This window comes from Streptomyces sp. NPDC101225 (assembly GCF_044767585.1).
Lineage (GTDB): Bacteria > Actinomycetota > Actinomycetes > Streptomycetales > Streptomycetaceae > Streptomyces.
In genome coordinates this window covers 1-112,846 of the sequence record NZ_JBIWOE010000004.1, presented here as the reverse complement: position 1 = coordinate 112,846, position 112,846 = coordinate 1, and the positions used below count along the sequence as shown (strand labels likewise).

101 protein-coding genes and 1 pseudogene (1 of these 102 cut by a window edge) are annotated in these 112,846 nt (G+C 72.8%); 45 read left to right on the top strand and 57 right to left on the bottom strand.

The window, feature by feature from the left end:
* A protein-coding gene (locus tag ACIRPX_RS07355) for a thiolase C-terminal domain-containing protein (protein WP_404189558.1) crosses the window boundary here: on the top strand, positions 1-417 show its 3' end. 753 nt of this gene lie to the left of the window's left edge; the window shows 417 of its 1,170 coding nt (coding positions 754-1,170); the start codon falls outside the window, past its left edge; its stop codon occupies positions 415-417.
* A 40-nt stretch (positions 418-457) separates the two neighbouring features.
* Here the strand turns inward: ACIRPX_RS07355 and ACIRPX_RS07350 are convergent, their stop codons facing one another.
* Entirely contained in the window at positions 458-1,792 is a 1,335-nt protein-coding gene (locus ACIRPX_RS07350) for a hypothetical protein (RefSeq protein ID WP_404189555.1), read from the bottom strand.
* 78 nt (positions 1,793-1,870) lie between these two features.
* Between ACIRPX_RS07350 and ACIRPX_RS07345 the strand changes: the two genes are divergently transcribed.
* Entirely contained in the window at positions 1,871-2,296 is a 426-nt protein-coding gene (locus ACIRPX_RS07345; RefSeq protein WP_404189552.1) for a pyridoxamine 5'-phosphate oxidase family protein, read from the top strand.
* A gap of 26 nt (positions 2,297-2,322) precedes the next feature.
* Positions 2,323-2,988, top strand: coding sequence for a pyridoxal 5'-phosphate synthase (locus ACIRPX_RS07340; protein ID WP_404189550.1), 666 nt, complete (start codon positions 2,323-2,325; stop codon positions 2,986-2,988).
* A 31-nt stretch (positions 2,989-3,019) separates the two neighbouring features.
* On the opposite strand, the gene ACIRPX_RS07335 is transcribed toward ACIRPX_RS07340, so the two are convergent.
* Genes ACIRPX_RS07335 through ACIRPX_RS07320 form a run of 4 tightly spaced genes read right to left on the bottom strand, consistent with a single transcriptional unit; the run spans position 3,020 to position 5,431 of the window.
* Complete coding sequence (locus tag ACIRPX_RS07335) at positions 3,020-3,880, bottom strand: GNAT family N-acetyltransferase (RefSeq protein WP_404189548.1); 861 nt, start codon at positions 3,878-3,880, stop codon at positions 3,020-3,022.
* A gap of 57 nt (positions 3,881-3,937) precedes the next feature.
* Complete coding sequence (locus ACIRPX_RS07330; RefSeq protein ID WP_404189546.1) at positions 3,938-4,537, bottom strand: GNAT family N-acetyltransferase; 600 nt, start codon at positions 4,535-4,537, stop codon at positions 3,938-3,940.
* Between the two features lie 49 nt (positions 4,538-4,586).
* Entirely contained in the window at positions 4,587-4,982 is a 396-nt protein-coding gene (locus tag ACIRPX_RS07325; RefSeq protein WP_404189544.1) for a Zn-ribbon domain-containing OB-fold protein, read from the bottom strand.
* Entirely contained in the window at positions 4,979-5,431 is a 453-nt protein-coding gene (locus ACIRPX_RS07320) for a DoxX family protein (protein WP_404189541.1), read from the bottom strand. The genes ACIRPX_RS07325 and ACIRPX_RS07320 overlap by 4 nt, the downstream gene beginning before the upstream one ends.
* Positions 5,432-5,700: 269 nt before the next feature.
* On the opposite strand from ACIRPX_RS07320, the gene ACIRPX_RS07315 reads away from it, so the two are divergent.
* The 5 genes from ACIRPX_RS07315 to ACIRPX_RS07295 all read left to right on the top strand — a co-directional run bounded on the left by ACIRPX_RS07315 (position 5,701) and on the right by ACIRPX_RS07295 (position 12,314).
* Positions 5,701-6,888 carry a flavin-containing monooxygenase gene (locus ACIRPX_RS07315; RefSeq protein ID WP_404189539.1) on the top strand — a complete coding sequence of 396 codons (1,188 nt, stop codon included), beginning with the start codon at positions 5,701-5,703 and terminating at the stop codon, positions 6,886-6,888.
* Between the two features lie 146 nt (positions 6,889-7,034).
* Positions 7,035-8,540: a flavin monoamine oxidase family protein gene (locus tag ACIRPX_RS07310; protein ID WP_404189537.1), complete on the top strand. Its 1,506-nt coding sequence runs from the start codon at positions 7,035-7,037 to the stop codon at positions 8,538-8,540.
* A 103-nt stretch (positions 8,541-8,643) separates the two neighbouring features.
* Complete coding sequence (locus tag ACIRPX_RS07305; RefSeq protein WP_404189534.1) at positions 8,644-10,869, top strand: acetate--CoA ligase family protein; 2,226 nt, start codon at positions 8,644-8,646, stop codon at positions 10,867-10,869.
* Positions 10,860-11,660 (top strand): enoyl-CoA hydratase/isomerase family protein, encoded by an 801-nt coding sequence (locus ACIRPX_RS07300; RefSeq protein ID WP_404189531.1) that lies wholly within the window; start codon positions 10,860-10,862, stop codon positions 11,658-11,660. Before ACIRPX_RS07305 ends, ACIRPX_RS07300 begins: the two co-directional genes overlap by 10 nt.
* Before the next feature lie 42 nt (positions 11,661-11,702).
* On the top strand, positions 11,703-12,314 hold the full coding sequence (locus ACIRPX_RS07295; RefSeq protein ID WP_404190245.1) for a flavin reductase family protein: 612 nt from the start codon (positions 11,703-11,705) through the stop codon (positions 12,312-12,314).
* A gap of 98 nt (positions 12,315-12,412) precedes the next feature.
* On the opposite strand, the gene ACIRPX_RS07290 is transcribed toward ACIRPX_RS07295, so the two are convergent.
* The 4 genes and pseudogenes from ACIRPX_RS07290 to ACIRPX_RS07275 form a co-directional block, all read right to left on the bottom strand.
* A complete protein-coding gene (locus ACIRPX_RS07290; RefSeq protein WP_404190242.1) occupies positions 12,413-12,745 on the bottom strand; it encodes an isochorismatase family protein in 333 nt (110 codons plus the stop codon).
* 103 nt (positions 12,746-12,848) lie between these two features.
* Positions 12,849-13,038, bottom strand: a pseudogene (locus ACIRPX_RS07285) (IS5/IS1182 family transposase); the annotation flags it as partial.
* A gap of 81 nt (positions 13,039-13,119) precedes the next feature.
* Positions 13,120-13,395 carry a GntR family transcriptional regulator gene (locus ACIRPX_RS07280; RefSeq protein ID WP_404189527.1) on the bottom strand — a complete coding sequence of 92 codons (276 nt, stop codon included), beginning with the start codon at positions 13,393-13,395 and terminating at the stop codon, positions 13,120-13,122.
* Positions 13,338-13,619, bottom strand: a complete 282-nt coding sequence (locus ACIRPX_RS07275; RefSeq protein ID WP_404189524.1) for a GntR family transcriptional regulator — start codon at positions 13,617-13,619, stop codon at positions 13,338-13,340. The genes ACIRPX_RS07280 and ACIRPX_RS07275 overlap by 58 nt, the downstream gene beginning before the upstream one ends.
* A 356-nt stretch (positions 13,620-13,975) precedes the next feature.
* On the opposite strand from ACIRPX_RS07275, the gene ACIRPX_RS07270 reads away from it, so the two are divergent.
* Positions 13,976-14,233 (top strand): hypothetical protein, encoded by a 258-nt coding sequence (locus tag ACIRPX_RS07270; protein ID WP_404189522.1) that lies wholly within the window; start codon positions 13,976-13,978, stop codon positions 14,231-14,233.
* 87 nt (positions 14,234-14,320) lie between these two features.
* Here the strand turns inward: ACIRPX_RS07270 and ACIRPX_RS07265 are convergent, their stop codons facing one another.
* Together ACIRPX_RS07265 and ACIRPX_RS07260 are read right to left on the bottom strand one after the other, a co-directional pair.
* Positions 14,321-14,902, bottom strand: a complete 582-nt coding sequence (locus ACIRPX_RS07265; RefSeq protein WP_404189519.1) for a class I SAM-dependent methyltransferase — start codon at positions 14,900-14,902, stop codon at positions 14,321-14,323.
* A gap of 131 nt (positions 14,903-15,033) precedes the next feature.
* The gene (locus ACIRPX_RS07260; protein WP_404189516.1) at positions 15,034-15,357 is read right to left on the bottom strand and encodes a hypothetical protein; all 324 of its coding nucleotides are present in this window, start codon (positions 15,355-15,357) and stop codon (positions 15,034-15,036) included.
* A 494-nt stretch (positions 15,358-15,851) separates the two neighbouring features.
* On the opposite strand from ACIRPX_RS07260, the gene ACIRPX_RS07255 reads away from it, so the two are divergent.
* Positions 15,852-16,625, top strand: a complete 774-nt coding sequence (locus ACIRPX_RS07255) for a helix-turn-helix domain-containing protein (protein ID WP_404189513.1) — start codon at positions 15,852-15,854, stop codon at positions 16,623-16,625.
* Positions 16,626-16,747: 122 nt separating this feature from the next.
* Here ACIRPX_RS07255 and ACIRPX_RS07250 read toward each other — a convergent pair whose 3' ends face one another.
* Positions 16,748-18,088, bottom strand: a complete 1,341-nt coding sequence (locus ACIRPX_RS07250; RefSeq protein WP_404189511.1) for an MFS transporter — start codon at positions 18,086-18,088, stop codon at positions 16,748-16,750.
* 83 nt (positions 18,089-18,171) lie between these two features.
* Between ACIRPX_RS07250 and ACIRPX_RS07245 the strand changes: the two genes are divergently transcribed.
* Positions 18,172-19,167 carry a GlxA family transcriptional regulator gene (locus tag ACIRPX_RS07245; RefSeq protein ID WP_404189508.1) on the top strand — a complete coding sequence of 332 codons (996 nt, stop codon included), beginning with the start codon at positions 18,172-18,174 and terminating at the stop codon, positions 19,165-19,167.
* On the opposite strand, the gene ACIRPX_RS07240 is transcribed toward ACIRPX_RS07245, so the two are convergent.
* The 3 genes from ACIRPX_RS07240 to ACIRPX_RS07230 all read right to left on the bottom strand — a co-directional run bounded on the left by ACIRPX_RS07240 (position 19,157) and on the right by ACIRPX_RS07230 (position 22,382).
* Positions 19,157-20,206 carry a Zn-dependent alcohol dehydrogenase gene (locus ACIRPX_RS07240; RefSeq protein WP_404189506.1) on the bottom strand — a complete coding sequence of 350 codons (1,050 nt, stop codon included), beginning with the start codon at positions 20,204-20,206 and terminating at the stop codon, positions 19,157-19,159. The genes ACIRPX_RS07245 and ACIRPX_RS07240 overlap by 11 nt on opposite strands.
* Positions 20,206-21,357 carry an acyl-CoA dehydrogenase family protein gene (locus ACIRPX_RS07235; protein ID WP_404189503.1) on the bottom strand — a complete coding sequence of 384 codons (1,152 nt, stop codon included), beginning with the start codon at positions 21,355-21,357 and terminating at the stop codon, positions 20,206-20,208. Before ACIRPX_RS07235 ends, ACIRPX_RS07240 begins: the two co-directional genes overlap by 1 nt.
* Positions 21,358-21,467: 110 nt before the next feature.
* Entirely contained in the window at positions 21,468-22,382 is a 915-nt protein-coding gene (locus ACIRPX_RS07230) for an SDR family NAD(P)-dependent oxidoreductase (RefSeq protein ID WP_404189500.1), read from the bottom strand.
* 84 nt (positions 22,383-22,466) lie between these two features.
* Here ACIRPX_RS07230 and ACIRPX_RS07225 point away from each other — a divergent pair, with 84 nt between their 5' ends.
* Entirely contained in the window at positions 22,467-23,393 is a 927-nt protein-coding gene (locus tag ACIRPX_RS07225; RefSeq protein WP_404189497.1) for a cyclase family protein, read from the top strand.
* Between the two features lie 370 nt (positions 23,394-23,763).
* Here the strand turns inward: ACIRPX_RS07225 and ACIRPX_RS07220 are convergent, their stop codons facing one another.
* The 4 genes from ACIRPX_RS07220 to ACIRPX_RS07205 all read right to left on the bottom strand — a co-directional run bounded on the left by ACIRPX_RS07220 (position 23,764) and on the right by ACIRPX_RS07205 (position 27,909).
* Complete coding sequence (locus ACIRPX_RS07220) at positions 23,764-24,225, bottom strand: ATP-binding protein (RefSeq protein ID WP_404190239.1); 462 nt, start codon at positions 24,223-24,225, stop codon at positions 23,764-23,766.
* Positions 24,226-24,712: 487 nt separating this feature from the next.
* Entirely contained in the window at positions 24,713-25,579 is an 867-nt protein-coding gene (locus ACIRPX_RS07215) for an acyl-CoA dehydrogenase family protein (protein ID WP_404189495.1), read from the bottom strand.
* Between the two features lie 3 nt (positions 25,580-25,582).
* Positions 25,583-26,716: an acyl-CoA dehydrogenase family protein gene (locus ACIRPX_RS07210; protein ID WP_404189492.1), complete on the bottom strand. Its 1,134-nt coding sequence runs from the start codon at positions 26,714-26,716 to the stop codon at positions 25,583-25,585.
* Positions 26,716-27,909, bottom strand: a complete 1,194-nt coding sequence (locus ACIRPX_RS07205; protein ID WP_404189490.1) for an amidohydrolase family protein — start codon at positions 27,907-27,909, stop codon at positions 26,716-26,718. The genes ACIRPX_RS07210 and ACIRPX_RS07205 overlap by 1 nt, the downstream gene beginning before the upstream one ends.
* A gap of 153 nt (positions 27,910-28,062) precedes the next feature.
* Here ACIRPX_RS07205 and ACIRPX_RS07200 point away from each other — a divergent pair, with 153 nt between their 5' ends.
* Complete coding sequence (locus tag ACIRPX_RS07200) at positions 28,063-29,571, top strand: class I adenylate-forming enzyme family protein (protein ID WP_404189486.1); 1,509 nt, start codon at positions 28,063-28,065, stop codon at positions 29,569-29,571.
* Here ACIRPX_RS07200 and ACIRPX_RS07195 read toward each other — a convergent pair.
* Together ACIRPX_RS07195 and ACIRPX_RS07190 are read right to left on the bottom strand one after the other, a co-directional pair.
* Positions 29,550-30,062: an EF-hand domain-containing protein gene (locus tag ACIRPX_RS07195; protein WP_404189483.1), complete on the bottom strand. Its 513-nt coding sequence runs from the start codon at positions 30,060-30,062 to the stop codon at positions 29,550-29,552. The genes ACIRPX_RS07200 and ACIRPX_RS07195 overlap by 22 nt on opposite strands.
* A gap of 234 nt (positions 30,063-30,296) precedes the next feature.
* Positions 30,297-30,677 carry an STAS domain-containing protein gene (locus ACIRPX_RS07190; protein WP_404189480.1) on the bottom strand — a complete coding sequence of 127 codons (381 nt, stop codon included), beginning with the start codon at positions 30,675-30,677 and terminating at the stop codon, positions 30,297-30,299.
* A 310-nt stretch (positions 30,678-30,987) separates the two neighbouring features.
* Here ACIRPX_RS07190 and ACIRPX_RS07185 point away from each other — a divergent pair, with 310 nt between their 5' ends.
* Together ACIRPX_RS07185 and ACIRPX_RS07180 are read left to right on the top strand one after the other, a co-directional pair.
* Positions 30,988-31,569 (top strand): sigma-70 family RNA polymerase sigma factor, encoded by a 582-nt coding sequence (locus tag ACIRPX_RS07185; RefSeq protein ID WP_404189478.1) that lies wholly within the window; start codon positions 30,988-30,990, stop codon positions 31,567-31,569.
* Positions 31,566-32,969, top strand: a complete 1,404-nt coding sequence (locus ACIRPX_RS07180) for a maleylpyruvate isomerase N-terminal domain-containing protein (RefSeq protein WP_404189476.1) — start codon at positions 31,566-31,568, stop codon at positions 32,967-32,969. Before ACIRPX_RS07185 ends, ACIRPX_RS07180 begins: the two co-directional genes overlap by 4 nt.
* Positions 32,970-33,084: 115 nt before the next feature.
* Here ACIRPX_RS07180 and purU read toward each other — a convergent pair whose 3' ends face one another.
* Positions 33,085-33,966, bottom strand: a complete 882-nt coding sequence (gene purU, locus ACIRPX_RS07175) for a formyltetrahydrofolate deformylase (RefSeq protein WP_404189473.1) — start codon at positions 33,964-33,966, stop codon at positions 33,085-33,087.
* A 46-nt stretch (positions 33,967-34,012) separates the two neighbouring features.
* Positions 34,013-34,513 (bottom strand): hypothetical protein, encoded by a 501-nt coding sequence (locus ACIRPX_RS07170; RefSeq protein WP_404189470.1) that lies wholly within the window; start codon positions 34,511-34,513, stop codon positions 34,013-34,015.
* 118 nt (positions 34,514-34,631) lie between these two features.
* Between ACIRPX_RS07170 and ACIRPX_RS07165 the strand changes: the two genes are divergently transcribed.
* A complete protein-coding gene (locus ACIRPX_RS07165) occupies positions 34,632-35,939 on the top strand; it encodes an ABC transporter substrate-binding protein (protein ID WP_404189467.1) in 1,308 nt (435 codons plus the stop codon).
* Positions 35,940-35,979: 40 nt separating this feature from the next.
* Here ACIRPX_RS07165 and ACIRPX_RS07160 read toward each other — a convergent pair whose 3' ends face one another.
* Entirely contained in the window at positions 35,980-37,611 is a 1,632-nt protein-coding gene (locus ACIRPX_RS07160; RefSeq protein ID WP_404189465.1) for a hypothetical protein, read from the bottom strand.
* Positions 37,612-37,778: 167 nt separating this feature from the next.
* Entirely contained in the window at positions 37,779-39,164 is a 1,386-nt protein-coding gene (locus tag ACIRPX_RS07155; RefSeq protein WP_404189462.1) for a transcriptional regulator, read from the bottom strand.
* Between the two features lie 265 nt (positions 39,165-39,429).
* Here ACIRPX_RS07155 and ACIRPX_RS07150 point away from each other — a divergent pair, with 265 nt between their 5' ends.
* The 3 genes from ACIRPX_RS07150 to ACIRPX_RS07140 are packed head-to-tail and all read left to right on the top strand — an operon-like array spanning position 39,430 to position 42,510.
* On the top strand, positions 39,430-40,083 hold the full coding sequence (locus ACIRPX_RS07150; protein WP_404189459.1) for a bifunctional DNA primase/polymerase: 654 nt from the start codon (positions 39,430-39,432) through the stop codon (positions 40,081-40,083).
* 37 nt (positions 40,084-40,120) lie between these two features.
* Positions 40,121-40,912, top strand: coding sequence for an ABC transporter ATP-binding protein (locus tag ACIRPX_RS07145; RefSeq protein WP_404189457.1), 792 nt, complete (start codon positions 40,121-40,123; stop codon positions 40,910-40,912).
* Positions 40,909-42,510, top strand: coding sequence for a transporter (locus ACIRPX_RS07140; RefSeq protein ID WP_404189454.1), 1,602 nt, complete (start codon positions 40,909-40,911; stop codon positions 42,508-42,510). Before ACIRPX_RS07145 ends, ACIRPX_RS07140 begins: the two co-directional genes overlap by 4 nt.
* A 162-nt stretch (positions 42,511-42,672) precedes the next feature.
* Here the strand turns inward: ACIRPX_RS07140 and ACIRPX_RS07135 are convergent, their stop codons facing one another.
* Together ACIRPX_RS07135 and ACIRPX_RS07130 are read right to left on the bottom strand one after the other, a co-directional pair.
* Positions 42,673-43,548, bottom strand: a complete 876-nt coding sequence (locus ACIRPX_RS07135) for an alpha/beta fold hydrolase (RefSeq protein ID WP_404189451.1) — start codon at positions 43,546-43,548, stop codon at positions 42,673-42,675.
* A 594-nt stretch (positions 43,549-44,142) separates the two neighbouring features.
* Complete coding sequence (locus ACIRPX_RS07130; protein WP_384251682.1) at positions 44,143-44,835, bottom strand: metal-dependent transcriptional regulator; 693 nt, start codon at positions 44,833-44,835, stop codon at positions 44,143-44,145.
* Positions 44,836-45,062: 227 nt separating this feature from the next.
* Between ACIRPX_RS07130 and ACIRPX_RS07125 the strand changes: the two genes are divergently transcribed.
* Positions 45,063-45,818 carry an SIS domain-containing protein gene (locus ACIRPX_RS07125; RefSeq protein ID WP_404189448.1) on the top strand — a complete coding sequence of 252 codons (756 nt, stop codon included), beginning with the start codon at positions 45,063-45,065 and terminating at the stop codon, positions 45,816-45,818.
* Positions 45,819-45,820: 2 nt separating this feature from the next.
* Here ACIRPX_RS07125 and ACIRPX_RS07120 read toward each other — a convergent pair whose 3' ends face one another.
* From ACIRPX_RS07120 to ACIRPX_RS07110, 3 genes are all read right to left on the bottom strand, one after another.
* A complete protein-coding gene (locus ACIRPX_RS07120; protein WP_404189445.1) occupies positions 45,821-47,236 on the bottom strand; it encodes a PAS domain-containing protein in 1,416 nt (471 codons plus the stop codon).
* A gap of 556 nt (positions 47,237-47,792) precedes the next feature.
* Entirely contained in the window at positions 47,793-50,942 is a 3,150-nt protein-coding gene (locus ACIRPX_RS07115) for an N-acetylmuramoyl-L-alanine amidase (protein ID WP_404189442.1), read from the bottom strand.
* A 327-nt stretch (positions 50,943-51,269) separates the two neighbouring features.
* Positions 51,270-51,713 (bottom strand): hypothetical protein, encoded by a 444-nt coding sequence (locus ACIRPX_RS07110; protein WP_404189439.1) that lies wholly within the window; start codon positions 51,711-51,713, stop codon positions 51,270-51,272.
* A 208-nt stretch (positions 51,714-51,921) separates the two neighbouring features.
* Here ACIRPX_RS07110 and ACIRPX_RS07105 point away from each other — a divergent pair, with 208 nt between their 5' ends.
* Together ACIRPX_RS07105 and ACIRPX_RS07100 are read left to right on the top strand one after the other, a co-directional pair.
* Entirely contained in the window at positions 51,922-52,869 is a 948-nt protein-coding gene (locus tag ACIRPX_RS07105) for a hypothetical protein (RefSeq protein WP_404189437.1), read from the top strand.
* Between the two features lie 58 nt (positions 52,870-52,927).
* Positions 52,928-54,670, top strand: a complete 1,743-nt coding sequence (locus ACIRPX_RS07100) for an insulinase family protein (RefSeq protein WP_404189434.1) — start codon at positions 52,928-52,930, stop codon at positions 54,668-54,670.
* Between the two features lie 77 nt (positions 54,671-54,747).
* Here the strand turns inward: ACIRPX_RS07100 and ACIRPX_RS07095 are convergent, their stop codons facing one another.
* Together ACIRPX_RS07095 and pdxH are read right to left on the bottom strand one after the other, a co-directional pair.
* The gene (locus ACIRPX_RS07095) at positions 54,748-57,681 is read right to left on the bottom strand and encodes a protease pro-enzyme activation domain-containing protein (protein ID WP_404189432.1); all 2,934 of its coding nucleotides are present in this window, start codon (positions 57,679-57,681) and stop codon (positions 54,748-54,750) included.
* A 589-nt stretch (positions 57,682-58,270) separates the two neighbouring features.
* Positions 58,271-58,939 carry a pyridoxamine 5'-phosphate oxidase gene (pdxH, locus tag ACIRPX_RS07090; RefSeq protein ID WP_404189429.1) on the bottom strand — a complete coding sequence of 223 codons (669 nt, stop codon included), beginning with the start codon at positions 58,937-58,939 and terminating at the stop codon, positions 58,271-58,273.
* A gap of 269 nt (positions 58,940-59,208) precedes the next feature.
* Here pdxH and ACIRPX_RS07085 point away from each other — a divergent pair, with 269 nt between their 5' ends.
* Positions 59,209-60,309, top strand: a complete 1,101-nt coding sequence (locus tag ACIRPX_RS07085; RefSeq protein WP_404189427.1) for a citrate synthase 2 — start codon at positions 59,209-59,211, stop codon at positions 60,307-60,309.
* Between the two features lie 42 nt (positions 60,310-60,351).
* Here ACIRPX_RS07085 and ACIRPX_RS07080 read toward each other — a convergent pair whose 3' ends face one another.
* From ACIRPX_RS07080 to ACIRPX_RS07045, 8 genes are read right to left on the bottom strand one after another with little or no spacing between them, the layout of a single operon-like run.
* The gene (locus ACIRPX_RS07080) at positions 60,352-60,954 is read right to left on the bottom strand and encodes a TetR/AcrR family transcriptional regulator (protein ID WP_404189424.1); all 603 of its coding nucleotides are present in this window, start codon (positions 60,952-60,954) and stop codon (positions 60,352-60,354) included.
* A gap of 60 nt (positions 60,955-61,014) precedes the next feature.
* Positions 61,015-61,749, bottom strand: a complete 735-nt coding sequence (locus tag ACIRPX_RS07075; protein WP_404189422.1) for an enoyl-CoA hydratase family protein — start codon at positions 61,747-61,749, stop codon at positions 61,015-61,017.
* Entirely contained in the window at positions 61,746-63,323 is a 1,578-nt protein-coding gene (locus ACIRPX_RS07070; protein WP_404189419.1) for a 4-coumarate--CoA ligase family protein, read from the bottom strand. The genes ACIRPX_RS07075 and ACIRPX_RS07070 overlap by 4 nt, the downstream gene beginning before the upstream one ends.
* 21 nt (positions 63,324-63,344) lie before the next feature.
* Complete coding sequence (locus ACIRPX_RS07065; protein ID WP_404189417.1) at positions 63,345-64,484, bottom strand: acyl-CoA dehydrogenase family protein; 1,140 nt, start codon at positions 64,482-64,484, stop codon at positions 63,345-63,347.
* Positions 64,481-66,346 (bottom strand): biotin carboxylase N-terminal domain-containing protein, encoded by a 1,866-nt coding sequence (locus ACIRPX_RS07060; RefSeq protein ID WP_404189415.1) that lies wholly within the window; start codon positions 66,344-66,346, stop codon positions 64,481-64,483. Before ACIRPX_RS07060 ends, ACIRPX_RS07065 begins: the two co-directional genes overlap by 4 nt.
* Positions 66,347-66,375: 29 nt before the next feature.
* Entirely contained in the window at positions 66,376-68,016 is a 1,641-nt protein-coding gene (locus tag ACIRPX_RS07055) for an acyl-CoA carboxylase subunit beta (RefSeq protein ID WP_404189412.1), read from the bottom strand.
* On the bottom strand, positions 67,971-69,653 hold the full coding sequence (locus ACIRPX_RS07050; RefSeq protein ID WP_404189409.1) for an acyclic terpene utilization AtuA family protein: 1,683 nt from the start codon (positions 69,651-69,653) through the stop codon (positions 67,971-67,973). The genes ACIRPX_RS07055 and ACIRPX_RS07050 overlap by 46 nt, the downstream gene beginning before the upstream one ends.
* Positions 69,650-70,444, bottom strand: a complete 795-nt coding sequence (locus tag ACIRPX_RS07045; RefSeq protein WP_404189406.1) for a TIGR03084 family metal-binding protein — start codon at positions 70,442-70,444, stop codon at positions 69,650-69,652. The genes ACIRPX_RS07050 and ACIRPX_RS07045 overlap by 4 nt, the downstream gene beginning before the upstream one ends.
* A 118-nt stretch (positions 70,445-70,562) precedes the next feature.
* Here ACIRPX_RS07045 and ACIRPX_RS07040 point away from each other — a divergent pair, with 118 nt between their 5' ends.
* Genes ACIRPX_RS07040 through ACIRPX_RS07030 form a run of 3 tightly spaced genes read left to right on the top strand, consistent with a single transcriptional unit; the run spans position 70,563 to position 72,344 of the window.
* Entirely contained in the window at positions 70,563-71,408 is an 846-nt protein-coding gene (locus tag ACIRPX_RS07040; RefSeq protein ID WP_404189403.1) for a Scr1 family TA system antitoxin-like transcriptional regulator, read from the top strand.
* Positions 71,368-71,559, top strand: coding sequence for a DUF397 domain-containing protein (locus ACIRPX_RS07035; RefSeq protein WP_404189401.1), 192 nt, complete (start codon positions 71,368-71,370; stop codon positions 71,557-71,559). Before ACIRPX_RS07040 ends, ACIRPX_RS07035 begins: the two co-directional genes overlap by 41 nt.
* Before the next feature lie 44 nt (positions 71,560-71,603).
* Entirely contained in the window at positions 71,604-72,344 is a 741-nt protein-coding gene (locus tag ACIRPX_RS07030; RefSeq protein WP_404189399.1) for a class I SAM-dependent DNA methyltransferase, read from the top strand.
* A 24-nt stretch (positions 72,345-72,368) separates the two neighbouring features.
* Here the strand turns inward: ACIRPX_RS07030 and ACIRPX_RS07025 are convergent, their stop codons facing one another.
* From ACIRPX_RS07025 to ACIRPX_RS07010, 4 genes are all read right to left on the bottom strand, one after another.
* Positions 72,369-73,304 carry an EamA family transporter gene (locus ACIRPX_RS07025; RefSeq protein ID WP_404189397.1) on the bottom strand — a complete coding sequence of 312 codons (936 nt, stop codon included), beginning with the start codon at positions 73,302-73,304 and terminating at the stop codon, positions 72,369-72,371.
* Positions 73,305-73,465: 161 nt separating this feature from the next.
* Entirely contained in the window at positions 73,466-75,433 is a 1,968-nt protein-coding gene (locus ACIRPX_RS07020; RefSeq protein WP_404189394.1) for an ABC transporter ATP-binding protein, read from the bottom strand.
* 81 nt (positions 75,434-75,514) lie between these two features.
* Entirely contained in the window at positions 75,515-75,649 is a 135-nt protein-coding gene (locus tag ACIRPX_RS07015; protein ID WP_404189391.1) for a hypothetical protein, read from the bottom strand.
* Between the two features lie 243 nt (positions 75,650-75,892).
* Entirely contained in the window at positions 75,893-78,844 is a 2,952-nt protein-coding gene (locus tag ACIRPX_RS07010; protein ID WP_404189389.1) for an FAD-binding and (Fe-S)-binding domain-containing protein, read from the bottom strand.
* A 263-nt stretch (positions 78,845-79,107) separates the two neighbouring features.
* Between ACIRPX_RS07010 and ACIRPX_RS07005 the strand changes: the two genes are divergently transcribed.
* The 7 genes from ACIRPX_RS07005 to serC all read left to right on the top strand — a co-directional run bounded on the left by ACIRPX_RS07005 (position 79,108) and on the right by serC (position 85,821).
* Entirely contained in the window at positions 79,108-80,793 is a 1,686-nt protein-coding gene (locus tag ACIRPX_RS07005; protein WP_404189386.1) for a sensor histidine kinase, read from the top strand.
* On the top strand, positions 80,790-81,197 hold the full coding sequence (locus ACIRPX_RS07000) for a roadblock/LC7 domain-containing protein (RefSeq protein WP_404189384.1): 408 nt from the start codon (positions 80,790-80,792) through the stop codon (positions 81,195-81,197). Before ACIRPX_RS07005 ends, ACIRPX_RS07000 begins: the two co-directional genes overlap by 4 nt.
* Positions 81,194-81,541 carry a DUF742 domain-containing protein gene (locus ACIRPX_RS06995; RefSeq protein WP_404189382.1) on the top strand — a complete coding sequence of 116 codons (348 nt, stop codon included), beginning with the start codon at positions 81,194-81,196 and terminating at the stop codon, positions 81,539-81,541. Before ACIRPX_RS07000 ends, ACIRPX_RS06995 begins: the two co-directional genes overlap by 4 nt.
* Positions 81,522-82,142, top strand: a complete 621-nt coding sequence (locus tag ACIRPX_RS06990) for a GTP-binding protein (RefSeq protein WP_404189379.1) — start codon at positions 81,522-81,524, stop codon at positions 82,140-82,142. The genes ACIRPX_RS06995 and ACIRPX_RS06990 overlap by 20 nt, the downstream gene beginning before the upstream one ends.
* Positions 82,139-83,368 carry a cytochrome P450 gene (locus ACIRPX_RS06985; protein WP_404189377.1) on the top strand — a complete coding sequence of 410 codons (1,230 nt, stop codon included), beginning with the start codon at positions 82,139-82,141 and terminating at the stop codon, positions 83,366-83,368. Before ACIRPX_RS06990 ends, ACIRPX_RS06985 begins: the two co-directional genes overlap by 4 nt.
* Positions 83,365-84,618, top strand: a complete 1,254-nt coding sequence (locus ACIRPX_RS06980) for a cytochrome P450 (protein WP_404189374.1) — start codon at positions 83,365-83,367, stop codon at positions 84,616-84,618. The genes ACIRPX_RS06985 and ACIRPX_RS06980 overlap by 4 nt, the downstream gene beginning before the upstream one ends.
* An 84-nt stretch (positions 84,619-84,702) precedes the next feature.
* The gene (gene serC / locus ACIRPX_RS06975) at positions 84,703-85,821 is read left to right on the top strand and encodes a phosphoserine transaminase (RefSeq protein WP_404189372.1); all 1,119 of its coding nucleotides are present in this window, start codon (positions 84,703-84,705) and stop codon (positions 85,819-85,821) included.
* A gap of 151 nt (positions 85,822-85,972) precedes the next feature.
* On the opposite strand, the gene ACIRPX_RS06970 is transcribed toward serC, so the two are convergent.
* Positions 85,973-86,947: a WD40 repeat domain-containing protein gene (locus tag ACIRPX_RS06970; RefSeq protein ID WP_404189370.1), complete on the bottom strand. Its 975-nt coding sequence runs from the start codon at positions 86,945-86,947 to the stop codon at positions 85,973-85,975.
* Positions 86,948-87,072: 125 nt separating this feature from the next.
* Here ACIRPX_RS06970 and ACIRPX_RS06965 point away from each other — a divergent pair, with 125 nt between their 5' ends.
* Positions 87,073-87,753: an SGNH/GDSL hydrolase family protein gene (locus ACIRPX_RS06965; RefSeq protein WP_404189368.1), complete on the top strand. Its 681-nt coding sequence runs from the start codon at positions 87,073-87,075 to the stop codon at positions 87,751-87,753.
* 130 nt (positions 87,754-87,883) lie between these two features.
* Here the strand turns inward: ACIRPX_RS06965 and ACIRPX_RS06960 are convergent, their stop codons facing one another.
* Complete coding sequence (locus tag ACIRPX_RS06960; protein ID WP_404189365.1) at positions 87,884-88,873, bottom strand: aldo/keto reductase; 990 nt, start codon at positions 88,871-88,873, stop codon at positions 87,884-87,886.
* A gap of 317 nt (positions 88,874-89,190) precedes the next feature.
* Entirely contained in the window at positions 89,191-89,772 is a 582-nt protein-coding gene (gene thpR, locus ACIRPX_RS06955) for an RNA 2',3'-cyclic phosphodiesterase (protein ID WP_404189362.1), read from the bottom strand.
* A gap of 26 nt (positions 89,773-89,798) precedes the next feature.
* On the opposite strand from thpR, the gene ACIRPX_RS06950 reads away from it, so the two are divergent.
* On the top strand, positions 89,799-90,317 hold the full coding sequence (locus tag ACIRPX_RS06950; RefSeq protein WP_404189360.1) for a GNAT family N-acetyltransferase: 519 nt from the start codon (positions 89,799-89,801) through the stop codon (positions 90,315-90,317).
* A 28-nt stretch (positions 90,318-90,345) separates the two neighbouring features.
* On the opposite strand, the gene ACIRPX_RS06945 is transcribed toward ACIRPX_RS06950, so the two are convergent.
* Positions 90,346-91,707, bottom strand: a complete 1,362-nt coding sequence (locus ACIRPX_RS06945) for an MFS transporter (RefSeq protein WP_404189357.1) — start codon at positions 91,705-91,707, stop codon at positions 90,346-90,348.
* Positions 91,708-91,731: 24 nt separating this feature from the next.
* On the bottom strand, positions 91,732-92,169 hold the full coding sequence (locus ACIRPX_RS06940; RefSeq protein ID WP_404189354.1) for a MarR family winged helix-turn-helix transcriptional regulator: 438 nt from the start codon (positions 92,167-92,169) through the stop codon (positions 91,732-91,734).
* A gap of 185 nt (positions 92,170-92,354) precedes the next feature.
* On the opposite strand from ACIRPX_RS06940, the gene ACIRPX_RS06935 reads away from it, so the two are divergent.
* The gene (locus tag ACIRPX_RS06935) at positions 92,355-92,543 is read left to right on the top strand and encodes a ribbon-helix-helix protein, CopG family (RefSeq protein WP_404190236.1); all 189 of its coding nucleotides are present in this window, start codon (positions 92,355-92,357) and stop codon (positions 92,541-92,543) included.
* Between the two features lie 9 nt (positions 92,544-92,552).
* Here the strand turns inward: ACIRPX_RS06935 and ACIRPX_RS06930 are convergent, their stop codons facing one another.
* The gene (locus tag ACIRPX_RS06930) at positions 92,553-94,004 is read right to left on the bottom strand and encodes an NCS2 family permease (RefSeq protein ID WP_404189351.1); all 1,452 of its coding nucleotides are present in this window, start codon (positions 94,002-94,004) and stop codon (positions 92,553-92,555) included.
* Positions 94,005-94,123: 119 nt separating this feature from the next.
* Between ACIRPX_RS06930 and ACIRPX_RS06925 the strand changes: the two genes are divergently transcribed.
* Both ACIRPX_RS06925 and ACIRPX_RS06920 read left to right on the top strand, forming a co-directional pair.
* Positions 94,124-94,390 carry a DUF2530 domain-containing protein gene (locus ACIRPX_RS06925; protein WP_404189348.1) on the top strand — a complete coding sequence of 89 codons (267 nt, stop codon included), beginning with the start codon at positions 94,124-94,126 and terminating at the stop codon, positions 94,388-94,390.
* A gap of 127 nt (positions 94,391-94,517) precedes the next feature.
* Entirely contained in the window at positions 94,518-96,911 is a 2,394-nt protein-coding gene (locus ACIRPX_RS06920; protein WP_404189345.1) for an HAD-IC family P-type ATPase, read from the top strand.
* 48 nt (positions 96,912-96,959) lie between these two features.
* Here the strand turns inward: ACIRPX_RS06920 and ACIRPX_RS06915 are convergent, their stop codons facing one another.
* Positions 96,960-100,145: a sacsin N-terminal ATP-binding-like domain-containing protein gene (locus ACIRPX_RS06915; protein WP_404189342.1), complete on the bottom strand. Its 3,186-nt coding sequence runs from the start codon at positions 100,143-100,145 to the stop codon at positions 96,960-96,962.
* A gap of 103 nt (positions 100,146-100,248) precedes the next feature.
* Positions 100,249-101,175, bottom strand: a complete 927-nt coding sequence (locus ACIRPX_RS06910) for a DUF3027 domain-containing protein (protein WP_404189339.1) — start codon at positions 101,173-101,175, stop codon at positions 100,249-100,251.
* A 332-nt stretch (positions 101,176-101,507) separates the two neighbouring features.
* Here ACIRPX_RS06910 and ACIRPX_RS06905 point away from each other — a divergent pair, with 332 nt between their 5' ends.
* From ACIRPX_RS06905 to ACIRPX_RS06890, 4 genes are all read left to right on the top strand, one after another.
* Positions 101,508-102,932 (top strand): MFS transporter, encoded by a 1,425-nt coding sequence (locus ACIRPX_RS06905; protein ID WP_404189336.1) that lies wholly within the window; start codon positions 101,508-101,510, stop codon positions 102,930-102,932.
* Between the two features lie 61 nt (positions 102,933-102,993).
* A complete protein-coding gene (locus tag ACIRPX_RS06900) occupies positions 102,994-103,506 on the top strand; it encodes a DUF2771 domain-containing protein (protein WP_404189333.1) in 513 nt (170 codons plus the stop codon).
* Between the two features lie 11 nt (positions 103,507-103,517).
* Entirely contained in the window at positions 103,518-104,186 is a 669-nt protein-coding gene (locus ACIRPX_RS06895; protein ID WP_404189332.1) for a futalosine hydrolase, read from the top strand.
* Positions 104,176-105,057 (top strand): 1,4-dihydroxy-6-naphthoate synthase, encoded by an 882-nt coding sequence (locus ACIRPX_RS06890; RefSeq protein ID WP_404189329.1) that lies wholly within the window; start codon positions 104,176-104,178, stop codon positions 105,055-105,057. The genes ACIRPX_RS06895 and ACIRPX_RS06890 overlap by 11 nt, the downstream gene beginning before the upstream one ends.
* Before the next feature lie 8 nt (positions 105,058-105,065).
* On the opposite strand, the gene ACIRPX_RS06885 is transcribed toward ACIRPX_RS06890, so the two are convergent.
* Positions 105,066-105,449: a cold-shock protein gene (locus ACIRPX_RS06885; protein WP_404189326.1), complete on the bottom strand. Its 384-nt coding sequence runs from the start codon at positions 105,447-105,449 to the stop codon at positions 105,066-105,068.
* 164 nt (positions 105,450-105,613) lie between these two features.
* Here ACIRPX_RS06885 and ACIRPX_RS06880 point away from each other — a divergent pair, with 164 nt between their 5' ends.
* Positions 105,614-105,862, top strand: coding sequence for a hypothetical protein (locus ACIRPX_RS06880; RefSeq protein WP_404189324.1), 249 nt, complete (start codon positions 105,614-105,616; stop codon positions 105,860-105,862).
* On the opposite strand, the gene ACIRPX_RS06875 is transcribed toward ACIRPX_RS06880, so the two are convergent.
* The gene (locus ACIRPX_RS06875; RefSeq protein ID WP_404189321.1) at positions 105,841-106,482 is read right to left on the bottom strand and encodes an HAD family hydrolase; all 642 of its coding nucleotides are present in this window, start codon (positions 106,480-106,482) and stop codon (positions 105,841-105,843) included. The two genes, ACIRPX_RS06880 and ACIRPX_RS06875, sit on opposite strands and share 22 nt — an antisense overlap.
* Positions 106,483-106,590: 108 nt before the next feature.
* Positions 106,591-107,586, bottom strand: coding sequence for a hypothetical protein (locus ACIRPX_RS06870; protein ID WP_404189318.1), 996 nt, complete (start codon positions 107,584-107,586; stop codon positions 106,591-106,593).
* A gap of 134 nt (positions 107,587-107,720) precedes the next feature.
* On the opposite strand from ACIRPX_RS06870, the gene ACIRPX_RS06865 reads away from it, so the two are divergent.
* Positions 107,721-110,273 (top strand): helicase-associated domain-containing protein, encoded by a 2,553-nt coding sequence (locus tag ACIRPX_RS06865; protein WP_404189315.1) that lies wholly within the window; start codon positions 107,721-107,723, stop codon positions 110,271-110,273.
* A gap of 92 nt (positions 110,274-110,365) precedes the next feature.
* Positions 110,366-112,012, top strand: coding sequence for a DNA repair helicase XPB (locus ACIRPX_RS06860; protein WP_404189312.1), 1,647 nt, complete (start codon positions 110,366-110,368; stop codon positions 112,010-112,012).
* Between the two features lie 40 nt (positions 112,013-112,052).
* Here ACIRPX_RS06860 and ACIRPX_RS06855 read toward each other — a convergent pair whose 3' ends face one another.
* A complete protein-coding gene (locus ACIRPX_RS06855; RefSeq protein ID WP_404189309.1) occupies positions 112,053-112,232 on the bottom strand; it encodes a hypothetical protein in 180 nt (59 codons plus the stop codon).
* Positions 112,233-112,413: 181 nt separating this feature from the next.
* Positions 112,414-112,846 (bottom strand): transposase (locus ACIRPX_RS06850; RefSeq protein ID WP_404189306.1); only part of this gene is annotated, 433 nt, incomplete at its 5' end.

Below are 112,846 nucleotides of genomic sequence, written 5' to 3'. Positions count from 1 at the left end.
CGGGACTTCACGGTGTCCCCGGCGGCGGTCAGCGGACGCCTGGCCTTCGAGCGGGCGGGGGTGCGCCCCGGGGAGATGGACTTCGCGCAGCTCTACGACGCCTTCACCTACATGACCCTGGTGACGCTGGAGGACCTGGGGTTCTGCGCGAAGGGCGAGGGCGGGGCGTTCGTGGAGAAGGGGCGGCTGCGGGTCGAGGGCGGAGAGCTCCCGGTGAACACGGACGGGGGCGGGCTGTCGGCCCAGCACCCCGGGATGCGCGGCCTGTTCCTGCTGGTGGAGGCGGTGCGGCAGCTGCGCGGGGAGGCGGGCGCGCGTCAGGTGCGGGGGCGCGACGGCGCGCCCGCACGGCTGGGTGTGGCGTCCGGCACGGGCGGCTGGTTCTGCTCCGCGGGGACCGTGGTGCTGGGGCGGTGAGACCTGCGCACCGGTTCTGCGCGTCCCCGGCGCCCGGCCGTCAGCCGGTGACGTCGACGGCCGCCTCGTCGTTGCTCGCGTCGGGATCGTGCCGCCCCGACCTGTCCCGGGGGCCGGACGGGCCGGGCCGCTTGTCCTCCAGGCGCACACCGCCGGTGGCGGGTCCGCCCAGGCGCAGGGTGAACCCGAAGGTGCGGGACGTGCCCGGTGCCAGGCGCCTGACGTCGCAGGTGTACGTGGCCCCGTCGTGGTCGCAGTAGGGCTCGTACTCGCCGTCGTCGATCTCCGTCATGGGCTCCTTGAGGACCGTGGTGCCGGTCGGCGGGGCGAAGACGAGCCGGGTGGACGAGCCGGGGTCGCCCGGCCCGTTGTTGCGGACGGTGAGGCGGATCCTGCGGGTGTCGCCCGGGTCGCCGTGCAGGTCGGCGCCCGAGACCTCGTAGTCGGCGCCGGTGGCGAGCAGGACGTCGACGAAGTCGCCCGCCTCGGTGAACGTGCCCGAAGGCGTCTTCGTCGCCTCGGCCCGCAGGACCGGCCCGTCCCCGTGCCCGCCCCCCTCGGAGAAGCTCTGGTTCGGGCCCGGCCCCGCCTTCAGCGGCCAGACCATGCGGTCGAAGGAGCCGTACATCGTCGTCCTGGACGCGCGCAGCCGCAGACCGGGCCGGACGGTGACGCTCCGCCCCGGCGCGATCCGCACGTCCGGGAAGCCGCACACCGCCTGGCTGCCGTGCTGCAGTTCCGGGTAGCGGCAGTTGGCGTAGCGCTGCACGAACTGGAGATCTCCGGCGTTGACGACGAGCGCCAGCCCCCGCACGGGCACGTCGCCGGCGTTGCGGACGACCACCGGGGCCGTCACCTCGGCGCCGGGGCGGACTCCCTCGTCCGGCGCGGGAGTCAGCAGCTCCAGCACCGGCTCCCCCACGACCACCCGGGTGCGCGCGGTGAGCTTCCTGCCGTCCGTCAGGACGTACGTCAGCCGGACATATCCGCTGTCACCGGGCTTGCTGCCCCGCGCCGCGAGCGTGGCGAACGCGTCCGTGGTGAGGCCGATGAGGCGCGCGGCCGGCCCCTCGCAGACGATGTGGGTGGCACCGCCCCGGCAGTTCGCGCTGTCGTCGCGCAGCCGCACGGCCCCCTCCGAGCCCGCCTCGACGTCCACGGTCAGCCGCCGGGCACCCGGGGTGGAGGACCCGGGGCCGTCGACACGCAGGGGGAAGACCTTCTTGCCGCCGTTCACCGGAGCGTAGAAGATCTCGGGTGCGGAGAGGGAGAACGCCTTCCCGTCGCCGGCACAGGCGGTGAGGGAACCGAGCAGCAGCAGGACGGCGGTGAGGGCCGTGCCCGTGAACTGCCGTGACCGCCGCACCGGTTGCACCGCCTCTCCCTCGAAGAACGTGGCCGGCCCCGGGATCAACGTACTGCGCAGGCACCTTCGGCGTATGGAGGAACCGACATGGCTCTGAACCGCGAAGAACGCGAGGCGTTTCTCGCCGAGCCGCACATCGCCGCGCTGGCGGTGGACGCGGGCGAGGGACGCGCCCCCCTGACCGTGCCGATCTGGTACCGGTACGAACCCGGCGGCAGCGTGTGGATCATGACGGGCAGGGCGTCCCGCAAGAACGAGCTGATCGCCGCCGCGGGCCGTTTCTGCCTCATGGTCGACCGGCTGGAGCCCACCATCCGCTACGTGTCCGTGGAAGGCCCCGTGACGGCGACCGAACCCGCCACCGTCGAGCAGCTCAGGGAGATGTCGGCGCGCTACCTTCCCGCCGGGAAGGTCGACGGCTACGTGGACTTCGCCTGGAAGAACCACGGCGAGCAGGTCGTCGTCCGGATGCGGCCGGAGCGCTGGGTGTCCTCGGACCTGGGCACGGTCTGAGCCGCGCCGCACGTGACAATCGGGCCATGGGAACGGATCTGCACGAACTGCTGAGGTCGCTTCGGGTGTGGGACCCGGAGGTGACGGAACTGCCGCCCTTCGACCCGGCGGCCGCGCCCGCCGCGCCGCTGCCCCTGTTCACCACCTGGTTCGCCGAGGCGGTGGCGGCCGGCCAGCGGGAGCCGCACACGATGTCGCTGGCCACGTCGGACCCGGCGGGCCTGCCGGACGTGCGGATCGTGATGCTGCACGGCGCGGACGAGGACGGCTGGTCGTTCGCCACCCACGCGTCCAGCCACAAGGGCACGCAGCTGGCCGCCCGCCCGCATGCCGCCCTCGCCTTCTACTGGCCGGTGCTGGGCCGCCAGGTCCGCCTGCGCGGCCCGGTCACCGCCGCACCGGCGCGGGAGTCCCAGGGCGATCTGCACGCCCGCTCCACCGGCGCCCTGGCCGCCGCCCTGACCGGCCGCCAGAGCGAGGTCCTCGGCTCGCTGGAGGAGTTGGCGCAGACCTCGCGGTCGGCCTGGGAGCAGGCCCGGCGGGAACCGGACGCGCCGGTCCCGACCTGGACCCTGTACCGGCTGAGCCCGGAGTCGGTGGAGTTCTTCCAGGGCGACGAACGGCGGCGCCACGTACGGCTGCACTACCGCCGCGCGCCGCAGGGCTGGGCACGCGAGCTGCTGTGGCCGTAGGGCTCAGGACTCGGGGCTCGGGGCTCGGCGCTCAGGCGGTGAAGCGGTACACCGCGAAGTCCGCCACCGGCCGGTACCCGATCCGCCGGTACAGGGCGTTGCTGGTCGGGTTGGCCAGGTCCGTGAAGAGCAGGACCTCGTCCGCGCCGGCCGCCTGCGCGGCCCGGCTGACCTCGGTGGTGACCGCACCGGCGTAGCCGCGGCCGCGCAGCGGGGCCGGGGTGTAGACGGGGGCGACGCGGATCTGGCCCGCCACCATGGGGGTGGTGCCGGCCATGGAGAGCGGGCTGCCGTCGGCGTCCTCCCAGAGCGTGAGCCCGCCGGAGGCGATGCGCGCGTCGGCCCAGCTCTCCGCGCGCGAGGGCGCCTCGTGGCCGACGGCCTCGGTGAACTCGCCGTACCAGCACACCAGTTGCTCCCGGTCCGCCGCTCCGGCGATCCGCGCCCGCCCGGCGGGCCACGGCTGCGGAACCGTGAGCGCGCCCAGCCGGTAGAGCCGCTGGCGCTCGTGCAGCGCCGCCGCCGCACCCGTGTGCCGCTCCCAGGCGCCGGCCAGCGCGGCGGCCGTGGCGCGCTCGCCGGAGACGCCCGGCAGGTCACGGCCCCGGCCGGCCAGGTGGGCGGCGAGCGCGTCGGTCTCCTCGGGGGCGAGGGGTGTGACCTGGAGCGGGTAGGGCGGGGTGCGGAAGTAGACCGCCCGGACCGTGCCCGCGCGCTCCAGCACGCCGAAGTAGGGCGTCTCGTCGCCGTAGGTGTCCGGTCCTCGGGTGCGCAGCCCCTCGGTCACCGTCAGCGGGACGGTGTGCAGGGCGGGCCTGGAGCGCAGGAACTCCCCCGCGCGGGCCAGGAATTCGGGCAGGTCGTCGATGAGGTGCCAGTCGTCGGGCCGCATGCCTCATGATCGCTCACGGCGGCCCCGGGCGCCTTCCCGTTTTTCCGGAGGCCCCGGCTACGGGATCGCCGGCTGCGGATCCGTCGCCAGCCGCCCGTGCAGATGGACGTCCCGGAAGGCGTCGTGGCGGCCCGCCTCGAACATCGCGCCGCGCAGGGTCCCTTCGTACCGGTAGCCGCATCGCTCGGCGACCCGGCACGAGATCTCGTGGCCGAGCGCGTGGCCGAGTTCGAGCCGGTGCAGCGCCCGTTCGGTCAGCGCCCAGCGGGAGGCCGCAGCCAGGGCGTGCCCGGCGACGCCCCGCCCGCGGGCCTCGGGGAGCACCCAGTAGCCGACGCGGGCCAGGCGCTGGACGGGGTCGATGGCGTTGACGCCGACATGCCCCAGGACCGCCCCGCTCGCGGCGTCGACGACGCAGTACGACGCCGCGCCGCCCTCCGCCGTCAGCCGCGTCTTGGCGCAGAGCGAATCCCGCGCGCCGGCCGCGTCGGTGATCGGCCGGTGCGGGGTGTTCCAGCGCCGGAACTCGGGGTCGGTGGTCCCGCGCAGCCAGGCCGCGACGTCCGCGTCGGACTCCGCGTCCCACCCGCGCAGCCGGATGCCGGGACCGTGCAGGTCGGGCAGGACGGCGCTGAGGTGTTCGTCGGTGGAGGCCACGGGCCCATTGAAACCCCTGCGGCCGGCCGGCGCACCGGCATGGTCCGCGTCAGCCGCGCGGGCGGAAGACGGGCGCCCCCTCCCGGAACGCGACCTGCAGCGCCATCCCCGCCCGCAGTCCGCTCTCGGCCGCCTCCACGACCTCCGTCATCATCCGCGGCCCCTCCGCGAGGTCGACGACGGCGGCGACGTACGGCGTCCGCTGCCCGAAGGGCGGCAGGTCGTTCCGGTGCACCACGGACCAGGTGTAGAGCACGGCCCGGCCGCTCGCCCGCTCCCAGGCGACGTCCTCGCTCCAGCAGAAGGGGCAGAACTCCCGCGGGTAGTGGTGCGCCCGCCCGCAGGCCCCGCACCGGCGGATCAGCAGCCGGCCCGCCGCCGCCGCGTCCCAGTAGGTGCGCGTGAAGGCGTCGGCCTCCGGCACGTCGAAGCGGGGGGCGCTCATCCGAAGAGTCCCATGGCGCCGTCCAGCGACCAGGTCTGCCACGACATGGCGAACAGCGCGACCACCGACATCAGGGCCATCATCGAGTTCTGCCCCTGCTCGGCCACCTCGTGGATCATCAGCGTGAAGTAGAGGACGTTCAACAGCAGCGCGCCGATGAGCGCGACCGGTGTCAGGAACCCGGCGACCAGGCCGAGGCCGATCGCCAGCTCCGCGTAGACCACCACGTACGCCATCGTCCGGGGCCGCGGCGCCACCATGACCTCGAAGCCGGACCGGACGGCGTTCCAGCGGTGCTTCGCCGCGATCGACGCCGCCCACGCGATGCCGGTGCCGCGCTCGCACCACGCCTTGCGGTCCTTGTGCCGCCAGCTCTCCAGCCACCACAGCCCGAGGCCGATGCGCAGCACGGCCAGCCACTCGGCACCACTGAGCCAGATCGAGTCCATGGATCTGACGGTACGTCAGATACGGGCGGCCCGGAACCCCGCGCGTCGGCCGCGCACCCGCGCGCGTCCTCCCGGAATCCCGGCGGACGACCGGCGAGACCGTCCGCCCGCCCCGGCCGGTCCCGGCGACGGCGTGCACCACGTACCACCACAACCAGGTGGCCTACGTCACAAGCCCCACCCACTCCTCCTACACTCGTGATCAATTCGAAACCGATTCCGGGCTTGACCGAGACCCATCAACCCGGTGCGTGATTACGCTCGCGCTCATGGCCGACTCCATACCGTCCCCAACCCCCACGGACCGCCCCGTCTACATCATCGGCGGCGGACCGGCAGGACTCTCCGTGGCGCACACGCTGCGGGTCCGGGGCATACGCGCCGTCGTCCTGGAGAAGTCCGACCACGTGGGTGCGGCCTGGCGGCGCCACTACGACCGGCTCCACCTGCACACCACCCGCCGTCTGTCGGCCCTGCCGGGGCTGCCCATGCCGCGCCGGTTCGGGCGCTGGGTGGCCCGGGACGACATGGTGCGGTACCTGGAGAAGTACGCCGAGGCGCACGCGCTGGAGATCGTCACCGGCGTCGAGGTCTCCCGCGTCGAGCGCTCCCCGGACGGCACCGGCTGGCTGCTGCACGCGACCGGCGGGCGCGCGCTGACCGGCGCCGCCGTGGTCGTCGCCACCGGGCACAACCACACGCCGTACGTCCCGCAGTGGGCGGGACGCGACACCTACAAGGGCGACTTCGTGCACGCCGGGAAGTACCGCAACGCCACGCCCTACGCCGGGCGGGACGTCCTCGTCGTCGGAGCCGGCAACAGCGGCGCCGAGATCGCCGTCGACCTGGTGGAGGGCGGGGCCTCGCGGGTGCGGCTGTCGGTACGGACGGTTCCGCACATCGTGCGGCGGTCCACCGCCGGATGGGCCGCCCAGTACACGGGCGTGATGGTGCGGCGGCTGCCGGCCGGGGTCGTGGACCGGCTGGCGCGGCCGCTGGCGAAGCTGAGCGTGCCCGACCTGACGGAGAAGGGGCTGCCCCGCCCGGACACGGGCCTGTGCACCCGGGCCGGGGAGGGCGCGATCCCGGTGCAGGACGTGGGCCTGATCGACGCCGTGCGCACGGGGAAGGTCGAGGTCGTGGCCGCCGTCGACGGCTTCGAGGGCGGCAAGGTCGTCCTCGCCGACGGCACCCGCGTCGCACCGGACGCCGTCGTCGCCGCCACCGGGTACGCCCGCGCGCTGGAGGGCCTCGTCGGCCATCTCGGCGTGCTCGACGCGAGAGGCAGACCCGTGGTGAACGGCGCCCGCGCCCCGCAGCAGGCCTCCGGGCTCTACTTCACCGGTTTCACCACGCCCATCAGCGGGACGCTGCGCGAAGTGGCGAGGGACGCCGAGAAGATCGCGAAGACCGTCGTGAAGAAGGGCGGGGACAGCCTCTCCCGGCTGCCCGGCTGACGAGGGAACCCCCAACCGCCTTTCCCGGCGCTCCCGTTACGCATGAGCAGGATGTGCCGGGAGCGTTGATGTGTGCCGCCTCACGGGCCAGAATCTGAACACTGCTCACTTTCTGGCCCCACACTCTCCCCACCCGGAGGATGCACGTGGCACGCGAAAGACAGCACAACCCCCGCCCCCTGACCCGGCGTTCACTGCTCGGCGGTGCCGCCGCCGCTGCCGGCGCCGTCACCCTCACCGGCACCGCCGCCGGCCCGGCGGCCGCGGCCGCCTCGCGGACCGTGGACGTCGCGATCGTCGGCGGCGGGCTCGCCGGCCTGACCGCCGCCCGCGACCTGGTGGCCGGCGGGAAGACCGTGGCCGTCCTGGAGGCCCGCGACCGCGTCGGCGGCCGGGTCGTCAACCTGCCGCTGCCGGGCGGCGGCTTCACCGAGGGCGGCGGCGAGTTCATCGGCCCCACCCAGGACCGCATCAAGGCGCTCGCCGACTCGCTCGGCGTGGCGACCTTCCCCACCTACAACGCCGGCAAGAACCTCCTCTACAAGGACGGCACGAGGACCCCGTACGCCACCGACGGCATCCTCGGCTCGGTGCCGCCGGTCGACGCGGCGGGCCTCGCCAACGCCGCGATCGTGCAGGCGTCCCTCGACGACATGGCCAAGCAGATCCCGCCGGACGCCCCCTGGACCGCGCCGAAGGCCGCCGAGTGGGACAAGCAGACCTTCGAGAGCTGGCTGAACGCCCACGCGATCGTCCCCTCGGCGAAGTTCCTGCTGGACGTGGCCTGTACGTCGATCTTCTCCGCGCAGCCCCGCGAACTCTCGCTGCTCTTCGTGCTCTTCTACATCGCCGCGGCCGGCGACGAGTCCCACGTCGGCACCCTGGAGCGCCTGACCGACACCGCGAACGGCGCCCAGGAGTCCCGCTTCGTCGGCGGCTCCCAGCAGGTGCCCCTCAAGCTGGCCGCCGCCCTCGGCGACCGGGTGGTGCTGAGCGCGCCGGTGCGCTCGGTCGAGCGGTCCGGCGCCACCTACCTCGTCACGGCCGACGGCATCACGGTGACCGCGAAGAAGGTGGTCGTCGCCGTGCCGCCGCCGCTCGCGGCCCGCATCTCCTACGATCCCCTGCTCCCGGCCGCCCGCGACCAGATGAGCCAGCGGCTGCCGATGGGCTCCATCGGCAAGGCGATCGCCGTCTACGACAGCCCCTTCTGGCGGGCCGACGGCCTCAACGGCCAGGTCGTCAGCGACTCCGGCGTGGTCCGCTCGACCTTCGACAACTCCCCGCCGGACGCCTCCTACGGTGCCCTGATGGGCTTCATCGAGGCCGACGAGATGCGCGCCCACGACGCCGCGAGCACCGACGAGGTCAAGGCGGCCGTGCTGAAGGACTACGCCACCTACTTCGGCGACAAGGCCAAGTCGCCGACCGCCTTCGTCCTGCAGCGCTGGGACAACGAGGGCTTCTCCCGTGGCGGCCCGGTCGCCTACGCGCCCCCCGGGGTGCTCACCGAGTACGGCGCGTCCCTGCGCAGGCCGGTCGGCGGCATCCACTGGGCGGGCACCGAGACCTCCACCCACTGGAACGGCTACATGGACGGAGCGGTGCGCTCGGGCGAGCGGGTGGCGCAGGAGGTGCTGGCGGAGTTGTAGCGGGCCGCGACCATTTGGGAACCGACCCGTTCCTGACTGGGCGTCAGTTCAGTAATCTGACAGTGCGTCAGTTATTTGCTGTCACACAGGAGCGGGCGGACCGATGCTTGGATCAACCCACGGCACCCTCACCACCGACTCCCGCCGGGCCCGGGTCATCGCCTGCGGCGAGCAACCCGGGCCCGCCGTCCACGGCCGGCCCGCGGACGTCGACGACCTCGACGTCGGCGGGCGGCCGCTGTACGCCGACGTACCCGACCTGGACCGGTTCTTCCGCCCCGAGTCCGTCGCCGTGATCGGCGCCTCGGACACCGAGGGGCGGCCCAACACCGGCATCACCCGCCAGCTGGTGGCGTGGGCGGAGCGCGTCGGGGCGCGGCTGCACCCCGTGCACCCCGCCCGCCCGTCCGTCTTCGGCATCCCCTGCTCCCGCTCGGTCGCCGACCTGCCCGAACCGGTCGACCTCGCCGTCCTGCTGCTCGCCGACCCCTTCGCCGTGATCGAGGAGCTGGCCGAGGCCAAGGTGAAGTTCGCGGTCGTCTTCGCCTCGGGCTTCGCCGAGACCGGCGCCGAGGGCGCGGCCGCGCAGGAGCGGCTCGCCGCGGCGGTGGCCCGGTCCGGGATGCGGCTGCTGGGGCCCAACACCAACCTCAACGCCTTCGAGCGGTTCCGGGACGACCTCGACGGGCCGGCCATCGCGCTGATCACCCAGTCGGGGCACCAGGGCCGCCCCGTCTTCTCCCTCCAGGAGCTCGGCATCCGCCTCTCCCACTGGGCGCCCACCGGCAACGAGGCCGACCTGGAGACCGCCGACTTCATCTCCTACTTCGCCGAGCGGCCCGAGGTCGGCGCCATCGCCTGCTACGTGGAGGGGCTGAAGGACGGCCGGTCGTTCCTGCTCGCCGCCGACCGGGCCGCGCGGCGCAAGGTGCCCGTCGTCGCGGTCAAGGTGGGCCGCACCGGGACCGGCGCCCGCACGGCCGCCTCCCACACCGGCAAGCTGACCGGCTCGGACACGGTGGTGGACGCGGCGATGCGGCAGTTCGGGGTGATCCGGGTGGACGGGCTGGACGAACTCCAGGACACCGCCGCCCTGCTGGCCCGCGCCCGCCCGCCGCGCGCCGAGGGTGTCGTCGTCTACTCCATCTCCGGCGGCACCGGCGCCCACTTCGCCGACCTGGCGACGGAGGCGGGACTGCGGCTGCCGGAGCTCTCCGCGAGCAAGCGGGCCGAACTGCACCGGTGGATACCCGAGTACCTGAGCGTGGCCAACCCGGTCGACAACGGCGGGCACCCGGTCGGCGACGAGCGCGGCCGGAAGATCATCGACGCGATCCTCGACGACCCCGAGGTGGGGGTCCTCATCTGCCCGATCACCGGCCCCTTCCCGCCGCTCAGCGACCGTCTGGTGCGGGACCTGGTGGACGCTGCCGAGCGCACGGACAAGCTGGTCTGCGTGGTGTGGGGGTCTCCCGTGGGCACCGAACCCGCCTACCGGGAGGTCCTGCTGGGCTCCTCGCGGGTCGCCACCTTCCGTACCGTCGCGAACTGCATCACCGCGGTGCGCGCCTACCTCGACCATCACCGCTTCGTCACCGGCTACCGCTCGCCCTTCGACGAGGCCCCCCGCGCCACCTCGCCCTCGTTCCGCAAGGCGCAGGCGCTGATGCGCCCGGGCCGGCAGCTCAGCGAGCACGCGGCGAAGCAGCTGCTGCGGGCGTACGGGATCCGCGTCCCGCGCGAGCAGCTGGTGACCAGCGCGGCGGCGGCCGTCCGCGCGGCGAGCCTGGTCGGCTACCCGGTGGTGATGAAGGCGTCCGGCGCGCAGATCGCCCACAAGACCGAGCTGGGGCTGGTGAAGATCGGGCTCACCTCGGCGAGCCAGGTGCGGGACGCCTACCGCGAGTTGACCGACATCGCCCGGCACGAAGGGGTGTCCCTGGACGGCGTCCTCGTCTGCCAGATGGTCGAGCGCGGCGTGGAGATGGTCGTCGGGGTGACGCACGACCGGCTGTTCGGGCCCACGGTCACGGTGGGGCTCGGCGGGGTGCTGGTCGAGGTCCTGCGGGACGTCGCCGTCGGCGTGCCGCCCTTCGGCGAGGACCAGGCCCGGGACATGCTCGGCGGCCTGCGCGGGCGGGCCCTGCTCGACGGGGTGCGCGGCCGCCCGCCCGCCGACCTCGACGCCCTCGTCGAAGTGGTGCTGCGGGTGCAGCGGATGGCGCTGGAGCTCGGGGACGATCTCGCGGAGCTCGACATCAACCCGCTGATGGTGCTGCCCCAGGGGCAGGGAGCCGTGGCCCTGGACGCGCTGGCGGTGTGCCGGTGACCGAGCGGACGTGGGTGCTGCACGCGACCGCGGACCGGGTCGCGTACATCACGCTGAACAGGCCGGAGACCCTCAACGCCCTCACCCCCGGCCAGCGCGACCGGATCATCGCCCTGCTCGCGGACGCCTCGGCCGACCCGGACGTACGGGCCGTCGTCCTCACCGGCACGGGCCGCGGCTTCTGCGCGGGGGCGGACCTGCGGGGCGGTGCCGGCTCGGGCGAGCGGATCGCGGGCGACGTGGCCCGCACCCTGCGTCTGGGCGCGCAGCGGCTGGTCGCCGCCGTCCTCGACTGCGAGAAGCCGGTGCTCGCCGCCGTGAACGGCACGGCGGCGGGCCTCGGCGCCCATCTCGCGCTCGCCTGCGACCTCGTCCTGGCCGCCGAATCGGCCCGCTTCATCGAGGTGTTCGTACGGCGGGGCCTGGTACCGGACGGCGGCGGGGCGTATCTCCTCCCCCGGCTGGTCGGACCGCAGCGGGCGAAGGAGCTGATGTTCTTCGGCGACGCCCTGTGCGCCGCCGACGCCGAACGCCTGGGCCTGGTCAACCGGGTGGTCGCGGACGGGGAGCTGGACAAGACGGCGCGTGAGTGGGCCGGACGGCTGGCCGCCGGGCCGACCCGCGCTCTCGCCCTCACCAAGCAGCTCGTCAACGCCTCGCTCGACTCCGACCGCGCCACCGCCTTCGCCGCGGAGGCGGCCGCGCAGGAGATCAACATGACGACCGAGGACGCCCGGGAGGGCGTACGCAGCTTCGTTCAGCGCACCACCCCCGAGTACCGGGGCCGCTGACCCTTCACATCTGATGGTCCGTCAGCTTCAATGGGAGGCGTGATGGGACACGCAGGGGCGGCCGCGGCAGCCGTCCGCTACCTCAGGTCGGCCGGGGCTCCCCTGCCCGTGGACGCTCTGCCGCGCCCGGAGCTCAGATGCGTCGGCGAGGACGAGCGGGCGCCGGTCGGACCGGCCGAGTTCCGCCGCGTCCTCGGCAGCTTCGCGACGGGCGTCACCGTCGTCACGGCTCCCGCCGCGCCCGGCGAGGACACCCCCGCCGGCTTCGCCTGCCAGTCGTTCTCGTCCCTCTCCCTCGACCCGCCCCTGGTCGCCTTCATGGTCGGCCGTACGTCGACGACCTGGCCGCGGATCGCCCGCGCGGGCGTCTTCTGCGTGAACGTCCTCGCCGGCGACCAGGGCGGGCTGTGCCGCTCCTTCGCGGTGAGCGGCGCGGACAAGTTCGCGGGCGTCGCCCACGACCCGGCCCCCGTCTCCGGCTCCCCGCGCCTGACCGGCGCGCTCGCCTGGATCGACTGCACGATCCACGCGGTGCACACCGGCGGCGACCACCTGATCGTGGTGGGCCGGGTGGACGCGCTGGGCACGGGCGACGCCCCCGACGGACCTCTGCTCTTCCATCAGGGGAGATTCGCGCAACTCGGCGAGGGCTGAGGAGCGACAGAGCCGGACGGACGAGGTCCTGTCCGGCGGATCATGTACGGGCAGGAGGCCGCGGACGGCGATCCCGCCCGCTCATCCGGGCATGTTGCTCAACTCGTCGGCGCGGCATCAAGGCGAATTTGCGCAGCCGACGTGACGGTGATGGAGCGTCCGGCGTACTGGATGGTTGAGAAGGTCGTGTTGTGGTGGGCGATGATTTGAGCGGCCGATGGCGTAGCGCCGGGCGGGCGTGCCGGTGTGGTGTGTCCGTCGGAGACCAGCACGAGGTCGTAGCCACGCGAAAGGGCGCTGCGACTGGCGGAGTCGACGCAGTACTCGGTGGCGAAGCCAGTGACGATCACACGACGCACTGCTCTCTCGTTCAGCAGATCACCGAGTCCGGTGTCGAGGAAGGACCGCGCTGTCCTTGTCCAGCACGGTATCTCCCGGCCGGGGTGCTACCGCCGGATGGACGTCGCTCAGGCCGGCGGGCAGGTCATGGAGCCGTTGTCGCAGGTAGATGACCGGCACGCCAGCGGAGCGAGCCTGCCCGGTGAGGTGGGCGACCCTGCGCAGGCAAGTCTCGACGTGGAAACCGCCCCGGGAGCGCCCGAGTCCTTCGTCGGGACGGTGCTGCCGGGGCGTGCGTCTCATCCCGGCACCCGAGGGACCTCTTGCGTGGGCCAGCCGCGTGCTGATGGGCCCGGCAGGCGGTGGAGTCCACGGACACCATCGACCTCGTTCGCAAGATCTCCACGCCCCATGAGCATGCCAACGGGCCGAAGCGTGAGAAGTCACATGATCCGCCGGACCGGCCCTAGGCGGAGGGTGCCGGGGTTTCCACGGAGGGCGGCAGGGGATCGACCACGAATGCCCCCCGGGCGCGCACAGTCACCGCCAACCCCCGGTCCCGAAGGATGCCCAGAGCACGGCGGACAGTGCCCGGACCGACTCTGCAGTCGTGCGTCATGGTCAGCTCTCCCGCTAGTCGCGTGCCGGGTGGGTACTCGCCGGAACGGATCTTCCGCTCGATGATCACCGCCGGCTGGTCGGAGTTTCGGGCGAAGGCGGCAGAGGGTCGGAGACGAACCATCCGCGCTGGGGTACGGCGTACACCCAGCCTTCATCGGCCGGCAGGCCGAGCCCCCGCCGCACGGTCGTCCGCGCGATCCCGTACCGCTGCACCAACTGGGCCTCACTCGGCAGCATCCTTCCCGGCTGCCAGTCACCGCGCCGGATCTGCGCACGCAGGATCTCGGCGAGTTGCCGATAGGGGGTCAGTGGCGCGCCGTGATCGATCTCAGCCTCGGGGTCCATGAGGTCGACGCTAAGCAACTGGACTGATACGCACTGGCAAACGCCCCGGCGGGAAGGGTGAGAGCTTCCGTGCCGGGGCTCAGCCGACTACACAGGAGTCGACCTAGGCGCAGCCTACTGGCCGCGGTCCTGAGCCTCTTCCTGCCTGCCCGCGGAGCGCACCGCACCGTCGTGCCGCCATGCCGCGCAGCCCATCCGCCCGCCCCCGCTCGTCCGCCCAGGCCGCGCCCCGTCGACGTCATCGCCGTCGACGGCCAGCCCCTGGTCCGGCCGTACGTCGTCGTATGGGAGCGCGAGCGGGACGAAACCGAGCGGCGCCGGGGTGCACCCTCGCCATCGGACCACTAGGTCGCCGTATGAGCGGGCGGCGTCCCCGCAACCTCGGCGTCGACCCCGCCACCGGCAAGGTGGCGTTCGCGATCGCATGCCCCGGCGGTTTCCTTGAGGCGCTGGCCGACGCGCACACCTTGGAGAGCGCGGCCGTCCTGGCGGCCGTCGTCGGTGCCGTACTGGAGGCGGGTGAGGCATCGGACGCCGAACTCGCCTCCCTCGTAACGCCATTGCACGCGGCGCTCGACGAATGCGTCGGCATGACGGCGGCGGACAGGGAGTGACGGCCTAGAGGCAACTCGCCATAGGACGTACGACAACGTACGACGGCACAGTGGGTGTCCAGGGCCCGACCTGGACACCCGGCGGGTTCAGGACGCCGAGGCACGGACCAGCATCGTGCCCACGGTCCCGCCCTCAGGCGGATCGATCAGTGACACGCATACGTCGGAGAAGCCGTGCCGCGTCAGGGTCAGCCCCCACTCGTCCGGGGTGCGGTCGTGCCGCAGTCCGGGTTTGGCAGGGTTGGCCGGCTTGGGTCCCTGACTGCCTGGGGGCAGGTGCGAGAAGGCGAGGATTCCACCCGGCGTCATACGCGAACGGATCAGCGGGAGCAGGGTGTCCGGATCGACGAACCACACGGCACCGAAGATCGAGATGACGACATCGAACGTCTCGTCCGTCTCGTTCAGGAACGTCGTCGCCTCCGCCGCATGGAACTCAAGGCCCGGCAGATCGCCCCAGCGCTCCCGCGCGGCTGTCTCGCGGGCTGGGGCGATGTCCACCCCTTGACCGGTCGCGCCAAGCGTCACGAGGTGCGCGAGGTTACTACCGCTCCCGGAGCCGAGTTCCAGCACCCGGCGTCCGGCCACGGAACCCAGAACGCTCTCGTTCGGGCCGTGATCGGCGTACTGAGTCCAGTTCAGCCAGGTCGTATCGCCCGTGGCGTTCACGGTCCGGCGTGGCTTGCTCGCGACCGCGTACCTGTCCCAGGACTCAGCCAATGACATGCGGTGATCCTTTCCGGCGTGAGGGCCCAGCCCTCAACGTACGGGGTGGGCCCCAACTCACCTGCTGGTCACCACTACTTGGGCGAGTCGTGGCACCCGGCGTGGCACTGGTTGCAGTCGACCGCGTCCTCCATGCCCCACAGGTCGGGGTCGATCTCGAACCCGACCGCCTTGATGGCCTTGATCGTCTGCTCCTGGACGAGCGGGCCGCCGGCCTTGGGATCATGCCCATCCCGCGTCACCTCGTCGTCGGTGACACACAGGACACCTGCCGCCCCCGGAAGCTCCGGCACGTGGTGGATGTACCGACCGAAGTGCCGACTCGTGAAGTGGTGGTACGGGATCGAGTCGAGCATGAACGAGTGCCATGCCTCGTCCACCTGCTCAGACGGACCCATGAGAAGGTCCGGGTTCTCACCGCACGTGACCAGGTAGGCGACGGCCTGCCCGAACTTGGCCTCTGCCAGTTCGCGCGTGTTCTCGGGTTGCGGAGTAGGAGGGCTACCTCCCGCTCCCACACGTCCGGGGTGACGAATGCCTTCGGGTCGCGGATCACTACTGCCGTGCTCATGCTGGCTTGCCTCCACGTAATTGGGGGTTCGTGGTGCTCCGGTCATGTCGCCCACCCGTGCACTTGGGACACAGGCACTGCGGCATCAGGCCTGTAGCGAGGGGTTCCCCGCCCTCACCCGCATGCAGGGTTCGTGGCTCGGTCTGAGTGCCGTCGGCTCTCACCGTGTAAGCGCTGATGCGGATCGACATGACGACCATGTTGCGGATCGGTCTTGGCCATTGCGGCGACGTTCACGGCGTCCCTCGGGCGTCATGTCGGCGTCACCCCGAGGGCGTCAAACCGGTGTCATTAGAGGCGTGAAGTGGCTACCCTCGGATCATGGCGACTGCGGCCGAGCGTGAGCGAATCCCCAATGACGTGCTGACCTCCGTACGCAAGTCGATGAACCTGAGCCAAGACGAGTTTGCCCAGGGCCTACGTGGCGCGGGCCAGGAGCTGGGGGAGCCGAACGACGCTTCCAAGCGACTCGTGCAACGCTGGGAGTCCGGCGAGACCAGGACATGCCGCCCGCTGTATGCGCGGGCACTGAAGCGGTTCACCGGCCGTGCCCCCGAGTCGCTGGGGTTCGCGATCCCGATGGCACGCGTCCACTCGGACGGGGCAGGAGGCCACGACATGGAGGCTGGGGAAATCGGCACAGCTGACGCTGCCACGAGCCCGGAGCCAGAGCCGCAGATCGAGTACGCGGGCATCTGGTTGTCCCGGTACGAGTTCTACTCGTCGAGCCGTGACGAGACGTTCGACTGCAAGCACCACGTCGTGATCGTCCAGCACGGCAACCGGCTGACAGCGCAGAGCCTGCCCGGAGCATCGACCAACCCGGACAGCCCGTTGTCTCTGGATCTCACCGTTGACCGGAACGTCGTCACCGGTACGTGGACCGAACAGACGGCGGCTGACGGGTACTACCAGGGCGCCCGGTACCACGGTGCGATTCAGCTACTCATCGAGCCGACAGGCCGGCGTATGGCGGGCAAGTGGGTCGGGTTCGGCAAGGACTTCGACGTGAACACGGGCCCGTGGGAGCTGCGCCTTCTCGACCGATCAACCGGCCGCGCGAGCATCGAGCGCCACTCGACCAGACCGCAGTGAGGGATCGGGCACTCGCCTAACAACAGCGGCAGCCGCCGACTCTGAACACTTAGGCCTACGGTCCTGAGGACTGTAGGCCTAACTGTTGTGCGGGCGTACGGCGCCGGTCGGCTTCCCCTGAGCTAGCCCGCCGTCGCGAGCGCCCCTACGGGGGAGGCCGGCCTGCGCCGGATCAGCAGTGCCATCAGCGCCGCCGCCGCGCACAGGGCCCCGGAGGCGTACCAGACCATGTCGTAGGAGCCGAAGACGTCGCGCGCCATGCCGCCGAGGAAGGCCACGAGCGCGGCGCCGACCTGGTGGGAGGCGAGGACCCAGCCGAAGACGATGGCGCTGTCGTCGCCGAACTGCTCGCGGCACAGGGCGACCGTCGGCGGGACGGTGGCGACCCAGTCGAGGCCGTAGAAGACGATGAAGAACAGCATCGGCGGGTGGACGGAGGGCGCCAGCAGCATCGGCAGGAACAGCAGCGAGATGCCGCGCAGGGCGTAGTAGACGGCCAGCAGGCGGCGCGGTTCGAAGCGGTCGGTGAACCAGCCGGAGGCGATCGTGCCGACGACGTCGAAGACGCCGATGACCGCGAGCAGCGAGGCCGCCGCCGTGACGGGCATGCCGTGGTCGTGGGCGGCGGGCACGAAGTGGGTCTGGATCAGGCCGTTGGTGGAGGCACCGCAGATGGCGAAGGTGCCGGCCAGCAGCCAGAAGGTGCCGGTGCGGGAGGCCGTCAGCAGGACGGTGACCGCCCGGCGTGCGGCTCCGCGGGCGGGCGGGGGCTTCGGCACGAACTCCTCGGCGCCGTACGGCTTCAGGCCCACGTCGGCCGGGTGGTCGCGCAGCAGCAGCCAGACGAAGGGGACCACCGCGAGGGCGGCGAGGGCCACCGTGACGGCCGCGGGCCGCCAGTCGTGCGTCTCCACGATCCAGGACAGCACGGGCAGGAAGATCAGCTGACCGGAGGCCGAGGCGGCGGTGAGGATGCCCGTCACCAGGCCCCGGCGCTCGGTGAACCAGCGGTTGGTGACCGTGGCGGCGAAGGCCAGGGCCATCGAGCCGCTGCCCAGGCCCACCAGCAGGCCCCAGCAGAGGATCAACTGCCAGGCCGCCGTCATCCACACCGTCAGTCCGGAGCCGGCCGCGATCACGGTCAGGGCCACGGCGACGACCTTGCGGATGCCGAAGCGGTCCATCAGCGCCGCCGCGAAGGGGGCGGTGAGGCCGTAGAGCGCGAGGTTGACGGAGACGGCCGCGCCGATGGTGCCGTGCGACCAGCCGAACTCCCGGTGCAGCGGGTCGATCAGCAGCCCGGGAAGCGAACGGAAGGCGGCGGCGCCGATGATCGTCACGAAGGTGACGGCGGCGACGAACCACGCCATGTGCGGCGACACTCCGCGGCCGCGCCACCGGCGCGGCCTCCTGGGGGCCGGAGTGTCCTCTGCGGCGGCCGCGGCCTGGGTTGTCTGGGTCACGACATAGAGCATCCAGGCCCGGACCGGCCGCAACCACTGGCCCGAAGGACAGCATTCGTTAGGATCGGGCCATGGACAGGGTCATGGATACGGCCACGGAGTGCCGCCCGCACCGCGTCGTCGTCCTCGCCATGGACGGGCTGCTCCCCTTCGAGCTGGGCATCCCGCACCGCATCTTCGGGCGCCCGAAGGACGCCCTGGGGCGGCGGCTGTACGAGGTCATGACCTGCTCGATCCGGCCGCCGGGCCCGGTGCGGACCGACGCCGACTTCTCGATCGCGGTCGAGCACGGCCCGGAGCTGCTGGCCACCGCCGACACCGTCGTCGTCCCCGCGTCGTACGAACTCGGCCCGGTCTTCGAGGAGGGCGTCCTCACCGCCGAGCTGGCCGCCGCCCTCGCCCACATCCGGCCCGGCACCCGGCTCGCCTCGATCTGCACCGGCGTGTTCGTCCTCGCCGCCGCGGGCTATCTGGACGGCCGGCGGGCGACGACGCACTGGGCGGAGACCGACCAGCTCCGGCGCCTCTTCCCGAAGATCGACGTCGACCCGGACGTACTGTTCGTCGACGACGGCGACATCCTGACCTCCGCGGGCGTCGCGGCCGGCCTCGACCTGTGCCTGCACATGGTGCGCCGGGACCACGGGGCGGCGGTCGCCAACGAGGTGGCCCGCCGCACGGTCGTGCCGCCGCACCGGGACGGCGGGCAGGCGCAGTACATCGAACGCCCGGTGCCCGAGCCCCAGCTGGCCACCACCACCGCCGCCCGCGCCTGGGCCCTGGGCCGCCTGCACGAGCCGATCCAGCTGCGCGACATGGCCGCCCAGGAGTCCATGTCCGTGCGCACCTTCACGCGCCGTTTCCGCGAGGAGGCCGGCGTCAGCCCCGGGCAGTGGCTGACCCGGCAGCGCGTGGAGCGGGCGCGGCACCTGCTGGAGTCCAGCGACCTGTCCGTGGACCAGGTGGCCCAGCAGGCCGGGTTCGGCACGGCGCAGTCGATGCGGCAGCACCTCCAGGCGGCGCTCGGAGTCACGCCCACCGCCTACCGCCGCACCTTCCGGACCGGCGTCAGAACGTGAGCACCCCGCGCGCGACCCGCCCCGCCTCCGCGTCGGCCCGGGCCTTCGCGAAGTCCTCGACGGGATAGGTCTCCGTCACCAGCTCGTCCAGCAGCAGCCGCCCCGCCCGGTACAGCTCGGCGTACAGGGCGATGTCCCGCTGCGGCCGTGACGACCCGTACCGGCAGCCGAGGATGGACTTGTCGAGGTACATGGAGGAGACGAGGAAGGACGCCTCCGCGGTCGCCGGCGGAACACCGAGCAGCACGGCCTGGCCGTGCCGGTCCAGCAGGTCGACGGCCTGGCGGATCAGCTCCACGCGCCCGACGCACTCGAAGGCGTGGTCGGCCCCCGTCGGCAGGATCTCCCTGACCCCGTCCGTCGACGTCAGGAAGTGCGTCGCCCCGAACTGCCGGGCCACCGCCTCCTTCGCCGGGTTCGCGTCGACGGCGACGACGGTCAGCGCCCCGGCGATCCGCGCGCCCTGGATGACATTGAGCCCCACGCCGCCGGTGCCGATGACGAGGACGGACTCCCCGCGGTCCACCCGCGCCCGGTTGAGCACGGCCCCCACCCCGGTGAGCACCCCGCACCCGATCAGGGCGGCGGACGGCAGCGGGACGTCCTCGGGGATCCGGACGGCCTGCACCGCCTTCACCACGGTCCGCTCCGCGAACGCGGAGCTGGCGGCGAACTGGTGGACCGGCCGCCCGCCGCGCGTGAACGGCCGCCCCGGCCGCCCGATCGCCTGCCGGCACATCGTCGGCCGCCCGCGGTCGCACTCCGCGCACGTACCGCAGCCGGCGAGTGTGGACAGGGCCACATGGTCGCCGGGCGCGACATGCGTCACCCCGGCGCCGACGGCCTCGACCACGCCCGCCCCCTCGTGCCCCAGCACCACCGGGACGGGGAAGGGGATGGTCCCGTCCACCACGGACAGATCGCTGTGGCACAGCCCGGCCGCCGAGATCGCGACCAGCACCTCCCCCGGTCCCGGGTCCCGCACCTCCAGGTCGTCCACGACCTCGACCCGTTTGCCGTCGAACAGCACTCCGCGCATCAGGCGACTCCCTTGGGCTCCCTCGGCAGGCCGAGCACCCGCTCGGCGATGATCGTGCGCTGAACCTGGTCCGAGCCGCCGTAGATGGTGTCGGCCCGGGAGAAGAGGAACAGGTGCTGCGACGCGTCGAGTTCGTACGGCGCCGAGGACGACCAGTCCACCGGCCCGACCGCGGCGGCCGCCCCGCGCGCCTCCACGGCCAGCTCACCGAGCCGCTGATGCCAGCCGCCCCACAGCAGCTTCGCCGCGCTGGGCGCCCCGGCGTCCCCCGAACTCCCCAGCGTCCGCAGGGCGTTCCACCGCATGGCCCGCAGCTCGGCCCACTGCCGCACCAGCCGCTCCCGTACGACGGGGTCGGCGGCGGCCCCCGACGCCACCGCCGCCGCCACGACCCGGCCCAGCTCGGCCGCGAAGCCGATCTGCTGGGCGAGGGTGGACACCCCCCGCTCGAACCCCAGCAGGCTCATCGCGACCTGCCACCCGGCGCCCGGTCCGCCGACGACATGCTCCGCACGCGCCGAAGCCCCGTCGAAGAACACCTCGTTGAAGTCGCTGGTCCCGGTCATCTGCCGGATCGGCCGCACCTCGACGCGCCCGGGCTGGTCCATCGGCACGAGCAGGAAGCTCAGCCCGCGGTGCCGCGTCGATCCGGGCTCGGTCCGCGCCAGCACGAAGCACCAGTCGGCCTCCCGGGCGAGCGAGGTCCAGATCTTCTGCCCGCTGATCCGGTACGTCCCGTCCGGGTCCCGTTCGGCCTTCGTGCGGACCGCGGCGAGATCCGATCCCGCCCCGGGCTCGCTGTACCCCTGGCACCACAGCTCCCGGCCCTCGGCGATCGCCGGCAGGAAGCGCGCCTTCTGCTCGGCCGTCCCGTGCGCCAGCAGGGTCGGCGCCAGCAGGTTCTCCCCGATGTGCCCGGAGCGCGGCGGCGCCGCGGACCGCGCGTACTCCTCGGCCCAGACCACCTGCCGGGTGAGCGAGGCGGTGCGATTGCCGAAGCCGGTCTCCCCCCATCCGATCCCGATCCACCCGTCCTTGCCCAGCGTCCGCTCCCAGTCCCGGCGCCCCACCGGGCCCGGGGCATGCACCCCGAGCCACTCCCGCGCCTCGTCCCGAAAGCGCTCGTCCTCAGCACTGAACCGGAAATCCACCAAGACCCCTTTCGATCGCCGGCCGACCGCACTTCCCAAAGGGGCGCGCGGAACCGCGCGACAAGCCACGACGGACCCGCACCCGCCCCGCGACAGAACCCCGCGGCCCCTCAGGCGTTCGGCCGCTCCCCCCGCACCGCGGCCCGCTCCATCGCCGCCAGCCGCTCAAGTATCGGCATCGGATCGACCCCGACGGACCCCGGCAGGAACTCCGCGATCGACTCCGGCGTCCAGGAACCCCCCTGCGCGAAGGCCGAGCGCAGTTCGTACGGCTGGGCCCACACCGCCAGCTTCGCCCCGGCGATGGTGTACACCTGCCCCGTCACCCCGTGCTCCCTGGCCCGCTCCGACAGCAGGTAGACCACGAGGGCGGCCACGTCCTCCGGCTCGCCCATCTCCGCCAGTTCCGTCGGCACGTTCGCCGACATCCGCGTACGGGCGACGGGCGCCACGGCGTTGGCGGTCACCCCGTACTTGTGCAGGCCCAGCGCCGCGCTCCGCACCAGCGAGATGATCCCGCCCTTGGCCGCGCTGTAGTTGGCCTGGGACACCGACCCCTGGTGGTTGCCGCTGGTGAACCCGACCAGCGTCCCCGACCGCTGCTTCCGCATCACCGCCGAGGCGGCCCGGAACACGGTGAACGTCCCCTTCAGATGCGTGGCGACGACCGGGTCCCACTCCTGCTCGGACATGTTGAACAGCATCCGCTCGCGCAGGATCCCGGCGACGCACACGACCCCGTCGAGCCGCCCGTAGGAGGCCAGTGCGGTGTCCACCACCCGCTGCCCGCCGGCCATCGTGGAGATGTCGTCGGCGACGGCGACCGCCTCACCGCCCGCCGCCTCGATCTCCTTGACGACCGCCTCGGCGATCTCGCTGGTCGGGGAGGCACCGTCGACGCGGACGCCGTAGTCGTTGACGACGACCCGGGCGCCCTCCGCCGCCGCGGCCAGGGCGACCGCCCGCCCGATGCCCCGCCCGGCGCCCGTCACGGCGACGACCTTGCCTGCCAAGAAGTTCCCCACGTCCGGCCCCTTCCCGCGGTTTCTGACGGACCGTTAGATTTTATGTCCCGTCAGACACCTGGAGACAAGCCCCGGGGAGGACCGATGTCGCTGCCGGACGCGTTCCACGAGATCGCCAAGCGCGTGAACAACTGGGGTCGTTGGGGCTCCGACGACGAGATCGGCACGCTCAACCTGATCACCGACGAGGTCGTGCGCTCGGCCGCCGCGACCGTCCGCTCGGGGCGCCGGGTCCCGCTCGCCCTGCCCCTGAAGCAGGACGGCGTGCAGACCGGGATGATCCCGGGCCGGGTCAACCCCCTGCACACGATGGTGCAGATCAACCAGGAGCTGTTCGGGCCGGGCACGGTCGCCTGCAGCGACGACGCCGTGACCATGGGCCTGCAGGCGGCCACCCACTGGGACGCGCTGCCCCACGTCTCGCACTCGGGCCGGCTCTACAACGGCCGGCCGGCCGGCACCGTCACCGCGCACGGCGGCGCCGCGTTCGCCGGCATCGACACGGCGCGGCACATCGTCTCGCGCGGGGTGCTGCTGGACGTGGCACGCGCCCGGGGCGTGGACCGGCTCGACGGCGGACACGCGGTCACGCCCGAGGACCTGGAGGCCGCGGAGGAGTTCGGCGGCACGCGCGTGCGGGCCGGCGACATCGTCCTGGTACGGACCGGGCAGATCCAGGTCTGTCTCGCCGGGGACCGGGAGGCGTACGGATACCCTTCGCCGGGACTCTCGGTCCGCACGCCGGAGTGGTTCCACGCACGCGATGCCGCCGCCGTGGCCAACGACACCCTGACCTTCGAGATCTTCCCTCCCGAGATCGAGGACCTCTGGCTGCCCGTGCACGCGCTCGACCTGGTGGAGATGGGCATGCTGCAGGGCCAGAACTGGAATCTCGAAGAGTTGTCCACAGCCTGTGGAGAAGCGGGCCGGTACGCGTTCCTGCTGTCGGCGATGCCCGAGCCGTTCGTCGGCGCGACGGGAACTCCCGTGGCCCCCGTCGCCGTTCTGTGAGGAGTTGCGGCCGGCGGCGCGGCGCTCCCGCCCCGAGCACGGCACCACGCGCCGCCGACCGACTTCGGCGCACCCCGCCGATTCCACCTGGCCCCTGATCGGAACCGGCGCCGAACCGCGACCCGCGCTCGACGAGGGCTCCCGTCACCGAAGCCCTCGCCGTCCCCTCACGGCGACCCGCAGACCAACAGCGTGATCAAACGGCCACGGTGCGTCAACACCCGTACGAAGATTTGTCACTTACGCCCCATTTGCCATGGGCGCGCACAGAAGCACGTCCCGGCGCATCGCACCTGGCCGGACCCGGCAGGGCGGCAGCCGCTGCGACCGTGCGCCGCGACTGACCGGAACCCCCGTTTCCGTGCGCCGGTCACACCGCCTCGAACGCCAGCCCCTCGTAGACCGGGACCCCGCCCCTGCACGACTCCGCCTCCTGGCGGGACTGGGCGCAGCGGTCGAGTTCGCACCAGATGCGCTTGCCCGCCCCCTCGGGGCTCCAGCCCCAGCGGTCGGCGAGACCGTCGACCAGGGCGAGGCCGCGGCCGCCGGTCGCGTCACCGTCGGCGCAGCGGGGCACGGGGGCCCGGTCGCTGCTGTCGGCCACCTCCAGGCGGACGGTGTCCGATGCGCCGGCCGCGCCGGGCAGGGACAGGCGCAGGACGGCCGGACAGCCGGTGTGCACCACGGCGTTGGTGACCAGCTCGGAGACGAGCAGGATCAGCGTCTCGGCGAGCGGCTCGTCGGCCTCTATGCCGGACCCGGCGAGACGTGAACGAGCCCATCTGCGGGCTCGCCCCACCTCTGCGGGGTCGGGCCGGACTTCCAGCTGCACCTGAAGCACCTGCACCGCTCACACCATCCGAACCGGCGGACACATGACCTCGCGCCACGGGCGCGCCGCGACGAGGGCCACGATCGTAGCCATTTTCCGCATGACCAGGACAACGGCCGATGCAGAGCCCAGAGCAAGGGTCACGGAACGTGAATCCCTTAAAAGACAGCATGGTTGACGTACAGTCACCCCAACAAGCGCTTCGGGCATATTCCAGCGCGAAGGAGTACCCGTGCGGCATACTGTGCGACGCTCACCGCAAGGAGTCGAACAGGCCTGCTGAGGCATCACCCCGGGGGCAACACCGGCACGGCACGCGCTCGGAACCACTCGCATCCCACAGAAGGTACCGGAGCGGGACACCGACTCCAGGACGTGACGGGTCACGCGTAGGACACAACCCGGTATCAACGCTCCGTAATTCCGGTATGCCACGATCCGTGACATCTTCGGAACCTGACTCCGTGACATCGCAGGCCCGCGCCGGTCACCGGACCAGATCGGCCGCGAGCAGCTCCTCACTCTCGGTAGCGCCACCGCCACGTTGCGCCCGGACCCAGGCCCGTTTCAGATGCAGGTGGACCTCGCTCTCCCAGGTGAAGCCGGTCCCGCCGTGCACCTGGAGACAGTCGCGGGCACCGCGCCCGGCGGCCTCGTCCGCGAGCAGCCGGGCCGCGGCGATGTCGGCCCGGTCGGCGGTGACGGCGGCCGCGTAGACGGCGGCGCGGGCGACCTCGGCGCGTACCAGCATCTGCGCGCACAGGTGCTTGACCGCCTGGAAGGCCCCGATCGGCTGCCCGAACTGCTCTCGCACCCGGGCGTGTTGCACGGCCAGCTCGCACACGCGCCGGGCCGTGCCGAGTTGCTCGGCGGCGGTCAGCAGGACGGCGACGGGATCGGTACGCGCCGGTGCGGGCACCCGGTGCAGGGGGGTGAGCGGGTCCACCGAGCGCAGCGGCACGGCGCCTTCGGCGCCGCGCCGTACGACGTCGGCCTCGTCCAGCCACTCCACCAGCCTGCCGTCGGCGGCGGCCACGACGACCTCCCCCTGCGCCGCCCCCGGGACCTGCCCGGCGGCCAGGTGCGAGGCGACCAGCGGCCCGGGCACCAGCGCCCGCCCCGCCTCCTCGAACGCCAACACGGCCTCGGGCAGCCCGAGCCCGACCCCTCCGTCGGCCTCGGACAGCCGCAGGGAGAAGAACCCGAGCTCGCCGAGAGCCCGCCACAGTTCCCGGTCGAGACGGACCGCGGACTGCGCGACGAGCCACGACGAACCGTCCGCCGCCCGGGAGCCGATCGCGGCCCGCACGGCGGCGCGCACGTCCTCCTGCTCCACGGTCAGTTGAAACCGCACCGCTCACCTCCCCTTCGGCAGCCCGAGCACCCGCTCACCCACGATGTTCCGCTGAATCTGCGAGGTCCCGGCCGCGATGGTGTACGAGAGCGACGAGAGCCGGTCGAGCGTCCACGGCCGCTCCAGATCCAGCGAGTCCGGCCCCAGGACATCGGCGGCGGCGTCGTACAGCTCCTGCCGGGCATGCGAATAGCTCAGCTTGAAGACCGACCCCCCGACCCCCGGCACCCCGCCGGAGGCCTCCGCCTCGCTCACGTTCCACTGCGTCAGCCGCCACAGGGCCCGGAACTCCGCGTTGAGCCTGCCGAGCCGGCGCCGCAGCACGGGGTCGTCCCAGCGGCCGTTCTCCCGGGCCTCGGCGGCGAGTTCGCCCAGCACGCGCCGGCAGGCGACGACCTCGCCGACGAACGCCGTGCCGCGCTCGAAGGACAGCGTCACCATGGTCACGCGCCAGCCGTCGTTCTCCGCGCCGACCCGGTTGGCGACCGGCACGCGCACGTCGTCGAGGAACACCTCGGCGAACTCGGCCGACCCCGCCAGCGTCCGCAGCGGACGTACGGTGATCCCCGGGGCGTCCATGGGCATCGCGAGCCAGGAGATGCCCCGGTGCTTCGGCGCCCCGGGGTCGGTGCGCACCAACAGCTCGCACCAGTCGGCCACTTCGGCGTGCGAGGTCCAGATCTTCGACCCGCGCACCACGTAGTCGTCGCCGTCCCGCCACGCGCGGGTGCGCAGTGCCGCGAGGTCGGAGCCGGCGTCCGGTTCGCTGAAGCCCTGGCACCAGACCTCCTCGCCGCGCAGCACCGGCGGCAGCCAGCGCTCCCGCTGCTCCGGCGTCCCCTCGGCCGCGATGGTGGGCCCCGCGTGCAGCAGCCCGACGAAGTTCGCCCCGACGTAGGGCGCTTCGGCCCGCTCGGTCTCCTCCAGGAAGATCAGGCGGACGCTCGGTGTGCCGTCCCAGTGGACGTCGGCGTACCCGGCCTCGTACAGCATCCGCTGCCAGCCGAGGTCGTACGCCCGGCGCGCGGGCCAGTCCTGCGGGGACGGCTTCGGCGGCAGTGTCGGCAGCGCCTTGCCGAGCCACTCCCGCAGGTGCGCCCGGAACTCCTCCTCCTGCGGGGTGTAAGACAGGTCCACTAGCGGTCCAGGTCGAGACCGAGCATGCGGATGGCGTTGCCCCGCATCAGTTTGCGGACCGTCTCGTCGTCGAGCCCCTTCACATGGTCGAGGGCGATCTCCTTGGTGTGCGGGAAGGTCGAGTCGACGTGCGGGTAGTCGGTCTCGAAGGTGGCGTTGTCCCGCCCGACCACGTCCAGCGAGGCGACCCCGTGCTTGTCGCGGAAGAAGCAGCAGAACATCTGCCGGTAGTAGTACGTCGACGGCGGATCGGGCACCAGGTCCCTGACCCCGCCCCAGGCCCGGTGCTCCTCCCACACGTCGTCGGCGCGCTCCAGGGCGTACGGGATCCAGCCCATCTGCCCCTCGGAGTAGGCGAGTCTGAGGCGCGGGAACCTCACCAGGACCCCGCTGAACAGGTAGTCCATCATCGAGGCCATGGCGTTGTTGAAGCTCAGCGACGCCTGGACCGCGGGCGGCGCGTCCGGCGAGGCGGCCGGCATCTGGGAGCTGCTGCCGATGTGCATGTTGACGACCGTGCCGGTCTCCTGGCAGACCGCGAAGAAGGGGTCCCAGTAGCCGGAGTGGATGGACGGCAGGCCGAGGTGGGTGGGGATCTCGGAGAAGGTCACCGCCCTGACCCCGCGGGCAGCGTTGCGCCGGATCTCGGCGACCGCCAGCTCCACGTCCCACAGCGGGATCAGGCACAGCGGGATGAGCCGGCCGCCGCTGTCGCCGCACCACTCCTCGACCATCCAGTCGTTGTAGGCGCGCACGCAGGCCAGCGCGACCTCCTTGTCGTGCGCCTCGGCGAAGGTCTGGCCACAGAAGCGCGGGAAGGACGGGAAGCAGAGGCTGGCCTCGACGTGGTTGAGGTCCATGTCGTCCAGGCGGGCCTTGGGGTCCCAGCAGCCGCGCCGCATCTCCTCGCGGGTGATCCCCTCCAGCGTCATCTCGTCGCGGTCGAAGCCGACGGCGGCGATGTTGCGCTTGTACGGGAACTTCAGGTCCTCGTAGATCCACCAGTCGGTCGGCTGGCCCTCCGGGTCCATCGTGATCTGGTACTTGCCGGCGACGTAGGCGAGTTCACCGATGCCCGCGGTCAGGGGCTGCGGACCCCGTTCGCGGTACTTCGCCGGCAGCCACGTCTCGAAGAGGTGTGCGGGCTCGATCACATGGTCGTCGACGCTGATGATGCGGGGCAGTTCGGTCATGGGTCCCCTCCGCCTGACGCGACTGTATTTCTGATGGACCGTCAGATCTGCTTCGCCCAGCAGGCTAGTCCCGCGCCTCTGGACCGACAAGGCGCCGGGCCCTACGCTCTGCGCACGATCTGACAGTCCGTCAGCTGAGCCGAGGGGGCCGCCGTGAACGACACCGCCCACGCCCTGAGCGCGTCCCGCACCCTCTGGGAGCTGCTCGCCCGCCGCGCCGGCCTCACCCCCGACCGGCCGGTCCTGCTCCAGGACGACCGCTCCCTGACCTTCGGCGAGCTGCACGCGGGCGCCGAGCGCGTGGCGGCGGGCCTGTACGGCATGGGCGTACGCCCCGGCACCGTGGTCGCCTGGCAGCTGCCGACCCGCCTGGAGACGGCCGTGCTGACCTTCGCGCTGGCCCGCCTGGGCGCCGTGCAGACGCCGGTCATCCCCTTCTACCGGGACCGCGAGGTCGCCTTCGCGCTGCGCGAGTCCAAGGCCGAGTACTTCGCCGTCCCCGGCGAGTGGCGCGGCTTCGACCACACCGCGATGGCACGGCGGCTGGGCGCCAAGGGCGTCTTCGAGGCGTACGGCGACCTGCCCGAGGGGGACCCGTCCGTGCTGCCCGCCCCGCCCGCCGAGGGCACCTCCGTGCGCTGGATCTACTGGACCTCGGGCACCACCTCCGACCCCAAGGGCGTGCTGCACACGGACCGTTCGCTGATCGCCGGCGGGTCCTGCCTCGCGCACGCGCTGCACCTGTCGGAGGACGACGTGGGCTCGATGGCCTTCCCGTACGCGCACATCGCCGGGCCCGACTACACGGTGATGCTGCTGCTGTACGGCTTCCCGGCGGTGATGTTCGAGCAGTTCGCGCTGCCGGACGCGCTGGAGGGCTACCGCAGGCACCGCGTGACGGTCGCGGGCGGCTCCACGGCCTTCTACTCGATGTTCCTCGCCGAGCAGCGCAAGCAGCCGGGCACCAAGGTCATCCCCTCGCTGCGGCTCCTGGCGGGCGGCGGGGCACCCAAGCCGCCGGAGGTGTACCACGCCGTCGTCCGCGAGATGGGCGTGCAGCTCACGCACGGGTACGGCATGACCGAGGTGCCCATGATCACCATGGGTGCGCCGGACGACACCGCGAAGAACCTGGCGACGACGGAGGGCCGGCCGCCGCGGGGGATGGAGATACGGATCGCCGGCGGCGAGGTGCGGCTGCGCGGGGAGGCGGTGTGCCAGGGCTATCTGGACGCGGCGCAGACCGCGCAGGCGTTCGACGCGGACGGGTTCCTGCGCACCGGTGACCTCGGGCATCTCACCGCGAGCGGGCATCTGGTGCTCACCGGGCGGCTCAAGGACGTCATCATCCGCAAGGGCGAGAACATCTCGGCCAAGGAGGTCGAGGACCTGCTGGCCGCCCACCCGGCGGTGGGGGACGTCGCCGTGGTCGGGCTGCCGGACGCCGAGCGCGGGGAGCGGGTCTGCGCCGTGGTGGAGCGGCGCCCGGGGGCGGACGACCCGACCCTGGACGCGCTGACGTCCTATCTGCGCGCGGAAGGGCTCTCGGTGCACAAGCTGCCGGAGCAGCTGGAGGTGGTGGACGCCCTGCCGCGCAACGACACCCTGCGCAAGGTACTCAAGTACCAGCTGCGGGAGCGCTACTCGGGGACCGTGAAGTAGCGGGCGAACGCCGGGACGATCTCCGCCTCGCCGACCCTGCCGTCGCCGTCGGTGTCGAGCACGGCGGCGCTCGCGCGGGCGATCTCCTCGTCCACGCCGAGGATCCTCAGCACCCGCGCGGTGTCCTCGACGGTGGCCGCGCCGTCACCGTCGGTGTCCGCGACGCGGAGAGCCGCGCGCAGGAAGGGCCGGGCGATCTCCGCGAACCGGTCGGGGTTGTCGCGCAGCCGCTTGACCGCGCCGTTCACGAACTCCTCGCGGTCGATGCGCTGGTCGCCGTCCCGGTCCGCTATGCCGGCCATGCCCTGCCAGAACGCCTCGGCGCCCGCGTACAGCGCCTGGCCCTTGTCGGACCGGGCCGCGACACCGAACTCGGCGAGCAGCGCCTTGGCCGCCACGCTGAAGTCCTCGCGGTCGATGCAGCCGTTGCCGGCCTGGTCGAAGGTGGCGAACCGGGCCGCGATCCTGCGCTCGTACTCGCTGCTGACCATGTCTTCTCGGGCCGCCTCACGTCACGTCGGGGTCTGTCCGGACGCGAGCGTACGACGCGCCGTGGCCCTGGGGCGGGGGAAAACGGCGCTTGTGCCAAGACCGGGGGAATTTCGGGACAACCGTGTGGCAGAAGCCCCGGGCGCTTGCCGGCGCGAGGGCCGGGAAGCCCCACCGGCGCGCGACGCCCGGCAGTCCGTTCCGGTCGCCGGGCAGGCGGGAACGGTCAGACGCCCCTAGGCGGAGAGCGGGCCGGCCTCCTCGGAGACGGCGTCGTCCACGTCGGCGTACACGTCGAACAGGCGGCGCACGCCCAGGGCGCCCAGGACCCGGTTGACATGGGAGCCGTCGACCGCGCCCTGCGCCGGGAGGATCAGCCGCAGGCTGCCCTGGCAGGAGCGGATGAGACGGCGGGCCGCGATGAGCACGCCGACGCCGCTGGAGTCGCAGAAGAAGACCTCGGAGAGGTCGAGGACCAGGCTGTGGCGGCCGTCCGCCACCGCGTCGTGCACCCGCTGCCGCAGCACCGGCGACGTCACCAGGTCCAGCTCGCCCGACACACTGAGCACGGTCCAGTCGCCCTGCTCGCCGCCGATCACGTAGAACGCCACCACCATGCCCCTCGTTCGCCGGACCCCCAGTCAACCGGAAGCCCTTACTTCGCTTCCTTGCAGCGCGGCTGCCCAGCCGCCGTTCCCTGAAACACGGCCCAAGAAACGAAAACCGATCGGAAACGGCTTGTTTTGTTCGGCTTCGATCCTGTTCGATCAGATGCGAACCGGGTAGGGGAGTCTGCACTATCACTTCCGGCAGCCCTGGGGGCGCCCGATGACACAAAGGGGCGTGCGCCGTCGGACGTGCCGACTACATTCGTGGAGACGATGGACGCAGGCTGGGCCGCGGCGGACACACAGGTGAGGGGGCCGCATGGCGAAGAGGGACGTACCGCCCCGCTGGGACCGCAGGATGCAGCAGCGGCTCGCGCGCGGTGAGGCCGCCGCCCTCGGCGAGCTCTACGACCGGTTCGCCTCGCTCGTGCACGGCCTCGCCCACCGCGTCCTCGGCGACGAGCACGCCGCCGACACCGTCACCCGCGAGGTGTTCGTGCACGTCTGGGAGCACCCCGACTCCTACGACCCGAGGCAGGGCCCCCTGCGCTCCTGGGTCGCCACGCTGACCCACCGGCTCGCCGTGCAGCGGCTGCGCGCCACCGAGACCGCCGCCCTGGCCCAGGACGCCGGCGGCTCCGCCGAGGAGCTGGAGCGCAGGGTCCGCCGCGCCTCGATCGCCGCCCGCGCCGACTACATCGTCCAGTCCATGCCCGCCCCGCTGCGTGCCGCCCTGGAGCTGGCCTACTTCCAGCGCCGCGACTACCGCCAGACCGCGGCCGACCTCGGCGTCACCGAGGACGAGGCCCGCCGCCGGCTCCGCCTGGGCCTGCAGCTGCTGTCCACCGCCCACGACGCCGGCGCCCCCGGCGCCCCGCCCGGCTACGGGGGTGCGGCGTGACCGACGCGGGCAGCGCGGACCGCTTCGATTCCGGGGACTTCGACGGCCCGTCCGGGGACTTCGAGGGCACGGACGGCGAGCAGGAGCGGGGCGGCAGGACCGGGCACCGGCGCGAGCCCGGCGGTCCGGGAGACCCGGGCGGCCCCGCGCACGGCGGCGGCACCGGAAAGGACTCCGGCCGGCCGCCCCGCATCCCCATGCCCCGCTCCTCCGTGGAGGACGGCGGCCGCCCGCTGCCCGCGCTGGAGCAGCCGGACGACCCCGCGCCGCGGCCCGTCCCGCTCGCACTGGAGCACCGCGTGCTGAAGTCCCTCCTCGGCGCCTGGGCGCTGGCCGCCTGCTCGCCGGAGGAGACGGCGGCCGTCGAGGAGCACCTGGGCGAGTGCGGCACCTGCGCCGAGGAGGCGCTGCGGCTGCGCGACGCGGTCGGCCTGCTGCACCCGCAGGAGAGCCTCGACCTGGACCCGGCCCTGCGCACCCGCGTCCTGGACGGCTGCCTCGACCGGCGCCCGCCGCGCATCCCGGTGCCCGGGTGGGCCGCCCCGTACGACGCCGAGACGGCCCGCCTCGACGCCCTGCTGCAGGACATCGGGGACGCCGAGTGGCACGCGCCCGTGCGGCTGCGCTGGTTCGACGGCGAGGGCCCGGCGAGCCGCCGTACGACCGTGGCCGGCGTCATCTCCCACCTGCTCTCGGTCGACGGCCTGGTCGCGGTGGCCGTCGGCCTGGACGACCCGCTGGGCGACGGCGCCGCCCAGGGCCCCTCGCCCCGGACCCGCACGGAGACGTACTGGCGCACCGCACACGTCCCGCCCGGCCGCTCCGTCCGGGCGCCCTGGCGGGAGCAGACCCACGACCTCGTCCGCACGGTGGCCTTCGCGGGCGGGGGCACCGGCTCCGCCCGCCTCGCGGTCTCCTACGGCGACTTCGAACTGCCGCTGCACGACGCGATGGTGGACCGGGCCTTCGAGTGCTGGGTGCACGCGGAGGACATCGCCGAGGCCGTCGACTACCCCTACGGCCCGCCCGCCCCGCGCCATCTGCACCGCATGATCGACCTCGCGGCCCGGGTGCTGCCGGCCGCGCTGGCCCAGCGCCGCCGGACGGGACTGGCCTCGCCCTCCCACGGACGTCACCTCGTCCCGGCCGGCGAGCCCGGCCGCAGCCTGCGCCTGGAGATCGAGGGCTCGGGCGGCGGCGAGTGGCTGATCCCCCTCGACTCCCCCGCCGCCGTGGGCTCCGCCGAGCACGAGGTCGCCCATATCGCCCTGGACGGCGTGGAGTTCTGCCGCCTCGCCGCCGGGCATGTGCCTCCGGCGGATGCGGCCGCCGGTCAGGTGGGTGACAAGGAGGCGATCAGGGACGTCCTGTTCGCCGCGGCGTCCTTGAGCCGTCTGTAGCCCGCCGGCCGCGCGGGCGGGTGCGGGTGCGTCGTGCCGTGTCGCGCCGTACCCCGCGCCCCTGAAGACGCGTGCGGGACGGCCTCCCGGGGCGCGGCACGACCGTCCCGAGCCGTCAGGCGAACACCACCGTCCGGCGCCCGTTCAGCAGGATACGGCGCTCGGCATGCCACTTGACGGCCCGCGCCAGCGCCTGGCACTCCACGTCCCGCCCGACCGCGACCAGTTGATCCGGCGTGACGTCATGACCGACGCGCTCGACCTCCTGCTCGATGATCGGCCCCTCGTCGAGGTCGGCGGTCACGTAGTGCGCCGTCGCCCCGATCAGCTTGACGCCCCGGGCGTGAGCCTGGTGATACGGCTTCGCGCCCTTGAAGCTCGGCAGGAACGAGTGGTGGATGTTGATGATCTTCCCGCTCAGCTGCTTGCACAGATCGTCGGAGAGCACCTGCATGTACCGGGCCAGCACGACCAGTTCGACGTCGTTCTCGCGGACGATCGACAGCACCCGCGCCTCCGCGTCCGCCTTGGTGTCCTTGGTGACCGGGATGTGGTGGAAGGGGATCTCGTACGAGCCCACGAGCTCGGCGAAGTCGGTGTGGTTGGACACCACGGCGGCGATCTCCACCGGCAGCGCACCGATCCGCGCCCGGAACAGCAGGTCGTTCAGGCAGTGCCCGAACTTGCTGACCATGAGGACGATCCGCATCTTCTCGTCGGCCCGGTTGATCTGCCAGTCCATGTGGAAGGCGTCGCCGATGGCCGTGAAGCTCGCCCGCAGCTTGTCCACCGTGACCGGGGTCTCCGCGGAGAAGTGGACGCGCATGAAGAACAGACCCGTGTCGTGGTCGCCGAACTGCTGGCTGTCCTCGATGTTGCAGCCGGTCATGAAGAGGTAGCTCGACACGGCGTGCACGATGCCCTGCTTGTCCGGGCAGGAGAGCGTGAGGACGTACTGGTCACTGGCCGCCGCGGCTCGGGTGGACTGCTCGTTCATGCAGCACAGGGTCCCATACGCGGGCCCGCCGACGGGCCCGGGTCCGTCAGGCGGACCGCGTCATGATCCGCAGCACCTCGAGGGTGCGCGGCGGGGTGTCCGGGTCCTCTCCGTCGGCCGCGGCCATCCGCACGTGCGCGTCCCGGGCCGCCCGGACCGCCTCCGGCCAGCCCGGGTTGTCGAAGTACGCCGAGACCTGGGCGTCCGGCCCGACCTGGTGCATGATCCGCAGCACCCGCAGCACGGCGGTGTCGACCAGGGCCGCCTCCTGGGAGTCCCGGAAGATCGTGCCGACGTACTTCTCGGCGGACCAGTTGTCCAGCCAGGTGTCCTCGACCAGGCGGTAGACGGCGTCGGTCACGTCCCCGTACCCGTCGACACCGGCCAGCCAGACGTCCCGCTGGAACACCGGATCGGAGAGCATGTGCAGCGCGGAGCGCACATTGCTGCGCCAGCGCCACCACGGCATGTCGTTGAGTGGCATGCCGCCCATGGTGGGGGAGCGACGGCCACGGCGGGAAGAGTTCTCCGGAGCTTGCACGGTCATCGATCGTACGTTCTTCCGCCCCGGCGCCTCACCGCCCCCCCGCAATTCACCTCGCAGCCACCGTTCGATAACCGAGGGTCATCCCCGGGTTGGCGATGTGACGGAAGCGTGTGGGTCCATGACCGGTCGGCGACGCATCCGCAACACCATCCGTCCCCTGCTCACCAGGCCTCGCAGAGCCGCCGTGCTGTCGGCGGGGGCCCTGGCCGCGTGTGCGTCGCTGGCCGCCGGATGCGGGGTCATCCCCGGTGCCACGGGGGGCTCCGGGGACGGCTCGATCACGGTCATGACCTGGGCCCCGGAGCGGACCGACGCGACCAACAAGCCCGGAATGCCCGCCTTCGCCCGGGCCTACGCCCGCTGGGTCAACGCGCACGGCGGCATCGCCGGCCACCAGCTGAAGGTCCTGACCTGCAACGACCACAACGACAGCGTGGCCGCCGCGCACTGCGCGACCACCGCCGTCAAGAACGACGTCGTCGCGGTCGTCGGCTCCTACAGCCAGTTCGGCGACACCTACCTGCCGACGCTGGAGAGCGCCGGCATCCCCTACATCGGCGGATACGGCGTCACCACCGCCGAGTTCACCAGCCCGCTGTCCTACCCCGTCAACGGCGGCCAGCCCGCCCTGCTGGCGGGTCTGGGCAAGGAGCTCTCCGGCGGCTGCGGCCCCGTGGCGCTCATACGGCCCGACAACATCGCGGGCGACGAACTGCCCGCCATGCTCGACTCCGGCCTCAAGGCGGGCGGCCACCCGGCGGCGGCGGACCAGCGGGCGGCGGACGACACCACCGAGTACTCGTGGCCCTCGCAGAAGGCGCTGCGGACCACCACGGCCGACCCGGCGAAGAAGGGCTGCGTGATCCCCGCGCTCGGGGACCGCACCGACACCTTCATGGACTCCTTCCGGCGCAATCGCGCGGACTACCCGGCGGTGAAGACCGCCGCCACGCTCGACAGCGTCGACCAGACGGTGATCAACGAGTCCGGCGGCCAGTCCGGGCCGTACGAGGGCTCCTACGTCACCGGCTGGTACCCGGTGGCGAACGACCCGCGCTGGGACCCGATGAAGAAGGTGATCCGGCAGCAGGCCTTCGGCGACAACCGCATCGACCCCGCGGACGCCGGGGTGCAGACGACCTGGATCGCGTACACGGTGTTCAAGGCCACCGTCGAGTCGCTGGGCAACGGAGAGGTCACCTCCGACACCGTGCGCAAGGCCCTCGACGACGGGCTGAAGGTCACCACGGGCGGTCTCACGCCGACGCTGCACTGGGCCGACGAGAGCAGGCTGGCCGCCATCGGCTTCCCCCGCCTGGTCAACGCCGACGTCACCCTCCAGGTGGTGCGCCAGGGCCGGCTCGTCGCGGCGGACAAGGGGTTCGTCAACGCGACCAGCACGCTGGAGGGCGCGGACGTGCACTGAGGCGCGCGTCCGCGCCCTCGGCGCGTGTCCCGCCCGCCGGTCAGAGCTGGGTCGGCTGGCGCTGGGTGAGTCCGTACTTCTCGGCGATGGTGTTCCACATCCCGGCCGCCTGCGCCTTCTGCTGACTCGCGGTGCCGCTCGCGCGGTTGCCGGCCTGGGTCTGGCCGGTCGAGCGGGCCTGGCCCTTCTTGCAGCCCTTCTTGCCGCCCACCTGGTCGGCCCAGGCCGCGTAGTGGTTGTCGGCGGCGGCGGACGCCTGCCACGCCTTGGTGAGCGCGGTGGTCAGCGCCGTGTGGTTCGCGAGCTTGTCGACGGACAGCCCGGACAGCCGGGTGACCAGCTGGTTGCGCTGCTTGGCCGCGGACCGCAGGTCCGAGGCCGCCTGGCCCAGGTTCCTGCACCCCTTGACGTCGGCCACCGCGCGGATCACCGAGGCCCGGCTGGTGCCGCTGTCGGCCAGCAGCTTGTCCAGGGCGACGGCCTGCTGCTTCGCCGGGTCCGCGGCGGCCGACGCGGAGCCTTCCGTCGCCGGGGCCGTGGCGGAGACCGGCTGGTTCTTGTCCTTGCCGTCGCCGCCCCCGCCGCCGAGCAGCGCACCGGCGCCCACCCCGAGGACAACGATGCCCACGCCGACGGCCGCGATGAGCGGCACCCGCGACGAACCGCTCCGGCCGCCGCGCCGGCCCCGGCCCTCGTCGCCGGGCGGGGCCGGCGGGATGTACGCGGGCTGCTGGGGACGGCCGTAGGCGGGCTGCTGGGGCTCCTCGAAGCGCGGCATCTGCTGGGTGGACGCGGCCGGGCTCTCGCCGCCCGGCCCGCTGCGGAAGAGGTTGTCGAACTCGGCGGGCGGCTGCCGGTCCTCACCCTGCGCCATGCCGTACGGCGCCGCGCCGGGCTGGTCGGTCACCGGGGCGATGTACTGCGTGGCCTCGGCGTCGGGTCCGGACGCGGGCGGCATCGGCCCGGCACCGGGCTGCTGCGGGTGCCCCGGGAACTGCGTCTGCCCGGAGGCCGCGGGTGCGCCGCCCGCCTCGGGCGGCAGCGGTCCCGGCCCGACGGGGGGTATGTACTGCGTCGCCCCTTCGTCGGCCGGCGCGGGCACCGGCGGGATGAACTGCGTGGCGCCCTCGTCGGCGGCGGGCGGCAGCGGGCCGCCGTACGCCCCGGCCGCGGGCGTGCCGTAGGCGCCCTGGTCGGCGGGCGGCGCGCTCGCCGCGCCGTGGGCGGCGTACCCGTCGGCGGCCGGCCGGGGCGCGGAGTGGCGGCCGCCCTGCCGGGGCGGCGGGAGGGCCGCGCCGGGGGCGCCGTAGGACACGCCCTCCGCCACCGGGTCCGGTGCGCCCCACCGGTCCGCCGTCGGCTGGTGCTGGTCGGGCGTGCTCCACGTCTGGGTCTGCGGCTCTCCCCAGCCCTCACCCGGCGCCGGGTTCTGCTGCTCACCGGGACCCCAGGGCGTGCCCCAGGCCTGTCCGCCGGTCGGGGCCGCGGCCTGCGGGCCGCCGTACGAGCCGGTGGCGTCGTGCGGGCCGCCGTGGCGGGCGTGGTACGGGCCTGCCGCGGCCGGTGCGTCCAGCATGCCCGGCAGCAGCGGTTCGCCCCCGTCCGAGGGCAGCACGATGCCTTCGCGCGCTTCGCGCTGCGAGGGCTCCTCGCCCTGTCCACTCTGCGTCACCGGGACTCCTACGAATGGGGGACTTTCGGAATCGTCGGCTCACGCTACCGGGTCCCCCGAGCCGGGTGCCACGCAGCTCTGGGCCCAACCTCCTTCCCTGTGACAGCCGTAACAGAACCGGGCCGCAGAGCGCTGCATTTGTCCGTTTTCTGCGGCTCGCGCGGCGCTCAGGCCGCCGCCTGCACGTCCATGCGCGCCCCGAACTCCCTTACCACCGGCTCGTCCTGGTACGGCTCCAGCCGCTGCTGGAAGTCCTCCAGGTACTCGGCGCCCCGGTTGGAGCGGAGGGTCTCCAGGAGCTCCACGGCCTTCAGCCCGGTGGTGCAGGCCTGCTCGACCTCGCGCTGCTGCACCAGCGCCGTGGCCAGCAGGACGTAGCCGATGGCCCGCCTGCGCGCCTTCGTCTCGGGGAGCCGGTCCAGCGCCTCCCGTGCCTGCCGCGCCGCCGCGTCGGCCTGTCCGAGGTCCCGGTGGCAGTGCGCCAACTCGTCGGCGAGGTAGGCCTCGTCGAAGTGCGTGATCCACGCCGGGTCGTCCCCCGCCGCCGTGTCGGCGGCCTCAAGTGCCGTGACCGCCCGGCCCGATGCCGCCGCGGTCGCGCGCGCGTCACCCATCAGCGCGTGCCCGCGGGCCTCCGCCGCATGGAACATCGCCTCCGCGCGCGGGGTCACGCGCCCCCGCGCCCCCTCCTGCGCCGCCCGCGCCAACTGCGCGATCTCACGCGGGTTTCCGAGCTGTGCGGCCAGGTGGCTCATGGAGGCGGCCAGCACGTACCCGCCGTATCCGCGGTCGCCCGCGGCCTGGGCCAGACGCAGGGCCTGGATGTAGTAGCGCTGGGCGAGACCGGGCTGGCCGGTGTCGACGGCCATGTAGCCCGCGAGCTCGGTCAGCCGGGCCACCGCGGCGAACAGGTCGCGCCCGACCGCCTCCCGGTACGACCCCGCCAGCAGCCCCGAGACGACGCTGTTGAGGTAGTGCACGACGACCGGGCGCACATGCCCGCTGCCGTACTGGTGGTCCAGGTCGGTGAGCGCCTGCGTCATCGCGCGCACGGCGGCCACGTCGGACTGACCCACCCGGGGCCCGGCCGCGCGCGAGACCTGCGAGTCGGGCGCGGAGATCAGCCAGTCACGGCTGGGCTCGACGAGCGCGGAGGCGGCGACGGACGAGCCGGACAGGAAGTCCCGGCGCCCCACGTCGCTGCGCCACAGCTCGCAGACCTGCTCGATGGCTCCCAGCACCGTCGGCGAGAACTGCAGGCCGACGCCCGAGGCGAGGTTCTTGCCGTTGGCCATGCCGATCTCGTCGATCGTGACCGTGCGGCCCAGCTTGCGGCCCAGCGCCTCCGCGATGATCGCCGGGGCGCGTCCGCGCGGCTGCTGGCCCCGCAGCCAGCGGGCCACGGACGTCTTGTCGTAGCGCAGGTCGAGTCCGTGCTCGGCGCCGCACATGTTGACCCGGCGGGCGAGCCCGGCGTTCGAGCACCCCGCCTCCTGGATGAGCGCCTGCAGCCGTTCGTTCGGCTGTCGCGCGACGAGAGGCCTTGCGGCCATGGCGTACCCCCTGGGAACAACCCCTGAAGCGAAAAGATCCGGCCGTGAAGATCAATGCCCCGGTGCCGTACGTAAAATGCGAGGCTTGCGCGGATTGTCGGGGTAAAGGCTGATGCCGACCCCGCATGTGGCTACCCGGATCACGCGGAGGTTCCTCCCGCGCGCCCCCACACATGCATCCATGCGCCCCAGCCGTGGATTCGATGCTCCTCCCCCGCGCGCGATACGGCCGTAACCCGAGGTGGGTGCGGGAGTTGAGTTCATCGTGGAAGAGACGATCGCGGGAACCGAAGCCGCCCAGATTCCGAAGCAGCGCGGGGATTCGCTGCTGGAGACCGCCGTACGCTACGCCGAGGAGCGCCACTGGGACGTCTTTCCCGGCACCTGGCTGGAGGCCGTCGACGGGGTGCAGCACTGCTCCTGCTCCGTCCCCGCGTGCGCCGCACCCGGGGCGCATCCCGCGCGCGAGGACTGGGCGACGCTGGCCACGGGCAGCGCGACCGTCGCCCGCCGGATGTGGCAGAAGCAGCCGACGGCGTCGATCCTGCTGCCGACGGGCCGTACGTTCGACGCGATCGAGGTGGCGGAGAGCGCGGGCTTCCTGGCCCTCGCACGCATGGAGCGCATGGAACTGACGCTCGGCCCCGTGACGGTGACCCCGAACCGGCGCATGCACTTCTTCGTCCTGCCCGGCGCGGCCGTGAAGGTGCCGGACCTGGTGCGCAAGCTGGGCTGGTCGCCGGCGTCGCTGGACCTGGTCGCGCTCGGCGAAGGGGCTTACGTGGCCGGGCCGCCCACCCGCTTCGGCTCGCGCGGTGCGGTGCAGTGGGCCTGCCGCCCGACCCCCGCCAACCGCTGGCTGCCCGACGCCGAGGAACTGATCTCCCCCCTCGCCTACGCCTGCGGACGCGACCGCTGATCCACCCGCCCGCGGACGAACCCCTAGGGTTTCGTGCATGACAGAGGGAAAAGAGGTCACTGCCGCCGCCGTGCGCGTGCGAGGTCTCTGGAAGCGGTTCGGGCAGCAGGTCGCCGTCGCGGGGATCGATCTCGACCTGCCGGCGGGGAAGTTCATCGGACTGGTCGGGCCCAACGGCGCCGGGAAGACCACCACTCTCTCCATGGTGACGGGGCTGCTGCGGCCCGATCAGGGAAGCGTCGAGGTCGTCGGGCACGACGTGTGGCGGGACCCCGCGGCGGTGAAGGCGCGGATCGGGGTGCTGCCGGAGGGACTGCGCCTCTTCGAGCGGCTCTCCGGGCGTGAACTCCTCGGCTACAGCGGGCGGTTGCGCGGGCTGCCCGGCGCCGAGGTCGACAAGCGCGCCACCCAGCTGCTCGACGTGCTCGACCTGGCCGGCGCCCAGCACAAGCTCGTCGTCGACTACTCGACGGGCATGCGCAAGAAGATCGGCCTCGCGGCCGCGCTCCTCCACAATCCCGAAGTGCTCTTCCTGGACGAGCCGTTCGAGGGCGTCGACCCGGTGTCCGCCCAGATCATCCGCGGGGTGCTGGAGCGGTACACCGCCTCGGGCGCCACCGTCGTCTTCTCCTCGCACGTCATGGAGCTCGTGGAGTCGCTGTGCGACTGGGTGGCCGTCATGGCCGCCGGCCGCATCCGCGCCCACGGCACCCTCGCCGAGGTGCGCGGGGAGGCGGCCTCGCTGCAGCAGGCGTTCCTCGAACTCGTCGGCGCGGGCGGCCGCGACACCGCCTCCGACCTCGACTGGCTGGGCGGCGGGGCCCGATGACGACCGAAGCGAACATCACCCCCGTCGTCGTACGGCTGAAGCTGTCGCTGCTGCGCAACGGCCTCAGGCAGTCCGGCGGGCGGCGGGCCGCCTACATCGTGTCGGCCGTGGTCGTGGTGCTCTTCGGGGCGCTGCAGCTGCTCGGCCTGATCGCGCTGCGCGGCAACGCGCACGCCCTGTCCGTGGCCGCCCTGCTGGTGGCCGTCCTGGCACTGGGCTGGGCCGTGATGCCGCTGTTCTTCCCCGGCGGCGACGAGACCCTCGACCCGACCCGGCTGGTGATGCTGCCGCTGCGGCCCCGGCCGCTGGTGCGGGCGCTGCTCGCCGCCTCTCTGGTGGGTGTCGGGCCGCTGTTCACCGTGCTTCTGCTGACCGGTTCGGTGGTCGCGGTCGCGCACGGCGGTGCGGCCTACGCCGTCGGTGTCGTGGCCGTCGCCCTCGCGCTGCTGGTGTGCGTGGCACTCGCGCGTGCCGTCGCCGCCGCCAACATCCGCCTGCTGACCAGCCGCAAGGGCCGGGATCTGGCGGTGCTGAGCGGCCTGGTCATCGCGATCGGGGCGCAGCTGGTCAACTTCGGCGCCCAGCACCTGGGGTCGTCCGGCCTCTCCCAGCTCGACCCGGTGGCCGACGTACTGGCCTGGGTGCCGCCCGCGTCGGCGATCGGCGCGGTCCGGTCGGTGAGCGAGGGTGCCTACGGGGCCGCGCTCGCCCAGCTGGCGTTGAGCGCCGCCGCGTTGTTCGCGCTGATCGCCGTGTGGTCGCGCCACCTGACGATGTTGATGACCTCCCCCGACGGCTCGACGCTCCAGGCCGCCACCGACCGGCCCGCAAGCCGTGAGCGCTCCGCCGGCGGCCTCGCCCGGCTGCTGCCGGCCGGCCGCACCGGCACGGTCATGGAGCGCAGCCTGCGCTACGTGTGGCGCGACCCCAAGACCAAGGCCGCCTGGGTGACCTCCCTGGCCATCGGCCTCATCGTGCCGGTGTTCAACGCGCTCCAGGGCACCGGCTCGATCTACTTCGCCTGCTTCGCGGCCGGCATGCTCGGCATCCAGATGTACAACCAGTTCGGGCAGGACACGTCGGCCTTCTGGATGGTCGCCACGACGATCTCCTCCCCGCACGACGCCTACGTCGAGCTGCGCGGGCGGGCGCTGGCCCTGCTGGTGATCACCCTGCCGTACGCCACCCTCGTCACGGTGCTGACCACCGCGATGCTCGGCGACTGGCCCCGTCTGCCCGAGGTGCTCGGCCTGTCCTTCGCCCTGCTCGGCGCGATGCTCGCGACCGGCGCCTGGACCTCCGCCCGCTTCCCCTACTCCATCCCGCAGGAGGGCTACAAGAACGTCGCCCCCGGCCAGACCGGCCTCGCCTGGATCTCCATCTTCGGCGGCATGATCTCCGCGGCCCTGCTGTGCTCCCCCGTCATCGTCGCGGCGATCTGGGTCAACGTCGCGAAGAACGGCGACCAGTGGGGCTGGCTCCTCCTCCCCCTCGGCACGGCCTACGGCGCCGGCCTCACCTGGTCCGGCCTCCGCCTCGCCGCCCCCCGCACGGCGGCCCGCCTGCCGGAGATCCTGACGGCGGTGAGCAAGGGCTGAGGGGCGGCCGCACCCCTCCTCGGGGGGCGCGTGCGCGGCGGCGCCTTCGGACGTGCCGGGAGCCGCGACGTCGTGGGGGCGCGGGGACCTGCGCGAGCGACCACGACGCACCCGCAGCCGCCGCAACACCAGGCGCCCCCGCCCGGCAAGGCGCCCCCGGCCCTAAAGGCCCCGCACCGCGTCGAGAAACGGCTCAATCGCAGCCCGCCATCCCTCCGGCTGGTCGTAGTGCACCAGGTGCCCCGCCTCGGCCACCTCCGCGTACTCCCCGCGCGGCAGCACCCGCACCATCTCCTGGGCCTCGGCCCGTCCCAGTTCCCCGTCCAGCCCCCGCACGACCAGCGCCGCGCACCGCACCTGCGCCAGCTCCTCCCAGTGCGCGTCGTACACCCAGGTCTCCCGCGACTTCAGCATCTGGTCGGGCACGAACACCGGCCGCCAGCCGTCGGCGGACTCGTGCATCACCTCGGCGTAGAACTCGCCCCGCGCGGCGTTCGGCCGCTCCACCCACGGGTCGTCCTCACCGAACCACTTGCGTACGTCGGCCAGGGTGGCGAACGGCACCGGCCACGCCTCGAACCACGCCGACCACTCCCGCTGCGAGGCCGCGCCCAGCGCCGACGCCCGCATGTCGCAGATGATCACGCCCCGCACCAGGTCGGGACGGGCCGCGGCCAGCTGCCAGGCGGTCAGGGCGCCCATGGCATGGCCGATGAGGACGGCCGGGGCGAGGCCGAGCTGCTCCAGGGCGGCCTCGGCGTCCTGGACGTAGGCCTCGCGCGTGAAGGCGGCCCGCGGGGGCTTGTCGCTCTGGCCGTGACCGCGCTGGTCGAGCGCGACCGCGCGGTGCCGCTCGGAGAGCCAGCGGGCGGTGGAGGCCCAGTGCGAGGCGCGGCCCATCAGGCCGTGCAACAACAGCACGCCCGGGGTCTTCTCGCTCGTCGCGCCGTCCGCCGGGTCGGTCTTGGGCGGGTCGCCGAACTCCCAGGCCGCGAGGCGTACCCCGCCCGCGCCGGTCACGTCGATGCGTCGCGCCATGGTTCTGGTACCCCCCTGGCTCCGTGAACCGCGTCCTGCCGTTGCCTGCGGAGACCGGTCGCCGCGCGCCACTCCCCAGCGCCCGTCCCGCGTGACCGTCAACCGCAGGCTATCGAAAATCTATTCGAAAATGCTGTATCTGCGAGCAACACCCCTCGTACGAGTGACCTCGCCGACGGCATGATCGCCGCCGCCGAGGGGAGATCTTCTGCGGGGAGCGGACCGCTCGGGGAAACCGGTCCGTGGGGATGACCCTGGGAGCTCGGGGCTCCGGGTCAGCACAGGGGAGGACAGGCCCCGGCGCCGTACGGCGCCGGGGCCCTCCACACGTCTGCGGCACATCCTCCCGCCCCCTCAGGTCATATGCCTCACGCGACAGCCTCGCACGCGAAACGTCCGGGCGCTTGCGATTTCGGCCACCCGGCCGCGGCCCCGAAGTGGTGAGCAGAACGCCCGCACGGCTCCTCAAATTCCGCTGCCACCACGGAAGTTGAAGGTTCTCCGAGGTCCGGGGCGCGCGGCCGGAGCGGGCCGCGGTCCTCCGCTCCCCCGCCGTGCGTCCTGCCGCCGTCCGCCGTCCCGCCGCCTGCCGGGTCAGCGCTTGGCGACGAACACGTGGGAGGCGACGTCCGACTCCAGCTCGGCCGCCTCGCCGCCGCTGCCCACCAGCACGCCGCCCGCCGACTCCGTCACGCTGACCACCGAACCGGGCTGCACGCCCGCCCGCCGCAGCGTGTACATCAGCTGCGCGTCGGTCTGGATCGGCTCGCCGATCCGGCGCACCACGACCGTCTTGCCGTCGGAGCCCGGGTCGAGGTCCGCGAGCGAGACCATGCCCTCGTCCAGGAAGGGGTTGGCGCCGTCCTTCTCGCCCAGCTCCTCCAGGCCCGGGATCGGGTTGCCGTACGGCGACTCGGTCGGGTGGCGCAGCAGCTCCAGCACGCGCCGCTCCACGGCCTCGCTCATCACGTGCTCCCAGCGGCACGCCTCGGCGTGCACCTGCTCCCACTCCAGTCCGATCACGTCGACCAGCAGACACTCGGCGAGGCGGTGCTTGCGCATCACGCGCGTGGCGAGGCGGCGGCCCTCGTCCGTGAGCTCCAGGTGACGATCGGTGGCGACGGACACCAGGCCGTCACGCTCCATCCGCGCCACCGTCTGGCTGACGGTCGGACCGCTCTGGTCCAGGCGCTCGGCGATCCGGGCCCGCATGGGCACCACACCTTCCTCCTCCAGCTCGAGGATGGTGCGGAGATACATCTCCGTGGTGTCGATCAGTCCGGACATACATGCCCCTCGGTGAGATCTGCCGGAAGCGACGACGGCTTCCCGGCGCGTGCGCTGGCCCTGGATCCAATTCTGACGCATACCACTGACAAGCGTGCCGTGCCGCGGGAACGAGGGGCGTGCGCCCCCTGTGCCACGGGGCCGCCACCGCCGTATTGACACGGCACTGGTCCAGACCGCACGGTGATCCGCGACACAGACACCCCCGCCGTACCGGAAGGGCCCGCATGAGCGACGGCAAACCGGCCGACCAGTTCTTCGACGCCGCGATCGATCTCCTGCGCCGGGTCCGGGACGAGGAGGCGCAGTCCATCACGGCGGCCGGCACGCTGCTCGCCGACACCGTCACGGCGGGCGGACGGCTCTTCGCCTTCGGCGCCGGGCACTCCTCGCTCGCCGCGCAGGACGTCGTCTACCGCGCGGGCGGCCTGGCCCTGATGAACCTGCTCTCCGTGCCGGGCGTCGTCGGCGTCGACGTCCGGCCGGCCACACTCGGCTCCGCCCTGGAGCGCGTGGACGGCCTCGCGAGCGTGGTCCTCGACTGCTCCCCGCTGCGCGCGGGCGACGCCCTGGTGATCATCTCCCTCTCGGGCCGCAACGCGCTTCCCGTGGAGATGGCCATGAAGGCACGCGAGCTGGGCGTGCAGGTCATCGGCGTGACCTCGGTGGCGTACGCGGCGCGAACCCGCTCCCGGCACGCCTCGGGCACCTATCTGCGCGACCACTGCGACGTCGTGCTGGACTCGAAGATCGCCATCGGCGACGCCACCCTCACCCTGGACACCGTCCCGGCCCCCTTCGCCCCGGCGTCCACCGTCGTCACCAGCGCGATCCTCCAGTCGGTCATGGCCACCGCGGCCGGCGCCCTCGCCGACCGCGGCATCGAGCCCCCGCTCCTGCGCTCGGGCAACGTGGACGGCGGCCACGAGTGGAACGCCCGGGTGATGAAGGAGTACGGGGACCGGATCTTCTACCAGCAGTAGGGTCACCCGGCCTGGCCGTCGCGCCCCACGGCCCCCGCCAGATCGAGCGCCGCCGCGATCCGCACGGCCACGTCCTCCGCGTAGACCGCGTCGGACCGCTCGAAGGAACTCCGCCCGCCCCCGCGCAGAAACGTCACGACACCGAGCGTCCGCCCGCGGCTGCGCAGCACCGCGCACAAGGTGTGCACCGTGTCCGCGGGCCACTGCCGCGCCAGTGCCCACTCCCGCGCCTGCTCGGCCGGCACCGCGCCCACGGTCGCCCGCACCGACGCCGTCCGCTCCACGCACTGCAGCGCCGGATGCCCCTGCGCGTACCGCACCGGCAGGCCCGCCCGCCCGGTGAGCAGGCTCGGCCCCGGCGCCCCGGACGGCGTCGCGGCGACCCGCACCAGCCGTACGGGACCGTCCTCCCCGTCGGCCAGGGCACCACCCGCGACCCGGTCGATCAGGGCGTGATCGGCGAACCCGGCGAGCGCGAAGTCCAGATGGATCGTCGCCGCCTCCCCCGGGTCCTCGCTCTCCGCGGCGGCCCGCGCCGCCCGGTGCAGCTGATTCGCACGGAACCGCAGCTGCGCCGCCTCCTGCTCGCCCTGCTTGCCCGCGGTCACGTCCACGAAGAGCCAGGCGACACCCAGCGGCACCGGCTCCTCCGCCAGCGGCGAGGCCAGCCGGACGAAGCCGCAGCGCCAGCACCGCCGCTGCTCGCCCTCCGCCGTGCGCACGCTCACCCAGATCTCGGCCGGCGCGGGCGGCGCACCCTCGGCGAGCACATGTGTGAGCGCGCTCTCCAGCTCCTCCACGCCCTGGGCCAGCAGCTCGCCCAGGGGGCGGCCCAGCGCGGACGTACGCCCTATGCCGAGCGCACGCGCGGCGTGCGCGTTCACCACGGCCGGCCGCAGGTCGGCGTCGACCAGCACCACACCCCAGCTCGCGTCCTCGAACAGCGCCTCGCTCAGGGCGATCGACCGCTCCAGGTCGATCTGCGCGTGCACCTCGCTGAAGGCGCAGTACACGCCCGCGGGCTTGCCGTCGGGCCCGCGCACCGCGGCGGACTGCGTGCGCACCAGCACCCGTCCGCCGTCCTTCGTCAGCAGCGCGAACTCGTGCACCTGCCGCCCGGGAGCCTCCATGGCGGACATCAGCCGCCCCTCGACCTCCTGGGCGTCCGCCTCCCGCACCGCCCATCCGGCGAACCCGTGCCGGCCGACCGCCTCGGCGGCCGTCCAGCCGAGAATCCGCTCGGCCTCGCGGTTCCAGTGGGTCACGACGCCGCCGGCGTCGAAGGCGCACAGCGCCGCGTCCATCCCGTCGAGCAGCGCGGCCAGCAGGTCGGAGCCGTCAGGGCCCGCGGGCCCCACCGGCTCGGGCTCGTCGGGCCCCAGCTCGTCGGTGGTCCCACTACGCCGGGAAGCACTCACCTGGACCCCCTGCCAAGCTGCGTCCGCACCTACAGCGCGTCGGTTCGCTCACTTGCAATCATCCAACCTGAACGTGACACAGCACACACCGAGTTCCCCAAGATTGAAGGAATCGTTGCCACGCGGGCCACTCCTATGATCCGGCGTCCGTCGGCCGAAGACCAATCCAGGGATGTCACGATCACCCCTGCCCAGGTATGCGGGCGGCACGCGTGCGATGCGCGGGATCTTCGCCGGAGGCGTCGGGGTGGTGCCGCCGGAGCGGGGCTCCGGGCGGCCGGGGGGGGTGGGGTGCCGCGGCGCCGGCGTGCGCACCGGGTTCCCGACCGCGGCTGGTCGCGGAGGCGGGGGGGGGGGGGGCCCCCCCGGCCCGCCCCCCCCCCCCCCCCCCAACGGGGAGGAGTCGCGCGGGGGGGGGTGCGGGGGGGGGGGGGGGGGGGGGGGGGGGGGGGGGGGGGGGGGGCGGGGGGGGGGGGGGGCCCCGGGGGGCCCCGCGGGGGGGGGGGGGGGGGGGGGGGGGGGGGGGCCCCGGGGGGCGCCGCCCCCCCCGCCCGGCTCATTCGGTGAAGTAGCCGGCGAGGTCGGCGATCAGGTCGACGTTCCCGGCATGGTTGTAGAAGTTGATCTTTCCGTTGGTGACGGGGACGACGACGAGGTTGGGGATGGTCTTGCCCTCCGTGAAGTTGAGGTTGGAGGCCGGGACCGGCCTGGAGACGCCGTTCGGGTAGACGGTGACGTAGCTGGTGGTCGTCGGGCGGACCGCGGTGACGTTCAGGACGACGGCCGTGGCGTCGACCGGGACGCCGCTGTGGCCGCCGACGGTCAGCGTGACCGTGGCGTCGGCCCCCACGGTGCCCTTGCGGACGCCGGTGCCGTCGCGGGTGTCCATGACCCGGACCGGTCCCGCGTTGTGCTCGACGGAGCCGGTGTCGCTGAAGTAGCCGCTGATGTCGGCGATCAGGTCCACGCTCCCGGCGTTGTTGTAGAAGTCGACCTTGCCGTTGACGACGGGGACGACCACGAGGTTCGGGAACGTCTCGTTCGCCCAGAAGTTGAGGCTGGAGGCGCTCGTGCGGGTGGTCCCGTCGGGGTAGGCGGTGACGTAACTGGCCTTCGTCCCCCTCGTCGCCGTCACGTTCATGACCACCGCGGTGATGCCGCTGGTGGGCAGCCCGGCCTTGCCGGCGACCTGGAGGCTGACCGTGCCGGCGGGGCCGACCTTGGCCTTCGGTACGCCGGTGCCGTTGCGGGTGTCCATGAGCCGCGTCGGGGTGATGCTGGTGAGCTTGGAACCGCTTCCGTCACTGGTGTAGTAGCCGGTGATGTCGGCGATCAGGTCGACGCTTCCCGCGCGGTTGAAGAAGTTCACCTTGCCGTTGGTGACGGGCACCGTCACCAGGTTCGGAAACGTCTTGCCCGCCGGGAAATTGAGGTTGGACGCGCTCGAGCGGGCGGACCCGTTGGGGTAGACGGTGACGTAGCTGGTGGCGGTGGCGTTGGTCGCCGTCACGTTCATGATGACGCCGGTGACGCCGCTGCTGGGCACTCCGGCCTTGCCGGTGACCTGAAGGGTGACGGTGCCGTTGGTGCCGACCTTGGCCTTGGCGACGCCGGTGCCGTCGCGGGTGTCCATGATCCGCGTCGGGGTGACGGGCTTGAGCGTGCCGGTCGGCGGGACGACCGGATCGGTCACCGTGACGTCGCTCGCCTTCACGTACGCGAGACGGTGGTTGTAGCGGATCGGGTAGTAGGTCGTGTTCCCCGAGACGAGCAGGCAGTCCGGGGTGCCCGAGCAGTTGATGTCCATCGCGTAGTAGAAGTCGCCGTTCACCGCCGACAACGCGGTGTAGGACTGACCCGGCTGGATGGTCGCGTGGTCGAGCGGGGTCACCTGCTGGTTCGCCTCGGAGGCCAGGTCGCTCAGCTCGGCGGGGTAGGCCGAGGTCTCCGGGTAGGCGCGCCCGTAGACCGGGACGGCCGACGAGCCGGAGGGGGTGATCAGGTGCTGCGCCGTGCCGGTGTTGGCCATGGTGTACGCGCCGCCGGGGTTGTGGAACCACGCCTTCTGGCCGTCGTACCAGATGGCCGTCCAGTCACCCTGCACCGCCGCGACCACGAAGGTCTGGCCGAAGGGGGCCTTGTCCGTCCAGTCCCAGCCCTGCGTGGTGCCGGTGGGCTTGCCGTCCGCCGTGAACTTCGGGTCGGTGAGCAGCGCGGCCGTGTCGGACGGGCTGGTGCGCAGATAGACGAAGTTGGCCGGGTTGGCCGGGCAGGTGGTGGTGGACGAACCGCATCCGGTCAGGGTCGGCTCGTAACCGCTGCTCCACGGCGGGGTGATGGTGACCTCGCCGCCGACCACGGGCATGCCGTTGCCGTTGGGGTAGGCACCCAGCAGCGTCAGGTAGTGGCTCCAGTTCCACCACGGGCCCGGGTCCCAGTGCATGCCCTCGTAGTAGGCGCTGAGGGGGCCGGGCACGCCGTCGTGGCCGATGATGTGCTCGCGGTCGAGCGGGATGTCGAACTTCTTGGCGAGGTAGCCGACCAGGGCCACGGAGGACTGGTACTCCTGCTCGGTGTACCAGGTGCCGTAGTCCAGCGCGTAGCCCTCGTGCTCGATGCCGATCGAGTGGTCGTTGACGTACTTGTTGCCGGCGTGCCAGGCGACGTCCTTGGTCGGCACCATCTGCGTGACCGAGCCGTCGGCGCCGACCACGTAGTGGGCGCTGGCGTAGGTCGACGACTGCTTGAACGAGTTGATCGCGGAGGACGCGGTGCTCTCGGTGTCGTGGATGACGATGGTGTTGACGGCGTCGCCGTCCGCCGGACGGTTCGCGATGTCGTAGTTGCCGTAGTCGCTCTGGTCGCTGCTGCTGTTGAGCGCGTAGGCGGCGGGGGTGAAGGTGCACACCAGCGTGGAGGGGCACTCCGTCGCCGGGGTGTCGGTGGTGCCGGTGGTGAACGAGGCCTGGCGTATCGCGGGCTTCAGGTCGGGGCTCACCGAGGTCGTCCGGTGCGCCGGCACGGACGGGTCGGCGGGCAGCGTCACCTCCTGGTTGTCCGTGGTGACCCGGTGTGCGCCGACGCGCATGGTCGCGAACACACGGTCGGCGAACTGGTCGGCGACCTGGGACCGGCCGGACTGGCTGTAGCGCGCCACCGCCGGGTACCACTGCGCCGGGTCGGACGGCAGCGAGCCCGCCGAGGCGCGCTCGTAGGAGGCGAGCAGCGCGGCGGCGCCGCGTATGTTCTGCCGCGTGGAGGTGCGCAGCGAGGCGTGGGAGGCCTTGACCATCGAGGCGGCGGTGTCGAGGGTGCGCATGGCCGGGGTGATCGGCTGCGACGCGTTCGCGCTCGGCGCGGACGTGCCGCTCGGCGTGGACGTGGCGGACTTCGCGGCGTGGTGGCGCAGCGCCCTGGGGTCGTCGCCGTACCCGTGCGTCTCCGGCTCGCTCTTCGGCCCCGGCTTCAGGTCGCTCGCGCTGACCGAGGTCAGGCCCATGACACTGTAGTTGCCGGTGACCGAGGGCCGGCCGTGGTGCGACTCCCAGAGCGTCATCTGGTACGAGACCGCCATCAGCACACCGGCCGGCACGTGGAACTCGGCGGCGGCCGACTTGAACTCGGCCTGGAGGGAGTGCGAAGGGCCTCCGCTCGACGCGGCGTCGGCGGTCCCGCCGCCCTCTCCCAGCGCCGTCGTTGCGATCACGCCTGCGACGAGCCCTCCGGTGGCGAGCCCACTCGCCACGCCGAGCCACAGCCGCCGCCGGGATCTGCGATGTTTCGAAAGCAAGAAGCTACCTCAATCGGGTCATTGCGCTTTATGAATGTCGATGTACGACAACAGGCATGTATCAACGGGGAGGGCAGGTCGGCGGGAAGGAGCTGCCGGGGCGGTGCGCACGGTGCCGCATCCCGCCCGCACGGTCTCGCTCCGCTCCCCTCGTGACGGAGCCGCGAACGCAGCCCCCCGGGCTGTACAGCGTCGACGGGCCGGTAAACATCACACCAACGACGAACGGCGCCCCGTCCTGCGTCAGCGGATGGCCGGCAGCGCCGCCACGAAGCGCGGCCCGTCCGACCGGTGCTGCACGGGGAAGGTCACCTTGAGGCCCTGCTCCTGGCCCGCCACCGACAGGCGCGTCGCGTACTGCAGCCCGAGGAACGCCTTCTTCGAGCCGCCCGCCGAGACATACGGCCGGGGCAGGTTCAGCAGCAGCTTGCCCGGTCTGCCGCCCCGGTTGCCGTCGAAGAAGAGCAGGCGCTGGTCGGTCATGACGATGTACAGCGCGCGGGGCGTGACCGTGGCCATGACCGTGCCCGCGCTGAGGACGCCGACCACGGCCGCGGTGAGGGCCTGCTTGCGCACGGAGACCGAGCCGACGCCCGCGAGCGAGGTGAACTCCACCCGCTCGCCCTGGAGCAGCAGGGGGGCCGCCGCCTCCAGCAGTTGGCGGGTACGGCGGGCGTTGAGGGCCATGAGGGCTCCAGGAGCGTGAAGAGGACGGGCGGAAAGGAGTGGCCCGCGGTCACAGGCGGGCAGAAGATGCGCAAATTAGGGACGCCAGGTGAACGGAAGATGTCCGGACGGTCGGGTGCCGGTCAAGTCGCGCACCTGCTTCGGCCAACCCCGGGCCGCGTTCCGCCCGCCGGATCCGCCGGCGCCGCCCTCGCTTATGATCCGCCGCATGTCGCACCCCCCGTCCCTGCCGCCTCCCGACTTCGAGCTCGCCTCCGCCTTCCCCGAGGCGGCCTGGCTGCGGAAGGCCGCCGCCGTGTCGGACTGGGCGGCGATCCGGCAGTACGTCGACGGGCTGCCGGCCGGGACGGACCGCAGCTTCGCGGTGCGTGTGCTCTCCGACGTGGACGGGATCGAACAGTGGCTGCGGCCCGCCGTCGCCGCCGCTCCCGGCGATGTGCTCGCCCTCACCGTCCTCGGCGCCCGCGAAGTGCGCGTCGGCTGGGAGATCAGGACCTCGGCGAGCGCCAAGCACGTCAGCCGTGAGCAGTTCGCCGGGCTGCACGCACACCTGCGGCAGGCCGAGCAGCTGCTGATACGGGCCACCGCGCTCGACCCGTCGTACGACGCGGCCTGGGCCGAGCGGATCACCACCGCCATGGGACTGCAGCTCGGGCAGAACGAGGCGCGGCGCCGTTACGACCGCCTGGCCGGGCACCACCCGCACCACTTCACCGCGCAGGGGCGGCTGCTGCAGCAGCTGTGCCCCAAGTGGAGCGGCAGCTGGGAGGCGGCCCACGGCTTCGCCCGGGAGTGCATGCTGGCCGCCCCGGAAGGCGCCATGAACGGCGCTCTGGTGGCCGAGGCGCACCTTGAGCGCTGGCTCGACCTCAAAGGCCAGGCGCGCGAGGAGTACCTGCGCCAGGACCATGTGCGCGCCGAACTCGTCGAGGCCGCGGACCGGTCCGCGCTCCATCCTCGCTTCCACCGCGGCTACGGCTGGGTCACCGCCCAGGGCTGCTTCGCCGCGGTCTTCTCCCTGATGGGCGACACGGCACGGGCCGCCCACTGCTTCCGCGGGCTCGGCAACCTCGCCTCGGATCACCCCTGGAGCTACCTCGGCAGGCCCGCCGAGAGCTATGTACGCCACCGGGACACCGCCCTGGCCCGAGGATGACCGACCGGCGGGCGACCACCCCGGCGCAGCGACCGAAGAGACCGAACAGAGGCCGAAGATGAACCCCCAGGCCCAGCAGGCCACCGTCCACCTCACCGAGGCCGACGGCATACCCACCCTCTTCGCGTACGCCACCGGGCCGATGCGCGCGGGCCTCGTCTTCCGCGTCGGCGTCGCGGACGAGACGCTCGCCCGAGCCGGCGTCACGCATCTCGTCGAGCACCTCGCCCTGCACCGCCAGGGCCTGCCCGACTACCACTTCAACGGCGCGACCAAGGCCGCCTTCACCCACTTCCACGTCGAGGGCGCCGAACACGAGGTCGCCGCCTACCTCCAGGGCGTCTGCGCCTCCCTCACCGACCTGCCCATGGACCGCCTGGAGACCGAGAAGGAGATCCTGCGCACCGAGGAGTCCCGGCGTGAGGATCCCCAGCTCCCGCTGTGGCGTTACGGCGCCCAGGGATACGGCCTGGTCAGCTACCCGGAGTGGGGCGTTTTGGGGCTGCGCCCGGACGACGTACGGCACTGGGCGCACACCCGCTTCACCCAGGGCAACGCCGTGCTGTGGGTCGCCGGTGAACGCCTGCCGGCCGGGCTGTCGCTCAAGCTGCCCGCCGGTGAGCGCCGCCCGATGCCCGCCGTCACCTCGGCGCTTCCGGCCACCCCCGCCTACTTCTCCGCCGGCCGGGGCGGGGTCCTGCTGGACTCCGTCGTCAGCGACACCGCCGCCGCCCGGCTGTACGCGGGCGTCCTGGAACGCGAACTCTCCCGCGCCCTGCGGCAGGAGGGCGGCTACTCCTACACCGCGGCCACCGACCACACCTCGCGCCGAGACGGCTTCGCCCTGGTGACCGCGTTCGCGGACGCCCTGCCCGCCAAGCAGGACGCGGTGCTCGGCGGCTTCGTCGACGTCCTCGCCGCCCTCCAGGCGGGCCGGATCGCGCAGTCCGACCTGGAGGCGGTGCGGACCCGGGCCGACGGGCGGCTGACCGGGCCCGACGCCGGCGTACGGCGGCTGCCCGGGGCGGCGGAGGACCTGCTCGCCGGGCGGCCGCCGCGCACCCCCGACGAACTGCGCTCGGAGCTGTGGGCGGTGACGGCCGGTCAGCTGCACGCGGTGGCCGGGGAGGCGGCGCGGACGGCGCTGCTGCAGGTGCCCGCGGGGCACAGCGCGGACTGGGCCGGCTACAGCGCGGCCCCGACCAGTTCCCCGTACGCGGTCACCGGGCGGCGGTTCGCCTCGGCGGGCGGGGCCGCTCCGGCCCTGGTGATCGGCGAGGAGGGCGTCAGCCTGACGGCGGCGACGACGGACGGGACGCAGGAGGCGGCGACCGTGCTCTACCGCTCCTGCGCCGCCGTGCTGAGCTGGCCCGACGGCGGCCGCCGGCTCATCGGCACCGACGGCATCACCGTCGACGTGGAGCCCGGCCCGTACGGCGTCGACGCGCACACGATGGCGGCCGTCGACGTCGCCGTACCGCCGGCCGCCGTGGTCCGGCTGCCGCCCCGGCAGCAGCCGTCCGGGCCGCGGCCGGCCGCCGCGCGCGCCGGGGACGGCTCCCCCGCGCGGCCCGCCCCGGCCGCGGCCCGGCGGACCGGCCGGCAGACGGCGACGCTGGTCGTCTTCGGTCTCCTCGGCGCTCTCTTCGCCTTCCTGGCCCTCGCCGTCACCGTCTTCGGCGGTGACGACCCGGAGACCAGCACCGGGGAGTGGATCGCCATCGCGGGCTTCCTGTGGGGCGTCACCGCGCTGGTCGCCTGGCCCGCCGTACGCGTCCTGCGCCGTACCCGCGCCTCCTGAAGCCGTGGCCGGAAACGGTGATGCCCCCGCCGACCATCGTGGTCGGCGGGGGCATCACCGTTACGGCGGAGGAACGCTCAGCTGGTGTAGCCGGCCACGTCCACGATCAGGTCGGTGGTGCTGTTGGTGTAGAAGTCGACCTTGCCGTCGGAACCGACGGGCACCATCACCTGGTTGGCGATGCTGATGCCCTTCACCCAGTTCAGGTTGGAGGCGGTCGGACGGCTGGTGCCGTCGGCCCAGGCGGTGAGGTAACCGGTTCCGGTGGTGCGGGTGGCCGTGACCGTCAGGACGACGGCCTTCACGCCGGTCGACGGAATGCCGTCATGTCCGGAGATCTGCAGGGCCAGCGTCTTGCCGGAGCCGAGCGCCGTCGTCTTCCTGGTGTCCAGCAGACGCGCCGGGGTCACCGTCTTGAAGGTCGTGCCGGAGGAGGAGAAGTAGCCCGAGACGTCGGCGATCACGTGGCTGGTGCCGCGGACGAAGATGCTGACGTTGCCGTCGCTGCCGATCGGCACGACGGCCATGTTGGCGATGGTGGTCCCGGTGGCCGACCAGTTGAGGTTGGACGCGGTCGGGCGGGTGGTGCCCTCCGGGTAGGCCTCCAGATAGCCGCTGCTGCTGGTCTGGGTCGCCGTCAGGTTGAGCACCACGGAGGTGGCGCTGCTCGGCACGCCCCCGTGGCCGCGGACCTTGAGGCTGACCGCCTTGTCGGAGATCTTGCTGGTGGTGGAGATCCCGGTCGCGTGACGGGTGTCCAGCAGGCGGTACGGCTTGAGCGCGGAGTGCCGGGCGCCACCGGTGCCGCTGGTGTAGTAGCCCTGGACGTCGACGATCACATGCGTGGCGCTGCTGGTCGAGACGTTCACGATGCCGTCGCCGGCCACCTTGACGGTGGTGGAGGCGGCGATGGTCCGGCCCGGGTCGCTCCAGTTGAGGTTGCTGGTCGAGGGCTTGGTGGTGCCGTCGGCCCACGCGGTGAGGTGTCCGCCGCCGGTGGTCCCGGTGACCGTGAGGTTGAGGACCACGGCGGTCACGCCGCTGCTGGGTATCCCCGCCGCGCCCTCGATCCTGACCGGGGCGGTGCCGCCGCTGACCAGCGAGTGCTTGGTCGGGACGGAGCTGAGGCCCCAGCCGGTGCCGTTGCGGGTGTCCAGCAGACGCTTGGGGGTGGCGAGCGGGTGGAAGGTGGCCGCTCCGGTGGCCGCCGTGCCCTTCGCCGCGCACACCGAGCCGATCAGGCCCGACAGCCTGGGCGCGCCCAGACCGGTGACCTCGTCGTAGCCCGCCGCCGCCGAATAGCCGGTGGCGTACACGGAGTTGTTGCCGCTGGTGACGTCCCAGAAGCCACCGGGGTAGTCGGCGCGCCCGGCCTTGTAGAGGGCGTCGTTGAGGAAGCCGACGGGGCCGCTCGCCTGGCAGGCGCTGGAGGCGTTGGCCTGGACGACGGCCGCGGCCCAGGTGGGTGCCGCGCCGCTGGTTCCGCCGATGATTCCGGGGACGGGGCCGGAGGACTGGCTGGAGTCCAGGTAGTAGATCGGGTAGCCGGTGCTCGGGTCGGCCAGGGCCGCCACGTCCGGGACCGCCCGCTTGGACGTGGTGGCGACGCCGCCCTGGTAGACGGCCGGGCTCCAGCGCGTGGAGACACCGCCGCCGCTGGCGCCGCCGTTCGAATTCCACGCCGTCTGGGTCGCGGTGGCGCCGGAACCGTTCATCGTGGTGCCGCCGACGCCGGTGACGTAGGGCTGGCTCGCCGGGTCGTCGACGGCGGCCGCGGAGGAGCCGGTCGCGGGTGCGCAGTCGCTGGAGCCGCTGTCGCCCGAGGCGGCGACGACACTCTGGCCCTGGGCCGCGGCCTCAGCGAAGATCGTGTTCTCGGCGTTCGCGGTCGCGCCGCTCTCGACGGCCTCGCACAGCCCCCAGCTGGTGGAGATGACCTGCGCCAGGTCGTCGGTGACCATCTTCTGGTAGACGTCGAGCACGTTCTGGTCGGTGGCGGACGAGGCGTCCGGGCCCTGGTAGTCGATGATGCTCGCGCCCGGCACCAGACCGATCAGGTCCTCGATGTCGAGGGCCGACTCCACGCCGACCGGCACACCGTCCACCGTGCTGCCGGCCGCGGCACCCGACCCGGCCGTCGTGTCGACGTACACGTGGGAGACCGAGGTGCTGGTGCCCACGCAGGACTGGTACGCGGCGATGCTGGAGTCGGCCACGTTCTCCAGCTCGAACACGGCCACGGTCTGCCCGGCACCGACGGTGGAGGAGCTCGTCATCCCGTAGGTGCCGGCGAGCTTGCCGGGGCTGTAGTAGTCGGCGCCGTCGGTCAGGCCCGAACCCGTGAAGTCGCTGCAGAGTCCCGGGCTGTACGAGCGGGGGGCCACCGCGCGGGGGCTGCTCGCGGTGGTGGACGCGGGCTTGCTCACGTGCCGCACGGCGGAGTGGTGGCTGGTGAGCGTGTTGACGTTGCTCAGGCCGACGATCCCGGTCACCGACGCCGCGGCGTCGGCGGGCAGTGCGGGGGCCTCGGTGTTGAGGAAGCGGGTCGTGCCGTTGCGCAGCCGGACGTTCCTGAACCCGGTGCCGAAGGCGTGGGACGCCTGCGCGACGGTGGCGGTCACCGGGATGGCGAGGCCGTCGCTGCTGACCTTGCCCGGGCTGAGCCCGGCGTCCTTGAGGGCCTGTGAGACCCCGGCGACGGTGTCCCGGGTGGGGCCGAAGACCGAGGCGAACTGCCCCTTGGCCAGGTAGTGGTGGTACTGGGGATCGCCCGGGGTGGAGACCGCGGTGATGAAGTCGTCGAGCGCCTTCGGGTCACGCGGCGACAGATGCACGCTGAGGTGCAGCGTGGTGGCCGGGGTGGTGGCGCCGACGACGGCCGCGCCGGTCGGCACCCGCGGAGCCGTGCCTATTCGCCTGGGCGCGTCCGGCCGCGGTGCGGCCGCGGCACCGGCCGCGCTCGCCGAGACGGCGGCCGCCGCGAGGAGGGCGACGGCGAGTGTGGATGCCACCGCTCCCCGGGCCTTCGTGTCGATCGCGTCCGCCGCACGTCTTTGGCGTCCCGGCACGGCCTGAGCCTTTCTGGCCATGGAGTCCCTTCAGAGTTGAGGCGCCGTCATGGCGATCAGGACCGGCGCCTTGAGCTCACTCCGGCAGGCTGGTTCGACCGAGCACGCGGGAACTGTCCACCTACGCCAGGAGTTTGAGCATTTCTTATCAGAAGCGATCAGTCCTGTCTCCTACCGGGGGGGAATCAGGCGGTTCGGCGACAGGGCCGGGACCGGAGCCGCGGCCGCTCGATAAATCGCTTGAACGTCCCCGGGCCGCCTTTCTAGAGTGGCGGCACCAGGAAAGGAGGTGGTTCGGAGCATGTATGCACACCGGACGTCGGAGGTGGCTGCGGGCTAGCGGCCCGTCACCACACCCGGTGCGGTGCCGGACCAGCGTGCGCGAGAAGCACGCAGCCGGCCTAATCCAGCGCAGTCACCCGACCCGCGAGCTCGCCGGTACGTCCGGCCGGCTTCCCCGCCGTGAGGCGGGGGACCAGAGCTCGCGGGTCGTCTGCGTTCCGTGCTCCGGCGTCGTCGGGTTCCGGCGTCGTCACGGGCTGAGCCGCTCGACCCTCCACCCGCCGTCCGCCCGTGCCACGTACCGCAACCGGTCGTGCAGCCGGTTCTCGCGGCCCTGCCAGAACTCCACCGACCGCGGGGCGACCCTGAAGCCGCCCCAGTGCGGCGGGACCGGCACCTTCTCCCCCTCGGGATAGCGGGCGGCCAGCTCGGCGTAGGCGGCGTCGAGCTCGTCACGGCCGGAGATCACGGTCGACTGGGCGCTGGCCCAGGCACCCAGCTGCGAGCCGTGCGGGCGGGTGCGGAAGTAGGCGGCCGTCTCGTCGCGGCCGGTGCGGCGCGCGACGCCCGAGACGATGACCTGGCGGGCCATCGGGTGCCAGGGGAAGAGCAGCGAGACGTACGGGTTCTCCGCGAGGTCGGCGGCCTTGCGGGAGCCGTAGTTGGTGTAGAAGACGAAGCCCTGCTCGTCGAAGCTCTTCAGCAGCACGGTGCGTGAGCTGGGGCGGCCCTCGGCGTCGGCCGTGGAGACGACCATGGCGTTCGGCTCGAAGAGGTGGGCCTGCGTCGCGGCCTGCCCGAACCAGTGGGCGAACTGGGCGACGGGCGTCGCGGGCAGATCGGTCTCGGCGAGACCCTCGGCCCGGTACTGCCTGCGCATCGCGGCGGGGTCGAGGGGCACGGCGTCTCGGTCGGTCACGCGGTCATCTTGCCGTATGCGCGTATGCCGTCCGGCGGAGCGTCCGGCATGATGAGAGGGTCAGACGTGGCACTCAGTGCCGCGAAGTCTCCCCAAAACTGGCACTCGGGGATATCGTGCTGGTCCGTTCTGGTTGAGGGTCCGGTCGTACGGGGCATCACCACCCTGCCCACCCAGGACCACGAGTCGCACGAAGCGGCCGGGGATCCGGCGGCGGGCCGCCCTTCCTGCCGTGCACATCCGCCGTACACATCACGAGGAGCCGCCTGATGTCCGACTTCGTACCCGGACTCGAGGGAGTCGTCGCGTTCGAGACGGAGATCGCCGAACCGGACAAGGAGGGCGGCGCCCTTCGCTACCGGGGCGTCGACATCGAGGACCTGGTCGGTCACGTCTCGTTCGGCAATGTCTGGGGGCTGCTCGTCGACGGCGCCTTCAATCCCGGTCTGCCGCCCGCCGAGCCGTTCCCGATCCCCGTGCACTCCGGCGACATCCGCGTGGACGTGCAGTCGGCGCTGGCCATGCTGGCGCCGGTGTGGGGCCTGAAACCGCTGCTGGACATCGACGCCGAGCAGGCCCGCGAGGACCTGGCCAGGGCGGCCGTGATGGCGCTCTCCTACGTCGCCCAGTCCGCCCGCGGGCAGGGCCGGCCGATGGTCCCGCAGCGGGAGATCGACAAGGCCCACTCGATCACCGAGCGCTTCATGATCCGCTGGCGGGGCGAGCCCGACCCCCGGCACGTCGCGGCCGTCGACGCCTACTGGACCTCCGCCGCCGAGCACGGCATGAACGCCTCCACCTTCACGGCGCGGGTGATCGCCTCCACGGGTGCGGACGTCGCCGCCGCGCTGTCGGGCGCCGTAGGAGCGATGTCCGGGCCGCTGCACGGCGGCGCGCCCTCTCGCGTGCTCGGCATGATCGAGGAGATCGAGCGGACCGGGGACGCCGAGACGTATGTGAAGCAGGCGCTGGACAAGGGCGAGCGCCTGATGGGCTTCGGGCACCGCGTCTACCGCGCCGAGGACCCCCGCGCGCGCGTGCTGCGGCGTACGGCCCGTGAGCTGGGCGCACCCCGCTTCGAGGTGGCGGAGGCGCTGGAGAAGGCGGCACTGGCGGAACTGCACGCCCGCCGCCCGGACCGGGTCCTCGCGACCAACGTCGAGTTCTGGGCGGCGATCGTCCTCGACTTCGCCGAGGTCCCCGCCCACATGTTCACGTCGATGTTCACGTGCGCCCGTACGGCCGGCTGGTCGGCGCACGTCCTGGAGCAGAAGCGGACGGGACGCCTGGTACGGCCGACCGCCCGGTATGTGGGGCCGGGGACGCGTGGCCCGCAGGAGATCGTGGGGTACGAGAGCATCACCCGCTGAGGCGGCCGGTGCGGGGGTGTCGCCGCTCCGGTGCGCCCGGCCTCAGCCCAGCGCCTCGTCCAGCAGCGACGCCCACTGCGCCACCACCCGTTCCCGCCGTCCGCCGTCGTCGGTGAGCAGGTTGGCCAGGCCGAGGCCGCGGGCCATGTCCAGGAAGCCCTGGACGGTTTCGCGGACGCCGGGGCGCAACTCGTCGGCGGCGAGCAGGTCGACGGCTATACGGTGCGTCTCGCGGCCGACGCGGGCCTCCAGCTCGGTGACGCGGGGGCGCAGCTGGTCCTCGTTGGAGGCGGCGACCCACAGGTGGAGCGCGGCCCGGAACAGGGGGCCCGTGTAGAGGTCGACGAGGGCGGTCACGACGGCTCGGCGGTCGCCCGACGGGCCGTCGGGGAAGAGGGCGCGCATCGCGGTGGAGCGTTCCTCGGCGACGTATTCGACCGCTGCCGTGAACAGGTCCTCGCGGGTCGGGAAGTGGTGCTGGGCGGCGCCGCGGGAGACGCCGGCGCGTTCGGCGACGACGGAGACCGTGGAGCCCGCCCAGCCGTGCTCGGCCAGGCAGGCCACGGCGGCCTCCAGGAGCCGCTGCCGGGTGGCCCGGCTGCGGTCCTGCTTGGGCACGCGGTCGACCGAGGTCATGGCAGCCATCTCACAGCGTCCATCTCGCAGCGTCCGTTCCCGTCGCGTCCGTTCCCGTCGCGTCCGATCTCACAGGACCCATGCCGGGTCCCGTCGTTCCAGGAAGGCGGTCATCCCCTCGCGGGCCTGCGGGGAGGCGAACAGCCGGGCCGAGAGCGCGGTGAGATCGGCCGCGTCACGGTCGAACGTCTCGAGCACCTTAGCCGTGAGCAGCGCCTTCGTCTCGGCCAGCCCCTCGGGGGCGGACCTGCGCAGACCGTCGAGGATCGGGGCCAGGGCCTCGTCGACGTCCTCGCCGGCGACCGTCACCAGGCCGGTCCGGACGGCCTCGGCCGCGTCGAACCGCTCGCCGGTGAGGTAGTGGCGGGCCAGCGCCCGGGGGTCGCAGCGGGGCAGCAGGGGCAGGGAGATGACGGCGGGGGCGACCCCGATGCGGACCTCGGTGAAGGCGAAGGTCGAGGTGCCGGAGGCCGCCGCGATGTCGCACGCCGCGAGCAGGCCGAGGCCGCCCGCCCGTACGTGCCCGGTGACCCGGGCGACGACGGGTCTGGGCAGGGCGACGATCTGCCGGAGCACGCCCACGAGGGCGTCCGGGTGCGGCGGGTCGCGCAGGTCGGCGCCCGCGCTGAAGGTGTTGCCGGTGTGGGTGAGGACGACCGCGCGCACGCCGCCGTCCTCGGCGCACTCCGTCAGCGCGTCCGCCAGTTCTCCCACGAGGGCTGCCGACAGCGCGTTGCGGTTGGCGGTGGAGTCGAGGCTGAGCGTCTCGATGCCGCGCGCGCGGGTGCGTCCGACCAGGGTCATGTCCGCTCCCTCAGGGCCCGCAGCTCGCGGCGCAGGATCTTCCCGGAGGCGGCCCGGGGGACGCCGTCGATGAAGGTGACCTGGCGGACGCGCTTGTAGGGGGCGACGCGTTCGGCGACGTACATCATGACCTCTCCCTCGGAGAGGCCGGCCGCGTTCGGCTGGCGCACCACGTACGCGTGCGGGACTTCGTTGTGGTCCTCGTTGTAGACGCCGATGACGGCGGCGTCGGCGATGCCGGGGTGGGTCAGCAGGAGGGCCTCGAGTTCGGCGGGGGCCACCTGGAAGCCCTTGTACTTGATGAGTTCCTTGACCCGGTCGACGACGAACAGCCAGCCGTCCTCGTCGGTGTGGCCCACGTCGCCGGTGTGCAGCCAGCCGTCGGGGTCGATCATCTGGGCGGTGGCGTCGGGGCGGCCCAAATAGCCCTTCATCACCTGGGGGCCGCGGATGAGGATCTCGCCGGACTCGCCGGCGGGCAGGTCCTTGTCGGGGTCGTCGAGCGAGACGATGCGCATCTCGGTGCCCGCGATGAGCTTGCCGACGGTTCCGGGCGGTGCGTCCCGCATGGCCTCCAGCGGGACGACGTGGGTGCCGGGGGACAGTTCGGTCATGCCGTAGGCCTGGCCGACGGGCGGCAGGCCCAGGCGCTGGGAGCAGGCGGCGGCGAGGGCGGCGTCCAGGGGCGCGGCGGCGCTGACGATGTGGGTCAGCGACGACAGGTCGTAGTGCGCGACCAGCGGGTGCTTGGCGAGGGCCAGCACGATGGGCGGGGCCACGAACAGGCCGGTGATGCGGTGGTCCTGGATGGCCGCGAGGAAGGTCTCCAGCTCGAAGCGCGGCAGCACGACGACCGTGGCGCCCTGCCTGAGGGGCGCGTTCATCAGGGCGGTGAGGCCGTAGATGTGGAAGAAGGGCAGCACGGCGAGGATGCGGTCGCCGGGACGGGCCGGGATGAGCGGCTCCAGCTGGGCGAGGTTGGTGGCGATCTGGCGGTGGGTGAGCATCACGCCCTTGGGGATGCCGGTGGTGCCGGAGGAGTACGGCAGGGCCGCGACGTCCTCGGCGGGGTCGATGTCGACCTGGGGTTCGGGCGCGGTGGAGGCCAGCATGTCGATCAGCGAGCGGTGTCCGGGAGCGCTGTCGCAGACGAAGATCTCCTGGACGCCGCCGGCGAGTTCGGCCGCCTGGCGGGCGGTGTCCAGCAGCGGTGACACGGTGACGATCCACCGGGCCGCCGAGTCCTTGAGCTGCTTGCCGAACTCCTCGGCCGTGGCCAGCGGGTGCACGGTGGTGACGGAGGCGCCCGCGCGCGTGGCGGCGTAGAAGGCGGTCGGGAAGGCGATGGTGTTGGGGCTGTGCAGGGCCAGCACGTCGCCCTTGCGCACGCCCGCCTCGGCGAGCGCGGCCGCGATGCGCCGGTGGAAGCGGTCGAGTTGTTCGTAGGAGAGGGTGGTCCCGTCGGTCCCGTCGATCAGGGCGGGCCGGTCCCCGAACTCGGCGGCCCGGCCCAGGACGGCCTCGTGGATGGGGAGTTCGAGGGGCGGGACGTCGGCGTACTCGCTGCGGAACACGGTTCCTCCAAGGGCGGCGGCCTAGTACGACTTGGGCAGACCCAGGGTCTGGTGGGAGACGTAGTTGAGAATCATCTCCCGGCTCACCGGAGCAATACGAGCCACACGGGAGGCGGTTATCAACGATCCAAGGCCGAATTCCCGGGTGAGGCCGTTGCCGCCGAGGGTGTGCACGGACTGGTCGACCGCCCGCACGCACGCCTCGCCCGCCGCGTACTTGGCCATGTTGGCGGCCTCACCGGCGCCGACGTCGTCCCCGGCGTCGTAGAGGTGGGCCGCCTTCTGCATCATCAGGCGGGCGAGTTCGAGCTCGATGTGCGCCTGCGCGAGGGGGTGCGCGATGGCCTGGTGGGCGCCGATGGGGGTCTTCCAGACCTGGCGGTCGCGCGCGTACTCCACGGCGCGGGAGAGGGCGTAGCGGCCCATGCCGATCGCGAAGGCGGCCGTCATGATGCGTTCGGGGTTGAGGCCGGCGAAGAGCTGCAGCAGGCCCGCGTCCTCGTCGCCGACCAGGGCGTCGGCGGGCAGCCGTACGTCGTCGAGGGTCAGCTCGAACTGCTTCTCCACGGCGCTGAGTTCCATGTCGATGGCGCGCCGGGTGAAGCCCTCGGCGTCGCGCGGGACGATGAACAGGCACGGCTTGAGGTTGCCGGTGCGGGCGTCCTCGGTGCGGCCGACGATCAGGGTGGCGTCGGCGATGTCGACGCCGGAGATGAAGACCTTGCGGCCGGTGAGGAGCCAGTCGCCGGTGTCGGGGTCGCGGCGTGCGGTGGTGGTGATGCGGTGGGAGTTGGAGCCGGCGTCGGGTTCGGTGATGCCGAACGCCATGGTGCGGGTGCCGTCGGCGAGGCCCGGCAGCCAGGCCTGCTTCTGGCCGTCGGTGCCGAAGCGGGCGATGACGGTGCCGCAGATCGCCGGGGACACGATCATCATCAGCAGGGGGCAGCCGGACGCGCCCAGTTCCTCCAGGACGATGGAGAGCTCGGCGATGCCGCCGCCTCCGCCGCCGTACGCCTCCGGCAGGTTGACGCCGAGGTAGCCGAGCTTGGCGGCCTCGGCCCAGAGGGCTTCGCGGTCGTACGCGCGGCCGTGGCGTTTGCCGAGGGCGGCGACGGCCGAGCGGAGAGCCTTGTGCTCCGTGGTTTCCAACGTGGCGCTCACTGGTCCTCCTGAGAGACCTCGACTACGGCGAGCAGGGCACCCACGTCGACCTGGGCACCGCGGACGGCGTGCAGCGCCGTGAGCGTGCCGGTGGCCGGTGCGGTGATCTTGTGCTGCATCTTCATGGCCTCCAGCCACAGCAGGGGCTCCCCGGCCCGTACGGCCGCCCCTGCGGCCAGGCCGTCGGCGATCTTCACGACGGTGCCGGGCATGGGGGCGAGCAGGGTGCCGGGGGCGTGCTGTGCGGTGGGGTCGGAGAAGCAGGGCAGGGCGGTCAGCGAGGTGGTGTTGACGTACACCTGCTCGCCGTAGCGCGTCACCTCGAACTTCCGCTGGACGCCGTCCACTTCGAGGACGACCAGGCCGGGCGTCGCCCGCACCACGCGGACGCCGTCCGCCTCCAGGCCGGCACGGGTGTGCCGGTAGCGGACCTCGTGCTCCTCCCCCGCCGTCGTGTACCGCTTGATCTGCGGCTGGGAGGGCAGGTTGCGGTAGCCGCCGAAGCGGGAGGCGCGGGTCCGCGCCTCGGCGAGGGCGGCGGCGAGCGGGGCGTACGGGTCGGGGGCCGGTTCGGTCAGTTCGGCGAGGTGGCGGTCGTAGAAGCCCGTGTCCATGCCGGCGCCGGTGAACTCCTTGTGCCGCAGGGAGCGGACGAGGAGGTCGCGGTTGGTGACCGGGCCGTGGACCGTGGCCCGTTCCAGGGCGCCCGAGAGCCGGCGGACGGCCTCCGCGCGCGTGGGGGCGTGGGCGATCACCTTGGCGAGCATGGGGTCGTAGTGGACGCCGATGCCGTCGCCGTCGCCGTAGCCGGTGTCCAGGCGGACGTCGCCGGGGACGGCGAGGCGGTGCAGGGTGCCGGTCTGCGGGGCCCAGTCGCCCGCCGGGTCCTCGGCGTACAGACGGGCCTCGATCGCGTGGCCACGCGCGCGTGGCGGGTCGGCCGCGAGGGCGTGGCCCTCGGCGACGCGGATCTGCTCGGCCACCAGGTCGAGGCCGAACACGGCTTCCGTGACGGGGTGTTCGACCTGGAGGCGGGTGTTCATCTCCAGGAAGTGGGCGCTGCCGGCCGCGGAGACGAGGAACTCGACGGTTCCGGCGCCGGCGTAGTCGACGGCGCGGGCGGCGCGGACGGCCAGCGTGTGCAGCTCCTGCCTGAGCTCGTCGCCGAGGCCGGGGGCGGGCGCCTCCTCGATCACCTTCTGGTGGCGCCGTTGCAGGGAGCAGTCGCGGGTGCCCAGCGCCCACACCGTGCCGTGGGTGTCGGCGAGGACCTGCACCTCGACGTGGCGGCCGCCCTCCACGTACGGCTCGACGAAGACCTCGCCGTCGCCGAAGGCCGCGGCGGCCTCGGCCCGGGCGCCTTCCAGCGCGCCGTCGAGGTCCGCGAGCGTGCGTACGATCCGCATGCCGCGCCCGCCGCCGCCCGCGGCGGCCTTGACCAGGACCGGCAGGTCGGACTCGGTGACCCGGTCCCGGTCCAGGGACGGGATGCCCATCAGCTGCTTGGCGCGGGTCTTGGACGCCATCGCCTCGATGGCCTCGGGCGGCGGCCCGATCCACACCAGTCCGGCGTCGAGGACGGCGCGCGCGAAGCCGGCGTTCTCGGAGAGGAAGCCGTAGCCGGGGTGGACGGCGTCCGCCCCGGCGGCGACGGCGGCCTTCACGATCAGGTCGCCGCGCAGGTACGTCTCCGCGGGCGCGGCGCCCGGCAGCCGTACGGCCGTGTCGGCCACGCGCGCGTGGAGGGCGCTCCCGTCGGCGTCCGAGTGCACCGCGACGGTCCGGATGCCCAGTTCCCGGCAGGTCCGGAAGATCCGGCAGGCGATCTCGCCGCGGTTGGCGACGAGCACAGAAGTGATCACAGAAGCTCCCGTTGTCATCACGTGCCCCCTCACATCCGGAAGACGCCGAAGCCGCCGCGGGCGCCCTCGTAGGGCGCCGTGTGGACGGCCGACAGGCACAGGCCGAGGACGGTGCGGGTGTCGCGCGGGTCGATGACGCCGTCGTCGTACAGCCGCCCGGACAGGAACTTCGGCAGCGACTCGGACTCGATCTGCTGCTCCACCATGGCGCGCAGCCCGGCGTCCGCCTCGTCGTCGTACGGCTGCCCCTTCGCGGCCGCCGACTGGCGCGCCACGATCGACAGCACGCCGGCGAGCTGCTGCGGGCCCATGACGGCGGACTTGGCGCTGGGCCAGGCGAACAGGAAGCGCGGGTCGTAGGCCCGTCCGCACATGCCGTAGTGCCCGGCTCCGTAGGAGGCGCCCATCAGCACCGACAGATGCGGGACCCGGCTGTTGCTGACCGCGTTGATCATCATCGCGCCGTGCTTGATGATGCCGCCCTGCTCGTACTCCTTGCCGACCATGTAGCCGGTGGTGTTGTGCAGGAAGAGCAGCGGGATGTCGCGCTGGTTGGCGAGCTGGATGAACTGGGCGGCCTTCTGCGACTCCTCGCTGAAGAGCACGCCCTGGGCGTTGGCGAGGATGCCGACGGGATAGCCGTGCAGGGCGGCCCACCCGGTGGTGAGGCTGGTCCCGTACAGCGGCTTGAACTCGTCGAAGTCGGAGGCGTCGACGATCCGGGCGATCACCTCGCGCGGGTCGAAGGGGATCTTCAGGTCCCCGGGGACGATGCCGAGCAGCTCGTCCTCGTCGTACTTGGGAGGCGCGGCGGGGCCCGGGTCCTCGTACGCCTTGCGGTGGTTGAGACGGGCCACGACCCGCCGCGCCTGCCGCAGGGCGTCCGGTTCGTCCACGGCGAAGTAGTCCGCGAGGCCGGACACGCGCGCGTGCATCCCGGCGCCGCCCAGCGACTCGTCGTCGCTCTCCTCGCCGGTGGCCATCTTCACCAGGGGCGGACCGCCGAGGAAGACCTTGGCACGCTCCTTGACCATGATCACGTGGTCGGACATGCCGGGGATGTACGCGCCTCCGGCGGTCGAGTTCCCGAAGACCACGGCGACGGTGGGGATGCCGGCGGCGGACAGGCGGGTCAGGTCGCGGAAGATGGCGCCGCCCGGGATGAAGATCTCCTTCTGGGACGGCAGGTCGGCGCCGCCGGACTCCACCAGGCTGATGCAGGGCAGCCGGTTGGCGAGCGCGATGTCGTTGGCGCGCAGGGCCTTCTTCAGCGACCAGGGGTTGCTGGCGCCGCCGCGCACGGTCGGGTCGTTGGCCGTGATCAGGCACTCCACGCCCGCCACGACCCCGATGCCGGTGACCAGCGAGGCGCCCACGGCGTAGTCGCTGCCCCAGGCGGCGAGCGGCGACAGCTCCAGGAAGGGGGTGTCCGGGTCGAGGAGGAGTTCGATGCGCTCGCGGGCGAGCAGCTTGCCCCGCTTGCGGTGGCGCGCGACGTACTTCTCGCCGCCGCCCGCGAGTGCCTTCGCGTGCTCGGCGTCGAGGTCGGCGAGCTTGCCGAGCATCGCCTCGCGGTGTGCGCGGTAGTCGGAACCGGCCGTGTCCAGGCCGGAGCTGATCACTGTCACAGCAGGTCCTCCGGGATGTCCAGATGGCGGGAGCGCAGCCATTCGCCGAGGGCCTTGGCCTGCGGGTCGAAGCGGTGCTGGGCGGCCACCCCGGCGCCGAGGATGCCCTCGACGACGAAGTTCAGCGCGCGCAGGTTCGGCAGGACGTGCCGCACGACCGTCAGGTCGGCGGTCTCCGGCAGGAGCTCACGGAACCGGTCGGCGGTGAGGGTGTGCGCCAGCCACCGCCAGGCGGCGTCCGAGCGCACCCACACCCCGACGTTGGCGTCGCCGCCCTTGTCCCCGCTGCGGGCTCCGGCGACGAGACCGAGCGGGGCGCGGCGCACCGGCCCGCCCGGCAGCGGTTCGGGAGCCTCGGGCTCGGGCACGTCGTCGAGTACGAGGCTGTCGCGGGCCGGGGGCACGGGGACCCGGCGCCCGTCGTCGAGCACCGCCGCGTGCCGGACGCCGTCCTGCGGGACGCGGGCAGCCTCGAAGACGCCGTAGGGCGCGCCCTTTCCGGGGGGCGCGAGCACATGGAAGCCCGGGTAGCTGGCCAGGGCCAGCTCGACGGCGGCGCCGCTCAGCGGCCGGCCGACGACCGCCTGGTCGGGGTCGCGCACCACGAGCCGGAGCACGGCGCTCGCGGTCTCCTCGCTCGCGGCGTCGGCCCGGTCGGTGCGGACGAGGTCCCAGCGCACCTCCGAGGGAGGCGACTTGGCGAGCGCGTCGGCCATCTGCTCGCGCACGAGCGCCGCCTTGGCCTCGATGTCCAGGCCGGTGAGGACGAAGGCGACCTCGTTGCGGAAGCCGCCGAGCCGGTTGAGGCCGACCTTGAGGGTCGGCGGCGGGGCCTCGCCGCGGACGCCCTCGACGCGCACACGGTCGGGTCCGTCCTGGGTGAGGCGGATCGAGTCGAGGCGGGCGGTGACGTCGGGACCGGCGTACCGGGCGCCGCCCGTCTCGTACAGGAGCTGCGCGGTGACCGTGCCGACGTCGACGAAGCCGCCGGTGCCGGGGTGCTTGGTGACGACGCAGCTGCCGTCCTCGTGGACCTCGGCGAGCGGGAAGCCCGGCCGCCGCAGGTCACGCGCCCGCTCGCCGAAGAACGCGTAGTTGCCGCCGGTGGCCTGCGTCCCGCACTCCAGGACGTGCCCGGCGACGACGGCGCCCGCGAGCCGGTCGTACTCCCCCGGCTGCCACCCGAAGTGCGCGGCGGCGGGCCCGGTGACCAGCGCCGCGTCCGTGACCCGGCCGGTCACGACGACGTCCGCGCCCGCCCGCAGGCACTCGGTGATCCCGAAGCCGCCGAGGTAGGCGTGGGCGGCGAGGCTGCCCGGGTGGGCGGCGGTGAGGTCGTCGCCCTCGACGTGGGCGACGCGGACGGGGACGCCCAGGCGGCCGGCCAACCGCCGTACGGCGTCGGCGAGTCCGGACGGGTTGAGGCCGCCGGCGTTGGTGACGATGCGCACGCCGCGCTCGTGGGCGAGCCCGAGGCACTCCTCCAGCTGGCGCAGGAAGGTGCGGGCGTAGCCGGCCGCGGGGTCCTTCAGGCGGTCCCGGCCCAGGATCAGCATGGTGAGTTCGGCGAGGTAGTCCCCGGTCAGGACGTCGAGTTCGCCGCCGGTGAGCATCTCGCGCAGGGCGCCGAAGCGGTCGCCGTAGAAGCCGGAGGCGTTGCCGATGCGCAGGGCCGTCACAGGGCGCCCCGCTTCGGCGCGCGGCCTTCGCCCGCGGGCCCGGCGAAGGCCTGCGCGATGTCCAGCCACCGGTCCGCCTCCTCGCCCAGGGCCTCGACGGCGAGGTCGGACCGGTGCGCGCGCTGGGTGACCAGCAGGCAGAAGTCGAGGGCGGGGCCGGTGACGCGGTTGTCGGCGTCCTCCGGGCCGTACGTCCACGTCTCGCCCGAGGGGGCGGTGAGTTCGATGCGGAACTCCTCGAACGGCACCGACAGTCCGTGCACGCCGAAGGCGAAGTCGCGGGTGCGGACGCCGAGGCGGACGATGTGCCGGAGCCGGTCGGTGGCGGTGCGCTCCACGCCCAGGGCCTCCGCCACGTCCAGCCCGTGGGCCCAGGTCTCCATGAGGCGGGCGGTGGCCATGGACGCGGTGGCCATGGGCGGGCCGTACCAGGGGAAACGGGCGCCTTCGGGGGCGGCCCGCAGCGCGTCGGCCAGCGCCGAGCGCCCGGCCCGCCAGTCCGCGAGCAGCTGCGCGGGCGGCTTGGCCGCGCCCTCCGCCGCGCCGTTGTCCACGAAGTCGCCGGGCTGGGCGAGCGCCTTCTCGACCTCGCGGGAGAAGGCGCCCTGGTCCGTCACGGCCAGCACGGAGTGGTGGTCGGTCCAGGCGAGGTGCGCGATCTGGTGCGCGACGGTCCAGCCGGGAGCCGGGGTGGCGAGCGCCCACTGCTCCGGGCTCAACTCGGCCACGATGCGGTCGAGTTCCTCGCTCTCCGCGCAGAGATCGTCGATCACGGGCGTCGGGTCAGCCATGCGGCGAGCATGGCAGCGGCACCAGAAACAATCAAGCGTGCTTGCATTGATTTGTTTTCCACAGGCCGGGACCTCTGCGCGTCCGCCTGGCTACGCTTGGTGATCGGAGGTGGTGTCCGTGCAGGTCCGTGAGCTCGATCCCAGCGGGTCTCCCCTGGACTACTACGGCTACGAGCTACGGCGGGCCCGGGAGGCGGCGGGCCTGACCCAGCAGGCGCTCGGCTCGATCGTGTTCTGCACGGGGTCCCTGATCGGCCAGATCGAGACGACGCTGCGGGTCCCGACGCGGGAGTTCTCCGAACGGGTGGACGCGGCGCTGGGGACGGACGGGACGTTCTCGCGCCTGGTGGGGTTGGTGCTGCGCAGCCAGCTGCCGAGCTGGTTCCAGCCGTATGCGGAGATGGAGGCGCGGGCGGCGTACATCTCCGTCTATCAAGCGCAGGTGGTCTACGGGCTTCTCCAGACGCGGGCCTACGCGCAGGCGCTGCTGGCAGTCCGCGAGAGAGACTCCGTCGACGCCATGGTGGCCGCGCGGCTGGATCGCCAGCGCATCCTGGACAGGCCTGAACCGCCGGTGACGTGGGTGGTGCTGAGCGAGGCGACACTGCATCAGGAGGTGGGCGGCCGCAAGGTCATGCGGGATCAGCTGGCCCATCTGTTGACTCTGCAACAGCGCAGGTGGCTGGACATCCAGGTGCTTCCGTTCGAGGCGGGTGCGCACACGGGGCTGATGGGCTCGTTCAACTTGCTGCGCTTCGACAACGACCCGGCCATCGTCTACACCGAGGACTTCGTCCAGGGGCACATGACGGCCAATCCACCCGCTGTCAGGGAGGGTTCCGCCCGTTACGATCACCTGCAGGCTGCGGCCCTTTCCCCGAGGGATTCGGCCACCCTGATCGCCCGCGTGATGGAGGAACGATATGGGAACCGATCCGGCCCTGATAGACGCGCAGTGGCGTAAGTCCTCGTTCAGCGGCGACACCGGAGGCGATTGCGTCGAGGTCGCCGATCTCTCCTCCCACACAGCCATCCGCGACTCCAAGAACCCCGCCGGAGGCGTGGTCACCGTGACGGCCGGGGCGTTCTCCGCCTTCCTGCGCATCCTCCGCTGAAAAAACGCGCGCACCGTCCACCGGCGGAGCAGTACCGTCGCCCGATGCTTGATGAGGACGGTTACTTCGGAGAGTCCGTGGCCGCGGGGTACGACGACTCCTCGGCCGAGATGTTCGCGGCGCAGGTCGTGGGACCCGCCGTCGACGTGCTGGCGGAGCTGGCCGGGGGCGGGCGAGCCCTCGAACTGGGCGTCGGCACCGGGCGGATCGCCCTTCCCCTGTCGGCCCGCGGTGTCGAGGTGCACGGGATCGACATGTCCCGCGCGATGGTGGAGCGGCTGCGGGCCAAGCCCGGAGGCAAGGAGATCGGGGTCACGATCGGGGACTTCGCGACGACCACCGTGCAGGGGGGCTTCGCGCTCGCGTACCTGGTCTTCAACACGATCGCGAACCTCACCACCCAGGACGCCCAGGTCGACTGCTTCCGCAATGTCGCCGAACATCTGGAACCCGGCGGCCGCTTCGTCGTCGAGGTCGGCGTGCCCGACCTGCGCCGGCTGCCGCCCGGGCAGAACGCGGTGCCGTTCCACGTGAGCGAGGGACGCCTCGGCTTCGACGAGTACGACGTCGCCACGCAGTCGATGACCTCGCACCATGTGCGGGTGCGAGACGGCCGCAGCGAGTACCTCTCCGTCCCGTTCCGCTACGTATGGCCCTCCGAGCTCGATCTCATGGCCCGGCTGGCCGGGATGCGGCTCGCGGACCGGTGGGACGGATGGACCGGGGAGCCGTTCACGAGTGAGAGCCGACAGCACGTGTCGGTCTGGGAGAAGCCGACCGACTGAGCCGGCACCATGTCACGGGGCCGGTCAGGCCTCCGGCGGATTCGGCACCTTGCGGCGGCCCACCTGGGTCCGCACCGCACCCATGCTCGCCGCGATGACCATGGCGATCGCGGCGGCCTGCGCGGCGGACAGGGCCTGGCCGAGGATCAGGAAGCCCGCCGTCGCGGCGAGGGCCGGTTCCAGGCTCATCATGATCGCGAAGGTGGAGGCGGGGAGGCGGCGCAGGGCGAGGAGTTCGAAGGTGTACGGCAGGACGGAGGAGAGGATCGCGACCGCCGAACCCAGGGCGACCGTGGTCGGATCGGTGAGCTTCGAGCCCGATTCCGCGACGCCCAGCGGCAGCATCAGCAGCGCTCCGACCGCCATGGCCAGCGCGAGCCCGTCGGCCTGCGGGAACCGCCGCCCCGTACGCGCGCTGAAGATGATGTACGTCGCCCACATGGCACCCGCACCCAGCGCGAAGGCGACCCCGACCGGGTCGAGGCCGCCCAGGCCTCCGCCGCCGCTGAGGAGCACCACACCGCCGAGCGCGAGCGCGGCCCAGACCGCGTTCAGCGCGCGGCGGGAGGCGAGGACGGAGAGCGCGAGCGGGCCGAGGACCTCCAGGGTGACCGCGGCGCCGAGCGGGATGCGGTCGGCCGCCTGGTAGAAGAGGCCGTTCATGGCGCCCATCGCGACACCGAAGACGACGACCGTGCCCCAGTCGGCGCGCGAGTGGCCGCGCAGGCGCGGCCGGCACACCACCAGCAGGACGACCGCCGCCGCGATCAGGCGCAGGGTGACGACGCCGAGCGCGCCGGCCCTCGGCATCAGGCTCACCGCGAGCGCCGCACCGAACTGCACCGAGAGCCCGGCCGCGAGCACCAGCCCGACCGGACCGAGGGAGCCCCCGCGGCCCGGGGCGCCGGATGTGGACACCGCGGAGGGCGAGGACGTGGTGGCGGTGCTGGGGGTGGTCACGGGCGGTCCAGGTGCTCGGTCGATGTTCGTGCACCAGGGTGCACTGTCAAGTCCAGGGTAATGGACTTGGTCAGGCGTGTGAACCTGTTTTGCCACTGTCCCGCATCCTGGACCCGGATGGCGACTCGACGGCCGGCCCAGATGGCGATTCAGGCGGCGATTCAGATGCCGGGCCAGGGCTTCTCGTCACGGAAGAGGGGACGCCCGTCGGGAAGGCTGGCGGGCCACGAGACGTAGGGTTCGTGGGCCTCGTAGCCCTGCGCATACACCGGCTGTGCGGGCTGAACCGACTCCATCGGCTGATCCACGAACAGCGGCAGCTTCAGCTCGGCCGTGTCCAGCACGGCGTTGTTCTGCGAGCGGTGCAGCCGGGCGTACGCCCCGCCCCATGCGAGCAGCTCCTCGTGGCGGCCCGTCTCCACGATCCGGCCGCGGTCGACGACCAGGATGCGGTCGGCGTCGGGAGCCAGGTTGAGGTCGTGGGTGATCATGATCGTCGTACGGCCGGTCATCAGGCGGCGCAGCGGCTTGACCACCCGGCGGGCGGCCATGGCGTCGAGCCCTGTGGTCGGCTCGTCGAGCACCAGCACGGGTGCGTCGCGCAGGATCGCGCGGGCGATCGCGAGGCGCTGGAGCTGCCCGCCCGACAGCCGGGCCGAGTTGGGGTCGACCCTGGTGTCGTAGCCCTCGGGGAGCCGGACGACGAAGTCGTGCGCGTCGGCCGCCCGTGCCGCGTCCTCGATGGCCTGCTCGCTGGCGCCGGGGCGGCCGCACGCGATGTTGGCGCGGACGGTGTCGTGCAGGACGAGCGTCTCCTGGGGGAGCAGGGTGACGTACTCGCGCAGTCGGGCGAGCGGGAAGTCGCGCAGGGGGACACCGTCCAGCAGCACCTCGCCCGCGTCAGGGTCGTAGAAGCGGAGCAGCAGCTTGGAGACCGTCGACTTGCCCGCGCCGCTCGGTCCGGTGACGATCACCAGCTCGCCGGGGGCGACCGTGAAGGACAGGTCCCGCAGGGCGCTGGTGTCGGCGCCGGGGTAGCCGAAACAGACGCTTCGCAACTCGACCGTGCCGTCGGGGCGGCCGGGCGTGGTGCCGCGGCGCGGGTCGGTGACGGACGGCCCGACGTCCAGGACCTCGATCAGCCGCTCCGCACCCGCCGTCGCCGCGGTGACCGTGAGGCCGAGCTGGGCCAGGCCGCGCACCGGCGGATAGAGGTAGCCGAGGAAGGCGGCGAAGGCGAGGAGCTGGCCGAGGGTCATCCGGCCGGTGGAGATCTCCCAGGCGCCGATGCCGATCACCGCGAGCACGCACACCGTCTCGATGACCTGCACGAGCTGCTCGTAGGCCTCGTTGAGGCGGGTGGAGCGGACGGAGGCGCGGAACCAGGCGGTCGCCTCCTCGTGCAGCCGCCGGCGCTCGGCGTCCCGGCGGTCGTAGGCCTGCGTGAGCACGATGTTGGACAGCGACTCCTCGACCACGGAGGTGATCGCGCCGTCGGCGACCCGGCCCTGCCTGGAAACGTCCTTGATGGAGCCCGAGAAACGGCGGGCCGCCAGCCAGAACAGCGGGGCGAGGACGAAGGTGGCGGCCGCCAGGTCCCAGCGCAGCCAGAAGGCGGCGGCCGCGTAGAAGAGGGCGGAGAAGGCGGCCGACGCGGCGCCGACCAGGCCGGAGACGACCATGGTCTCGATCGCCTCCACGTCGCCGGTCATACGCGACAATAGGTCGCCCTGGCGGTGGCGTTGGAAGAAGTGCGGCGGCAACTGCTGTACGTGGTCGAAGACATGCTCGCGCAGTCGCATCACGAAGCGCTCGGTGACCCATGCGGCGAGCGAGTTGCCCGCGTACGCGACGACCGCGCCGACGACCGCCACCCCCAGCCATTTCACGGCCGGGCCCCAGAAGGCGTCGAGCGATCCCTTCTGCAGGGCGTTGTCGGTGAGGTCGCCGAAGAGCAGGACGGCCTCGGTCTCGGCGAGCGCGGCGAGCACGGTGCACACCCAGACGGCCGGCAGCCATTTTCTCAGGCCCCTGGTCAGCGGCCAGAAACGGCGGAAAGCGGTGCGGGCCGGAATGGTGGGCGCGTCCTCGTATTCGAGTTCCTCATCCTCTTCCTCTTCCGTATCCATTTCCCGGCCCTCCGCCCCGTATATTCCTGAATTCAGTGAAGCGAAGAGGGCCGACGGCGTGGACGTCGGCCCTCTGGCTCATCAGTTGTCGTGGCCGGGGATCGGCTTCGGCACCGGCGGCTTGGGGTGCTTCTTCCTGGGCTTCGGCTTCGGCGGCGGGGGAAGCTGCTTCGACTTGGGCTTGGGGGGCAGCGGGGCGAGCTTCTTGAGGCTCATTCCGACTCCTTGAGATCGTGCATGGCTGAAGGGGTGAGAATCCTCTGCGGATACCGACGGGATTTCTTTCCGGATCGTCATCCGGGATCTTCCGTCGCCCGACACCGAAGAACCTACACACCTCTCATCCCAAGGAACGGCAAAGTCGGCCCGGTAACGGCAAACAGCTACTGTGAATACCTTGGTGATTCCTGAGGGACCCCCACCCAAGCTGAGAGTTCTCTTATGAAGCTGAGAGTGGGCTTATGAAAGCCGAGAGCCCGCCCATGAGATCTCGTCCAGCGCCTCGGCCAGCACCTCCGCCAGATGCCGTCCGCGCACGCCGGCCAGCTGCTCCAGCTGGGTCCGGCAGGAGAAGCCGTCCGCGAGGACGACCGACCCCTGCCCAGCGCCCCGCACCGCGGGCAGCAACTGGTCCTCCGCGCACGCCTTCGACACCGCGAAGTGCCCCTTCTCGAAGCCGAAGTTGCCCGCGAGGCCGCAGCAGCCGCCCACCAGCTCCCCGGTGAGACCGGCCGCTTCGCGCAGCCGGCGGTCGGCGGCGTCGCCGAGCACCGCGTGCTGGTGGCAGTGGGTCTGGCCGGTGACCGGGCGGTTCAGGGACGGCGGCACCCAGTCCGGGGCGAACCGCTCCAGCGCCTCCGCGAAGGTCAGGACCGAGGCGGCGAGCCGGGCCGCGCGGGGGTCGTCGGCCAGCAGCTCGGGCAGATCGGTGCGCAGGGCGGCGGCGCAGCTCGGCTCCAGGACGACCAGGGGCATGAAGCCCTCCCCCAGCTCGGGACGCAGCAGCGGGTCCAGCATGTCGAGCGTGCGGCGCAACACCGCGCGGGCCCGGTCGAGTTGGCCGGTCGACAAATACGTAAGGCCGCAGCAGACCCGGCTCCGCGGGGCCGGCCGCAGGCCCCGGCTGTACCAGGTGCTGCCGTCCGCCTCCCTCGTCTCCCGCACGGTCGGCCGCATCCTCGGGATCGGCACCGGCTTCAGACCGGCCGCCTCCAGGACCCGCAGCGCGGCCTTCCCGACGTCCGGCGAGAGGTGCTCCGTGAAGGTGTCGGGCCACAGGAAGACGGTCTTTCCGCCCGCCGTCTCCTCCTCGTGCTCCGGCCCCGCCTCCCGGACCGTCCGCCGTTCCTGCGCCCGCGCCCGGCGCCCGTACCAGCCGGTGAAGGTCTCGGACGCCACCCGCGGGATGCGCCGCTCGGGCGCGATCCCCCCGATGCGCCGGGCGAGCGACGCCAACGGACCGATGGAGGCGAGGGCGTTGACGAGCGGCGCGGTGCGCGTGCGCGCCACCCAGCGCAGCCACACCGGCAGCCGTCCCATGCTGTGGTGCGCGGCCGGGCGGCGCCGGCCCTCGTAGTGGTGGTGCAGGAACTCCGCCTTGTACGTGGCCATGTCGACCCCGACCGGGCAGTCGGAGCGGCATCCCTTGCAGGACAGGCACAGATCCAGCGCGTCCCGTACCTCGGTGGAGCGCCAGCCGTCGGTCACCAGCTCCCCGGCGAGCATCTCGTGCAGCAGCCGGGCCCGCCCGCGCGTGGAGTGCTCCTCCGCGCCGGTCGCCCGGAAGGACGGGCACATCACGGACGAGCCGGCCGCCGCCGTCGTACGGCACTTGGCGACGCCGACGCAGCGCCGCACCGCCGCCCGGAAGTCGCCGCCGTCCGCGGGGTAGCCGAAGGCCACGTCGACCGGCCTGCCGGGCAGCACCGAGAAGCGGAGGTTGGCGTCCAGGGGCGCGGGGCGCACCAGCATCCCGGGGTTGAGGAGGTCGTCCGGGTCCCAGACGGCCTTGGCGCGCTCGAAGACGCCGACCAGCTCGGGGCCGTACATCCTGGGCAGCAGTTCGGCCCGCGCCTGCCCGTCCCCGTGCTCCCCGGACAGCGAACCGCCGTGCGCGACGACCAGGTCGGCCAGCTCCTCGGAGAACCGGCGGAAGCGGGCGACGCCGGCCTCGGTCAGCAGGTCGAAGTCGATGCGGACGTGGATGCAGCCGTCCCCGAAGTGACCGTAGGGAGTGCCGCGCAGACCGTGGGAGGTCAGCAGCCCGCGGAAGTCGCGCAGATAGGCGCCGAGGCGTGCGGGCGGCACCGCGCAGTCCTCCCAGCCCGGCCATGCCTCGCTCCCGTCCGGCATCCGGGTCGCCGTGCCGCTCGCGTCCTCCCGGATCCGCCACAGCGCCCGCTGCCCGGCGGGATCGGTGACGACCAGGGCGTCCAGGACGTCGGCGGCCCGTACGACCGCCTCCGCACGCGCGCGTGCCTCGGCCGGCGACTCCCCTCCCGTCTCCACGAACAGCCAGGCCCCGCCCCGCGGCAGCACGGCCGTGGACGGCACCAGGTCGGCCGCCATCCCCTCCACCGTGAGCGGCGCGTGCTCCAGCAGTCCCGCCGCGGCCTCGGCGGCGGCGCTCTCGTCGGCGTACGCCAGCACGGCCAGCGCTCGCGCGCGCGGCGCCTCCACGAGCCGTACGACCGCCTCTGTGAGCACGCCCAGCGTGCCCTCGCTGCCGCAGAAGGAACGGGCGACGTCGGCGCCCTTCTCCGGCAGCAGCGCGTCCAGTGCGTACCCGGAGATACGGCGGGGCAGCTCCGGAAAGCCGGTCCGCAGCCGCGCCAGCTCCCCGTCCACCAGCGCCCGCAGGCCCTCGGGCGCGCCCGCCCACTCCTGCCCCAGCCGCAGCCGCCGCCCGCGCGCGGTGACCACGTCCAGCTCCCGCACGCTGTCCGCCGTGGTGCCCCAGGCGACCGAGTGCGAGCCGCAGGCGTTGTTCCCGATCATCCCGCCGAGCGTGCACCGGCTGTGGGTGGAGGGGTCGGGCCCGAACCGCAGACCGTGCGGCGCGGCCGCCGCCTGGAGTCGGTCGAGGACGAGCCCCGGCTGCACGACGGCCGTCCGCGCCTGCGGGTCGACCGACAGCAGCCGGTTCATATGACGGGTGAAGTCCAGCACCACGCCGGTGCCGGTGGCCTGTCCGGCGATCGACGTGCCGCCGCCGCGCGCCACGACCGGCACCCCGTGCTCCCGGCACACCGCCAGCACGGCCGCCACGTCGTCCGCGTCCCGGGGTGCCACCACCCCCAGCGGAACCCGCCGGTAGTTCGAGGCGTCCATGGTGGCCAGCGCCCGGGAGGTGACGTCGAAACCGACGTCACCGCGGACGGCCCTGCGCAGTTCGCCTTGGAGATCCGTCATGCTCCCAGCATGCATCCGGCGACCGACCGTCACGATGCCTCTGTCCACAGGCGCTGCGCCGCGCCGTGCCGGAACCTGGGAAACGGATCCAGAACCTTCCCAATTCGATCACGAACTCCCATATAGTGAGCGACAGTTGGGTAACAGGTGTCGCTTCGCACGCAGGAACGGCAGCTCTTCCCCGGAAACGACAGCCCTTCCTCCAGGAACGACAGCGGAACCCGATCAAGCAGGACGACCGAGGCCTACCGAGGACCCGATTCATGACCGCCCCCCACCTGCCCGGCGAACGCCCCACCTTCCGCACCGTCGCACCCGCCCCGCTGCTCACGGCCCTGCTGGCCGCGGCCGCGGTCGCCGGCGCGGTCGTCCGCGTGCCCGAACGGCAGCGCACCGCGCTCGCCCTCGGCGCCGGCACGGGCGCGCTGCTCCTGTGCGCCGCCGTCGCGCTGGCCGCGTACGCGCTGCAGGCGGCCCGGATCGGCCGGCGCCGGCTGGAGGCCGTCACCGAGGACGCCGGCCGGCTGCTGCAGGACCGGGTGCGGCAGAGCGCGCAGTTCGACCAGGAGCGGGTGCGCCTGACCGAGGAGCTGACCCATGAGCGGGCCCGCCACGCGGCGGAGCTCACCCAGGAACGGGTGCGGCTGACCGCCGGGTTCGAGCAGGACCGCGCCCGCCTGACCGCCGAGAACGCCCGCCTGACCGAGCAGGCCCGCCGGGCCGGCCACGAACGCGCCGCGGCGGTCTCCGCCACCGCCAACGCGGCGGGCCGCATGCAGGCGCTGGCCACCGGCATGCTCGCCGACCTGCGCGCCATGGAGGAGCGGCACGAGGACGAGGACGTCCTCGCCGACCTGCTCCACCTCGACCACCGCACCGCGCAGGCGGGCCGGCTCGCCGACTCCGTCGCCGTCCTCGCGGGCGCCCGCTCCGGCCGCCGCTGGGCCCGCCCCATCGCCATGGAGTCGATCCTGCGCGGCGCCATGGGCCGCATCGGCGGCTACCAGCGCGTGCGCGTGCACTCCGCCAGCGAGGCCGCCGTCGCCGGGCACGCCGCCGAGGGCGTGATGCACGCGCTCGCCGAACTCCTCGACAACGCGGCGAACTTCTCGCCGCCCACCGCCGAGGTGCACGTCTACGTCGAGGAGGTCCCGGCCGGCGTCATCGTGTCCGTGGAGGACAGCGGCCTGGTCATGGGCGACGTGCAGCTGCGCCGCGCCGAACAGGCCGTCGCGGGCGACGAGGCGGAGCTGGGCGGTCTCACCGGCACCCGGCTCGGCCTGGCGGTCGTCGGCCGGCTCGCCCGCAAGTACGGCCTCAAGGTGTCCTTCCGGCCGTCCGCGCGCGGCGGCACCGGCGTCCTCGTGCTCGTCCCGCAGGACATCCTGGTACCGGAGCAGTACGCCCCGCGCCCCCAGGACGCGCTGCCCCTGCCGGAGTCACGCGCCGGCCGCCCGCAGCCGTCGCCCGGGTCCGAGTCTGCGTCCGCCGCCGCCTCCGCGCCCGCGTCCGCCGCCGCACGTCCGGAGCCCGTCGACGAGCACCCGCAGAGGTCGTACGAGACCCGGCACACCACCCCGGACCGGGACACCGGCGCGGACCACGTCCGCACCCATCACCACGGGACCGCCGGACCCGAGGCGGACGCGGTCGTCGCGGGCCTGCCCAGGCGCCGCCGGGGCCGCGCGCTCGCCGAGGCCGAGCAGGAGCGGGAGCGCGCACGCACGCGTGCGGCCGACTCCGCCACCGCCGGACCGGGTCCCGCCCCCGTCCCGCTGGACGACCCCCTCGCCCGCGCCGCCCGCTTCAGCAGCTTCCGCCGGGCCGTACGCGGCTCCCTGTCGGACCAGGACGCGCCCGCACCGCACGAGGACACCGCCGCGCCCTCCGCCACATCGTCAGCCACCTCTCACCCGCACCCGGACCCGGAAGGCAACTCCACGTCATGACCGGCACGACCACCGCCGACGCGAAGCTCACCTGGCTCATCGAGGGCCTCCTGGAGCGCACGCCGGGCGCGCGGCACGCGCTCGTGCTGTCCCGGGACGGCCTCAAGCTGTGCCGGACACCGGAGCTCACCGTCGACCAGGCCGACCAGCTCGCCGCGATCGCCGCCGGAATCCAGTCGCTGTCGCACGGCGCCTCGGTGGAGTTCGGGGACGGCACCGGAGGCGTGCGCTCGGCGATGACCGAGTTCTACGGAGGGGTGCTGTTCATCGTGGAGGCGGGCGAGGGCGCGCACCTGGCCGTGGTGACCACGGAGGACGCCGACGCCGGGCTGGTCGGCCACAACATGAACGAGCTGGTGGAACAGCTCGGCGCCCACCTGACCGCGCAGCCCCGGACCTCATGAGCCGCCCCGGCAGGGACGACTCACCCGACCGCCTCTACACCCTCACGGGAGGCCGCGCCCGCTCGGCGCCGGACAGCCCGTTCGACCTGGTGACCCTCGTGGTCGCCGAGTGCGATCCGGCGCCCGGCATGCAGTCGGAGCACGCGGCCATCCTGCGGCTCACCCGGCTCCCGACGGCCGTCGTCGAGCTGGCCGCCGAGCTGAGGCTCCCCGTGAGCATCACCAAGATCCTGCTCGCCGACCTGCTCACGGCGGGCCGCGTCAGCGCCCGCCACCCGCGCAGGGCCGCCGTCCCCGATCCCGACGTCCTGGAACAGGTGCTCGTTGGACTCCGCAACCTCTGACGCGCGCATCCCGCTGCACGTCACGGCCGACAACGGCCTGAAGATCGTGGTCGTCGGCGGCTTCGGCGCCGGCAAGACGACCCTCATCCGCTCGGTCAGCGAGATACGCCCCCTCAACACCGAGGAGACGATGACCCGGGCGGGCGAGCACCTCGACGACATCAGCGAGGTGCGCGACAAGAAGGCCACCACGGTCGCCTTCGACTTCGGCCGCATCACGCTCGACACCCGCAACGTGCTGTACCTCTTCGGCGCACCGGGCCAGGAGCGCTTCTGGTTCCTCTGGGACCGGCTCTTCGCCGGCACGCTCGGCGCGGTCGTCCTGGTCGACACCCGCCGTATCGACGACTCCTGGTACGCGATCGACCGGCTGGAGCACCACGGCACGCCGTTCATCGTGGCCTGCAACGACTTCGGCGGCCCGGCCTACGCCCCGCAGCAGATCCGCGAGGCGCTCGACCTCGACCCGCACGTGCCGCTGCTCGACTGCGACGCCCGTTCCCGCGCCTCCGGCAAGCAGGTCCTGATCACGCTGGTGGAACACGTCGGCAACCGGTACGCGGACCGACCCGACCGATCCTCACAGGAGTTGGCACTGTGACCGCCCCCACCGCCCCCGTACCGCTCGGCGGACCCAGGTTCCAGACCGAACCCGCGCAGCTGTACCGGGAGATGCGGCGCGAGCACGGCGCCGTCACACCGGTCCTGCTCGACGGCGACGTACCGGCCTGGCTGGTGCTCGGCTACCGCGAGCTGCACCAGGTCACCGGCGATCCCGTGCTGTTCAGCCGGGACTCCGACCTGTGGAACCAGTGGGACCGCATCCCCGACGACTGGCCCCTGCTGCCGATGATCGGCCGCAGGCAGCCGTCGATCCTCTACACCGTCGGGGAACGCCACCGCGAGCGCGCCGCGATGATCAGCGGTGCGCTGGAGGCGGTCAGCCCCTTCGAACTGCGCGGCCATGCCGAGCAGTTCGCCGACGAGCTGATCGACTCGTTCGCCGCCCGCGGCGAGGCGGACGTCGTCGCCGACTACGCGATGCTGCTGCCCGTGCGCGTCCTGGCCCGCCTCTTCGGCTTCCCGGACGACCAGGGGCCGGGCCTGGTGACCGCGCTGAACGACATGATCGACGGCCGTGAGCGGGCGATCGCCGGACAGACCCATCTGGCCACGTCCATGGCCCAGTTGCTGGCAGAGCGACGGGCCGAGCCGGCCGACGACGTGGTGTCGCGGATGCTCGCCGACCCCGGCGGCTTCAGCGAGGAGGAGATCGCCCAGGACCTGATGGTGATGATGGCGGCCGGCCACCAGCCCACCGCCGACTGGATCGGCAACTCGCTGCGCCTGATGCTCACCGACGACCGGTTCGCGGCCTCCCTGTTCGGCGGCCGCAACAGCGTCGCCGACGCCATGAACGAGGTCCTGTGGGAGGACACGCCCACACAGAACGTGGCCGGCCGCTGGGCCGCCCGCGACACCCAGCTCGGCGGCCGCCGCATCCGCACCGGCGACCTGCTGCTGCTCGGTCTCCAGGGCGCCAACTCCGACCCCCAGGTGCGCACCGACGGCTCCGCGCTCACCGGCGGCAACAGCGCGCACTTCTCCTTCGGGCACGGCGAGCACCGGTGTCCGTTCCCCGCGCAGGAGGTCGCCGAGGTCATCGCGCGCACCGCCATCGAGGTCGTCCTGGACCGCCTGCCCGACATCGACCTCGCCGTACCGGCCGGGTCCCTGACGCGTCGGCCCTCGCCCTGGCTGCGCGGGCTGACCCAACTGCCCGTGCGGTTCGCCCCGACCCCGGCCCTGGGAGGCACCCCCGTATGACGACGACCGGCATCGAAGAGACCGGCGCGGAAGGCACCCGTATCGCGCTCGACCCCTTCGTCACCGACCTGGACGGCGAGAGCACGAAGCTGCGCGCCGCGGGCCCGCTGGCGGCCGTGGAACTGCCCGGTGGAGTCCCCGTCTGGGCCGTCACCCACCACGCCGAGGCGAAACAACTCCTCACCGATCCGCGCCTGGTCAAGGACATCGAGGTCTGGGGCGCCTGGCGGCGCGGCGAGATACCCCCCGACTGGCCGCTGATCGGGCTCGCCAACCCGGGCCGCTCCATGCTCACCGTGGACGGCGCCGACCACCGCCGCCTGCGCACCCTGGTCGCGCAGGCGCTCACCCCGCGCCGGGTGGAGCGGATGCGGGAGCGGATCACCGGGTTCACCGAGAGCCTGCTGGACGGCCTGGCCGCTGACCCGGAGTCGGTCGTGGACCTGAAGGCGGCCTTCGCCTACCCGCTGCCCATGTACGTCATCGCCGACCTGATGGGCATCGACGAGGCGCGGCTGCCCCGGCTGAAGGAGCTGTTCGAGAAGTTCTTCTCCACGCAGACCCCGCCGGCCGAGGTCGTCGCCACGCTCACCGAACTCGCCGGCATCATGGCCGACACCGTCGCCGCCAAACGCGCCGCGCCCGGCGACGACCTCACCTCCGCCCTGATCCTCGCCTCGGAGGACGGCGACCACCTCACCGACCAGGAGATCGTCTCCACCCTCCAGCTGATGGTGGCGGCGGGCCACGAGACGACGATCTCCCTCATCGTCAACGCCGTGCTCAACCTGTCACTCCATCCGGACCAGCGAACCCTCGTGCTGTCCGGCGCGGCGGACTGGTCGTCGGTGATCGAGGAGACGCTGCGCCACTCCACCCCCACCTCGCACGTCCTGATCCGCTTCGCCACCGAGGACGTCCCGGTCGGCGACAGGGTGCTGCCCGCGGGCGACGCGCTGATCGTGTCGTACGCCGCGATCGGCCGCGACGAGCAGGCCCACGGCCCGACGGCCGGCGACTTCGACATCACCCGCACCTCGGCCAACCGCCACATCAGCTTCGGTCACGGCCCGCACGTGTGCCCCGGCGCGGCCCTGTCCCGCCTGGAGGCCGGCGTGGCCCTCCCGGCCCTCTACGCCCGCTTCCCGCACCTGGATCTGGCGGTCCCGGCGGGCGCGCTGCGCCACAAGCCGGTGGTGACGCAGAACGACCTGTTCGAGCTGCCGGTGCGGCTGTCCCCGCCGGCCTGATCGCACCGGCCACGGGCCGCAGGACGCGTCTCATCGGACGGACACGTTTCCGGCGGGTTTCACCGAAGAGATACCCTCCGGCTCGTGGCTGAGATTCAGATTCCCGCTGACATCAAGCCCGCGGACGGACGTTTCGGCGCGGGTCCCTCCAAGGTACGGACGGAGGCGCTGGACGCCCTCGCCGCGACCGGTACCTCTCTGCTCGGCACGTCCCACCGCCAGGCCCCGGTGAAGAACCTGGTCGGCAAGGTGCGCGAAGGCATCTCCGACCTGTTCCGGCTGCCCGAGGGCTACGAGGTGGTCCTCGGCAACGGCGGCTCCACGGCGTTCTGGGACATCGCCACCCACGGCCTGATCGAGAACAAGTCGCAGCACCTCAACTTCGGTGAGTTCAGCTCGAAGTTCGCCAAGGCCGCCAAGCTGGCGCCGTGGCTGGCCGAGCCCACCGTGATCGCCTCCGACCCCGGCACCCACCCGCAGCCGCGGGCCGAGGCGGGCGTCGACGTCTACGCCTTCACGCACAACGAGACCTCGACCGGTGTCGCCATGCCGATCAAGCGCGTGGCCGGTGCCGACGAGGGCGCCCTGGTCCTGGTCGACGCCACCTCCGGCGCCGGCGGCCTGCCGGTGGACGTGTCGGAGACGGACGTCTACTACTTCGCCCCGCAGAAGTCCTTCGCCTCCGACGGCGGCCTGTGGATCGGCGTGTTCTCCCCGGCCGCGATCGAGCGCGCCGAGCGGGTGCACGCCTCCGGCCGCCACGTCCCGGAGTTCTTCTCGCTCCCGACGGCGATCGACAACTCCCGCAAGAACCAGACGTACAACACCCCGGCCCTGGCCACCCTGTTCCTGCTGAACCAGCAGCTGGAGTGGCTCAACGGCCAGGGCGGCCTGGACTGGTCGGTCCGCCGCACGGCCGCCTCCTCGCGCACGCTGTACGGCTGGGCCGAGGACGCGAAGTTCGCGACGCCGTTCGTCACCGACCCGGCGCAGCGCTCCCAGGTCATCGGCACCATCGACTTCACCGACGAGGTCGACGCGGCCGCCGTCGCCAAGGTGCTGCGCGCCAACGGCATCGTCGACACCGAGCCCTACCGCAAGCTCGGCCGCAACCAGCTCCGCGTCGCGATGTTCCCGGCGATCGACCCGGCGGACGTCGAGGCCCTGACGAAGTGCGTCGACTACGTGATCGAGAAGCTGTAGCCGTCTCCGGTACGACGGTGGAGGGCGCCGGGTGCATGCACCCGGCGCCCTTCTCTCATCCCGCCCTGCGGGCCGCCCGCGCCACCGCGCCCCCGCCCGGCGCTCCGCCCAAGCCGAAGCCGAAACCCGTCGAAGCGGCCTGCCGCCGGGCTCAGTCGCGCCGCAGCAGGCGGCGGAAGCCGAAGATGACGGCCGCCGCGGCGACGACGGCCAGCGCACCCACCTTGAGGGTGCCGGCCGAGGCGCCGCCGCCGCTCTCCGGGCTCGCCGAACTCCCGCTGGACGAAGGTGACTTGGCGCCGCTCTTCGCGCCCGGCGCGTCCTCCACCTGCACCGGGCTGTCGGAGCCCTCGCTGCCGTAGAGGAGCCGGGTCCCGTCGATCGAGTAGGTGACGGACTCGCCCTGCCCCTGGAGCGGTACGTTCAGCCGGCCCTCGCGCTTGATCCTCCCGCCGTTCCAGGCGTAGGAGATCCCGCCGAAGTAGCCGCGCACGGCGAGCTGCCGGCCGTCGGGCGACAGGGCCGCGTCGGTGGCCCAGAGGTCGACGACGGCGACCGGCCGGAAGATGTTCGCACCGGAGGTGGAGAGCTTGGCCGGCCCCTCGTAGAGGTGCCCGCCGTCCTCGTTCTTGTCGATGATGTACGCCCGGCCGGTCTTCGGGTCGACGACCAGCGACTCGGCGTTGCGCGGCCCGTCCGCGTACTTCACGACGTACTGCGTGGCCCGGATCGTCTGGTCGACCAGCTTCTTCGGCTCGGGCAGCCGGTAGATCCACACGTACGGCCACGTGCCGCCCAGGTTGTCGCCGATGTCGCCGAGGTAGATCTCGTTGCCGGGGCCGATGGAGATGGCCTCCACGTCACGGGGCCGGCCGACGCCGCTGAACGTGACGCGGGCGACCGTCTTCCCCGTCGCGCTGTCCACCGCGTAGATGTAGGGGCCGTCGTCGCTGTCGTTGTGCGTCCAGTAGATCCCGGGGTGCAGACGGGAGGCGGCGAGGCCGCTGGACTCGGTGATGCGGGGGTCCTTGATGGTGAACCCCCGGCCGCCGTCGTCGGCCGCGGCGGGCAGGGCGAAGACGCCCACGAGCAGGACTCCGGCGAGGAGGGCGAACGGTCGGCGCATGCCCCAAGCCTGCCATCCCGCCGAACGGTTGACCGCCCGCACCGGGTTCCCGACGCGCTCCAGCGTGGCAGGCCTCACACCTCACCCGTCCCATTGATCCCCCGCGCATCGTCCATGATGAGCGGATGCTCAGGTTCATGCCGGTCGGCGACTCGATGACCATCGGGAGCGCCGGCGAACACACCTGGCGGTACCGGATGTGGCGGCACCTTCGGGACACGTACGGCGGCCCGTTCACCCTGGTCGGCCCGCGCGAGACGCTCCACGACAGGGCGACGGACGCGCCGACCTCGTACGAGTACGCCGATCCCGCCTTCCCCTGCGCCCATCTGGCCGGCTGGGGCGAGGGCTGGCAGCACATGGTCCCGCTGATCGGCGAGGCGGTGCGCTCCTGCCGCGCGGACGTGCTGCTGGTCTCGCTGGGCCTGATCGACCTGGGCTTCTACACGAACGCGGACCAGACCGCCGGCAACGTACGGCGCTTCGTGGCGGAGGCGAGGGCGGGCAGGCCACGGGTGCGGATCGTGGTGCTCCCGGTGATCCCCAACGTCCGCGCCGGCGCCGACGAGCCCTTCGCGGCCCAGGTCGCCCGCTTCAACGAACTGCTGGCGAAGACGCTCGCCGACCTGGACGAGCCCCGCTCCCCGCTCCTGCTGGCCTCGCCCCCGCCCTCGTACGACGTCAACCTCGACACCTACGACGGCACACACCCGAACGCGAGCGGCGAGCACAAGATCGCGGCGGCCTTCGCGGACGCGATGCACCAGGCGTGGGGGGTGGGCGAGCCCTACCCCTACGAGGGCTGAGCCGGTCCCCCTGCCCGGAGCGCACTCCACGCCGTTGGCCGGGTCGTCATGACGTACACGCCGAAGCCACCGCCCGCCCCTCGCCTCGAACGCGGGCGGAAGGCGACGGCTCCGGCACGGAGCCGCTACCTCACCATGCGAAGGCTTCGGGAGACGGTCCGGGACCGGGGAAGATCTCGTCCAGGGACGTCAGCAGTTCCTCGCTCAGCTCCAGTTGCAGGGCGCGCAGCGCCGAGTCCAGCTGCTCCCGCGTGCGAGGGCCGACGATCGGGCCGGTGACGCCGGGGCGGGTCAGCAGCCAGGCGAGCGCCGCTTCACCGGGCTCCAGGCCGTGCTTGTCGAGGAGGTTCTCGTACGCCTGGATCTGCTCGCGTGTCTTGGTGTCCTTGAGCGCGTCGGCAGCGCGGCCGCTCGCCCGGCGCCCCTGTCCGGCCTCCTTCTTGAGGACGCCGCCGAGCAGTCCTCCGTGCAGCGGAGACCAGGGGATGACCCCGAGGCCGTAGTCCTGCGCCGCCGGGATGACCTCCATCTCGGCGCGGCGCTCAGCGAGGTTGTAGAGGCACTGCTCGCTGACCAGGCCCATGCGGCCGTGCCGGGCGGCGGTCTCGTTGGCCTGGGCGATCTTGTAGCCGGGGAAGTTGGAGGACCCGGCGTAGAGGATCTTGCCCTGCTGGACCAGGACGTCGATCGCCTGCCAGATCTCCTCGAACGGCGTCGACCGGTCGATGTGATGGAACTGGTAGACGTCGATGTGGTCGGTCTGCAGCCGCTTGAGGGAGGCGTCGACGGCTCGCCGGATGTTCACCGCGGAGAGCTTGTCGTGGTTGGGCCAGACGTCCCCGTCGCCCGCCATGTTCCCGTACACCTTGGTGGCGAGGACGACCTTGTCGCGCCGCCCGCCGCCCTGGGCGAACCACGTACCGATGATCTCCTCGGTGCGGCCCTTGTTCTCGCCCCACCCGTAGACGTTGGCCGTGTCCAGAAAGTTCAGACCCGCGTCGACAGCGGCGTCCATGATGCCGTGGCTGGTTGATTCGTCTGTCTGCGGACCGAAGTTCATCGTGCCGAGGACGAGTCGGCTGACCTTGAGTCCGGTGCGTCCGAGCTGGGTGTACTTCATGGGCCACAAGCCAACTGCTTCGAGTCCGCTCCAGGCAAGGGCATCGGCTTCCGCCGTCAGGAGTCGTCCCCGAGCCTACGGAGACCTGCTCGACCGGCACGGGGTGGAGGCCGGTGAGGCCGCTCCCGCCCGGCCGCCGGCCCGGCGGACCGGCGGCGGTCGGCTACCTTCCGACCGCCGCCGCGAACGCCACCACGACGAACAACAGCACCAGTGCACCGGCCATGATCCGGTTCCGAGTCTTCGGGTCCACGCCATCGAGCGTAACCGCCCCGGCCCGGCGCCCGGCGGCCGACCACCTCGTCCGTGCCCCGGCGTCACACGGCCCGGACCGGCCCGTCCAGCGGCCACCGGGCAACCGCCTCGTAGCGTGGCTGCTCGCCCGGTACGCCCGACACCGGCAGATTGCTGCGGACCAGGGCCAGCTCCGTCACCGTCCAGGTGGGCCCGGTGCATGCCCGGAGAGGGGTCAGGTACGGGCTGACGTCCAGTGCGTCGCGGCTGCGGGCCAGGGTCAGGTGGGCCCGGTAGCGGCGGTGCTCCCCCATCGGTACGCCCGCCTTGCGGGCCGCCGCCTCCGCGCGGTCCGCGAGCAGGCGCAGGGCCGCGAGGTCGCCCTGCGCGCCGGCCCACAGCGCCCGGCCCTGCCCGAACTGGCCGCCGCCGTGGACGGCGAGGGCGAACGGCCCGGTCCGGTGCGCGGCACGCGCCAGTCGGGCCGAGAGCTCCGGTACGCGCTCGTCCTCGACCTCGCCGTAGAAGGCGAGCGTGAAGTGCCAGCCGGGGCGCCCGGTCCAGCGCAGCCGCTCCGCACCGGGCAGTGCCCGCAACCGGTCCACCTCCGCGGCGAGTTCACGCACCACGTCCGCGGGCGGCAGCACGGCGGCGAAGAGTCTCATGCGCACCACCCTGCCACCATGAGGGCATGGAGATCACCATCAGAGAAGGCGGACCCGACGACGTCCCCGCGATACTCGCCATGCTCGACAGCTGCGTGGAGTGGCTGACGGCGCAGGGGCGGACCCAACAGTGGGGATCCAAGCCCCTGTCGCGGCACGAGCGGACCGTCGCGTCGGTCGTCGGGTACATGGACGAGGGCGTCACCTACCTCGCCGAGGCCGACGGCACACCGGCCGCCACCCTCACGCTCACCGACGCCCCCGGCGCCTACCTCTCCCACCTCGACCCGCCCGGCGAGCCCGAGCGCTACATCCACTGGCTCGCCTCCGACCGCCGCTACCAGGGGCACGGCATCGGCAGCGCGCTCCTCGCGCACGCCGCCGAGGAGACCAGGCGGGCCGGCATCACCCTGCTCCGCGTGGACTGCTACGCCGGCCAGGACGGCAAGCTGGTCCGCTACTACGAGGACAACGGCTTCAGCCGCACCGAGACCTACGTCGTCGGCGACGGCTGGCCGGGGCAGGTGCTGGCCCGGAGGCTGTGACCCCCGGGCCGGCTCCGCCGCCGCGCCGTCACGCCGCCGGTGCCAGCTGCTCCTGCACCTCGCGCGGTACGAACCGCAGGTGCGGGTGGCCCCGGTTCCAGCCGACCGAGAGGCGGAGGTTGCCGACGCGGGCCAGGACCAGGCCGATCGCGATCGCGGCGGCCGCCGCGATCGCGCCGCCGACGGCGAGGCCCGCGCGGACGCCGTACGCGTCCGTGATCCACCCGGCGATCGGCGCGCCGATCGGCGTGCCGCCCATGAACACCATCATGTAGAGGGACATCACCCGCCCCCGCATGGCCGGGTCGGTGCTGACCTGGACGCTGGTGTTGGCGGTGACGTTGACCGTCATGCCGAACATCCCGAGCGGGGCCATGATGAGGGCGAACAGCCACAGCGACGGCGCCGCGGCGGCCACCAGCTCCAGTCCGCCGAAGACCACCGCGGCCGCGATCATGACCCGCATCCGGGCCGCGCCGCGCCGGGCCGCGAGCAGCGCGCCCGCCAGCGAGCCGACCGCCATCAGCGTGTTGAAGAGGCTGTACGCACCGGCGCCGGCGTGGAAGGCGTCGTCGGCGAAGGCGGACAGGTAGACCGGGAAGTTGAACCCGAACGTGCCGATGAAGCCGACCAGGGTGATGGTCCAGATCAGCTCGGGGCGGCCGGCGACGTAGCGCAGGCCCTCCCGCAGCTGTCCCTTGCCGCGCGGGCTGCGCTCGACGACGTGCAGCTCACGCGAGCGCATCGCCAGCAGTCCGCCGATGGTGGCGACGAAGGACAGGCCGTTGAACAGGAACGCCCAGCCGGTGCCCACCCCGGTGATCATCAGGCCCGCGACGGCGGGCCCGATCAGCCGCGCCGACTGGAAGTTGGCCGAGTTCAGGCTGACCGCGTTCTGCAGCTGGTCCGGGCCGACCATTTCGGAGACGAAGGACTGACGGGCCGGGTTGTCGACGACCGTGGCGAGACCCACCGCGAAGGCGGCGACGTAGACGTGCCAGACCTGGACGTCCCCGGAGAGGGTGAGCACGGAGAGCGCGACGGCGGTGACGCCCATCGCGGCCTGTGTGAACAGCAGCGTGCGCCGCTTGGGCAGCCGGTCGACGAGGACGCCGCCGTAGAGGCCGAAGAGCAGCATCGGCAGGAACTGCAGTGCCGTCGTGACGCCGACGGCCGTGGCGGAGCCGGTGAGGCTGAGCACCAGCCAGTCCTGCGCGATGCGCTGCATCCAGGTGCCGATGTTGGAGACGACCTGGCCGACGAAGAACAGCCGGTAGTTGCGGACCTTCAGCGAGGCGAACATCGAGGACTTGGCGGCGGGTGGGGGGACGGGCAGGGGGTTGCGGGTGGTCGGTGCGGGGGCGGAGTCTGCTCCGGATCCCGTACTCAAAAGGGTTCGCCTCCTCGTTGTGGCTTACAGATGAGCGAGCTTCTCCAGCACGGGGGCGGCGGCGCGCAGTTTCGCCCACTCGTCCTCGTCCAGCCCCTCGACCAGGCTGGCCAGGAAGGCGTTCCGCTTGGTGCGGCTCTCGTCGAGCATCGCCTCGGCCTGCTCGGTCTGGGTGACGACCTTCTGGCGCCGGTCCTCCGGGTGCGGCTCCAGCCGGACCAGCCCCTTGGCCTCGAGCAGGGCGACGATGCGGGTCATCGACGGCGGCTGCACGTGCTCCTTGCGGGCTAGCTCGCCCGGGGTGGCCGTACCGCAGCGGGCCAGGGTGCCCAGCACCGACATCTCGGTGGGGCTCAGCGACTCGTCGACCCGCTGGTGCTTGAGCCGGCGGGACAGCCGCATCACAGCTGAGCGCAGGGAGTTCACGGCGGCAGCGTCGTCGCCATGGGTGAGGTCCGACATATCCTTAGAGTAACTCATTACCCTCGCTAAACAAGCTGGCGGGCGGGCGGAATTCCCGTGACTCCGGCCACGGAAAGGCCGCCGGCACAGGGCGCAGGGGCCGCTCCCCGCCAAACACAGCATCACCCGTACGAGTGAGTCGGCTGCAGAAAGTGAACATCTCAGCGAGCCCGCCCGAGACCCTCGTGTTCATGGGGACCAGCGTGCTCAGCCTGCGGATCGACGGGGAGCTGCTCGAACGGCTCCGGGACCACGCCGCCAAACGGGGAATGAGCGTCCAGGACTACGTGGTCCGGACGCTCATCCGGGGCGACTTCGACGAGCGGTTCCACGCCGCCGTCGAGGAGACGGAGAAGTTCTACGGGGTCACGTGAGCGCGCGGCTCACGTCAGGCCGAGGGCCGGCATCAGGTAGTAGAAGGCGAAGACCGCCGCGACGACGTACATCGCCACCGGGATCTCCCTGGCCCGGCCGGCCGCGAGGCGCAGCACGACGAAGGTGAGGAAGCCCATGCCGATGCCGTTGGTGATCGAGTAGGTGAACGGCATCATCACCATCGTCACGAAGGCCGGGATCGCGATCGTGTGGTCGGCCCAGTCGATCTCCTTGACCGAGCCGGCCAGGATCAGGAAGCCCACCGCGAGCAGGGCCGGGGTGGCCGCCTGGGACGGGACCATGGTGGCCACCGGCGTGAGGAACAGCGCCACGGCGAACAGGGCGCCGGTGACCACGTTCGCGAAGCCGGTGCGCGCGCCTTCGCCGACGCCGGCCGTGGACTCCACGAAGCAGGTGGTCGCCGAGGAGGAGCTGGCGCCGCCCGCCGCGACCGCGATGCCGTCGACGAAGAGGACCTTGTTGATGCCGGGCATCTGGCCCTGGGCGTCGGTCAGCTTGGCCTCGTCGCTGACGCCCATGATCGTGCCCATCGCGTCGAAGAAGCACGACAGCAGCACGGTGAAGACGAACAGGACGCCGGTCAGCACGCCGACGTCGGAGAAGCCGCCGAACAGGCTGACCTTGCCGATCAGGCCGAAGTCCGGGGTGGCGACGGGGTTGCCGGGCCACTTGGGCGTGGTCAGGCCCCAGCTGGGGACCTTCGCGACGGCGTTGACGACCACCGCGACGACCGTCATCGCGACGATCGAGATCAGGATCGCGCCCGGGACCTTGCGGACGATCAGCGCGAGGGTGAGCAGGGCGCCCAGGATGAAGACGAGCACCGGCCAGCCGTTGAGGTGGCCGTCGGCGCCGAGCTGGAGCGGCACGGTGGTCTGCGCGGCGTCCGGGATGCGGGAGACGAATCCGGAGTCGACCAGCCCGATCAGCATGATGAACAGGCCGATGCCGATGGCGATGGCCTTGCGCAGGCCGTAGGGGACGGCGTTCATCACGCGCTCGCGCAGGCCGGTGGCGACCAGCAGCATCACGACGACGCCGGCGAGTACGACCATGCCCATCGCGTCCGGCCAGGACATCCGGGGTGCGAGCTGGAGCGCGACGACCGAGTTCACCCCGAGGCCGGCGGCGAGCGCGATCGGCACGTTGCCGACGACTCCCATGAGGAGCGTGGTGAAGGCGGCGGTCAGCGCGGTCGCGGTCACCAGCTGCCCGTTGTCCAGCTGGTGACCGTACATGTCCTTCGCGCTGCCCAGGATGATCGGGTTCAGCACGACGATGTAGGCCATCGCGAAGAAGGTGGCGAAACCGCCGCGGATCTCACGCGGGAGCGAGCTGCCCCGCTCGGAGATCTTGAAGTAGCGGTCGAGTGCGCCGTGGGCGGGCGTCTGCCCCGGCTGACCGGGTGCGGGGACCTTGGCGGGAGCCGAGGTGGACATTGGATGTTCCTACGAGGAGATTCAGACAGGTTCAGACGTAAACGGTTTCAGTATGAACATATGAAGCCCGCGCACGCTATCTCCGCGCGTAGACCTGATCGCCTCGTAAGCTGTCCCCCATGGCGAAGTGGACACCGAAGCACGAGGCGCCGGAGCCCCTGGAGGGCCCCGTCGTCGCCACCATCACGGGCGGCACGATCCTCTGGTTCGCCCTCTTCCTGGTGCAGCTCCCCTTCTACGGCTGGTTCGACGACCACGGGCACACCTGGTGGCTGTGGACCTGCCTGGCCGGCGGCGTGCTCGGCCTGTACGGCATCTGGTTCGTCAGGAAGCGGGACGCGGCGATCAAGCGCGCGGCGGCGCCGAAGGCGCCGTCCGCCGAGTGAGCCCGCCCGCCGGGCGAGCCGTCCGCGGGCCGCACGTACTACCACCGCACGACGCGGCTCCTCCCCTGGTCGGATCTTCCGGGCACTCGACGGGTGAAGCCGCATACCGGCACGTACCGTCGGATGCATGCAGCACATCGACGCCGGCGCCGAGCTCGACCCTGTGCACCCCGTACCCGTCCCGGCCGGCACCCACGGCCTGACCGCGGCCGAGGTCGCGGAACGTGTCGCCCGCGGGCAGGTCAACGACGTCCCGGTGCGCAGCAGCCGGTCGATGGGCGAGATCGTCCGGGCGAACGTCTTCACCCGGTTCAACGCCATCATCGGCGTGCTCTGGCTGATCATGTTCTTCGTCGCGCCGATCCAGGACAGCCTGTTCGGCTTCGTCATCCTCGCCAACACCGGCATCGGCATCGTGCAGGAGTGGCGGGCGAAGAAGACCCTCGACTCCCTCGCCGTGATCGGCGAGGCCCGGCCGACGGTACGGCGCGAGGGCACCGCGGCCGCGGTCAGCACCTCCGAGATCGTGCTGGACGACCTGCTGGAGATCGGGCCCGGCGACAAGGCCGTGGTCGACGGGGTGTGCGTCGAGGCCGACGGGCTGGAGATCGACGAGTCGCTGCTCACCGGCGAGGCCGACCCCGTGGTCAAGCGGCCCGGCGACCGGGTCATGTCGGGCAGCTTCGTCGTCGCCGGCGGCGGCGCCTTCCGGGCCACCAAGGTGGGCCGCGAGGCCTACGCCGCCCAACTGGCCGAGGAGGCCTCCCGGTTCACCCTCGTCCACTCCGAACTGCGCTCCGGCATCTCCACGATCCTCAAGTACGTGACCTGGATGATGATCCCGACCGCGATCGGCCTGGTCATCAGCCAGTTGGTGGTCAAACAGCACGGGTTCAAGGACTCGGTCGCGCGCACGGTGGGCGGGATCGTGCCGATGGTTCCGGAGGGCCTGGTCCTGCTGACCTCCGTGGCCTTCGCGATCGGCGTCATCCGACTTGGCCGAAAACAGTGCCTGGTCCAGGAACTCCCCGCCATCGAGGGGCTCGCCCGCGTCGACACCGTCTGCCTCGACAAGACCGGCACCCTCACCGAGGGCGGCATGGACGTGACCGAACTCCGGCCGCTCCAGGGCGCCGAGGAGTCGTACGTACGCAAGGTGCTCGGCGCGCTCGGCGAGTCCGACCCGCGGCCCAACGCCTCGCTCCAGGCGATCATCGACGCCTATCCGGACGTCGAGGACTGGCGCTGCACGGAGTCCCTGCCCTTCTCCTCCGCCCGCAAGTACAGCGGCGCCACCTTCAGCGAGGGCGACGGCGAGTCCAGTACGTGGCTGCTGGGGGCGCCCGACGTGCTGCTCGCCGACGACGACCCGGCTCTCGCCGAGACCGGCCGGCTCAACGAGCAGGGGCTGCGGGTGCTGCTGCTGGCCCGGGCCGGCCGCGACCTCGACGACCCCGAGCCCGCGCGGGGCGCCCGGCCCACCGCTCTGGTCGTCCTCGAACAGCGGCTGCGGCCCGACGCCGCCGACACCCTGCGCTACTTCGCCGAGCAGGACGTCCACGCCAAGGTCATCTCCGGCGACAACGCCGTGTCCGTGGGCGCCGTGGCCGGGAAGCTGGGCCTCACCGGGCAGACGGTCGACGCCCGCAGTCTGCCCTCCGAGCCGGCCCCGATGGCCCGGGCGCTGGACGAGGGCACGGTGTTCGGGCGGGTCACGCCGCAGCAGAAGCGGGAGATGGTGGCGGCCCTGCAGTCCCGCGGGCACACGGTCGCGATGACCGGCGACGGCGTGAACGACGTACTGGCCCTCAAGGACGCCGACATCGGGGTGTCCATGGGCTCGGGCTCGGAGGCCACCCGCGCGGTCGCGCAGATCGTGCTGCTCGACAACAGCTTCGCGACGCTGCCGTCGGTGGTGGCGGAGGGCCGGCGGGTCATCGGCAACATCACGCGGGTGGCGACGCTCTTCCTCGTGAAGACGGTCTACTCGGTGCTGCTCGCGCTGCTGGTGGTGTGCTTTCAGGTCGAATACCCCTTCCTGCCCCGCCATCTGACCCTGCTGTCCACCCTGACGATCGGCGTCCCGGCCTTCTTCCTGGCCCTGGCCCCCAACCGGGAACGGGCCCGCCCGCACTTCGTGCGCCGGGTCATGCGGTACGCGATCCCGGGCGGACTGGTGGCGGGCGTGGCGACCTTCGTCACGTACCTGATGGCACGTCACTACTACACGGGTCCGGGCCAGCTGGACGCCGAGACCAGCGCGGCCACGCTGACCCTCTTCCTGATCTCGATGTGGGTCCTGGCGATCATCGCCCGCCCCTACACCTGGTGGCGCGTCGCCCTCGTCGCCGCGATGGGCGTGGCCTTCCTCTTCGTCCTCGTCGTCCCACCGCTCCAGCACTTCTTCGCGCTGAAGCTGGTGGGCGTCACCATGCCGTGGCTCGCGGTCGCGGTGGCGGCGGTGGCGTCGGCCGCCCTGGAACTGCTGTGGAAATGGGTCGACCGCCGCTTCGCCACCTAGGTGTTCTGTCCGGGGACGTTGTGGACGGGCGGCACCGGTCGTTGCCGGTCAGTCGAACCAGCGGTCCCGGGCCAGCTCCTCGGTACGGGACGGGTCTTCCAGCAGGGCCGCCACCTCGAAGCGGCGCGGCCACTGGCGGGCCGACCAGGCGAGGCCCGCGGCCACGCCTTCCAGGGTGGCCGCGTGGAGGGTGCCGTCCGAGGTGAGACGCCAGTCCAGCTCCACCCCGTCGACGACGAGTTCCTCGTGCTCGACGTAGGTCGAAGGAGTCCGCGCGCCCAGGAGCACGCGGACCGGGTCCGGTACCTCGTGCTCGGTGCCCTGGGAGGTCACCTCGCCGGTGACGGACTCGCTCAGGCGCCGCACCTGGAAGAGCTCGGCCAGTTCGGCGGCGCGGGCCGGCCGTACCGGCAGCAGGGGGACCCCCTGGGTGAAGGGCAGCAGGTCCGGCGAGTCGACGACGACGGCCTCGGCGGCGTCCACCACCTCCACCCGCCCGTCCACGACGGCCCGCAGGTCGTCCGGCAGGGTCACCTGCTCGGGGTCCAGATCGGCCAACGCGCCGTACAGGGCGTGCAGTTGGGCGCCGGTGACCTCCCGGTCGGGGTCGGCCAGCCGGTCCAGGAGCTCGGCGGCGCCGCCCGGCTCGTCCAGCAGCGCGGCCACGGACGTCCGCACGCCGAGCGCCCGCAGCACCTGCTCGTCCTCGAACCCGGTCGCGTCGGCCTCGTCGTACAGGCCGCGCAGCAGCGGGTCGCCGCCGGACGCGAGCAGTCCGGCGGGGCGGCGGCCGTCGAGCACGGGATGCCCGCGCAGCCACCAGGCGGTGTAGGGACGCACGGCCTCGTGCGTGCCGTCGGGCAGCAGGACGCGCACCGGCTGGACGAGCGCGTCACGCAGCGGCGGCTGCGCGAGCAGGGCCAGCGCCTGCGGCCACTTGTCGTCGTCGACGAGATCCAGGTCCCGTACGGCGATCAGCTCGGTGGCGACGGGCGGCACGGGCGTGTCCGGGAACCGGTCGAGGACGTCCTCGCTCCACACGTCCACGGCGTCCAGCAGCCCGGGGTCGTCGGGCTCGGCGAAGTCCCCGTCGCGGGGTTCCAGTTCGTCCGGGTCGAGGACGACGTCGGTGGCGCGGACGAGCGCGAAGTCGGCGAGCACGCCGCAGGCGGCCAGCGGCTGCCGCCCCCAGCGCTCGGCCAGCTCGGCGTCGACGGTGGCGAGTTCGCCCTCCCGCATGACCTGGTGGAAGGGGCTGCCCGGCAGGACGAGCTCACCGGCGGGAGCCGGTTCCCCGTCCTCGTCGGGCAGGGCGAGCGCGCCCAGCCAGGGCTCGTCGCCGGGGTCCAGGCCGGCGTCCCGCACGAGCGCGAGGACGGTCTCGGCCAGTTCCTCGGCGTCGGGTGCGTCCTGCTCCCAGTCCAGCCCGCCCTCGTCGTCGTCGAGGGAGGCGGCGACGGCGGCACGCACCTGGGGCGTGGTGAGCACGGCGCGGGGCGTGGCGGGCAGCGCGCCCAGCTTCTCCAGCAGGGGGTGGGCGGCGTCCGGGTGGGCGACCTTCAGGCCGAGGCGCGCGAGCATCGCCGGGTCGATGCGCGCGGTGTCGTCGGGCGTCGGCAGCAGCACCTGCCGGGGCCCGATGGTGGTCCGCCCTCCCCCGGTGCCGAACGCCTGGGAGCCGCCCCCGGCCAGCGGCACGGGCAGCCCCGAGAGCCGGTCCGGGTCGACCCCGGCGAGGCTGTCGTAGAGCCGCCGCCACCAGCCGGGGTCCTTCTCCAGGCCGGCCAGCCGGTCCACGGCGTCGGTGAGCGGGACGCGGGCGACGCCCAGGGTGCGCAGCTCCACCCGCCGCTCCAGCCCGGCGGGCAGCAGGGTCGGCAGCACCTCGGCGAGCACCCGCACGGTGTCCGCCCCCGCACCCTCCAGGATCTCGGCGTCGCGGGGCCGGAGGGACTCGGGGAGACCGGGGTCCTCGTCGTCGCCGGGCTCGGCGGCGGGCGGCGGTCCGGGAAGGGCCGGCGGGAGGAACGCGGTGCGCGGCAGCCGTTCGAGGATCGCCTGCCGCAGCGCACCGTCCAGCTCGCCCTTGCCCAGCGGGCCGGGCACCAGGCCGATGATGCCCTCCGCCACCGGGCTCCACCCGGCGAGGAGGTCGGCGTACGCGTCCGCCGCGCGCTGCACGAGGAAGTCGGTGAGCGGGCCGGGTGCCGCGTGCCGGCGCGTGGTGTCGAGCGGGAAGGAGGCGATGAGCAGGGCGGGCGCGCCCAGCGGCTCGTCGCTCGGCGTCGGGGCGTGCACGACGGGGCTGGTGCGCGGGGGCTCGGGGCTGCCGTCGGGGCCGGCGGGCACGGCCCAGGTGACGGTCCAGTGGGGGCGCAGCCGCTCCTCCACGGGCCGGTCGGCGAGAAGGTCGGGGGTGAGCGGCCCGTGCGCGGCGGACGTACGCCAGCGCGTGGTGCCGTGCCGCGTGTCCTCGACGACGGTGAAGGGCCCGTCGGTGGTGCGGCGCAGCGCGCGCGGGGCGTCGCCGTCGACCTCGATCACGACGTCCGCCAGGCCCGGAAGGGCCAGCAGGAGGGCGTCGTCCACGCCGCCGAGGAGGCGTTCGGCCAGGTCGGCGGCGGCCGTGTCGCGCAGCGGCAGGATGACGGCGGTGTCGTAGGGGGCCGGTGCGGTGCCCTCGGCGGCGAACGGCAGCCTCAGGAGCGGGACGTGTCCGTCCCGGCGCCGGATCTCGTCGGCCAGCGCCGGGTTGTCGCGCGCGGCCTCGGCGGCCAGCTCCCGGGCCTCGGCGAGGGACCAGCGGACGCCGCCGTGGCGGCCGACCACCGCGGGCTCGTCGGTGACGGCGAGCACGGCGGCGAAGCCGACGCCGAACCGGCCGGTCGTCGTCTCCTGGGCGTCGCGCTTCGCGGAGGCGCGCAGGGTGGCCAGCGACTCGACGCCGGCCGCGTCCAGGGGGGCGCCGGTGTTGGCGGCGACCAGGACGCCGTCGCGCAGGGTGAGCCGGAGGCGGCCGGGTACGCCGGCCCGGGCCGCGGCGTCCGCGGCGTTCTGGGCGAGCTCGACGACCAGCCGGTCGCGGTAGCCGCCGAGGACGAGGTCCTCCTCGGCGTTGGCGTCCTCCCGGAACCGGGCGGGGCTGGTGGCCCAGGCGTCGAGCACACCCCGCCGGAGACGGGCGGTCCCGAACGCGTCCGCACCCTCGGCTGCGGGCCGCACGAACTTGCTCACGTTGCTTCTCCTCATCGGCCCTCGACGTGAGCATGAAGGTACCGCGACTCAGCTCAGTTCATTTCGGCCCGTCCGGGGGCGCGGCCCCCACCGGCGCGCACACCTACGAATGCCCCAGCTCCGCCGCGGACTCGTCGGAGACGACCGACACGGAACCGGAGTCCGCCGCCGGCCGCAGCGGGAACGGATCCACCCGCGTCTCGTCGATCACGGGCGCGGCGGGCTGCGGCGGCTTCGGCATGACCGCCGCCTCGGAGTGTCCCCCGCAGCCGTAGGCGAGGGAGACGATCCGCCCGTCGGCGGGCGAGAACTCGTTGGCGCAGACACCGAACGCCTGGCCCAGCGAGCCGCCGATCGGCTGGAGGAAGCCGCAGCTGACGCAGGACGCGGGCGCCGCCTGCGCCATCGGCGTCTTGGCGCCGTAGGACTCCTCCCAGCGGTCGGCGGCGACGTGCAGTCCGTAGCGGGACAGGACCCGGGAGCGGCGCATGCCGAGTTCTTCGGCGACGGCCGCGATGGAGCCGCGGGAGGGGGCGATCGGCAGGCTCGCGGGCACGCCCGAGGTGACCTCCGCGTCCTCCGCCTCCGCCAGCTCCGCCATCTCCGCGGAGACGGCCGAGTCGGGTGCCGGCTGGTCGTCGCCGGAGTACCCGGGCTCCAGCCGGAGGTCCTCCGCGTCCGTCGGCAGCAGGTCGCCCGGCCCCATGTCCCCGGGCCGCAGCCGCTCGCTCCACGGCACCCACTCGGGCGCGAGCAGGGCGTCCGGTCCGGGCAGCAGCACGACCTCGTCCAGGGTGACGAACTTGGCCCGGGAGGCACGCGCGACCGTCACGGCCCAGCGCCAGCCCCGGTAGCCGAGCTCCTTGCACTCGAAGAAGTGCGTGACCACGCGGTCGCCCTCCGACTCCAGCCCCGCGTGCTCGCCCACCACCCCCGGTGCGGCAGCCTCCTCGGCTGCGGTGCGGGCGAGGTCGACGGCCTCGGCGCACAGGCGGTCGGGGGTGCGGCTTCGCGTGGTCGCTGCGCTCACAGGTATCGCTTCTCTCCTACGCCGTCACTCGGGTGCGCCGGCCTGAAGGCGGTGGGTGCGGACGGAGCGGACCGAGGGACCGCGTCGACGTCCACGCCCGATCGCGCTCGGGCGCACCTCATGCATCCATTCTGCGGGATGTCCGTAAGGCGCGCGGCCGAGAACGTTCGCCACGACGCGCTACGCACGCTACCTTCTCGCGACCGCTCGGCCTACACCGACGGGACGTTTCCCGTGCGGGAAACCGCCCGCGGGCCGATCAACTCGCCAAGTACGCGCCCATACGCGCGGTAACCGCACTACACACAGGCTTCTCGGGGCACTATGGCGGAGTGGCAGCCGCAAGGACTCCTCCTGGAGCCACCGGAGTCGGTGGGATCAAGGGCAGCGGTCGTGGTGGCGGTTCGGGCCGGTTCGGCGGGTCCGTCCGCGCGGTCGGCCGTGCCCTGCACTTCCCGGTGACCGGAACCGCCCGCGGCATCAGAAAGGCCACCCACGCCCATGGCGCCGGGGAATCGGGCCTCGGCAAGCTGATCGAACTGCACGCGGTGAACGGCGCCGGCGACCTCATGGTCACCATCGCCCTCGCCTCGACCGTCTTCTTCTCCGTACCGACCGACGAGGCCCGCGGGCGCGTCGCGCTCTACCTCGCGATCACCATGGCGCCGTTCACGGTCCTGGCCCCGGTGATCGGACCGCTCCTGGACCGCCTGCCGCACGGCCGCCGGGCCGCGATGGCGGGCTCGATGCTGGCCCGCGCGCTGCTCGCGCTGATCATCTCCGGCGCCGTCGCCAGCGGCAGCCTGGAGCTGTATCCGGCCGCGCTCGGCGTGCTGGTCGCGTCCAAGGCGTACGGCGTCGTGCGCAGCGCCGTGGTGCCCCGGCTGCTGCCACCCCGGTTCTCCCTGGTGAAGGCCAACTCCCGGGTCACGCTCGGCGGGCTCCTCGCCACCGGTGCCGCGGCCCCGATCGGGGCCGGCCTGCACGCGATAGGACCGCGCTGGCCGCTCTACGGCGCCTTCGTGATCTACATCTGGGGCATGTTCCTGTCCTTCTCCCTGGCGCCGAAGGTCGACTCGGCCAAGGGGGAGGACGTCGCGCTGCTCGCCTCCGACGAGGAGCATCTGCACGGGCCGCACCGCAAGCCGCTCAAGCGCCCGGGCCTGCGGACCGTGGGCAGCGCGGTCACCCACGCGCTCGGCGCCAACGCCACCCTGCGCTGGCTGTCCGGATTCCTCACCTTCTTCCTCGCCTTCCTGCTGCGCGAGCACCCGCTGACCGGCTCCAGCGCGGCCGTGTCGCTGGGCATGGTGGCCGTCGCGGCGGGCGCCGGGAACGCGCTCGGCACGGCCGTCGGGTCATGGCTGAAGCAGCGGGCGCCGGAGATCATCATCGTGACGGTGGTCGCGATCGTGCTGGGGGCGGCGATCGTCGCGGCGATCTTCTTCGGCGCGTTGCTGGTGGCCTGTCTGGCCGCGGTCGCCGGGTTCTCGCAGGCGCTGGCCAAGCTGTCCCTGGACGCGCTGATCCAGCGGGACGTGCCGGAGCTGGTGCGCACCTCGGCGTTCGCGCGCTCGGAGACCATGCTCCAGATGGCGTGGGTGCTCGGCGGCGCGATCGGCATCGTGATGCCGCTCAACGGCACGGCGGGCCTGTGCCTGGCCGCCGCGGTGATCTCCCTGGGGCTGTTCACCACGGTCCGCGGTCTGCTCAGCTCGGCACGGCACGGCGGCGCGGCCAAGCCACGCGTGGCGTAACACCGGGGCACGCCGCACCCCACGTAAAGGGGTCGCCCAGGGCGCCAGATAGCCTTCGGCCATGACCTCGATGCCACGCGGCGGAGCCGCAGATGTCACCGCCGCGGTGCGACGCCGCCGCGCCGTCGCCGCCGTCGGCGCCGTATCGGCCGGACTGCTCGTGCTGTCGGCCTGCGACAAGCCGACGCCGCTGTCCACGATCACCGTCGGCCGCTCCTCCGTCAGCTCGGAGGCCTCCTGCGGCGGTGAGGGCAAGACCCTGAAGACCGCGGACCTGACCAAGTGCCTGCAGGACAAGGACATCAAGTCGATCAAGGTCGACCCCGACGAGACCGTCCGCTTCGGCGTCGACCCGGACATCGCGGACAAGCGCTGGACCATCCTGATGAACGGTCAGCCGCTGACCGAGGACAGCGACAAGACCTACCGCACCATCCCGGGCAGCGTCTTCTTCAACGCGCAGTACGGCGCCCAGGGCAACTCCACCGTGGTCTCCATCAAGGCGGGCGACGGCAAGAAGAGCGGCAGCGCGGTCACCGGCCTGTGGAACTTCAAGTTCAAGAAGGACGACTGACCACGTCCCCCATGGCCCCCCTCCGTGTCCTCGTGGCCACCGCGGTCCCCGTCGAACGGGACGCGGTGGCCCGGACGTTCGCGGGGGAGGGCCGCACCGTGATCGCGGCCGGGGTGGGCCCCGCCCTCGCCGCCGCGTCCACGGCCACCGCCCTCACCACCGCCGCCCTGCGGGGCGGCCCCTACGGCCTGGTGGTCAGTGCCGGGATCGCCGGCGGCTTCCAGCCCGAGGCGCCGGTCGGCTCCCTCGTCGTCGCCGACGAGATCACCGCGGCCGATCTGGGCGCCGAGACGGCGGAGGGATTCGTGCCGGTCACCGAACTCGGCTTCGGGACCGTCACCCACCGTCCGCCGCATGCACTCGTACGAGACCTCGTGGCCGCGACCGGCGCACGCCCCGGAGCCGTACTGACCGTCTCCACCGTGACGGGGACCGCCGAGCGCGCCGGCGTTCTGCGGGCCCGCCACCCCCGCGCCCTCGCCGAGGCCATGGAGGGCTTCGGGGTGGCCGAGGCCGCCGCCGCGCACGGCGTGCCCGTGCTGGAGATCCGTGCGGTGTCCAATCCCGTCGGCCCGCGCGACCGCGCCGCCTGGCGCATCGGTGACGCCCTCACCACACTGACCGAGGCATTCGGGAAGCTGGCGCCCGTCCTGGAGAGTTGGAACCCGTATGACCAGTGAGCAGCCCCTGCAGATCGCGTACTCGCCCTGCCCGAACGACACCTTCGTCTTCGACGCCCTCGCCCACGGCCGCGTGCCGGGGGCGCCCGCGCTGGAGGTGACGTTCGCGGACATCGACATCACCAACGGCATGGCCGAGCGCGGCGAGTTCGACGTACTGAAGGTGTCGTACGCCGTCCTGCCGTACGTCCTGGGCGACTACGCGCTGCTGCCCTGCGGGGGCGCGCTGGGCCGGGGCTGCGGGCCGCTGGTCCTCACCCGGGCGGCGGGGCCCGGGGGCACCCCGCACGCTCTCGGCAGCGGGGGGCTCACCGGCCGTACCGTCGCCGTGCCGAGCGAGAAGTCGACGGCGTACCTGCTCTTCCGTCTCTGGGCGGCGGACACGGTCCCCGGCGGGGTCGGCGAGATCGTCGTCATGCCCTTCCACGAGATCATGCCGGCCGTGCGGGACGGGAAGGTCGACGCCGGCCTCGTCATCCACGAGGCCCGCTTCACCTACCAGAACTACGGGCTGCACAAGCTCGCGGACATGGGCGAGCACTGGGAGAGCACGACCGGGCTGCCGATCCCGCTGGGGGCGATCATCGCGAAGCGCTCGCTGGGCGAGCGGACGCTGACGCGCCTGGCCGACGCGATCCGCGCCTCCGTGCGCGCCGCCTGGGACGACCCCGAGGCCGGCCGCCCCTACGTCATGGAACACGCCCAGGAGATGGACCCGTCCGTCGCCGACCAGCACATCGGCCTGTACGTCAACGAGTTCACCGCCGACCTGGGCGACAACGGCTACGCCGCGATCCGGGGCCTGCTCACCCGCGCCGCGGCCGAGGAGCTCGTACCGCCCCTCGGCCCGGGAGCGCTGGAATTCCCGTAAACGGGCGTTTATACGTCGAGTTGGTCGGCGACCGCGCGCAGCAGACCCGCGATCTTCTTGCCCGAGGTCTTGTCGGGGTAGCGGCCCTTCTCCAGCATCGGCGTGATGTTCTCGAGCAGGGTCGTCAAATCCTGCACGATGGAGGCGAGTTCGTCGGGCTTCTTCCGGGTCGCCGCCGCGACCGAGGGGGTCGGGTCCAGGACGGTGACCGAAAGCGCCTGGTCACCGCGTTGTCCGGCGACGACACCGAACTCCACGCGCTGACCCGGCTTGAGCGCATCCACTCCGGCGGGCAGGACCGAGGAATGGACGAAGACGTCACCGCCGTCGTCACGGGAGAGAAAGCCGAAGCCCTTCTCGCTGTTGAACCACTTGACCTTGCCGGTAGGCACGTCTGTCCTCGTCCTCGTACTCGTCGGAAAACTGCTTCGGAAACTGCTCTTGATAGCAGTGGGGCGGGCCGTCGCGGACCCGCCGGTACCAAGGCTAATGCTCTTCAGGCCGGTGACAAGACGTCGCCGGGTTGTTCCTTCGGGCAGGGAACTACCCTGGTCCGGTGCGTGACAAAACCCAAACGAATTCCGCCGCGCCCGGTGACCGACTGATCCGTGCCGGTGTCATCGTGTTCTTCCTAGGTGCGGTGGCCACACTCGTCACAGTGGCTCCGCTGTTCCTCCGTGCGAAGCCATTTCCGAGCTACATGTTCGGCCTCTGCATGCTCATGGGGATCGGCTTCCTCGTCGCGGGCGCCGGACTGCTCAGGTCGATCGCGGCCGGCCGCCGTCAGGCCCGCGCCGGGCGGTAGCCCGCGAGCCATGCCGGGAACCGCGTGAGGTCGTCGAGCACGACGTCCGCACCGGCCGCCCTCAACTCCTCGGCGCCGCACGGCCCCGTCGCCACGGCGACGGACAGCGCCCCGGCCGTGCGCGCGCCGCGCACGTCGCCCAGGTGGTCGCCGACGTAGACGCCCGCGCCGTGCTCGCGCAGCGCCTGCGCCTTCTGCTCGGCCCACAGGTCTCCCACCACCTCGTCGGGGTGGATGTCCAGGTGCTCCAGGTGCATCTTGGCGTTCGGCTCGAACTTGGCGGTGACGACGATCGCGCGTGCGCCCGCCGCCTTGACGGCGTCCACGGCTTCGCGGGCGCCGGGCATCGCGGGCGTCGCGGCGATGGCGATGGCGGGGTACATCGAGCGGTACAGGTCCGCGATCTCCGCGAGCCGGTCCTCGGGGAACCAGTTGATCAGCTCCTCGGCGAGCGGCGGCCCGAGCCGGGTGACCGCGAGGTCGGCGTCGATGTACGTCCCCGTCCGCTCCGACAGCGCCTGGTAGCAGGCGCGGATACCGGGGCGGGAGTCGATGAGGGTCATGTCGAGGTCGAAGCCGACGGTCGGGGCGGGGGCTGTCGTGGAGGCCATATCGGCCATTGTGCCCACGGGGCACGGCGAAAAGGCGTCCGGCGGATGTGACCTCCGTCGTCACCGCGGGCCGCGGTCTCCCGCCGCGCTCCGGCGACGGCCTCGCCTCGCGCCCGGCTACGGCCTGCGCTGCGAACGCCACACCACGTACAAAGCCGACAGCACCGCCGCGCCGCGCACCACCCAGGGCCAGGTCCCGGCGATCGCGTCGTTCATGTGGCCCTGTGCGATGGGAGTGCCCCAGCGGCCGTCGTTCCTGCCCCACAACCAGACGAGCCCGGCCCCGAGCGCGAGGCCCGGCATGCCGACGACCGCCCACTTCGACTCGATCGGCGTCAGCCTGCGGGAGGCGTAGGCGATGAGCCAACCGAGCAGCAGGGCGAACCAGTTGCCGAGGATCGCGCCGGCGACGAGCAGCCCGGCGGCGACCAGCAGCAGCGGATTGCTCCAGCCGCCGGCGGGCAGCGGGATACGACGGCGCCGGGCCACGGGAGCCTCGACGACCGCGTCCTCCTCGGCCTGCACGGCCTTGCCGGTGGCGGGAGCCTCCTCCTGCCGCGGGCCTTCCGGCCGCTCCGGCTCCTTCGGCCGCGGCGGCCTGAGCAGCTCCGGGATCTCCACGCCGCCGGTGAACCCGGGCACGCTCTCGCCGAACGGGGTCGTCTCCACCCGCCACCAGTCGGGCTGGATCACACTGCCGCCGAGCTCCGCGGCGCTCGCCAGGTGCGGCGGCGCGGGGCCGTCGGCGGCGGGCGGCGCGGGCTGGGCGGGGCGCGGGCGGGGCACCGCCCGGCGCAGGCTCTTCGGCAGCCGCTTGCCGCCGCCGTCCTGCTCGTCGTCGCGCTGCACCGGCACATGGGCGGGGGCCGGCGCCGGCGCGGAGGTGGCTCCCCCGGCGGCGGCGACCACCTCGTCGGGGCTGCCGAGCCGGGAGAGGATGCGGCGCACCGCGGCGGGGCTGTCGACGGTCGTCCTCGCCCGCTGCCGGTCGATCTCGTTGCGCAGCTCCGACACCAGCCGCATCCGCGCGGCCGACGGCAGCTGCCGCTGCTGCGCCACGTCCCCGACGCGGCTCAGATACTCGTAGACGACCTTGTCGCTCTCGATCCCCACGAAGTCCCCTCCGGGACGGATGTCTTGGCTGCCCCCCGTGATACCCCTCGTGCACGAAGGTAGCGCAGGGTGGAGGCGACCGGCCCGCACCGGGACGTCCGCCGCGGCACAGGCCAGCCGCTAACGTGGGGCAGATGAGCACCCCGGCCCCGCGTTCCCTCGCAGAGGCACTCCGGCTCAGGGACGACACCTCCCTGGCGGAGCTGCTGCGCAGCCGTCCCGACCTCATCACCCCCGTGCCCACCGATCTCACCCAGCTGGCGACGCGGGCCGGGACGCGCGCCTCGGTGGTGCGGGCCCTGGAGCGGCTGGACCGGTTCGCGCTCCAGACGGCCCAGGCGCTGGCGGTGGCCGCGGACCCGGCCGGGTACGGCGAACTGCTCGCGCTGATGGGCGGCGACGAGGGGGAGACGGCGGTCGAGGCGGCCCTGCCCCGCGCCCTCGGCACCCTGCGCGAACAGGCCCTGGTGTGGGGCGGCGACGACCGGCTGCGGCTGGTGCGCACGGCCCGGGAGCTGCTCGCGCCGTCGCCGCAGCACCCCTCGCCGACCGGGCTCGGACCCACGGTGCAGGAGGCGGCGGGCATGTCGCCGGGGCGGATCCAGGAGATCGTCGCCACGGCGGGGCTGTCCTCGACGCACGACTCGGTCTCCGCCCTCGCCGCGCTCACCGGCCTGTTCGGCGACCGCACCCGGATGACGGCGCTGCTGGACGGGGCGTCCGCGGAGTCGCGCGAGGTGCTGGACCGGCTGGTGTGGGGGCCGCCGTACGGGCAGGTCACCGCCGACCCGGCGCCCCGGCTGCGCTGGCTGCTCGACCGCGGGCTGCTGCTGCCGACGGCGCCCGGCACGGTCGTACTGCCGCGTGAGGTGGCCCTGCATCTGCGCGGCGGCCGGGCGCATCGCACCACCGAGCCGCTGCCGCCCGGTCTGGTGGTGGCCGGCACGTACCGTCCGCAGGTGGTGGACACGACCGCGGCCGGGCAGGCCTACACCGCGCTGGCGACGGTGGAGGAGCTGCTCAAGGACTGGGACGAGGGCGGGCCGGCGGTGCTGCGGGCCGGCGGTCTGAGCGTGCGCGACCTCAAGCGCACCGCCGTCGCCCTCGACGTCACCGAGCCCGTCGCCGCGTTCTGGGTCGAACTCACCTACGCGGCCGGGCTGCTGGCCTCCGACGGGGAGGCCGACGAGCGGTACGCGGCCACGCCCTTCTACGACGAGTGGCTGGAGCTGCCGCCCGCCGAGCGCTGGGCGCAGCTGGCCGAGGCGTGGCTGACGGCGACCCGGACGGCGGGCGTGGTCGGCGGCCGGGACGCGAAGGACCGTACGTTGTCGGCGCTCGGGCCGGGGCTGGACCGCAGCGCCGCGCCGGAGGTGCGCCACCGGGTGCTGACACTGCTGGCCGGGCTGCCCGCGGGGGCGTCTGTGTCCGCCGAGTCCCTGCTGGCCCGGTTGCGCTGGGAGCGGCCGCTGCGCGGCGCCATGGAGGTCCCCCCGATCGAGCGGAACCGGGAGCGGGGCAAGGACGACGACCTGCGCGGCCGGCTCGCCCGGTGGGCTCTGTCGGAGGCGGAGACCCTCGGCGTGACGGGACGCGGCGCGCTGTCGGAGCACGGTCGCGCCCTGCTCGGGGCGCCCGCCCGGGGGCCCGCGGCGGAGCCGCCCGACGGGCCCGCCGCGTCGGGCCCCGGCGACAAGCTGCCCGTCCACCACGTGCACGTCACCCTGGAACCGCTCTCGCCCGCCGAACAGGCCACCGCCTCCGCCACGGCCGCCCGCCTGCTCGCCCCGCTGCTGCCCGAGCCCCTCGACCACGTCCTGCTCCAGGCCGACCTGACGGCGGTGGCCCCCGGCCCGCTGCGGCGGCCGCTGGCCGACACGCTGGACGTGCTCGCGGACGTGGAGTCGAAGGGCGGGGCGACGGTCTACCGCTTCACGCCGGGTTCCGTGCGCCGGGCCCTGGACGCCGGGCGTACCGCCTCCGACCTGCACGCCTTCCTCACCGCGCACGCGCGCACGCCCGTCCCGCAGCCGCTGACGTACCTGATCGACGACGTGGCCCGCAGGCACGGTCATCTGCGGGTGGGGGCGGCCTCGGCGTACGTGCGCTGCGACGACGACGCGATGCTGAACGAGATCCTCGCCGACCGACGCGCCGCCGGCCTGCGCCTGCGCCGCCTGGCCCCCACCGTCCTCGCCGCCCAGGCCGACCCGGCGACCCTCCTCGACGGGCTGCGCGCGATGGGCTACGCACCGGCCGCCGAGTCGGCGGAGGGCGACGTCCTCATCACCCGCGCCGACGCCCACCGCACCCCGCCCCGCACCGCGCCGGAGCCGGTCCCGGACGGCCCGCCGGCCCCCGACGCCACGCTCCTCGCGGCCGCCATCCGCGCGATCCGGGCCGGCGACCGGGCCTCCACGGCCCCGCGCAAGCAGCCCCCTTCGGCGGGCGGCGACCTCCCGCGCACCAGCTCCGCCGAGACCCTCGCCACCATGCAGGCCGCCGCCCTCACCGGCGTGGCCGTCTGGATCGGCTACGTCAACGCCGAGGGCACCGCCAGCCAGCGCGTCATCGCCCCCATCCGGGTCGAGGGCGGCTTCGTGACGGCGTACGACCACACGGCGGACGAGGTACGGACCTATCCGCTGCACCGGGTGACGGGCGTCGCGGAGCTCGCGGAGGACTGATCCCGGACCGGTCACGAACCGCGGTGATCGGCGGGCCGTAGGGCACACTGGACGTTTGGCCTCACCTTTGGCCTGAAGAAGGGGTGCCCCGCGTGAACGGTCCGCTCATCGTCCAGTCCGACAAGACGCTGCTGCTCGAGGTCGACCACGAGCAGGCCGACGCGTGCCGCCGTGCCATCGCGGTCTTCGCGGAGCTGGAGCGGGCTCCTGAGCACATCCACACCTACCGGGTGACACCGCTCGGCCTGTGGAACGCGCGCGCGGCCGGGCACGACGCCGAGCAGGTCGTGGACGCGCTGGTGACCTACAGCCGCTACCCCGTGCCGCACGCCCTGCTGGTCGACATCGCCGACACGATGGACCGCTACGGCCGCCTCACGCTCTCCAAGCACCCCACGCACGGCCTGGTCCTCACCACCACCGACCGGCCGGTGCTGGAGGAGATCCTGCGCTCGAAGCGGGTCACGCCGCTGGTCGGCGCCCGCATCGACCCCGACACCGTCGCCGTGCACCCCTCCGAGCGCGGGCAGATCAAGCAGACGCTGCTCAAGCTGGGCTGGCCGGCCGAGGACCTCGCGGGGTACGTGGACGGCGAGGCGCACCCGATCGAGCTGAACGAGGACGGCTGGGCGCTGCGCCCGTACCAGAAGCAGGCCGTGGAGAACTTCTGGCACGGCGGCTCCGGGGTCGTGGTGCTGCCGTGCGGCGCCGGCAAGACGCTGGTCGGCGCCGGCTCCATGGCGCAGGCCAGGTCGACCACCCTGATCCTCGTCACCAACACCGTCTCCGCCCGGCAGTGGAAGCACGAGCTGGTGCGGCGGACCTCGCTGACCGAGGAGGAGATCGGCGAGTACAGCGGGACGCGGAAGGAGATCCGACCGGTCACCATCGCCACGTACCAGGTGCTGACCACGCGGCGGAAGGGCGTCTACCCGCACCTGGAGCTCTTCGACTCCCGCGACTGGGGCCTCATCGTCTACGACGAGGTGCACCTGCTGCCCGCGCCGGTCTTCAAGTTCACCGCGGACCTCCAGGCCCGGCGCCGGCTGGGGCTGACGGCGACGCTGGTGCGGGAGGACGGACGGGAGTCCGACGTCTTCTCCCTGATCGGCCCCAAGCGGTTCGACGCGCCGTGGAAGGAGATCGAGGCGCAGGGCTACATCGCGCCGGCCGACTGTGTGGAGGTGCGCGTCAACCTCACCGACTCCGAGCGGCTCGCCTACGCCACCGCCGAGACGGAGGAGAAGTACCGCTACTGCGCGACGACGGAGACCAAGCGCAGGGTGACGGAGGCGATCGTGCGCAAGTTCGCCGGACAGCAGATCCTCGTCATCGGCCAGTACATCGACCAACTCGACGAGCTGGGCAAGCACTTGAACGCGCCGGTCATCAAGGGCGAGACGTCCAACGCGCAGCGCGAGAAACTCTTCGACGCCTTCCGGGAGGGCGAGATCAGCGTGCTGGTGGTCTCCAAGGTCGCGAACTTCTCGATCGACCTGCCGGAGGCGACGGTCGCCGTCCAGGTGTCGGGCACCTTCGGCTCACGTCAGGAGGAGGCCCAGCGTCTGGGCCGGGTGCTGCGTCCGAAGGCCGACGGCCATCAGGCCCACTTCTACTCCGTGGTCGCCCGCGACACCATCGACCAGGACTTCGCCGCCCACCGCCAGCGCTTCCTGGCGGAACAGGGCTACGCGTACCGGATCGTGGACGCGGACGAGATCCTGTCGGGCGAGGGCTGAGCCGGGCGCGGGCCGGCCGGACCACGGCCGAGGGGCGCCGTCACTTGCGGCGCACGCCCGCTTCCTCGCCGTACTCGCCGAGGATCACGACGTCGAAGGCGGCGCCCGCGAACACCTTCACCGCGCGCAGCGCGTCGCCGAGGCGGTGACGGTGGCTGCCGACGACGGGTGTCGCACCGGGTGGACGACCGGGGGCCGGGGTGATCGTTGCTGCACTCATGTCTCCATGGTCCGTCTTCGGACATAAGGAGAACATCGGCCTCCGGTCCGAACCTGCCTGGCCACGGCGTACGACTCCGGGGAGGGCCCTCCCTCGGGGGCAGGGCAGGGGCGTCCCCTAGAAGGCTCATGAAGATCTTGGTGAGGGGCTGTCCGGCCGTAGGCCGGGCAGCCCCTGTTCGCTATGCGGTGGCCGGGGTGATTTGCCAGCTGCCGCCAGTGTGAGTGAGTCCGAGGTTGATCAGTCGGCGGAGGTTGAGGGCGGCTGCTCGGGTGTGGAGCCAGGTGTTGTTGGCGATGGTTCCGCGGTGGCGCAGGCGGCGGTTGCCGTGCTGGACGAGCCAGGCGACGGCGCGTTCGACGGGGGGCCGCCAGCGCCGGTAGTCGGCCTGCCAGTCGGGATCGTTCGCGGCTTGGTGGCGGGCAGCGGCTTGCAGGTCGTGGTGCGGGCGGATGGTCACGACGCGTCCGGCCTTGGCTTTGGTACACCGCTCGCGCAGCGGGCAGCCGGTGCACAGGCCCTTGAAGGAGGCGGTGCGCTGGTCGTGCCGGCCACCGGGTGCCGAGAGCGGGACGGTGTGCCCGGCAGGGCAGGTCACCAGGGCGGCGGTGGTG

What these genes read in the sequence shown, in the direction of transcription:
- ACIRPX_RS07345 (WP_404189552.1), top strand. Translation starts at nt 1,871, where the DNA reads ATGGCTCTGAACCGCGAAGAACGCGAGGCGTTTCTCGCCGAGCCGCAC.
- ACIRPX_RS07340 (WP_404189550.1), top strand. Translation starts at nt 2,323, where the DNA reads ATGGGAACGGATCTGCACGAACTGCTGAGGTCGCTTCGGGTGTGGGAC.
- ACIRPX_RS07335 (WP_404189548.1), bottom strand. Translation starts at nt 3,880, where the DNA reads ATGCGGCCCGACGACTGGCACCTCATCGACGACCTGCCCGAATTCCTG.
- ACIRPX_RS07325 (WP_404189544.1), bottom strand. Translation starts at nt 4,982, where the DNA reads ATGAGCGCCCCCCGCTTCGACGTGCCGGAGGCCGACGCCTTCACGCGC.
- ACIRPX_RS07320 (WP_404189541.1), bottom strand. Translation starts at nt 5,431, where the DNA reads ATGGACTCGATCTGGCTCAGTGGTGCCGAGTGGCTGGCCGTGCTGCGC.
- ACIRPX_RS07315 (WP_404189539.1), top strand. Translation starts at nt 5,701, where the DNA reads ATGGCCGACTCCATACCGTCCCCAACCCCCACGGACCGCCCCGTCTAC.
- ACIRPX_RS07305 (WP_404189534.1), top strand. Translation starts at nt 8,644, where the DNA reads ATGCTTGGATCAACCCACGGCACCCTCACCACCGACTCCCGCCGGGCC.
- ACIRPX_RS07295 (WP_404190245.1), top strand. Translation starts at nt 11,703, where the DNA reads ATGGGACACGCAGGGGCGGCCGCGGCAGCCGTCCGCTACCTCAGGTCG.
- ACIRPX_RS07280 (WP_404189527.1), bottom strand. Translation starts at nt 13,395, where the DNA reads ATGGTTCGTCTCCGACCCTCTGCCGCCTTCGCCCGAAACTCCGACCAG.
- ACIRPX_RS07275 (WP_404189524.1), bottom strand. Translation starts at nt 13,619, where the DNA reads ATGGACCCCGAGGCTGAGATCGATCACGGCGCGCCACTGACCCCCTAT.
- ACIRPX_RS07270 (WP_404189522.1), top strand. Translation starts at nt 13,976, where the DNA reads ATGAGCGGGCGGCGTCCCCGCAACCTCGGCGTCGACCCCGCCACCGGC.
- ACIRPX_RS07260 (WP_404189516.1), bottom strand. Translation starts at nt 15,357, where the DNA reads ATGGGTCCGTCTGAGCAGGTGGACGAGGCATGGCACTCGTTCATGCTC.
- ACIRPX_RS07255 (WP_404189513.1), top strand. Translation starts at nt 15,852, where the DNA reads ATGGCGACTGCGGCCGAGCGTGAGCGAATCCCCAATGACGTGCTGACC.
- ACIRPX_RS07245 (WP_404189508.1), top strand. Translation starts at nt 18,172, where the DNA reads ATGGATACGGCCACGGAGTGCCGCCCGCACCGCGTCGTCGTCCTCGCC.
- ACIRPX_RS07240 (WP_404189506.1), bottom strand. Translation starts at nt 20,206, where the DNA reads ATGCGCGGAGTGCTGTTCGACGGCAAACGGGTCGAGGTCGTGGACGAC.
- ACIRPX_RS07225 (WP_404189497.1), top strand. Translation starts at nt 22,467, where the DNA reads ATGTCGCTGCCGGACGCGTTCCACGAGATCGCCAAGCGCGTGAACAAC.
- ACIRPX_RS07205 (WP_404189490.1), bottom strand. Translation starts at nt 27,909, where the DNA reads ATGACCGAACTGCCCCGCATCATCAGCGTCGACGACCATGTGATCGAG.
- ACIRPX_RS07195 (WP_404189483.1), bottom strand. Translation starts at nt 30,062, where the DNA reads ATGGTCAGCAGCGAGTACGAGCGCAGGATCGCGGCCCGGTTCGCCACC.
- ACIRPX_RS07190 (WP_404189480.1), bottom strand. Translation starts at nt 30,677, where the DNA reads ATGGTGGTGGCGTTCTACGTGATCGGCGGCGAGCAGGGCGACTGGACC.
- ACIRPX_RS07185 (WP_404189478.1), top strand. Translation starts at nt 30,988, where the DNA reads ATGGCGAAGAGGGACGTACCGCCCCGCTGGGACCGCAGGATGCAGCAG.
- purU (WP_404189473.1), bottom strand. Translation starts at nt 33,966, where the DNA reads ATGAACGAGCAGTCCACCCGAGCCGCGGCGGCCAGTGACCAGTACGTC.
- ACIRPX_RS07170 (WP_404189470.1), bottom strand. Translation starts at nt 34,513, where the DNA reads ATGACCGTGCAAGCTCCGGAGAACTCTTCCCGCCGTGGCCGTCGCTCC.
- ACIRPX_RS07165 (WP_404189467.1), top strand. Translation starts at nt 34,632, where the DNA reads ATGACCGGTCGGCGACGCATCCGCAACACCATCCGTCCCCTGCTCACC.
- ACIRPX_RS07155 (WP_404189462.1), bottom strand. Translation starts at nt 39,164, where the DNA reads ATGGCCGCAAGGCCTCTCGTCGCGCGACAGCCGAACGAACGGCTGCAG.
- ACIRPX_RS07145 (WP_404189457.1), top strand. Translation starts at nt 40,121, where the DNA reads ATGACAGAGGGAAAAGAGGTCACTGCCGCCGCCGTGCGCGTGCGAGGT.
- ACIRPX_RS07140 (WP_404189454.1), top strand. Translation starts at nt 40,909, where the DNA reads ATGACGACCGAAGCGAACATCACCCCCGTCGTCGTACGGCTGAAGCTG.
- ACIRPX_RS07135 (WP_404189451.1), bottom strand. Translation starts at nt 43,548, where the DNA reads ATGGCGCGACGCATCGACGTGACCGGCGCGGGCGGGGTACGCCTCGCG.
- ACIRPX_RS07130 (WP_384251682.1), bottom strand. Translation starts at nt 44,835, where the DNA reads ATGTCCGGACTGATCGACACCACGGAGATGTATCTCCGCACCATCCTC.
- ACIRPX_RS07125 (WP_404189448.1), top strand. Translation starts at nt 45,063, where the DNA reads ATGAGCGACGGCAAACCGGCCGACCAGTTCTTCGACGCCGCGATCGAT.
- ACIRPX_RS07110 (WP_404189439.1), bottom strand. Translation starts at nt 51,713, where the DNA reads ATGGCCCTCAACGCCCGCCGTACCCGCCAACTGCTGGAGGCGGCGGCC.
- ACIRPX_RS07105 (WP_404189437.1), top strand. Translation starts at nt 51,922, where the DNA reads ATGTCGCACCCCCCGTCCCTGCCGCCTCCCGACTTCGAGCTCGCCTCC.
- ACIRPX_RS07100 (WP_404189434.1), top strand. Translation starts at nt 52,928, where the DNA reads ATGAACCCCCAGGCCCAGCAGGCCACCGTCCACCTCACCGAGGCCGAC.
- ACIRPX_RS07085 (WP_404189427.1), top strand. Translation starts at nt 59,209, where the DNA reads ATGTCCGACTTCGTACCCGGACTCGAGGGAGTCGTCGCGTTCGAGACG.
- ACIRPX_RS07080 (WP_404189424.1), bottom strand. Translation starts at nt 60,954, where the DNA reads ATGGCTGCCATGACCTCGGTCGACCGCGTGCCCAAGCAGGACCGCAGC.
- ACIRPX_RS07075 (WP_404189422.1), bottom strand. Translation starts at nt 61,749, where the DNA reads ATGACCCTGGTCGGACGCACCCGCGCGCGCGGCATCGAGACGCTCAGC.
- ACIRPX_RS07055 (WP_404189412.1), bottom strand. Translation starts at nt 68,016, where the DNA reads ATGGCTGCGCTCCCGCCATCTGGACATCCCGGAGGACCTGCTGTGACA.
- ACIRPX_RS07045 (WP_404189406.1), bottom strand. Translation starts at nt 70,444, where the DNA reads ATGGCTGACCCGACGCCCGTGATCGACGATCTCTGCGCGGAGAGCGAG.
- ACIRPX_RS07035 (WP_404189401.1), top strand. Translation starts at nt 71,368, where the DNA reads ATGGGAACCGATCCGGCCCTGATAGACGCGCAGTGGCGTAAGTCCTCG.
- ACIRPX_RS07030 (WP_404189399.1), top strand. Translation starts at nt 71,604, where the DNA reads ATGCTTGATGAGGACGGTTACTTCGGAGAGTCCGTGGCCGCGGGGTAC.
- ACIRPX_RS07020 (WP_404189394.1), bottom strand. Translation starts at nt 75,433, where the DNA reads ATGGATACGGAAGAGGAAGAGGATGAGGAACTCGAATACGAGGACGCG.
- ACIRPX_RS07015 (WP_404189391.1), bottom strand. Translation starts at nt 75,649, where the DNA reads ATGAGCCTCAAGAAGCTCGCCCCGCTGCCCCCCAAGCCCAAGTCGAAG.
- ACIRPX_RS07010 (WP_404189389.1), bottom strand. Translation starts at nt 78,844, where the DNA reads ATGACGGATCTCCAAGGCGAACTGCGCAGGGCCGTCCGCGGTGACGTC.
- ACIRPX_RS07005 (WP_404189386.1), top strand. Translation starts at nt 79,108, where the DNA reads ATGACCGCCCCCCACCTGCCCGGCGAACGCCCCACCTTCCGCACCGTC.
- ACIRPX_RS07000 (WP_404189384.1), top strand. Translation starts at nt 80,790, where the DNA reads ATGACCGGCACGACCACCGCCGACGCGAAGCTCACCTGGCTCATCGAG.
- ACIRPX_RS06995 (WP_404189382.1), top strand. Translation starts at nt 81,194, where the DNA reads ATGAGCCGCCCCGGCAGGGACGACTCACCCGACCGCCTCTACACCCTC.
- ACIRPX_RS06980 (WP_404189374.1), top strand. Translation starts at nt 83,365, where the DNA reads ATGACGACGACCGGCATCGAAGAGACCGGCGCGGAAGGCACCCGTATC.
- ACIRPX_RS06970 (WP_404189370.1), bottom strand. Translation starts at nt 86,947, where the DNA reads ATGCGCCGACCGTTCGCCCTCCTCGCCGGAGTCCTGCTCGTGGGCGTC.
- ACIRPX_RS06965 (WP_404189368.1), top strand. Translation starts at nt 87,073, where the DNA reads ATGCTCAGGTTCATGCCGGTCGGCGACTCGATGACCATCGGGAGCGCC.
- ACIRPX_RS06960 (WP_404189365.1), bottom strand. Translation starts at nt 88,873, where the DNA reads ATGAAGTACACCCAGCTCGGACGCACCGGACTCAAGGTCAGCCGACTC.
- thpR (WP_404189362.1), bottom strand. Translation starts at nt 89,772, where the DNA reads ATGAGACTCTTCGCCGCCGTGCTGCCGCCCGCGGACGTGGTGCGTGAA.
- ACIRPX_RS06950 (WP_404189360.1), top strand. Translation starts at nt 89,799, where the DNA reads ATGGAGATCACCATCAGAGAAGGCGGACCCGACGACGTCCCCGCGATA.
- ACIRPX_RS06940 (WP_404189354.1), bottom strand. Translation starts at nt 92,169, where the DNA reads ATGTCGGACCTCACCCATGGCGACGACGCTGCCGCCGTGAACTCCCTG.
- ACIRPX_RS06930 (WP_404189351.1), bottom strand. Translation starts at nt 94,004, where the DNA reads ATGTCCACCTCGGCTCCCGCCAAGGTCCCCGCACCCGGTCAGCCGGGG.
- ACIRPX_RS06925 (WP_404189348.1), top strand. Translation starts at nt 94,124, where the DNA reads ATGGCGAAGTGGACACCGAAGCACGAGGCGCCGGAGCCCCTGGAGGGC.
- ACIRPX_RS06920 (WP_404189345.1), top strand. Translation starts at nt 94,518, where the DNA reads ATGCAGCACATCGACGCCGGCGCCGAGCTCGACCCTGTGCACCCCGTA.
- ACIRPX_RS06900 (WP_404189333.1), top strand. Translation starts at nt 102,994, where the DNA reads ATGACCTCGATGCCACGCGGCGGAGCCGCAGATGTCACCGCCGCGGTG.
- ACIRPX_RS06895 (WP_404189332.1), top strand. Translation starts at nt 103,518, where the DNA reads ATGGCCCCCCTCCGTGTCCTCGTGGCCACCGCGGTCCCCGTCGAACGG.
- ACIRPX_RS06890 (WP_404189329.1), top strand. Translation starts at nt 104,176, where the DNA reads ATGACCAGTGAGCAGCCCCTGCAGATCGCGTACTCGCCCTGCCCGAAC.
- ACIRPX_RS06875 (WP_404189321.1), bottom strand. Translation starts at nt 106,482, where the DNA reads ATGGCCGATATGGCCTCCACGACAGCCCCCGCCCCGACCGTCGGCTTC.
- ACIRPX_RS06865 (WP_404189315.1), top strand. Translation starts at nt 107,721, where the DNA reads ATGAGCACCCCGGCCCCGCGTTCCCTCGCAGAGGCACTCCGGCTCAGG.
- ACIRPX_RS06855 (WP_404189309.1), bottom strand. Translation starts at nt 112,232, where the DNA reads ATGAGTGCAGCAACGATCACCCCGGCCCCCGGTCGTCCACCCGGTGCG.